The organism is Nocardiopsis sp. NRRL B-16309 (genome assembly GCF_001279585.1).
Lineage (GTDB): Bacteria > Actinomycetota > Actinomycetes > Streptosporangiales > Streptosporangiaceae > Nocardiopsis.
The window spans coordinates 1-111,946 of the sequence record NZ_LGEC01000067.1 but is presented as its reverse complement, the minus strand read 5'-3'; the positions used below and the strand labels follow the sequence as shown (position 1 = coordinate 111,946).

The following is a 111,946-nucleotide window of genomic DNA, read 5'->3' as shown; positions in this document are numbered from 1 at the left end:
GGGAAGGGTGGTGAGCGCAAGGAAGCAGGTCCACCCTTCGAGCCCAACTCTACCCTCTCGTAAGAGTAGGTTTACGCTCGGGGTCGATCCGCGAACCATCGGTGCGATCCCTCCACGCCGACCGGCAACCCCACGACGAACGCGACCCGCGCTCACCACAGTGATCCTCGCCGCGTTCACAACACCTTGGTTGGCACCTTGCGGACCAGCGCCCGGACGATGTCCAGCAGAACGGATTCCCGATCGCGGATGGCGGTGATCGAGCGGGCGATGCGCTCAGCCTCCTCCAGTAGAGTTCGGGCCCGTTGCGGATCGTGGTCCGCAACCGCGCCAGCGATCCTTCCCAGTGCCAGGGCCCTGTGGTACTCCAGCGGTCGGGACGCCTCCCCCTGGCGGGGGAAGAAAGTGGTGACGAACCGGTCGATGTGCTGCGTACGGATGGAGCGGGCGATGCGCTCGGCGCCGACCGGATCGAGCTCCGCCGCCACCCCGGCGACCTTCTCCAATGCCTCGGCCCGAAGGTAGGGATCGTTGACGAACCGGGCGATCCGCTCGGCCTCAGCGAGGTCGAGTCCCGCCATCACTTCCGCCAGGGATGCCCTCTCCTCCGCCTGGATGTCGGCGTCCTTGACGGAGCCGGTGACGCGCTGGGCTTCGAGGAGCAGAGACCGGGCGTGCTGCGGATCGATTTCCGCGACCACCCTCGCGAGCATCACCAGGTCCTCCGCCCGGCGGGGCGGGTGGGTGGTGGCCCGGGCCAGGTGTTCAGCCTCCTCCAGCAGGGCCCGGGCCTCCTCCGGATCGAACTCGACCACCACCCTTGCGACCGTTGCCAGATACCCGATTCGGTTGGAGCCGGGGATGGAGCGCGTGATGCGTTGGGCTTCTCGCAGCAGGGCCCGGGCGTGCTGAGGGTCGGTTCCCGCGACGGCCCCCGCGAGCCTCGCCAGAGGCCCCACCCTGTCGGTGGATCTGCTGAGGGAGCTGATGATGCGTTCGGCCTCGGCCGGATCGGCCACCGCGAGCACGCTGGCGACGTCCCCCAACGCCCAAGTTCGGTCGAAACCGGTGAGGGAGCGGGCGATGCGTTCGGCCTCGGCCGGATCGAGTCTGGCTAGTACTCTCGAGACCTCCGCCAGCGGCGTTCGGAAGATGTGATCAGTGGCGGAGCGGGTGGCGGTGCGGAAGAAGTGTTCGGCTTCGCCGAGCAGTGCCCGAGCCCGTTCCGGGGCCAGGGGGATGAGCGCTTCCGCGAGCTTCAGCAACGTTCTGACCCGGCGGTGGGGGTCGGTGATGGAACGGCATGCAATGCGTTCGATTTCGTCGAGCAATGCTCGGGTGCGCTTCGGGTCGTGTTCCACGAACGCCTCTGCGACCTCCGCCAACGCGTCTGCCCGGTCGTAGGGGTCGGTGATGGAGCGGGCCATGCGTTCGGCCTCGAACCAGTGGCGTGGCACGTCGCGGGCACCACCCCCGCCACCACTGTCATTGTCGCCGACAGCTGTGCCGAAGGCGTCCGGGACGCCGGAGGAGCGTACTGGCCACAGGGTCACGGCCAGGGCTCCCACAGCCACCGCCAGGGACGCGATGCCCGAGAGCTGGTTGAGCTCGTTGAGCCCCCACCCCAGAGCGGGGAAAAGGCGAGGGGTCGCCCAGACCCCCGCCAGCACCAGCGTGATCACGCCCAGAACCAGCACCCAGGCCGTTTTCTGTCCCATGGCACTGATTGTTCCCTGACCGCAGGGGTCCAGGTAGACCCTGTTCTACCGAATCCACGGCAAGCCGCGAAGTTCGGGAGAAGCCTTCACATCTGGAGATGTCGGAGGAGACAGAGGAACTCCTGGAGCAACTGAGAAAGTAGCGCAACGGTCGCAGAAAACGATGGTGTTTCTCAGCGAGTGCCATCTCCATGCGTTGTTGAGAACCAGGCAGCTCTGGCCTCGGGCAGTGACGCGGGCACCATTGCCAGGTTGGCGGCCGCCGCCAAGGTGCACCACGAGCAGACGCGGCGGTGCCTGTTGACCTGTTCAGCGAACAGGACCAGTGACGCCACCGCGTCGGCGACCGCCTTCCCTGCGAGCATCAGGGGGATCCACCTGCGATTCCGGGTCCGGTCGTCGTCACCCATCCCGGTCAGGACCAGGGTCAGGGCACTGCTGAGCAGGCCAAGGGCGGCGTCGGGCGTGGTGAGGACGCGGTAGGCCTCACCACTGGCGTCGACCCGGTCGGCGTCCAGACCTGGCAGCCTCGGTTCGGGAACCCGCCGCAGAAGCCCGAACTGGTAGAGAGCGACGACGGTGTACGCGCCGCTTGCCGTGAGCGCGAGGGCGGCGATACGCCGCCGGTCACGGACGAAAGGCGAAGCTCCCAGCCGCAGCGTGTCGCTCACCCGCTCTGCGGTCTTCGACGAGGAACGACCGATCCCGGGTGAGTGCGGGCGAAGCATGCCGGAGAGCGCCCGGTACGGCGTCCCGCGGCGTGATGTTGATCGCATGGAAGCGCCGCTACCCAGCGCACCGCCATGTATTCACAGGCTCACGCAAGCCTGAGCAGACGTTGACCGAACGCGGCGTCACCCTGAACCCGGTCGTAAACCGCGGCCCTCAGGTGGTGTCGTCGGTTGACTCGTAGGCCAGCGCGGTGGACAGCCCGAAGGCCAGGTGGGGCACGAGGTCGGAGAGCCTGGGTCACGTGGTCGTTCCTCTCCTCTGGGTGAACTGCCCGGCCATCGACGCACTGGCGGGACACGCGGGCGAACGCCGCGTCCCCGTGTGTTCCATGCCCGTCACGCCTCGTAGTGCACCCCGTTCGTGCCCGCGGCCGGGCGGGAGTGTCCGCCCGCTGACATATCGCGGCGCCGCCCCCCGCGAAAGGCACAGACTCGGACCACACGCGCCCGTGCGCGCGTCGGCGGCGAAGGGGTGGGGCACATGCGGGGGTCGAGGAGCGGGCTCACCATGCGCGGGGCATGCGCCGCGGCCGCCCTGGTACTGGCCGCCGTCGCCTGCGCGGCGCCGGCCGGGGACGCGGAGCGTTCGCCCTCGTCGTCGGCCGCGCCGGGCTCCGGCCCGGTGGAGGACGTCGTCTCGGCGCTGGACGACCCGGCCGATCCCGCGCTCCCCGAGCCGCTGGTGGACGTGGACCGCCTGGTCAGCGGCGGCCCGCCGCCCGACGGCATCCCCGCCCTCGACGAGCCCGGATTCGAGGACGCCTCCGACGTCGACTGGCTGGAGGACACCGAACCGGTCCTGGCGGTGTCAGTGGAAGGCGAGGACCGCGCCTATCCCGTACGGATCCTCATCTGGCACGAGATCGTCAACGACACCATCGGCGGCCGTCCGGTCGCGGTCACCTACTGCCCGCTGTGCGACTCGGCGCTGGCCTTCGACCGGAGGGTCGGTGACCGGGTGCTCGACTTCGGGGTCTCGGGGATGCTGTACAACTCCGACCTGGTCATGTTCGACCGCCAGACCCACTCCCTGTGGCCGCAGATCGAGGGCCGCGCCGTCGCCGGGACGCTCACCGGCACCGAACTGGAACGCGTCAGCGTCACGGTGCTCCCCTGGGAGCGGTGGCGGGCCGACCGCCCCGAGGGGGCCGTGCTCAGTCAGGACACCGGCCATGAGCGCGACTACGGACACAACCCCTACGTCGGCTACGACGATCCCGACAGCGAACCGTTCCTGCTCGACGAGGAAGCCGACCCGCGCCTGCCCGCCAAGACCCGCGTCATCGGCATCGGAACCGGAGCCGATGCGCTCGCCGTGCCCGTGGACGACGCACTGGAGCAGGGCGTGGTGTCCACCGAGGCCGACGAGGAGACCGTGACCGTGTGGGCACAGCCCGGCGCCGCGTCCGCGCTGGACGAGCCGGTGATCGCGCAGGGCCGCGAGACGGCGTCCACCGGCGTCTTCGTCCCCGTCCTGGACGGGGAGGAGCTCACCTTCGAACCGGACGGCGAGGGGTTCACCGACCACCAGACCGGAAGCCGCTGGAACATCTCCGGGCGCGCCGTGGACGGCGAACTGGCAGGCCGCGAACTCACCCCGGTCGACCATGTGGACACGTTCTGGTTCGCCTGGGTGGCCTTCACCCCCGACACCGAGATCCTGAGGTGACGATGCGAACGAACCCGAGGACGACCGCGGTGGCGGCGGCCCTGGCCGCGGCCCTGGGTCTGGCGGCCTGCTCCACCCCCGACGCGCAGCCGGAAGCCGGGGCCGACACGGGCACGACCGAGCAGGCCCAGGTACTCCCGACGTTCGAGGCCCCGACCCTGGACGGAGAGGAGTTCACCGCGTCGGCGCTGGAGGGCGAACCCGCAGTGCTCTGGTTCTGGGCACCCTGGTGCACCATCTGCCGGAGCGAGGCGAGCAGTGTCACCGAGGCCGCCGAACGCCACGACGGGCAGGTGGAGTTCATCGGAGTGGCCGGGCGGGGCGAGGTGGCGGACATGCGCGCCTTCACCGACGACACCGGAACCGACCACCTGACGCACATCGTGGACGAGGACGGCCGGATCTGGTCGGACTTCGGCGTCGTGAGCCAGCCCGCGTTCGCCTTCGTCCGCCCCGACGGCACGTTCGAGACCGTGGCGGGCACCCTGTCCGACGAGGATCTGGACGCCCGCGTGGACGACACCCTCCCCGTGGGCCCCGACGAGACCCCATGAGTCAGCTCCCGTACGCGATCGCACTGGTAGCGGGCATGCTGGCCGCCCTCAACCCGTGCGGGTTCGCCATGCTCCCCGGCTACCTGGCGCTGCTGGTCGCCTCCGGAGACGACGACGCGGCTGGCGCCACCGCTGTCGCATCCTGGCGGCCCCTGGCCCGTGCCCTGGCCACCACGGCCGCGATGACGGCCGGGTTCACCGCCGTGTTCGTCGCCTTTGGGTTACTGGTCGTGCCGCTCGCCCTTTCGCTGGAGCGCCACCTACCCTGGGCGACCGTCGTGATCGGAGCGGCCCTCGTGGTCCTGGGGGCGTGGTTGCTGGCCGGGCGCAAGGTGGGCTTCCTACTGCCCCGGCCGTCCCCGGGCCGTCCCGTGCGCTCGCTGCGCTGGGCCGCGGCCTACGGCGTCACGTACGCGGTCGCGTCCCTGTCCTGCACGATCGGGCCCTTCCTGGCCCTGACCACCAGCGCGCTGCGGTCCACCAGCCCGCTGGGGATGCTCGGGGTTTTCGTGGTCTACGCGGCGGGGATGGGACTGGTGATAGGCACGCTGACCGTGGCCGTCGCCCTGGCCCGGGACTCGGTCGCCCACCGGTTGCGCCGGGCTCTGCCCTACGTGACCAGGGCTGGCGGAGCGCTCTTGGTTCTGGCCGGGGCGTACGTCGCCTACTACGGATGGTTCGAACTGCGAGTGCTGTCGGGCGCGGCCGACACCGACCCGGTGGTGGACACCGCGGTGCGCTGGCAGGCCGAACTCGCCCGCCTGCTCCAGCAGGTCGGAGCGGGACGGGTCGCACTCGCCCTGGCCGCCCTGACCACGATCAGCACGGTCGTGGTCCTGGTCCGGCGCCGGCGCACCGGCGCGGGCGAGCGGTCGACCGACCGCCTCCCGGAGAGGTGAGCGGGCACGCGGACCACGCGGGAGCGCACGTGGTCTCGCACGACCAGCACGGGGGTACGACGATGACCAGCACCGCGATCGAGGACCACGCCCTGCTCTCCGACCGGCACGGCGCCGCCCTGGTCACCCGGTCGGGAACCGTCGACTGGCTCTGCCTGCCCCGGTTCGACTCGCCCTCGGTGTTCGGCTCACTGCTCGACGACGACGCGGGCCACTGGTCGCTTCTCCCGGACGCACCGGCCCGCTCCCGGCGCCGCTACCTGGACGGCACCCTGGTCCTGCGCACCGAGCACACCTGCGCCGAGGGAACGCTGGTGGTGACCGACGCCCTGGCCACCGGCCCCGCGCGCGACCCCCACCGCCTGGGCGCCCAGGCACCACACGTCCTGGTCAGGGCGGTCGCCTGTACCGAGGGCCGGGTACGCGTGCGGACGTCCTTCCAGCCCCGTCCCGAGTACGGGGTGGTGGTGCCCCTGGTGTCCGCCGTCGACGGCGGGGTGCGATGCGACGGCGGACCCCTCACCCTCGCCCTGTCGAGCCCCGTACCGCCCGACGTCACACCGGCCGGCGCGGAGTGCGCGCTCGACCTGACCGCCGGACAGGAGCGGTACTTCGCCCTGCAGTGGTCCTCCATGTCCAGGAGCGGGCCCGGTGTGTGGAGTCAGCGCGAACTCGCCGACCTGCTCCAGGACACCGTGGAGGCCTGGCGCGAGTGGTCGCGGGCCCACGAGGGCTACACGGGACCCTGGCGCGACCTCGTCTCCCTGTCGGGACGCGTCCTGCAGGGCCTGTCCTACCAGCTGACCGGCGCGATCGTCGCCGCCCCCACGACGTCGCTGCCCGAGGAGCGCGGCGGCGAACGCAACTGGGACTACCGCTACGCGTGGGTCCGCGACGCCGCCCTCACCATGGACGCCCTGTGGGTCGCCGCCTGCCCCGACGAGGCCGACGAGTTCTTCTCCTTCATGACCGGCGCCGCGGCCACCGGACGGGCCGACGCCCCTCTGCAGATCATGTACGGCGTCGGCGGTGAGCACGACCTGACCGAGCGCGAGCTGCCCCACCTCGGAGGCTGGTTCGGCAGCCGGCCGGTGCGCGTGGGCAACGCCGCCTGGGACCAGCACCAGCTCGACGTGTACGGCGAACTGCTCTCCACCGCCGCCAGGTTCGCCGACCAGGTCAGCGGCGCGGATCCGCAGCTGCGCGCGTTCCTGGTGCGCCTGGCCGACACCGCGGCCCGGGTGTGGCGCTCACCGGACCACGGGATCTGGGAGGTACGCGGTCGGCCACGGCACTTCCTGCACTCCAAGCTGATGTGCTGGGTGGCGCTGGACCGCGCGGTCGGCATGGCCGAGCACCTCGGGGCCGACGAGGAACGGGTCCGTGCCTGGGAGCAGGACCGGGAGCGGATCCGGGCAGCGATCCTGGAACAGGGGTGGAACGAACGGGTGGGAGCCTTCACGCAGTCCTTCGGCGACTCCGCTCTGGACGCCGCGGCGCTGATGCTGCCCATCACCGGCTTCCTGCCCGGCGACGACCCCCGGGTGACCGCGACCATCGACGCGGTCGCCGAGCATCTGACCGGCGACAGCGGGCTGGTCCGCCGCTACGACACGGCCGACGGGGTGGACGGGCTGTCCGGGCAGGAGGGGGACTTCGTGCTGTGCACGTTCTGGCTCGCCCAGGCACAGGCGCTCGCGGGCCGGACCGGCCGGGCCAGGGCCACCTTCGAGCGCGCCGCAGCCCGCGCCAACGACCTCGGCCTGTTGGCGGAGCAGGTCGAGGCCGGCACGGGCCGGATGCTCGGCAACTTCCCCCAGGCCCTCAGTCATATCGGACTGGTCAGCGCCGCGTGGACCATCGCCGAGCGCGAAGCGCCGCACGGACAGGCGGTGCGGCACTGACGACGCCCCTCCCGTGGCCTCCGCATGAGGAGCCGAGTCGAGGCGTCCGTACAGGCGGGTACACATCAGCAGGATCGGCAGCTTTACCGCTGTGACGTCCCCGGATCCGGTAGCTTCGGTCCCACGGGGGACTTCCGCGCTCGCGATCGACGGGTCCGCAGGCCCGACACGACGAGGGGCGATCCGCATGCACTTCGACCAGTCATCGGCGATGGACCGCGCACTGCGGCTCCTGGGTGGCGCACGCGTGGACCCGCGCCTCCAACAGGCCGCCTGGGTGGCCCGTTGTGTGGGGCGAGGCAGCTCCGCGCCGCTCACCAGCCACGACGTCACAGCTCTGGCCTCCACACTGCGTCGGCGCACCCTGCCCCGGTCAGGAGTGGTGTTCGGCGCGGGCAACGGCGGCTCAGGAGTGTGGATCGTACGGTCCGGACAGGTCGAGCTGTCGGCCGGGTCAGGTTCGGGACGTGTCGTCGTGCAGATCCTCAAGCCCGGAGACGTCGACGGTGACATCCCGCTGCTGCTGGGCATGCCCATGCCCTACACCGGCCACGCCCTGGAGGACGTCGAACTGCTGGAACTGGGCCCGGAGGAGTTCGAGCGGCTGCTGGCGTCCCACCCGGCCATCGCCCGGCGCTGGCTCTCCAGCGTGGCCGAACGCCTCAACACCAGCCACATGCGCATACTCGGCCTGCTCGGCAAGTCCCTGGCCCAGCAGACGGCGCAGCTGCTGCTGGACGAGTCCGACGCGGACGTCGTCGCCCTCCCCCAGCGCACCCTGGCGGCCATGCTGGGCGTACGCCGACCGTCTTTGAACAAGGTGCTGAAGGAGTTCGAGAGGGCGGGGCTCGTCCGGGTCCGCTACGCCGCGATCGACCTGCTCGACCGTTCGGCCCTGTCCTCGCGCACCTGAGGACGGCTCGTCACTAGAAGCGGTGAGCCGGGCAGGTGCCGTGCGCGGTCCTGAGCTGGAAGACGACAAGGTCCTTGGGATCGCACGGGTAGCGGGGCGATCAGTCGCAGAAGTCCTCACCTGAGAAGAGGCCCAGGCCGGGCCGGTCCAGAACGAGGACCATGCCGCGGCGCAGGCGTAGGTAGCCTCGATCGGAAAGGCGGCCCAGAGCCTCGGTGGTGCGCTCTCGGGTCGTGCCAGTGAGCCGGGCCAGCTGTTCGTGGGTCAGACGGACCGCGATCGGACGGTGTCCGGGCGCCGCATGGTCCACGAGCGTGCACAACGTCGCCGCGGTGCGCTCGACCACGCTCTTGCACACGGTGTCGGTCAGACGCCGTTCCACGTCGGCGATCCGGGCTCCGAGCTGTTCGATGACGCGTACGGCCACACGGTGATCGCCCAGCACCAGGCGGTGGACGTCGTCGGCACCCATCACACACAGCTGCCCATCGTCGACGGCCTCGCACCAGGTGTCGCCCATGCGCAACCCCAACACGGCCAGGTGCCCGAAGACCGAGCCCGGCCCCGCGATCGCGGTGGTCACCGTTCTCCCGTCCTCAAGGACGCGGAACAGCCGTACTCGCCCCCGCTTGACGACGTAGAGGGCCTCCGACCGCTCATGCGGTGCGCGCACGACCTGTCCCGCGTGTAGTGATCGAGGAGGAATCCGTGCACTCATCCGCGCCATCTCCACCCGGTCCAGGTCCTGGAACAAGGCGCTCTCGGACAGGCACCAGTGATCCGTCGCCACGGTGCCGTGCACGATCGGGGGTTCTGGCACAGGGGCGTCGTTCACGTCGGGGACCTCGTTCGGTGGTACGCAAGCCCTGTTCACGGCAGTGAGGTGAGTGCCGGGGCGGACTGAGTCCGGGGCAGCTGATCACAGCCGTGCGGCCGTCGGTGGTGCCATGTCATCCGTCTGACACTCTCCCCCGGTCGACCGCGGACAGAGAACACACCGGTGTGGAGGAAGGCGGGTGCCCCGACGGTGGCCGATGCCCTCGGGTTCTGCGCTTGCTCTGGTGGCCGGGGGCCGGATGCCCGCCGTCCTCGCACGCCGGACACTCCAGCGGCACCCGCGACCGCGGCTTGTGTGCCCCCGGGTACAGACGCGGTCCACGGCAGGCCGCTTCGCTGTGAGATGACAGCTACGCGGGGCCGCTGGGCCCCCGACTTCGGAGGTATCTCATGTCGACCATCACCCGAACGCCGGCGCCCCTGATCACTCGCGTGTGGCGAGGAGCCATCGCCGGCATCGGTGGCGGAATCGTGTTCGGAATACTCATGGCCATGATGGGGATGCTGCCCATGATCGCCATGATGGTCGGCAGCGAAAGCGCCGTGGTGGGCATGGCGGTGCATCTGGTCATCTCCGCCGGGGTCGGACTGGGTTTCGGCGTGCTGGCCGGCCCTCTCACCGCTCGCTTGGGGATGCTTCTGGGAGCGGGAGCGGTCTACGGAATGGTGTGGTGGGTACTGGGCCCCCTGGTACTCATGCCCGCGATGATGGGGATGCCGCTGTTCACCGTGGACCAGACGGCGATGATGAGCCTGATGGGCCATGTCATCTACGGTCTGGCCACGGCAGGGGCGTTCTACGCGCTCAGCCGCAGCGACACCTGATCGGGGCACGGCCACCGCGTGGGTACGCCGCTTCGGGTTGAGCTGACGGCTCTCCTGCGCTGGAACTCACCGAGCACGTGTGCGTACTCCTGCCGCCGCCCTCGGAGAGCGGCTCCGCGCGTTGGGGCCCGGCGCCCGGTGGTCGGCTGGGGACGGGGCTTCTCAACACCGGCGGAAAGGGGGCACCTGGTGTACGTCAGGATCGATCCGGCCCATCATGGGAGGGTGGACATCGAGCTTCTGTACTTCTCCGGGTGCCCCAATTGGCGGGTGGCCCAGGAGCGCCTGAGCGAAGCCCTCAAGCTCACTGGGCACGCTGAACAGCCGATCACCCTGGTCGAAGTGGACACCGACGAGCGAGCACGCCAGTTGCGTTTCCCCGGCTCACCGACGATCCGCCTCGACGGCCGGGATGCTCTTCCCACACCTGAACAGACGTACGGCATGAGCTGCCGAGTCTATGCGAGCCCAGGTGGCCTCAGCGGCGCTCCGAGCCTTGAGCAGCTCGTGCGGCTCCTCACCGACGTCCCCTGAGCCGTCATCGTGTCCGTCGTGGTGCGGTCACGCATGCCACCGGTCGCGCGGTCTCGGGTGAGAGCGCGGGCCGCGATGGCCGACTCCACGACCGTGGCCGGATGGAATCCGCGGGCCCGGGGCACGTCGACCATGCGGCCCCGGGCGAAGGAGGCCGCCGCCGCTCCCGCGACCGGTAGCACCCACGTTGCCACCAGTGCTGCCCGCCAGCGGGGATCGGTCTCATGGCGGAGAGCGAAGGGGATCCAGAATGCGGCGTCGGCCAGCGCGTCGGCGTAGGCGCCGAAGGAGGAGGACAGCCCGCGGCGCCGGGCCAACCGGCCGTCGAACAGGTCGGTGGCTAGTGCGAGAGGACCGGTCCACGCACCGTCGGCCACGGCGGGCAGGTTGGCGCGCAGCAGCGTCAGGGCGTCGGCCGCGCAGAGCCGGTCGCGTTCCTCCAACAGGCCCAGGTGCGTCACGCTCAGACCCCAGCACACGATCACCCGTACCCGGCCCCGCCCCGACGCAGCGCAGAGGAAGGCGATGTGCAGGACCGTCAACTCGGTGGCTGCCCGGGGCCGCGCGACGGCGGCTTTCCAGGACAGAGCGGCGGCCTGCCTGGTGAAATCCCACCAGCCACCGAACGTCCACTCCCGACGGCGCAGGTCACTCAGGAGTTCGTTGGTGCGCCGACGGCTCGTGCCGTCGGAGGAGACCATGGGACGCATGATCGGGAGCCTACCGAGACGCCGCACAACCGACACCCACAGTGTGTCAGCGCGCCGACACTCCCCTGGGCAGTGCGTTTCGCGGTAGCCAGGATGGCCATGGACGACCACGGCACGGTGAAGGGACGCCCGATGGCTGAGAGCGAAGGCGGCGAAGCGGTCTTCTACTGGAGGCCCGGCTGCCCGTTCTGCCATGTCCTGGACGCAGGACTGCGGCGCGCCGGAGTTGAGGTGACCAGGGTCGATATCTGGGCCGACCCCCGCGCGGCCGCCGAGGTGCGTTCCATCACCGGCGGCGACGAGACCGTGCCCACGGTCGTGGTCGGCGGCTCAGCGATGGTGAATCCGTCGACCAGCCAGGTGGTGGCGGCGGTCCGCGAACACGCCCCGCACCTCCTACGGGCGACGGAAGAGACCAGCGGTGGTGACCGGGGCGGCTCACGGTCGTGGCTCGCCCGGCTCCTGGGTGGATGAGCCCGACCGGGCCGCCATGCGAGCAGCGGCGGCCCGGTCGACGCAGGAGACGAGAAGTCCCGTTCGATGAGGCGGGACCCGCGGACGAGTCGAGAGGAGCGCACGATGACCGAGACGGCCGACGTCGTGGTGATCGGAATGGGACCCGGGGGCGAGGCACTCGCCGGACGGCTGGCGGGAGCCGGTCTTGACGTGGTGGGAGTGGAGTCCGCGCTGGTCGGCGGCGAGTGCCCCTACTGGGGGTGCATTCCCAGCAAGATGATGGTGCGCGCGGCCGACGCGCTCGCCGAGACACGGCGTGTTCCTCTCCTGGCGGGGTCCTCGACCGCCGAGCCCGACTACGCGCCCGTGGCCCGGCGGATCCGCGAGGAGGCCACCACGGACTGGGACGACACCATCGCGGTCGAGCGCTTCACCGACCAGGGTGGACGGTTCGTCCGCGGGACCGGACGCCTGGTCTCCACCGACACGGTCGCCGTACGCACCGACGACGACACGGAGAGGATCCTGAGCGCCCGCGTGGGCGTGGTGCTCGCGACGGGGACCGCGCCGAGCGCGCCACCCATCCCGGGACTGGACGCCGTTCCGTACTGGACCAACCGCGAGGCCGTCAGCGCCGAGCACGCACCTGCCTCCCTCTGTGTCATCGGGGGCGGTGCGATCGGACTGGAACTGGCCCAGGCCTTCGCCCGTTTCGGCACACGGGTCACGGTCCTGGAGGCGTTCGAGCGGCTGCTGGGGCCCGAGGAACCCGAAGCGAGCGACGTGATCGCCGGTGTACTGCGCGGGGAGGGGCTGGACGTGCGCACCGGAGCGCAGATCACCGCGGTCGACCACAGCACGCGGGGATTCACCGTCCACACCAAGGGCGGTTCGGTGGAGGCGGAGCGGCTCCTGGTCGCCACGGGCCGCCGAGCCGAACTGCGGTCCCTGGGCGTGGCGGAGATCGGTCTCGATCCCGAGGCCGGCGCGATCGAGGTGGACGAGCGGATGCGCGCCGCCCCGGGCGTGTGGGCGCTGGGAGACGTCACCGGCAAGGGCGCCTTCACCCACGTGTCCGTCCACCAGGCGAACATCGCCGCCCAGGACATCCTCACGCGCGGGAAAGGACCCACGGCGGAGTACCACGCGGTGCCCCGGGTGACCTTCACCGATCCCGAGGTCGGGTCGGTGGGACTGACCGAGGCCCGGGCGCGCGAACAGGACCTGCGGGTGCGCACCGGGACCGCGCGGCTGCCCTCGTCTGCTCGGGGCTGGATCCACAAGGCAGGCAACGAGGGGCTCGTCAAACTCGTGGAGGACACGGACACGGACGCGGGCGTGCTCGTGGGCGCGACCGCCGTCGGCCCGTCCGGTGGAGAGGTCCTGGGCATGCTGGCCCTGGCCGTGCACGAACGCGTCCCGGTGACGCGGCTGCGCTCGATGATCTACGCCTACCCGACCTTCCACCGGGCCGTCGAGGACGCTCTGAACGACCTGGCCGAGTCGTCCGCGGAATGACGCTCGGCCCCGACGTGGTCAAGGCGGCCGGACCGGACCGCCGGTCACTCCGCACGCCATCCCCCAGCTGATGTGACGTGGAAACTGACGACAGGAAGGACTCACCATGCCGAGAATTCCGGTGCACACGATCGAGGACGCGCCCGAGGCGGCCCGGGAGGGTTTGAGCGACCTCGCGGCGAAGATGGGCAAGGTGCTCAACATCCACGGGGAGATGGCGCACGCACCCGTCGTGCTGGCGGCCTACCGGGGCATGCAGGCCGCCATCGCCGAGCACGGCACGTTCGACGCGCGTACCCGCGAGGCGATCGCCCTGGCGGTCGGAGCCGTGGACGAATGCGACTACTGCCAGTCCGCGCACACCGTCGCCGCGCGCGCCGCAGGATGGAGCGAGGCGGAGACGATCGACATCCGCAGAGGCGGCCTGGACACCGATCCGGAACTGGAGGCGCTGCTGTCGGTGGTCCGCGAGATCACCGGTCAGCGTGGCGAGGTCGACGACAAGACCTGGCAGGCCGCTCGGGACGCCGGGTGGAGCGAGGTGGAGCTGGCCGAGGTGTTCACCCACGTCGCAGTGAACCTCTACACCAACTACTTCAACCACTACGCGCGCACCGAACTCGACCTCCCCCAGGCGCCCGCGCTGCACTGAGGGGCCGACGTGGTCGGCCATCGCAGGTGTGTTCAGGGGTCCAGTGCACCGCGGGACAACCAGTGGGAAGAGTGTCACGTGGCTGACACGCGAGTGTGACCGGGACCGCCACCGTGTTTGGGTCGGGCCAAGGAAACCATCAGGGTCCGGCTCGAACCCGGCGGACCGATGCCGACGCGGAGCCGGCTCCCGCTGTTGGAGGTGGAACGGTATGTCCACGATCGCACACGCCCGATCCCACGCACTCACCCATGCCTGGCGGGGCGCCGCCGCGGGGCTCGTGGGCGGGGTCGTCTTCGGCATCCTCATGGCCATGACCGGGATGCTTCCCATGGTGGCCATGCTGGTCGGGGCGGAGAGCGCCGTCGTCGGAGCAGTGGTCCACCTGGCGATCTCGGCCGCACTCGGGCTCGGCTTCGGAGTCCTGACCGGGGCCTTCGCCGACCGCCCGGGGCTGCTCCTCGCAGCCGGCCTGTCCTACGGACTCGTGTGGTGGGTGCTGGGCGGCCTCGTCCTGATGCCCGCCGCTCTCGGAATGCCCCTGTTCCCGATGAACCAGACGGCGCTGATGAGTCTCATGGGCCACGTCGTCTACGGCCTGGTCACCGCCTTGGCGCTGTACGGCCTGAGCCGACGCGAAGCCTAGGACCGCGTTCGACCCCGGAGACGAATCGAGGCGGCCACGGTCACCGGCTCATCGGTGCCGTGCCGCCTGTACGAAGTCGCCAATGCGGCGAGCACGAACTGAGAGTCGTCACCTGCACCGGACCAGCCCCGTACCAGGGCGTACCACAACGGTCCAAGCGCCGCGTGGATGGGCGAACGTGCCTCGCAAATACGTACAAGGCCGAGAGCTCCGAGGAATGGGTCGCCCAGTGTGCGGTCAGGCTCGTACCAGGGCGGACCACACACCGGGCGGCACGCTGAGCCCGCGCTCTCAGCCGCACGAGCGAAAGGCCTCGTCCATTCTCACCTCCTATTCATGGCCCTCGTTGGCTGACCTTTCCATGATGACGCGTGCCCACCGGCGTGATTTGCCGAAGCGTTCAGCGAGCGCCGCACCAACCACATCAACATCTCGTAGCACCCCACCAGAGCCACGGCGGGCCAGGCCGCGACGATGGAGCCGACCAATCCGTTCCTCCACCCATGGGCGACGTTCGCCGCCAGTGTGGCGGTGATTCCCACCCACAGCAGGAGCCAGACCAGCCACGGAGCCTTGATACCCACTCGGGCCGAATGCAGGATCACCATCGAAGCGGCGTATACCAGACCGTCGATGGTCAAGGGGATCATGATCGCCGTGATACCGCTCTCGCCGTACTCGGTCACCCCCTCGTAGGCATGTCGGTACGAAACGATCGCCGCGATGACCGCGACCCCGCAGACGACGACCTTGGTCGTCCCCCTGATGAATCGATCGGTGGTGTGCTCCGCAGTGCTGTCATGTGCTTCCAGGAGCCACCTCACCTTCCTTACTCAGAAGAGCTAAGGGAGGCGGGCCGGGCATTCGTGACAGCGGCGGTCGCCTGGTGGAAGGATGCGGGGACGCGCGGCACGTGCGGAAGGCCCTGGGGCTCGACCTGAGACTCCAGGGCAACGCCGGTAACCGGCCAGTCCGTCGGCTTCGGGCAAGCCCGTGGGCAGGGCCGCCCACCGTGATCGTGTTACCTCGTGGGCGCCTCGACCGCCATGGAATGATGACCGTTCCCCGGACCTCGCCAGGTTACTCAGATCCACTCCCATCGCCTTCTTGGCGCGTGTACGGATGGACGTACCGTTCCCGGCCGAACGGAGCGAACCAGGAGTCGACCGCAGTATCGAGAAGCGCTACTCCCAGCCCACTGGGTTCGTCCTCATACAGCCATTCGTGGTCCAAGTCCTCAAAGACTCCGCCGGCGAAGAAGTCCAGAGCGGAGGAGGCACGATCGTCGAGCAACCCGTACAGGTCGAGGGTGACACGGGCCTGGTCCAACAGGAGCCTCAGAGCGAGTTCTTCGGCGACACAGCTCAGCATCGGCGACCCCCCGCTGGTGAATCGCGCAGTCATCGCGATGGACGCCACGAGGAAACGACGCACGAACGAGGTGTCGTACTGATGGGCGAACCGCTCTGGCAGAGTGTCCAGAACCCGGAACACGCCTTCGAAATCATCGACGGTCGTGCGATTCTTCGTGAGTGTATGGAGATCCAGGAAGAGTTCGTCCACCAGCAGGTCGATGGCGTAGACGAGCGCCCCCGCGGCAAGTTCGGCACCCTCGACGGCGGCAGAGGGATCATCGTCATCACAACCGAACGACTCTGGTCCGAACACCGTGAGCGCAGGCGCCAGCGCTTGAATCCTGCCCCGCATCTGCTCTGTTTCCTCGGCCGTTGGACCCTGCGGTCGGGGGACGAGAAGAGGCCTCGCGAGTTCCGCCCTGCGGGCCTCGACATCGGCAGGAGGAGCATCGGGACCCTCCGCGGCGGCGAGGCTCTTTTGAGCGAAGAGGGGATGAAGCTGAACTTCGCACTCGTCGATCGTCCACTCGGAAAGCAGTTCCGAGTGTCCCAACAGCTCCAAGCAGAGTTCGTGGACCGACGCCTCCGCGAACTCCAAGGCTGGAGCGTCAACGAAGACCTTTAGAATCGCGCCTCCGGGGTAGACGGCCACGACGAAGTCGTCCAGTGGGACGTTCATTCCGTCCGGGCCTTCGATGCCCTCGACGGAACGAAGACCGTTCTGCAGGAGCGCGACCGCACCCTCTTGCTGGAGAGGGTCCAGAACGGAGGTGCCCTCCGAGATCTTCAAGTGGGCTGAAACCACGTATCTCATCGGTTCATCGTGCCCGATCCCCACGGAGTTCAGCCTGAGAATCACACAGAAAGAACATCGCTGAACCGACCTCTACGCCCCTACCTGCCTCGATGGCGAGCACCAGCTAGTGTGACCCTCAACACATCACCGGCCTTACCGTTCCACCCGGCAGCCGAAGGACGGGTCAGCACACCTCGGCAGGCCCCACCTCACGGATGAGCCCCTCGAACGATCCGCCCCGCCGACCTCGCCAAGCACCACGAAGCGCCTCATCGATGACTGTGGACGCTGTGCGACCCGGCCACGAACTGGCCGATCAGCCGGCCAGGCTCCTTCTCCTCACTCGCATTGAATAGCTACCGCCTCCACTCCCCCAGCCGCCAGTCGTCGCGATATCCCAGCCCTGCTGGTCACGCATCTGCTTGGCGAAGGCCTTGAGGCTGCGAATGGAGCACCCGCAGTCCAACCAGACCTCAATACTGACGTAGGACGCGTTCGGCTTTTCCTCATAGGGCGAAATCGACCAACGCACCTGATGGTCGTGGTCAGCCAATCCAGTCCGCTTCTCGTCGTGGACGAGACCGAAGGCAGCTGCGTACTGATCGAGATCGTCAATAGCGAAGAGATGGCTGGACCATTGCCCCGGCCAGACCGCGTAAAGGCGGGATTCACCACGCTTGGCACGCTCATAGGCCGCATGCCCGTTCCCCCAGGAGACCTCCCCACCGCCACCCACCTCGATATAGCACATAGTACTCAAGGTGTACGGAAATTCCTCTTTCAAATCCCCTGCGCTGCGCGGGTTATTCACTCGACCCCCTGCACCTTGACTGGCTCTCAAGTCTTTGTTCTCACAGATGAGGAACATCATAAAGGGAGGCCCGGAGAAACAATAGAGCACTACGTCATCGACCTGCCACCGGCGCGGTCGCCCGCGAGTGAGAGGGCCGAGCAGGCCGGTGGCGGCCGCCGACCAGGCGCCGATCGCTTGGCCGATGAACTGGTGACGAACCAAGGCGGGCCGCAGAACCTGCCGAGTGAGGGGCGGCCGGCCGGCTGATGTCGTGCTTCAGCCCGCTTCGCGCTTCTTCTTGTCCCACCGGGCCTTCGCCATCTGCCGGGCCTTCGCCGATCGCAGTGACTTCACGGCCGCGGCCCGCTGTTGGGGGGTCATCTGCCCCTGCGGGTCGACCGAGGCTTCGAGCGCACGCTGTGCGGCCTCGCGGGCGGGGCGCGTGGCCGCCGAACGGTCGATGGTGGTGGCCCAGCGCCAGTGGGCGGCAATCTTCGCGTTCACAACACGGGATTTGGGGTCAGAGGCGGCCAAGGTGCATCTCCTCCGGGGAGGCGTGCGGGATGGCGTCCATCAAGGAGCGATCGGGGCGATCGCGTCGCCCCGCGGACGCCCCAACCATCGCTGAATGATGGCTGAGCCGTCACTCAGCCATCATCCGGCGTGCGCGGGTGTACTCGCAGGTGCTCGGGCGTACTACTCGGCCGCGCGCCCGGAGGACACGTCGTCCGAGGTGGCGACGCCGATCGGGCAGGTGGCGCCGGTGCCGCCGATCCCGCAGTAGCCGTTCGGGTTCTTGGCATCGGACAGGTACTGCTGGTGGTAGTCCTCGGCGAAGTAGAAGGCCGTCAGCGGCGCGATCTCCGTGGTGATCGGGCCGTGGCCCGACCGGGTCAGGGCCGGCTGGAAGGCGTCGCGCGTGGCCTCGGCGGCGGCGCGCTGGGCGTCGTCGTGGTAGTAGACCGCCGACCGGTACTGCGTACCGACGTCGTTGCCCTGGCGCATCCCCTGAGTGGGGTCGTGGCCCTCCCAGAAGACCTTGAGGATCTCGGGGTAGGTGATGCGGGCCGGGTCGAAGACCACGCGGACCACCTCGGTGTGGCCGGTCAGGCCGGAGCACACCTCCTCGTAGGTGGGGTTGGGGGTGAACCCGCCCGCGTAGCCCACTGCGGTCGTGATGATGCCGCGGTCGGCGCCCAGGCGCCAGAAGGTGCGTTCGGCCCCCCAGAAGCAGCCCATCGCCACGTCGGCGATCTCGCTGCCCTCCGGGTAGGGCGGTGTGAGCGGAGTGCCCAGAACGGTGTGCTCGGCGTGCACCGGCATCGGGGTGTCCCGGCCGGGCAGGGCACGTGCTGGATCGACCATGGTCGCTTTTCTCCCGAACATGTGTCCAGCGTATCCGCGGGCGCAAGAACGGGGGAGACACGCCGTCCGATTCGTCCTACCATTTGACCGTGCCGCAACCGAACCACGGCGTCGCCCTCGGGGCGGGCGCCTTCCTCCTGTGGGGCCTCGCCGCCCTGTACTGGCCCTTCCTCTCCGCCGCCGAACCCGCCGAGATCCTCGCCCACCGCATGGTCTGGTCCCTGCTCGCCATGTGCGTGTTCCTCCTGGTCGCGGGGCGGGGGTGGGCGTGGCTGCCCGCCGTGGTCCGCAGCCCCCGGCGCTTCCTGCCGATCGCCGCGGCCGCCGCCCTGATCTCCCTCAACTGGTGGGGGTTCATCTACTCGGTCTCGATCTCGCAGACCCTGCAGGCCTCGCTCGCCTACTTCATCAACCCGCTCATGTCGGTCTGCCTGGGCATGGTGTTCTTCTCCGAGCGCCTGCGGACCGCCCAGTGGGTCGCGGTCGGCCTGGGGGCCCTGGCGGTGGTCGTGATGACCGTCGCCTACGGGTCCGCGCCCTGGCTCTCCCTGCTGATGGCCTCATCCTTCGCCGCCTACGGCGCGGTGAAGAAGTACGTGGACCTGGACGGGATGCGCAGTCTCACCGTCGAGACACTCATCATGTTCCTGCCGGCGCTGGGGTTCGTCCTCTACCTGGAGGTCAGCGGCGCCGGGACGATGTTCTCCGTCTCGCCCGGCCACACGGCCCTGCTGGTCGGCAGCGGCTTCGTGACCGCAGTGCCGCTGCTGCTGTTCGGGATGGCGGCCCAGCGCGTCCCGCTGAGCATCATCGGCATCCTCCAGTACATCGCGCCGACGATGATCTTCCTCATCGGCTGGCTCGTCCAGGGCGAGGAGATGCCGCCGAGCCGCTGGATCGGCTTCGCCATCGTGTGGTCGGCCCTGTGCGTGTTCGCCTTCGACCAGATCCGCGGCGCCCGGTCCCGGGCGTCCGCCCGGCGGACGGAACAGGCGGCGCAGGAGCACGGCGCGAACGAGGCCTGACCGGTTTCCCCGTCCGCGCGAACTGAAACTACCCTCAGTGACATTGTGCTAACGTTTGGTCGAGCGCGGGGACGTGTCCCCGTTCCGACCTGGCACCCGCCGCGGAGGGCCCATCCATGCAGCGCACCAGCCGAACGCCACGCGCCACGCGCGTCGCCTCGGCCCCGTGCTCGGGAACGCCCTCCCCGCTGCCCTCGCTGCTCTGGCTCGGCCTCCTGGTCGGGGCCGCACTGGCCGCACTGTGGCTGCTGGGCGGCGCACCGGCGCACGCCGACTCCGGCCGCGGCGCCGCCGGCGCGCTCTCCGCGTCCGGCCCGGACGGAGCGGCCCCGCTGGGCGGTGTCGTTCCCGGCGAGGTCGCCGAACCCGTCTCCTCCACCCTGGGGACCGTCCACCAGCGCCTCCAGTCCGATCCCGACCGGCGCCCCGAGCCCGGCGGTGCCCTGACCGGCGCGGCCCGGCCGGTCGCCGACGTCGGCGCCGAGGTGATCGGGGCCGTCGGTGAGGCCGACGAGGCCCTGCCCGGCACCGACGACCTCGCGGCCGTGCCCGTCCTGCCCCTCGACGAGCCCCACCGCCCCGGCGGGAACGCCGGCACCACCGGATCCGGCGACGCCGGGCGCGGGGCCGACCCCGCGGACAGCCCGTCGGCACCGGACGACGGTGGATCCGACCGCGCCGAGGCCGCCGACGCCCCCGCCGAGCGCCCCGCCGCTCCCGCCGACTCCATCGTGCTCTCCGCGGCCCCGGCCGACCACGCTCCGGCCGCCGGCACCGGCGACGGCCGCCAGGACGCCGACCCCGCGCCGCTCCCGCAGGAGCCGCCGGTCGGGCAGTCCGCCGCCGCGTCCGCCGCCACCACCGGCTCCTCCCCCGCGCCGACCCCCGGCATCGCCGGGTACCTCAGCAGCGCGCCCCTGACTGCGCCCGGCTCCGACGCGCTCCGCCCGGCCCCGCGCCACCACCGCGTGGCGCCCGCCGCGGGCACGGACGACCCCACGGTCTCGCCCGACTAGGACGCCCGGAGGACGCCGGAGGGACGCCACCCGCGCCCGCCGCCCTCCCCGGACCCGTCCCAGCCGCGGCCCCGCCGCACCCCGTTCTGGGAGCTGACCTGAGCCCCGTGCCCAGCACTCACGTGGCTCATGTCAGCCGGAGGTCCTCGACTCCCCGGCTTCGGCCTACCGCGTTCCGCGCGCAGGCCGCCCCGATATCCACGAACCTTCTGGAAGGACACCCATGACGCAGGCCAAGCGCACCTCCGCCCGGGCCGTACTCCTCGCTGCCGGAGCGGCCGGATTCGTCGCCCTCGGCGCCGGAGTCTCGACCGCCGACACGATGCCCACCCCGATGCACGAGGTCGCCCCCACCGTCGAGCGGGCCCTCGTCGAGGGCGTCGCCCCCACCATGCACAGCCTCGCCCCCGGCGGTGTCGGGCCGATCGCGAACAGCGCCCTGACCGAGCTCCAGGAGTCGGCGACCCCCGCCAAGCCCGCCCCCGACCTGGCCGCTCCCCTGCCCGACGGCCGCCCCGTGGCCACGCCCCTGGGCGAGGTCCCCAACCCCACCGGTGACCTGGCGGACGCCGTCGGCCGGACCCAGTCCGGCACCGGGCTGGACGGCGTCACCCAGGAGACCGTCGGCCACCGGGCCGGCGACGCCGTGGAGCGGACCTCCCAGGAGGCCGGGGCCGTCCTCGGGTCCATGACCGAGGGCACCGGCACCTCCATGGGCGAGAGCACCGAGGAGGCCGGCTCCGTGGTGGACGCCATGGGCCACGGCACGGGCGCGTCCGTGGAGGAGACGGCCAACGACCTGCTGCCGCACACCGTCGAGGCGACCAAGGCGCTGCCCTCGGAGCTCGAACTGGACCAGGCCACCGGGGCGGTCCGGCTGCCCGACACCGCCGAGGCGCCCGGCCTGGACGGGCTCACCGACCTGACCGGCGACAACTCGCTCGCCCTCAGCGACACCGCGGACCTGGGGAACGCCCTGGCGCCCCTGGGCTCGACCTCCCAGGTCGTGCCGCAGAGCGCGGGCAAGCCCGTCACCCCGAACATGTGGGACCTCGCGCACGTGTTCGGCGTCGAGACCCCCGACCGGGTGCAGGACGTCGTCGAGTCCAACCGGCTGACCGACGACAACTACGTGGACGTCGGCATCGACGACGCGCTCGGCATGGTCGGCAACCGCAACCTGGAGGACGGCCAGACCCTGCCGCAGGCCGCTCCCTCCGCCCCCGCCACCCCCGGGGTGGCCGACCTGACGGGTGCCCTCGGCGAGGGCCTCGGCTCCCTGGACACCGCCGAGCCCGTGGGGCTCGACGGCCCCCTGGCCGGCACCGAGCTGCCGCGGGTGGCCGAGGGCGCCGAGGCCGAGACCGCCGAGGACCTGGTGTCGGGCCTGAGCCAGGGCACGGACCTGCTGAGCCAGATCGACACCAGCGACCTGGTCTCGGTGGAGGGCGGCTCGCCCGAGCAGCCCCCGGCCGAGGGCGTGACGCACCACCCCACCTTCACCGAGCTGCCCGGCTCCGAGGCGCTGCCGGTCGTCAGCTGACCTCCCGCACGGCCACGGCGCCGCCCCGTTCGCACCACGGGGCGGCGCCGTCCGCGTTCCCGCCCCGCCGCCCGCGTCCCCCGTCCCCCGGGTGCCTTCACGCGGGGGCCCCGCCCCGCCCGCCGCGGGGCGCCTGCGCCCGGGATTCCCACCACGCCGCCCGCCGCGGGGCGCCCCCGTACAGGGCCCGCACACGCGAGGACCCCGCCGCCCGGAACGGGTGGTGGCGGGGTCCTCGCGTCGAGCGCGGTCCGGGCTCAGCCGGAGCGTTCGACCACGTAGTCGCACAGGGCCTCGAACGCGACCCGCGCGCGCCCCTCGGGCAGGGTCGCCAGTTCGGCGCGGGCCCGGTCGGCCCAGCCGCGCAGGGTCGCGTCGGCCTCGGCCATCGCCGGGTGCACCCGCAGCAGGGCCAGCGCCTCCTCGGCCTCGTCCTCGTCCAGCTCCCGGCCCAGCAGCGACTTCAACCGCTCGTCGGCGGGGTCGGTCGAGCGCAGGGCGTAGAACATCGGCAGGGTGAGCACGCCCTCGCGCAGGTCCGTGCCCTGGTTCTTGCCCGACTCGGACGTCTTGCCCGCCACGTCCAGGATGTCGTCGGCGAGCTGGAAGGCCATGCCCAGCGCGTCGCAGGCGCGGGTCACCGTGCCCACCGTCTCCGGGTCGACCTTGCCGAACATCCCGCCGAACTCGGCGGAGGAGGCGATGAGCGACGCGGTCTTGTCGCTGATCACCCGCAGGTAGTGGTCGAGGGGGTCGGTGCCCTCCGGCGGGCCGGAGGTCTCCAGGATCTGGCCCTGGACGAGCCGGCCGAACGTGACGGCCTGCAGCCGGACCGCCTCGGTGCCCAGGTCGGCGAGCAGTTCCGAGGCGCGGGCGAAGACGTAGTCACCGGTGAGGATGGCGACGCTGTTGCCCCACCGCTGGTTGGCGCTGGGTTCGCCGCGGCGCAGGTCCGCCTCGTCCATGACGTCGTCGTGGTAGAGCGTCGCGACGTGGGTCAGCTCCACCACTGCCGCCGCCGGGATGAGGTCGGGCACCGTCGGGTCGCCGAAGTGCCCCGCCAACAGCACGAGCGTGGCGCGGAACCGCTTGCCCCCGGCCGCGAGCAGGTGCGAGGCGGCCTCGGTGAGGAGGGGGTCGGAGGAGGACACCGACTCCCTCAGGAGATCCTCGACCTTCTCCAGGTCGTCCTGGATCTCCCGGGCGAGGCTCGGGTCGACTCTCGGCAGAGCGAGAAACCCGCTCGGGACAGCACCGCTCACCGTAAAGCTCCACCTGTCGAACGGGCGCGCGGCCGACCCTCGCAACGAGGGCCAACCGCACGCTCAGCACATGAACATGATCCGACTTGCCACGGTATCCGACCCGGATTGAACCTCCAAAGCCACACCCGGGTAGCGGGTCACTCCCCGCCGGAATCGGCTGTGACCTGCGAGACCATGACCGCGGTCGGCTCCGGCCCACTGTCCTGGGAGGGCACGAGGTTGTCCAGCACCAGCCCGGGGAACACGCCGAGGACGAGCGTGGCCGCCACACCCAGGGTGATGACCCCGCCGGTGAGCACGCCCGCGCGCACCACCGTGGGCGCCTCGTGCCCGGGGTCGCGGAAGAACATCACCACGATGATCCGGACGTAGAAGAACGCCGTCACCGCGCTGCTGAGCACGCCCACGACCACCAGCGGCGCCGCGCCCGCGGACAGCGCGGCCTCGAACACCGCGAACTTGCCGATGAACCCGCTCGTGAGCGGGATCCCCGCGAAGGCCAGCAGGAACAGCGCCAGCGCCCCGGCCAGGGCCGGGTGGCGGCGGCCCAGTCCGGCCCACCGGTCGATCTCGTTGAGCTCCTGCGCCCCGTCCTTGGTGCGCACCAGGGTGACCACGGCGAAGGCGCCCAGCGTGGTGAACCCGTACGCGCCCAGGTAGAACATGGCGCCCGCGAGCCCGTCCGTGCTGCCCGCCACCACGGCGGTGAGGATGAACCCGGCGTGCACGACCGACGAGTAGGCCAGCAGCCGCTTGATGTCGCGCTGTGTGACCGCGACCACCGCGGCGACGACCATCGTGAGGACGGCCACCGTCCACAGCATCGGCTCCCACACGTCGGCCGAGCCGCCGAAGGGCACGAAGAACACCCGCAGCAGGGCGCCGAACGCGGCGACCAGCGTGCAGGAGGCCATCAGGGCCGTGATCGGGGTGGGGGCGCCCTGGTAGACGTCCGGCTTCCAGTTGTGGAAGGGCACGGCGCCGACCTTGAACAGCAGGCCGATCGCGACCAGGCCCACGCCCATGAGCAGGAGCGGCTCCCCGTTCCCGCCGTCGGCGAAGATCGGCGCTCCCCCGGCCGCCACGGCCTCGCGGACCGCGGCGAAGTTCACCGACCCCGCGTAGCCGTAGACCATCGCGATGCCGAACAGGAAGAACGCCGAGGCGAACGCGCCCAGCAGGAAGTACTTGACCGCGGCCTCCTGGGAGAACAGGCGGCGGCGCCGGGCCAGCCCGCACATCAGGTACAGCGGCAGGCTCATCACTTCCAGGGCGACGAACATGGTCAGGAAGTCGTTCGACGCCGGGAACATCAGCATGCCCAGCACCGCGAACAGCACCAGCGGGTACACCTCGGTGTGCTGGGAGCCCGCCATGATGTGCGCGCGCTCCTCCTCGCTGCCGGGCACCGTCGCGGCCTGCGCGGCGAACGCGTCCCGGCCGTCCCCGCGCTCGGTGATCAGCACGAGGCTGACCAGCGCCAGGACGGTGATGGTGCCCTGGAAGAACAGGACCGTGCGGTCCACCGCCAGTGCTCCGGCGGCGACCGTGGTGCCCTCCTGCCCCACCGAGCCGACCTGGAGGACGAGCAGGACGAACGTGGTCAGCAGCGCCAGGACGGCCAGTCCGATCTGCGGGCCGCGGCGCCGCCCCTGGGGCAGGAACGCCTCGAACAGGACCGCCAGCACACCGGCCGCGAACACCGTGAGCAGGGGCGCCAGCAGCCACCAGTCCAGCTGCGGCGCGGCCTCGGTGATGGTGCGCTCCGCGGCCGTGTGCACCGCCTGCGCGGGGTTGAGGGGGATCACTCGTGGTCTCCTTCCTCAGAGGCACCGTCGGCGACCACTCCGGCCTCGGGCACGATCTCCACCGTCCGTTCGACGGCGGGGTTGATCACGTCCAGCAGGGGCTGCGGGTACAGCCCGAACGCGATGATCAGCGCGATGAGCGGACCGACCGCCCACATCTCGCGCACGGACAGGTCACGCAGGCCCGTGAGCTTCTCGGGGACCGGGCCGGTCATGGTGCGCTGGTACATCCACAGGATGTAGAGCGCGGCCAGCACCACGCCCGCGGTGGCCAGTACGGCCGGGACCGGACTGAAGGCGTACACGCCCACGAACACCAGGAACTCGCTGACGAACGGCGCCAGGCCGGGCAGTGCCAGACCCGCCAGGCCGACCACCAGGAACGCCCCGGCCAGCCGCGGCGCGACCTTCTGCACTCCCCCGTAGTCGGCGATGCGCGCCGAGCCCCGGCGGGCGACGAGGAAGCCCACGATCAGGAAGAGCGCGCCGGTCGCGAACCCGTGGTTGACCATGTACAGCGCCGCTCCGGCCTGCCCCTGCGGGGTCAGCGCGAAGATGCCCAGGGTGATGAAGCCGAAGTGGGACACCGACGTGTACGCGATGAGGCGCATCATGTCGCTCTGCCCGATGGCCAGGATCGCCCCGTAGACGATGCTCACCAGGCTCAGCCCCACCACCGGCCACACGAACCAGGACACGGCGGAGGGGAAGAGTTCCAGGCAGAAGCGCAGCATCCCGTACGTGCCGACCTTGTCCAGCACACCGACCAGCAGGACGGCGGTGCCGGGGCGCGAGGCCTGCGCGGTGTCCGGGAGCCAGGTGTGCACGGGCCACATCGGCGCCTTGATCGCGAAGGCGATGAAGAAGCCGAGGAACAGCCACCGCGCGGTCGACGGGTCGATCGCGGCCAGCGCGCCGCCCGGGTCGGTCAGGTCGGTCCACAGGAACGTGCCGCCGTAGACGTACACGCCGATGACCGCGACCAGCATGACCAGGCCGCCAGCGAGGCTGTACAGCAGGAACTTCACGGCGGCCTTGGCGCGCTCGTCGCCGAGCCCGTACCGGCCGACCATGAAGTAGACCGGGATCAGCATGGCCTCGAAGAACACGTAGAACAGGAAGACGTCGGTGGCGGCGAAGACGCCGACCATCATCGCCTCCAGCACGAGGATCAGCGCGAAGTAGCCGCGCCCGCCGTCCTCCCGGTCGTCGTACTCGTTCCAGGCGGCGATGATGACCAGCGGCACCAGGACCGCCGACATCAGGATCAGCACCAGGGCGATGCCGTCGACGCCGACCGCGTAGTGGACGCCGAAGCGCGGGATCCAGGGGACGACCTGCTCGAACTGGAGGCCGCCCGCCTGCGAGGTGTCGAAGCGCAGCGCCATGGCGGCGACCACGAGCAGCGTCGCGAGCGAGGTGCCCAGCGCGATCCGCTTCGCGGTCCGCCCGTCGGCCGACGGGCCCGCGCCCGGTCCGGTCGCGGGCCGGACCCGGGTGGCGGTGCCGCCGCCGGAGGCCTGCGCCGACGAGGTCGCGACGGCCGGCTCGGCGGGCGCCTTGGCGCGTGGCAGCGCCCAGATCAGGACCGCGCCCACGACGGGCAGCGCGATGGCGATGGTGAGCCAGGGGAACATTGTCTAGAACCTCACAACCAGCGTCGCGGCGACGATGACGGCGCCGAAGAGCATGGTGAGCGCGTAGGAGCGGGCGAACCCGGTCTGTGTCCTGCCGAGCCCGGACGAGGAGTCGCGCACGCTCGTGCCGAGTCCGTTGACGGCGCCGTCGATGACCTTGTCCTCGATCACGACCAGCGCCTTGGTGAGGACCTGGCCGGGTCGCATGAGCAGGCCCTCGTTGATCTCGTTGCCGTACAGCTCGCGGGCCGCGGCGACCGTGACGAGGTTCCCCTCGGGGGCGGTGGCGGCCACCGGCCGGCGCAGGTACATCGCCCAGGCCGCGGCCACGCCGAGGACCAGGACGACCAGCGCGGCGATGCCGTAGGGGGCGGTGAACGCGTGCGCCACGTCGAAGTGGTGCGGGTGCGCGCCGGTGGCGGGGGTGAGGAACGCCGCGAACCGGTCCCCCAGCATCAGGAACCCGCCGAGCGCCACCGAGCCGATCGCCAGCACGACCATGGGGGCGGTCATGCTGGTGGGCGACTCGTGCGGGTGCACGCCCTCCTCCCAGCGCTTGGCGCCGAAGAAGGTCATGAACATCATCCGCGACATGTAGAACGCGGTCAGGGCGGCGCCGGCGATGACGGCGGTGCCCAGCACCAGGCCCTCGGTGCCGCCGATGCCGAAGGCCGCGGAGATGATGCTCTCCTTGGTCCACCAGCCCGACAGGAACGGCACGCCGATGATGGCCAGGTAGCCGAGCCCGAAGGTGGCGAAGGTGATCGGCATCTTCGTGCGCAGCGCCCCGTACCGGCGCATGTCCACGCCGTCGTTCATGGCGTGCATGACCGAACCGGCGCCCAGGAACAGCCCGGCCTTGAAGAAGCCGTGCGTGACCAGGTGGGCGATGGCGGCCACGTAGCCGACCGGGCCGAGCCCGGCGGCCAGGACCATCATGCCGATCTGGCTCATCGTGGAGCCGGCCAGGGACTTCTTGATGTCGTCCTTGGCCGAGGCGATGATCCCGCCCGCGAGCATCGTCGCGGCGCCGACCACGGTGACGGCCGTCTGGGCCACCGGGGCGCCCTCGAAGATCGGCCCGGCGCGCACGATGAGGTACACGCCGGCGGTCACCATGGTGGCCGCGTGGATGAGCGCCGACACCGGCGTCGGGCCCTCCATCGCGTCGAGCAGCCACGCCTGGAGCGGGAGCTGCGCGGACTTGCCGCAGGCGCCCAGGAGCAGGAGCAGTCCGATCGCGAGCAGGACGCCGTCGCCGGCGGCCGGGACCGCGGCGAACACGTCGCTGAAGCTGACCGCGCCCAGCACCGAGAACATGATCATGATCGCCACGAGCAGGCCGATGTCGCCCACCCGGTTGATCAGGAACGCCTTCTTGGCGGCGGTGGCCGCGGACGGCTTGTACTGCCAGAACCCGATGAGCAGGTAGGACGCCAGGCCCACGCCCTCCCAACCGAGGAAGAGCAGGACGAAGTTGTCGGCCAGCACCAGCACGAGCATGGCCGCGACGAACAGGTTGAGGTAGGCGAAGAAGCGCCGCCGACCCGCGTCCTCGGCCATGTAGCCGACCGAGTAGAGGTGGATGAGGGAGCCGACGAAGGTGATCAGCAGGACGAACGTGATCGACAGGGGGTCGATCAGCAGGTCGACCCCGGCGGTGAAGCCGCCGACCGCGAACCACTCGTAGACGGGGACGGAGACGGTGCGCGCGTCGGGGGCGCGGCCGAGCAGGTCGACCAGGACGGCGAGCGCCCAGGCGAAGGAGGCCACCGGCAGGGCGGCGCCCAGCCAGTGCCCCCAGGCGTCGGTGCGCCGGCCGCCGAGCAGCAGGACCGCCGCGCCCGCGAGCGGCAGGGCGATGAGCAGCCAGGCGTTCGACAGCACCGCGCCGTCGGCCAGGGTCGCCGCCCCCGTTTCGGCGGCGAGGTAGGTGTGAGGTGTCACTTCCACGTCGCCTTCTAGTGCTTGAGCAGGTTCGCGTCATCGAGCGACGCGGACCTGCGGGTTCGGAAGATCTGCATGATGATCGCGAGTCCCACGACCACCTCGGCGGCGGCGACGACCATCACGAAGAACGCGATGACCTGCCCCTCGATGTCACCGTGCATCCGGGCGAACGCCACGAACGCCAGGTTGCAGGCGTTGAGCATGAGCTCGACGCACATGAAGACGATGATCGCGTTGCGCCGGATGAGCACGCCGACCGCGCCGATGGTGAAGATCAGCGCCGCGAGGACGATGTAGTTCATCGGGTCCACGAGGACTCCACCTCCTGCCCGTTGCTGTTGCCGTTCTCCTCGGTGTCCTCGTCGGTCCGGTCGTCCTCGGCCAGGACCGGCCGGCCCTCCTTGGAGCGGGTGGAGTCGGAGGCCCCGCCGGGCAGCGGGGGCCGTCCGGCCCGCACGTCACCGGGCACGCGCGACTGGTACTCCGGGTCGCGCGCGGTGAGCACCGGGTTGAGGGACAGGGACGCGACCGAGCCGTCCGGCAGCAGCGCGGGCATGTCGATCGCGTTGTGCCGGGCGTAGGTGCCCGGTCCGGGCAGCGGGGTCGGGTGGTCGCCGCGGATGCGGTCCTCGGAGATCTCCCGCTGGGTGCGGCGCTTCTTCGTCCGGGCGGTGTGCGCCAGGACCATGGCGCCCAGGACGGCCGTGATGAGCAGCGCCCCGGTGGCTTCGAACGCCACCACGTAGCGCAGCAGGAGCTCGCCCGCGATCCACGGGACGGTGCCGCCGGCGGCCGCGGCCCCGGCGGCGATGCCCTGCGGGTCGCCCACGACGATGCGGGAGATGCCGGTGGTCAGGGCGCCGACGAAGGCCAGCGCCACGACCGCGGTCATGACGCGCTGCCCGCTCAGCGTCTCCACCAGGGAGTCTGCCGAGCTGACGCCGATGAGCATCAGCACGAACAGGAACAGCATGAGGACGGCGCCGGTGTAGACGACGATCTGGACGACCATGAGGAACGGCGCCTCGTTGATGCCGTAGAACACGGCCAGGCTGACCATCGTCAGGGCCATCGACAGCGCCGAGTGCACGGCCTTGCGGGAGAAGACCACGCCCAGGGCACCGAGGACGGCCACGGTGCCCAGGACCCAGAACACGGACGCCTCGCCGGTGCCGATGGGCGCGGCCGCCGCGATCACGGCGGTGGTGGCTGCGGTGTTCAACGGACCGCCTCCGTGCTCTCCGGCCGGTCCTGCGTCCCGTGCTGGCCGCGTCCGGTCGCGTAGTAGTCCTGCTCGTCGTCGCCGAGCCGCATCGGGTGCGGCGGCGCCTCCATGCCCTCCTTGAGGGGGGCGAGCAGCTGCTCCTTCGTCCAGATCAGGCTCTGCCTGCTGTCGTCGGCCAGCTCGTACTCGTTGGTCATGGTGAGCGCGCGGGTCGGGCAGGCCTCCACGCACAGCCCGCACAGGATGCAGCGCAGGTAGTTGATCTGGTAGACGCGGCCGTAGCGCTCACCGGGCGAGTACCGGTCGTCGTCGCTGTTGTCACCGGCCTCGACGTAGATGGCGTCGGCCGGACAGGCCCAGGCGCACAGTTCGCACCCGATGCACTTCTCCAGACCGTCGGCCCACCGGTTCAGCTGGTGCCGACCGTGGAAGCGCGGCGCCGTGGGGCGCTTGACCTCCGGGTACTCGATGGTCGGCACCTTCTTGAACATGGTGTGGAAGGTGACGCCGAATCCCTTGACGGGGTTGAGCCACTCAAGCACCGGTAACCTCCTCACCCTTCTTGTTGCTGTCGCCGCCGACGGCCGCGGCCGTCCTCGGCGGTTCGGCGAGCACGCTGCTGCCGTAGTGCGGGGCGGTGCTCGGGGGCACCGGGAAACCGCCGAAGGCGGGATCCTTGTGGGCGCGGCGCGCGTTCTCCGCACGCAGGCGGGCGTCCTCCGCGCGCTCGCGGCGCACGTGGCGGGCCCAGGAGTAGAAGGCGGCGATCGTGGCCGCCGAGAAGCCGGCGACGACCAGGCCGACGACCACCGGGGAGGCGTCGTCCAGGATGAGCATCCGGACGACGGCGACCGCGGTGATCCACACGAGCTGGACGGGGATGAGCACCTTCCAGCCGAGCTTCATCAGCTGGTCGTAGCGCACCCGGGGCAGGCTGCCGCGTGCCCAGATGAACAGGAACATCACGCACAGGAACTTGAGCAGCCACCACAGGGCGGGCCACCAACCCTCGTTGGCGCCGGGCAGGAGCGCGGTGACCCCGGGCGGCGCCAGCCAGCCGCCGAGGAAGAGCGTGACGGAGACGGCGGCGACCGTCACCATGTTCACGTACTCGGCGAGGAAGAACATCGTGAACTTCATGGACCCGTACTCGGTCATGAAGCCGCCGACGATCTCGCCCTCGCCCTCGGCGAGGTCGAAGGGGAGCCGGTTGGTCTCGCCGATCATCGTCACCAGGTAGATGAGGAAGGACGGCAGGAGCAGCACGGCGAACCAGAGCCCGCGCTGGGACTCCACGATCCCGGAGGTCGTGAGCGTCCCGGACATCAGGAAGACCGCGACGAAGGACAGGCCCATCGCGATCTCGTAGCTGATCACCTGCGCGGAGGCCCGCAGGCCGCCGAGCAGGGCGTAGGGCGACTGGGAGGCCCAGCCGCCGAGCACGAACCCGTACACGCCCAGGGCCGCGGTGGCCAGGACGACGAGCGCGGCGATGGGCAGGTCGGTGAGCTGGAGCGGGGTCGTGACCCCGAACATGTTCACCTCGGGGCCGATCGGGATGACCGAGAAGGCGATGAACGCGGGCACGGCCGCGATCATCGGCGCGGCGATGTAGACGAACCGGTCGACCCCGCGCGGGATCAGGTCCTCCTTGAGGGAGAGCTTGATGCCGTCGAACAGGGACTGCAGGAGGCCGAAGGGCCCCATCCGGTTCGGTCCGTGGCGCTGCTGCATCCGGCCCATGACCTTGCGGTCGGCCATGATCATCATCAGCACGCAGACCATGAGGAAGACGAAGATGGCCACGGCCTTGATGGTCGTGATCCACCACGGGTCCTGCCCGAAGGCGGTCAGGGTGCTCTCCGAGGCCAACTGGACCGCGTGCGGAGCGAGAGCGGGGGTCACTGCTGCCTCCCGTTGGTGTCGGACGCGGCCACGATGACCGTGGAGCCGGCGCCGCCGCCCAGGTCGCGGCGGATGTCGCAGCCGTCGGCGTTGGCGGGGAGCCAGACCACGCGGTCGGCGACGTCGGTGACGACCGCGGGGACGGTCACCGAGCCGTAGGGCCCGGTGACGTGCACGGTTCCGCCGTCGTTCACGCCGATCTCGTCGGCCGTGGCCCGGGACAGGTACGCGCGGGCCCGGCGGGCGGTCCCGGCGAGGAAGGGCTCGCCGTCCTCCATGCGGCCGGTGCCCAGCAGCTGGCGCCAGGTCGACAGGACGGCCTGGCCGGGCCCGACCTCGGGGACGGGGACCGGCCGGGCCGCGGGCGAGGCGGGCCGCTCGCCCGACCAGCGGCCCAGGTCGCGCAGCTCCGCGTAGGCCGCGGCGGCGTCGGGCAGGCCCAGGTGCACGTCCATGGCGTCGGCGACGGCGGACAGGGCCCGCTGGTCGGACAGGGCGCCGGGGACCCTGAGCGCGTCGCCGAAGGGCCGGTGGCGGCCCTCCCAGTCGACGAACGTGCCGGACTTCTCCGCGACGGCGGCGACCGGCAGGACCACGTCGGCGCGGTCGGTGACCTCGCTCGCGCGCAGTTCGAGGCTGACCACGAACGGCACCCGGGCCAGGGCGGCACGGGCGGCCTCGGGGTCGGGCAGGTCGTCCAGCTCCACCCCGGCGATGACCAGGGCGTCCAGGTCGCCCGCGGCCGCGGCCTCGATGATGGCCGCGGTGTCGCGGCCCGGGGTCTCGGGCAGCGTGCCCACGTTCCAGGCGCGTGCGACCTCGGCGCGCGCGGCCGGGTCGGCGACGGGGCGCCCGCCCGGCAGCAGGCCGGGCAGCGCGCCGGCGTCGATCGCCCCGCGCTCGCCCGCGCGGCGCGGGATCCACGCCAGGCGGGCGCCGGTCCGCCGGGACAGGGCCGCGGCGGCGCTCAGCGCGCCGGGGACGGCGGCGAGGCGTTCGCCGACGAGGATGACCGCGCCCTCGCCGCCGAGGGCCTCGACCACGCCGGGGTGATCGACGTCCAGGGCGTTGAGCACGCGGGCCTCGTCACCGGGCACGGCCCGCACGAGCGAGCCGTCCAGCTTGGTCAGACCGAGGCTGGCGTGCGAGGCCAGCGAGTGGACGCGCACCCCCTTCTTGCGCACGCCCTTGCGCAGGCGCAGGAAGACCAGCGGCGACTCGTCCTCGGGCTCGAACCCGGCCAGGAGCACGGCGGGCGCCTTCTCCAGGGCGGTGTAGTCCACGTCGACGGGGGTTCCGGCGACGTGGGCGGCCAGGAAGTCGGCCTCCTCCGCGGAGTGGGCGCGGGCGCGCAGGTCGATGTCGTTGGTGCCCAGGGCCACCCGCGCGAACTTGGCGTAGGCGTAGGCGTCCTCGTAGGTGAGGCGGCCCCCGGTCAGGACGCCGACCCGGCCGCGGGCGGCGCCCAGGCCGCGCGCGGCGATCGAGACCGCCTCGGACCAGGAGGCGAACTCCAGGGCGTGGGACTCGTCGTCGCGGACCAGGGGGCGGGAGAGGCGGTCGGGCTGCGTGGCGTAGGTGAACGCCCACCGCCCCTTGTCGCAGTTCCACTCCTCGTTGACCTGCGGGTCGTCCCCGGCCAGGCGGCGGGTGACCTTGCCGCGCCGGTGGTCGGTGCGCTGGGCGCAGCCGGAGGCGCAGTGCTCGCACACGCTGGGCGTGGAGACCAGGTCGAAGGGCCGTGACCGGAACCGGTAGGCGGACCCGGTGAGGGCGCCGACCGGGCAGATCTGGACGGTGTTGCCGGAGAAGTAGGAGTCGAAGGGCTGCCCCTCGGCGATGCCGACCTGTTCCTGGGCGCCGCGCTCCATCAGTTCGATCAGCGGGTCGCCGGCGATCTCCGCGGCGAAGCGGGTGCAGCGGGCGCACTGGATGCAGCGCTCGCGGTCGAGCAGCACCTGGCTGGAGAGCGAGATCGGCTTGGGGAAGGTGCGCTTGACGTCGACGAAGCGCGTCTCGCCCCGCCCGTTGGACATCGCCTGGTTCTGCAGGGGGCACTCGCCGCCCTTGTCGCAGACCGGGCAGTCCAGCGGGTGGTTGATCAGCAGGAACTCCATGATCCCGCGCTGGGCCTTCTCCGCCACCTCGGAGGTCAGGTGGGTGTTGACCACCATGCCCTCCATCACGGTGATGGTGCAGGAGGCCTGCGGCTTGGGCATGCCCCGCCCGTTGCCCATGTCGGGGATCTCCACCAGGCACTGGCGGCAGGCCCCGACGGGGTCCAGGAGCGGGTGGTCGCAGAACCGGGGGATCTGGATGCCGAGGAGTTCGGCGGCCCGGATCAGCAGCGTGCCCTTGGGAACGCGGATCTGGAACCCGTCGATCGTGACGGTGACGAGGTCCTCGGGGGGCGGCGCGGCCGCGGCGCCGCCGGAGGAGTTGGAGGTGACGGTCACTTGTTCCCTCCCCAGAGGGTGGCCTTGGAGTGGTCGAAGGGGCAGCCGCCCTTGTCCACGTGGTCGATGTACTCCTGGCGGAAGTGCTTGATGGAGGACATGACCGGGCTCGTGGCGCCGTCGCCGAGGGCGCAGAAGGAGCGGCCGAGCAGGTTGTCGCAGATGTCCAGCAGCTTGTCGAGGTCGGCTTCGGTGCCCTCCCCGCGCTCCAGCCGGTCCAGGACCTGGACCATCCAGAAGTTGCCCTCGCGGCAGGGCGTGCACTTGCCGCAGGACTCGTGGGCGTAGAAGGCGATCCAGCGGCCGACGGCGCGCACGACGCAGGTCGTCTCGTCGAAGATCTGGAGCGCGCGGGTGCCGAGCATGGATCCGGCGGCGCCCACCGACTCGAAGTCGAGCGGTGTGTCCAGGTGCTCGTCGGTGAAGATGGGCGTGGACGAGCCGCCGGGGGTCCAGAACTTGAGCCGGTGCCCGGCGCGGATCCCGCCCGCCATGTCGAGGAGTTCGCGCAGGGTGATCCCGAGCGGCGCCTCGTACTGGCCGGGGTTGGTGACGTGGCCGGACAGGGAGAAGAAGCCGAATCCGGCGGACTTCTCGGTGCCCATCGAGGTGAACCACTCGGCGCCGTTGGCGACGATGCCCGGGACGCTGGAGATGGACTCCACGTTGTTCACCACGGTGGGCGAGGCGTAGAGCCCGGCGACGGCGGGGAAGGGCGGCTTGAGCCGGGGCTGGCCGCGGTAGCCCTCCAGGGAGTCCAGGAGGGCGGTCTCCTCGCCGCAGATGTAGGCGCCCGCCCCGGCGTGCACGACGACGTCGAGGTCGAAGCCGCTGCCCTGGATGTCCTTGCCGAGGAGCCCGGCCTCGTAGGCCTCGGCCACGGCCTTGCGCAGGCGGCGGATGACGTGGACGACCTCGCCGCGCACGTAGATGAAGGCCTGGTGGGACTTGATCGCGTAGGAGGCGATCGCCACGCCCTCCACCAGCACGTGCGGGTTGGCGAGCATGAGCGGGATGTCCTTGCAGGTGCCCGGCTCGGACTCGTCGGCGTTGACGACGAGGTAGCGCGGGTTGGGGTTGTCCTTGGGCAGGAAACCCCACTTCATCCCGGTGGGGAAGCCGGCGCCGCCGCGGCCGCGCAGGCCGGACTGCTTGACCAGGTCCACGATGGCGTCGGGGTCCATCGACAGGGCCTTGGTCAGGGCGGAGTAGCCGCCGGTGGCCTTGTACCCGTCGAGGGTGAAGGAGTCGGTGCGGTCCCAGTCGCGGGACAGGATCGGGGTCAGGGTGGTCACTTGGCGCCCTCCTCACCCTGCTCGTCGGGACGGCGGGGAAGGTTCTCGGGGTCCGGGGCCCGCCAACCGCGCTCCTGGGCGAGTTTCAGCCCGGCGAGCGAGGGGCCGGCCGCCTGGACGCCCTCTCCGGCGCGGCCGTCGTCGAACCCGGCGAGCACGCGCGAGGCCTGCTTCCAGGTGCACAGGCTCGACGGACCGCGGGTGGGGGCGACGTCGTGGCCCAGGCGCAGGTCGTCGACCAGCTGCTTGGCGGTGGCGGGCGTCTGGTTGTCGAAGAACTCCCAGTTGACCATCACGACCGGCGCGAAGTCGCAGGCCGCGTTGCACTCGACGTGCTCCAGCGTGACCTTGCCGTCCTCGGTGGTCTCGGCGTTGCCCAGGTCCAGGTGCTCCTTGAGGGCGGAGAAGATCTCGTCACCGCCCATGACGGCGCACAGGGTGTTGGTGCACACGCCCACCTGGTAGTCGCCGCCGGGTTGGCGGCGGTACATGGTGTAGAAGGTGACCACCGCCTTGACCTCGGCGAGGGTGATGTCGAGCTGGTCGGCGCAGAACCGCATGCCGTCCTCGCTGACGTGCCCCTCCTCGGACTGCACCAGGTGCAGCAGCGGCAGCAGCGCCGACCGCGGCTTCGGGTAGCGGCTGATGATCTCCTTGGCGTCCTGTTCCAGACGCGCGAGGACCTCGTCGTCGAATGCGCTCACCGGTCCACGCCTCCCATCACGGGGTCGATACTGGCCACGGCCGCGACGACGTCCGCCACCGTCCCGCCCTCGCACATGGCGGCGACCGCCTGCAGGTGCGTGAACGAGGGGTCGCGGAAGTGCACGCGGTAGGGGCGGGTCCCGCCGTCGCTGACGGCGTAGCAGCCGAGCTCGCCCTTGGCGCTCTCGACGGCCGAGTAGGCCTGGCCCGCGGGGACCCGGAAGCCCTCGGTGACCAGCTTGAAGTGGTGGATGAGCGCCTCCATCGAACCGCTCATGATGTGCGCGATGTGGTCCGGGGAGTTGCCCAGGCCGTCGGGGCCGAGCGCCAGCTTGGCGGGCCAGCCGATCTTGGCGTCCTCGATCATCACCGGGCCGGGGCGGAGCCGGTCCAGGCACTGCTCGATGATCTTGAGGCTCTCGTGCATCTCGGCGATGCGGACCCGGTAGCGGGCGTAGACGTCGCCGCCGTCGGAGACGGGGACGTCGAACTCGTAGTTCTCGTAGCCGCAGTAGGGCTTGGCCTTGCGCAGGTCGAAGCCGAGTCCGGAGGCGCGGGCGAGCGGCCCGGTGACGCCGAGCGCCATGCATCCGGGCAGGTTGAGGTAGGCCACGTCCCGGGTGCGGGCGAGGTAGACGGGGTTCTCGTCCAGGAGCTTGCGCATGATCCGGACGCGCTCGGGCATCTCCGTGAGCAGCTCGCGGATCTTGCCGACCGCGCCGGGCGGCAGGTCCTGGGCGACGCCGCCGGGCCGGACGTAGGCGTGGTTCATCCGCAGGCCCGTGATGAGCTCCAGGATGTCCAGGATCATCTCGCGCTCACGGAACCCGTTGGTCATGACGGTGGTGGCGCCCAGCTCCATGCCGAACGTCGCCATGGCCACGAAGTGCGAGGCCATCCGGTTGAGCTCCATGACCAGGACCCGGATGACGCTGGCGCGCTCGGGGATCCGGTCGGTGATGTCGAGGAGCTTCTCGACCGCCAGGCAGTACGCCGTCTCGTTGAAGAGCGGCGTGAGGTAGTCCATGCGGGTGACGAACGTGGTGCCCTGCGTCCACGTCCGGAACTCCATGTTCTTCTCGATACCGGTGTGCAGGTAGCCGATACCGACGCGCGCCTCGGTGCAGGTCTCGCCGTCCAGGGTGAGGATCAGCCGCAGGACGCCGTGTGTGGAGGGGTGCTGGGGGCCCATGTTGACCACGAGGCGTTCGGCACTCGTGGCCTGGGCCTTCTCCACGACCTCGTCCCAGTCGCCGCCGGAGGCGTCGATGTAGTCCTCGGTGACGCTCATGCCGTGTCCCCCTTCGGAGCGGAGTGGTCGGTGGTGGTCCGTGGTCCGGGACTCACTTGTAGGACCTCCGTTCGTCCGGCGGGGGCACGGTGGCGCCCCGGTACTCGACGGGGATGCCGCCGAGCGGGTAGTCCTTGCGCTGCGGGTGGCCGTGCCAGTCGTCCGGCATCTGGATGCGGGTCAGCGCCGGGTGGCCGTCGAAGACGATCCCGAAGAAGTCCCAGGCCTCGCGCTCGTGCCAGTCGTTGGTCGGGTAGACCGACACGATCGAGGGGACGTGCGGGTCCTCGTCGGGGCAGGTCGTGGCGACGCGGATCTCGCTGTTGTGGGTGATGGACCGGAAGTGGTACACCGCGTGCAGCTCGCGGCCGGCGTCCTCGGGGAAGTGCACCCCCGCCACGCCGGTGCACAGCTCGTAGCGCAGGGCCGGGTCGTCGCGCAGCAGGCGCACCAGCTCCAGCAGCGCCTCGCGGCGCACGTGGAAGGTGAGTTCGCCGTGGGCGACCTCGATCCGCTCCACCGCGCCGGCGGACTCCCCCAGCGCCGCCTCCAGGTCGTCGGCCACGCGGTCGAAGTCGGCCGTGCGCGGGTCGTCGGGGTCGGTGAAGGGGCGGCTGCTCGCGGCGGGAGCGCTCCCCCGCACCTGGAGCCGGCCGAACCCGGAGGTGTCGCCGGTGGTGGTGGCGCCGAAGAGGCCGGTCCGCTTCACCGGGGCGGCCAGCCGCTCGCGGCCGAGCCGGTCGGGCAGGTTCTCGGCGGCCTCGTCGCGCTCGTTCTCGTTGCTCATGTCAGTCCTTGCTCACCAGCGGCAGCGAACGGCGGAGCATCCGCTCCTCGGTCTCGTCGATCTCCAGCTCCCGGTGCGCGCCGAGCTTGGTGTTCTGCACCTTGTCGTGGAGCTTGAGCACCGCGTCCAGGAGCATCTCCGGCCGGGGCGGGCAGCCCGGCAGGTACATGTCGACGGGGACGATGTGGTCGACGCCCTGGACGATGGCGTAGTTGTTGAACATGCCGCCGCTGGAGGCGCACACGCCCATGGCGATGACCCACTTGGGCTCGGGCATCTGGTCGTAGATCTGCCGCAGGACGGGCGCCATCTTCTGGCTGACGCGCCCGGCGACGACCATCAGGTCGGCCTGGCGCGGGGTGGCGCCGAACTTCTCCATGCCGAACCGCGCGAGGTCGTAGTGCGGGCCGCCGACCGACATCATCTCGATGGCGCAGCAGGCCAGACCGAACGTCGCGGGCCACATGGAGCTCTTGCGGGCCAGGCCCACGACCTGCTCGACGGTCGTGAGCGCGATGCCGCTGGGGAGCTTCTCCTCGAGTCCCATCAGCTGCTGACCTCCTCGGGCCGGTTGCGGTACGGGTGGCTGGAAGGTGAAGGGTGTGCCGCCGGCGTTCGTGTCAGTCCCATTCGAGGCCTCCGCGGCGCCATTCGTAGGCGTAGGCGATGGAGACGTTCACCAGGAAGAGGACGATCGCGATCAGGCCGAACCAGCCGAGGGCCTCGAAGTGCACCGCCCACGGGATGAGGAAGATGATCTCGATGTCGAAGATGATGAACATCATCGCCGTCATGTAGTACTTCACGGTGAAGCGGCCGCCGCCCGCGGGCTGGGGCGTGGGCTCGATGCCGCACTCGTAGGCCTGCATCTTGGCGCGGTTGTAGCGCTTGGGGCCCAAGACCGCCCCGGCCACCATCGACACCACGACGAACGCGGCACCGATCCCGCCGAGAACGAATATCGGGGTGTAGAGCTCCAACGGTCACCCTCCTTCTGGCTGGTCGGCACGTGCGGACGTGCTTGTGAACGTTTTCACGGGCTTCCCCGCGTGGGGGTTCCTTCCGGTCGTTCGGCGGGACGCGAGGGGCGTACCCGGCCCGGGTCTAGGCCGCGGGCGCGATCCTGGTCAGTCCGTTGATCACGCGGTCCATGGCGTCGCCCTGGGTGGGCTCGGTGAGGTTGGCGAGCATCTTCAGCGCGAACTTCATGAGGGTGCGCTGACGGAGGCCGTACTTCGTCGCGTACTTCATGAACTCGGGCTGTCCGATGACCTTCACGAAGTAGCGGCCCAGCGTGTAGTAGCCGCCGTAGGTGTCGGAGAGCACCTCGGGGTAGCGCAGCAGGGCGCGCTCGCGGGTCTGCTGGGTGGGACGCCCGTGCGCCTGCACGATCACGTCGGCGGCGATGCTTCCGGCCTCCATGGCGTAGGCGATGCCCTCGCCGTTGAAGGGGTTGACCATGCCGCCCGCGTCGCCGACCAGCAGCAGGCCGCGGGAGTAGTGCGGGACGCGGTTGAAGCCCATGGGCAGCGCCGCGCCGCGGATGCCGCCCTTCTGGTTCTCCTCGGTGAAGCCCCACTCCCGCGGCATGCTGTCGGTCCAGCGGCGCAGGAGCTTGCGGTAGTCCACGTCCTGGAAGGAGCGGGTGGAGTTGAGGATGCCGAGGCCGACGTTGCTGGTGCCGTCACCGACGCCGAAGACCCACCCGTAGCCGGGCAGGAGGACGTCCTTGTCGCCGCTGCGGTCCCACAGCTCCAGCCAGGACTCCAGGTAGTCGTCCTTGTGGCGGGGGCTCTCGAAGTAGGTGCGCACGGCCACGCCCATGGGGCGGTCGTCGCGCTTGCGGATGCCCATCGCCACGGACAGGCGCGAGGAGTTGCCGTCGGCGGCCACGACCAGCGGCGCCCGGAAGGCCACGGGCTCGCGGTCGGCGTTCTTGGCGTGCACGCCGACGATGCGGTTGCTGCGCTCGTCCATCAGCGGGCCGGTGACGGTGGTGCGCTCCAGCAGCTTGGCGCCGGCGGAGACGGCCCGGCCGACCAGGATCTCGTCGAAGTCGTAGCGGGTGCGCACGAGGCCGAACCCGGGATAGGACCCCAGGTCGGGCCAGGGCAGCTCCAGACGGGCTCCGGCGCCGACGATGCGCAGGCCGTGGTTCTTGATCCACCCCTCGTCCTCGAAGGTGATCCCCATGGCCGTCAGCTGCTTCACCGCCCGTGGGGTGAGTCCGTCGCCGCAGACCTTCTCGCGCGGGAAGGAGGTCTTCTCCAGCAGGAGGACGTCCAACCCGGCCTGAGCCAGGTAGTAGGCGGTCGTGGATCCGGAAGGGCCGGCGCCGACGACGATGACGTCGGCGTCGTACTCGATCCCTTCCCGGCCTCTGGGAGAGGAGGTGGCTGTCTCGCTCACGGGGTGGTCCTCGACTACTCGCGCGGTGCACCGTGGCGGGCCTGTGCGGGGTCGACCCGCTCACGGGGGTGTGCTTCGGGGCGGTTGTGTGCTGTCGACGCACCCCACAGGGGTGTGTGTGATGCGCCTCGTGGCCTTGTGAAGCACTTCACAAGCCCACTTTTCGCAGTCTAGACCCTCCGGAGCCGCGTGGCGACCCCCGGGGTGCCATTCCCACCGCGTCCCGCACAATCGTCCGAAAGCACGCAGAGAGCGCCAAGTCCGCCGCTACACGCCCATGACCCGACAAACGCCCAGCTCACGGGCAACGTTCTGCCACACGCGCCACACGCACAACAGAAAACCCCAAAGGACAGGTCGTCCCTTGGGGTTTTGGGGTGTTTCTCAAGTATTAAGTCATATGGGGCTTTTGCCGGGATTTACTTCTGGCGGAAGCCCCGGTGGAGCGCGACCGTGCCCAGCGTCAGGTTGCGCCAGGCCACCCGGGACCAGCCGGCGTCCTGGAGGTGGCGCGCCAGCGCGGGCTGGTCGGGCCAGGCCATGATCGACTCGGACAGGTAGTCGTAGGCCTCGCTGCGTCCGGAGAAGGCGCCCGCGATCCTCGGCAGGGCGGCCATGAGGTAGGTCGAGTAGAGCTTGTCCACGAAGGCCACGGGGATGTGGCTGAACTCGGCGATCACCAGGCGTCCGCCGGCCTTGGTCACCCGCAGCAGCTCGCGCAGCGCCTGGTCGATGTCGTTGACGTTGCGCAGCCCGAAGGAGATCGTGACGGCGTCGAAGGTCTCGTCGGCGAACGGCAGGTGCAGGGCGTCGCCCGCCACGAAGGTCACCCCGCCCCTGGAGGCCCCGCCGCGCCGCTGGGCGCCGGTCCGGAGCATGCCGAGCGAGAAGTCGCACGCGATCACCCGCGCGCCCTTGGTGACGAAGGACTCGGAGGAGGTACCGGTCCCCGCCGCCAGGTCCAGGACCAGCTCGCCGCTGTGGGCGTCGACCGCGCTGACGACGGCCCTGCGCCAGACGCGGTCCTGGCCGAGCGAGATGACGTCGTTGACGAGGTCGTAGTTGTCGGCGATGCCATCGAACATCGCCGCGACGTCCTGAGGCTGCTTGTCGAGCTTGGCGCGGGTCATGGTCACCACCTTACGGGGGCCGCCCCGCCCGCCGTCCCGGGGTTCGGCGACGGGAGTCCGGCGGGAGGTGGCCGGGGTCGGCCAATCCGCCGGGAAAGCCCTTCCCGCGCCCGCGCGGCCGTGGTACCCCAGTAGGGCGAAGGTCGCGCAGCACTCGCATCGCACCACCCCCCGCTTGGAGAGCCAATGAAGCGACGCGTCACGACCACCTTCGGCACCCTCACCGCCGCCCTGCTCCTGGCGGCGACCACGGCCACGACCGCCCACGCGGCCGACGGCGTCCTCACCATCAACTACACCGCGTACCAGGATCCCGCCGGGTGCTACCGGATCTCGGGGTTCTTCCCCTACAAGGTCGACAACCGCACCGACGAGAACGCGGTCGTCCACACCGGATGGCACTGTGACGGCGAATGGCTCGCCGTCGTACGTCCGGGCGAGACCCACTACGGCGAACTCGGCCACACCCTGTACATCCCCTGACGGGCACCCGCCACCACCGGGGGCGCCGGAATCCGCGAGGATCCGGCGCCCCTCGTGCGTTCGGCGGGCATCTCCCGCATCAAGTTCGTCACTGTATGTGTTTTGGTCGCGACTCTTTGACACAATGTGGGTCACCGATTCGACCGACCCCGCCTGAGCCTGGAGAGTCCTCCGTGAAACCCACCCGTACACTCACCGCGTTGACGATGGGCGCGCTACTGCTCCTGCCCGCCGGGATCACGACCGCCGCGCCGGCCGCGACCGCCTCCTCAGCGACGGTGAGCGAGCGCGCGGTGTCCTGGACCCCGCACGTGCTGGACGGAGCGGTCAAGGACATCCTCCGCGTCGGGGACACGGTCGTGGTGGCCGGGGACTTCCACCGGGTCGCCGACGCCGACCGGAGCCGCACGCACACCCGGAGCAACCTCTTCGCCTTCGAGCACGGCAGCGGTGAGATCCTGCGGCACTTCGCCCCGGACGTGAGCGGACAGGTGAACTCGCTGGCCGAGGGCCCCGACGGCACCGTGGTCATCGGCGGGCACTTCAGCGCGGTCAACGGCTCCGCGTCGCGCGGGCTGGCCCGGCTCTCGCTGGCGCACGGCCGGACCGACCCCCGGTTCGGTGCCGTCCTCGATGACGGGAGCGCCTACCGGCTCGCGGGCGACGGCGGCGACCTGTACGTCGGCGGCTCCTTCTCCGGCATCAACGGCATCGGTCAGCACGGCGTCGCCAAGCTCGACGCGGACAGCGGCGAGGTCGAGGCGGACTTCGCCCCCGGGATCGAGGAGCAGCGGCGCGGTCAGCTGCGCGTGCAGGACCTGGCGCTGAGCCCCGACGGGGACCGGCTCGTGATCAACGGGACCTTCACCCGCGTCGACGGCCACGACCGCCACCAGATCGCCATGCTCGACGCCGACGACGGCTCGGTCACCCCGTGGTCGACGTCCGCGTTCGAGCCCGACTGCGACTACTCCCGGATGCAGACCTACATGCGCCGGATGGACTTCTCCCCCGACGGCTCCTACTTCGCCGTGGTGACGGCGGGCGGCCCCACGGTCAAGCCGGGCCTGTGCAAGACGGTCACCCGGTTCGAGAACACCGACCGCCCCGGCGCCCGGCCCACCTGGAGCAACCACACCGGCGGGGACTCGCTGTACTCGGTCGAGGTGACCGGCTCCGCCGTCTACGTCGGCGGTCACCAGCGCTGGATGGACAACGAGGACGGCGCCCACAACGCCGGCCCCGGGTCGGTGGAACGCGAGGGCATCGCCGCCGTCGACCCCCGCACCGGCCGGGCGCTGCCGTGGAACCCGGGGCGCTCGCGCGGGCACGGCGTGGAGGCCCTGCACGCGACCGACGACGGGCTCTATGTCGGCAGCGACACCGAGCGCCTCGCGGACGCCTACCACGCCCGCCTGGGCATGTTCCCCACCACCTGAGCCCGAGCCGCGCGCCCTCGTCGGCCTCCGCCGACGGGGGTCCGCAACCTCAGGTGACGGGCTCGCCCTCTCGCCCTGCCCTGCGCGGCTTGCGTCCGCGGCGCCCCGAACCGCCGGACCCGCTCAGCAGCTGCTGGACCCGTTGGTGGGACAAGTGCACGACCTCCCCCATCGAACGCTGGGAGAGCCCCGCCTCGCGCATGGCCTCCAGCGCCTTGGCACGGCTGCGCTCGTGTTCGGCCATGGCCTCCATGAAGCGCGCCTCGGCGTCGATGACGTGCAGGACGTCCTCGGTCACGTCCTTGCCGCCGAACTCATAGCGCCAGGTGATCGTGAAGTTGGCGGGATCGGATCTCGTGAGGTCCGCGATGAACTCGGGAACCTCCTGTCGGACCTCGTCGAACTGCACATAGTCCGCTACGCCTGCGACGTTCTCCGGAAGGCCGTCGATCACCACCGCCCACAGGTCCACATCCCGCGTGACGGTGACTGTGTAGTCGGGCATCACTTCTCCATCCACTTCGTACCGAAGAGATGCGCCAAGCTGTCCTCCACACCTTGAAGCACCGTCCAGCTGAGCTCCCTCGGGTGGTCCGTGACACCGAAGAACCCGACTTCCGTCCCATCCGCGTCGACGACGGCGTACGTTCGGTGCGACCCCTTCCCTCGGCCCTGCATCTCCTCGATCCGCAGTCCTTGCTTGCGCGCATGCCTGCGCGCCAAAGCGAGGACAGCCCTCGCCCTGAGTCGCTTGTTCACCATGATGCTAATACTAGACGCATTGCAGAGCAAGCGGCTAGAAAACTAGAATTAAGGTCGGCAAGACAGCGTCACCTGTGCGGCCGATAACGCCCAAGACTTGTTGGCCAAGGGGTGTTGGCCAACAAGTCTTGGGCGTCTACCGTGGCGGGCATGACAGATTCCACACCCCCGTCCGGCTCCGACCCCCGGGCGGACGGGACGACCGATCCCTTCGCGAACGCCGCCGTGCCCGACGCCCGCTCCCTGCGCGGCCTGGCCCACCCGCTGCGGCTGCGCATCCTGAGCCTGCTGCAGAAGCGCGGCCCCGCCACCGGCAAGGCGGTCTCCGAGCGGCTCGGCGTCACCTCCGCCTCGGCCAGCTACCACCTGCGTCAACTTTTGGCGTACGGGTTCATCGAGGAGGCGTCCGAACTGGGTTCATCCAGGGAGCGCTGGTGGCGGGCCCCGCACCGGGGCTTCCGGCTCCCGGAGGAGTTGGACACCGAGGCACCCGAACTCAGCACGGCCGTCCGCATGGCCCTGGCCGCGCGCTGGGCCGAGGATCTGGGCGACGCCGTCCAGGTATGGAGCGCGCAGCCCGAGGGCTGGCGCGAGGCCCAGGTCATGTCCGAGCGCCGGACCCGGCTCACGCTGGACGAACTCGCCGCGCTGCGCGAGGAGGTCCGAGCGGTCCTCGACCGCTACGCGCGCGACGTGGAGGAGGACGTTCCCGGCGGGCGGGTGGTCACCACGCACTTCGCGGCCTTCGCCAGCCCGGATCCCGACGACGAACCGCCGCGGGACCCGGCGTGAACCGGCGCGGACGGCACCCCTCCGCCCCGAGCCGCCGCCCACTGGCCGGTCTCGTCCTGGCCCAGGCCTGCGCCTACACGGGCACCCGGCTGGCGCTGGTCGCCGTTCCGTGGTTCGTCCTCACCACCACTGGCAGCCCGGCCGACATGGGCCTGGTGACGCTGTGCGAGATGGGCGCCTACACCCTCGCCCGCCTCCTGAGCGGCCCCCTGCTGGACCGGATCGGACACCGCGTCGTCAGCGTCCGCCTGGACGTGCTCGCCGCCGCGGCGGTGCTGTGCGTGCCCCTCCTGCACGCCGCCGGCCTGTTGGCCTTCCCGCTGCTGCTGGCGCTCGTCACGGTCATCGGGCTGGCGACCGGCCCCTCCGAGACCGCGAAGGTGTCGCTGACGCCCTTCGTCGCGGCGGCCACCCGCACGAGGGTCGAGCGCGTCGCGGGGCTCACCGGAACCGTGGACCGCTTCTCCCAGACCGTGGGTCCGATCGCCGCCGGCGCGGTCGTGGCCGCGGCCGGCGCCCTCAACGCGCTCTACGCCAACGCCGTGCTCATGGTCCTGGCATCGGTCGTCCTGGCGCTGCTCGTCCCGCGCTCCCTCAGTACCGCCCCCGGAACCGCCCACGACACCGACGCCTCGCCCGCTTCCGACACCCCGGCCCCCATCGCGCCGACCGGTTACGTCGCCCAGCTGTGCGCGGGGTGGCGGGCCGTCTGGGGCGACGCCTGCCTGCGCGCGCTCGTGCTGATGATCATGGTCACCAACCTGGTGGACGTGGCCGTGATGACCGTCGTGCTGCCCGTGTGGGCCGAGGACGGCGGCGGGGGCGCGCAGACCGTCGGGCTGGTCGCCGGCGTTCTCGGCGGGGCGTCGGTGCTCGGGGCCGTGACGGCGGCATGGATCGGTCACCGGTTGCCCCGGCGGTTCACCTTCTTCGCCGCGTTCCTCGTCTCCGGGCCGCCGCGCATCCTGGTCCTGGCCCTGGACGTGCCGCTGTGGGCGGTCCTGGCGGTGTGGTGCGCCTCCGGGCTGGCGGGAGGCCTCATCAACCCGATCCTGTCGGCGGTCCTCTTCGAGCGGCTGCCCGCGGACATGACCGGGCGCGGGATTGCCGTGGTCGGAGCGCTCGCGCGGATCGGGGCGCCCGTCGGCGCACCCCTGATCGGCCTCGCCGTGGGACTGGCGGGCACCTCGCCAGTCCTGTTCGCCTGCGCGGGGCTCTACCTGCTGGCGACGACGCTGCCGGTGCTCGGTCCGGCCGCCGCCGCGATGGCGGCGCCGCCGGGGCCCTCGCCGGTCAGGACTCCCGGGGCTCCGGCTCCGCCCGCTTGACGGCCGCCTCCGGGCGTCCGTCCTCCTCGGGGGCCTCGTCCGGGGCCTCCTGGAGGTGGTCCTCACGGGAGGCGCCGCCCTCCAGCCGCTCGGCCACGCCCGGGGCCCTGCGGTTCTCGATCCGCCGCACGGCGGTGGCCGACATCTGGTCCCGGAGCCTGGACAGCAGGACGTAGGAGGCGAGCCCGCTGATGAGCCAGGCGAGCACGAGCGCGACCCACGACCGCGCACCGAACAGGTAGACCACTCCCAGTGCCCCCACGAACAAGCCGACTCGGGCGGCCGTGTACGTCAGCCAACTACGCATCGAAAAGCCTCACAACAGACGTTTACCTGGACTAGATTGGTCACCACGCCGCATCCACGCACGAGGCTCCCGGCCCCGGCGTGTTCCAGGCGGTCGCGAATCCCTCGCGGACGCCGCGTCGGAGGGGCTACCTCCAGGTTAAGGCCGTGCCCGGGCACTCACCCACCAGGTCCGGTAAGTCGCGATTCACCAAGTCATGGGATGTTTCCAATCCCGACAGGAGGGCCCGAACATCACGTTCCGGTCACATATCCGGTACTCCTCCCCCCATCGCGGCAATTTCTCCGAAAACTAGGGAGGAAACGGACCAACTCGTGCACACTAGGGGATCAAACGCCCGCCGCCCCCAAACTCCAAGGCGGGCATGATTGGGGGAACGTGAAGGTGGAACGAGCAACCGAACGCCTGTTGACCCCCGGGGAAGTGGCCTCACTCTTCCGGGTTGATCCCAAGACCGTGACACGCTGGGCCGCCTCCGGGCGGATCAGCAGCATCAGAACCCCCGGTGGCCACCGCCGCTTCCGGGAGTCCGAGGTCCGGGCCCTCCTGCTCGGAGAACCGAGCGAAAGCACCCCCTGAGGGCACCTGCCGTGCGCGGCCGCTCCGGGGCGTCCCGCCCGGCCGTGCGCAGTGGACAGATCAGAGTAGGCTGGAACCATGGTGTGGCTCGGTGGCCTGATCACGCTCGTGACGATCGTTCTGTGGGTGTACGCGTTCTTCGACGCGTTGACCACCCCTGCCCAGGAGGCTCGGAACCTCCCGAAGATCCTGTGGCTCGTCGTGATCGCGCTCTTCATGCCGGTCGGTTCGATCCTGTGGCTCTTCCTCGGGCGGCCCCGTCAGGACGTCGTGGCCCCGGGAGACGCGCCCTCCCCGGCTCAGGCCGCGAGCGCCGCGGACGACCTCGACCCGTCGGACTTCGCCAAGCCCTCCGACAGCCCGCACCCTCTCGGCCCGGACGACGACCCCGAGTTCCTGCGCGGTCTGCGTCGGCGGATCGACCCGGACGACTGACCACGACGAACAACACGACGGTGGGGCCGTGTCCGCGAGGGCACGGCCCCACCGTCGTTCTCCGTCCGGGCGGCGGGTCCCGGACCCGCCCGGCGTCCTACAGGAGGCCGGCGCCCACCCGGCGCGGCAGCCCGCGGACGGCCCAGACCGGCTGGACGCGCTGGACGTACTCCGGCGTCCAGGTCTGCTCGGTGCCCAGGGCCCGGTCCGGGTACAGCTCGTTGTGCTCGGCGACCAGGTCGACCGTGCTCATCCGGCCGCGGCCCTCGTACATGACGGCGTTGCCGCGCGCCACCAGGTCCGTCCCGCCCCAGTTGTAGACGATCTCACCGGCGCCGATGCCGTCGTGCAGGTCGAAGACGTTGTTCTCCGCGACCAGCTGGGACTCCTTGCCCGCCCCGAGGGCGTACTGGTAGAGGTCTCCGGCCAGCGTGTAGTGGTTGTTGTAGACGTGGACCTGGCCGAAGCGCACGCGCGGCGCCCGCTGGCCGAGGCCGTCGAAGTGGTTGTGGTGGTACGTGATCCGCAGGTGGCCGCGGTCCGTCGTGCGGCCGTCGCTGTTGCCCACGATCATCGCCTTGTCCCGCTCCACGAAGTGGTTGTAGGACACGGTCACCAGGTCCGACTCCCGCACGATGTCCAGCAGGGCGTCGTGCATCTCGTACTTGCTGCCGAAGTACTCCGGCAGCTCGCTGCCCGGGTTCTCACCGTCGTCGAACGTGTTGTGGTCCACCCACACGTTGGTCGACCCGGAGATCTCGATGTTGTCGTACTCGGAGTTCCAGTTGCCGGTGTTGCCGTCCTTGGGGTCCCAGCCGGGGAAGCAGTCGTAGGCGTCGGAGAAGGTCAGGTTGCGCAGGATGACGTTCTCGGCGTCGTTGACTCGCAGGTTGATCCCGGTCAGCTCGGAGTCGTCGTCCGCGCCGACCAGGGTGGTGTTGGATCCGACGTCGACCCGGATCTGCTCGGCCTGGACGTCCTGGGAAGCCGCCCGCGCCTCCTCCAGCGGGCCCTCGGGGTCGTCCCAGCCCCACACGTCGGGGTGGTACGTGGCGAGGTAGTCCTCCTGGGTGTAGCCGTCGACGGCGTAGTCGGCGCAGCTGATCGCCGACCCGTCGGGGGCGGTGTTGCCGTCGATCAGGCCCTCGACGACCACGATCCGCGGCCGGTCGTCGTCGCGCGGGCCGACCGCGGCGCGCAGTTCCTCCAACGTGGCCACGTGGACCACGTCCTCACCCGCCGCCGCGGAGCCGCCGGTGGTGCCGTCGCCGGCCGAGCCCCAGCCGTCGCCGTCGGCGAGCACCTGGCGGGTGATGTCGCGGGGGTGGTGGTCGCGGTCGGCGGGCGCCGCGTGCGCGGTGGTGGCGGCGGTCGCGGTCAGCGCCACGGCCATGGTCAGGGTCAGGGGTAGGGCCAGTCTTCGCATGATCGAATCACTCCGGTTGGGGGATCAGTCCGGGCCGGATGGCACCCGTACTGCAAACGTTTGCACGAAGATGCCCCGAAACCCGGCACCCCGTCAACCCCTTCGTCATATGATCGTCATGGAAAGACCCGGAAAACTGCACTAGCATCCCTGTCAAAGGACAATTCGGACAGGGGGTCACCACAGCTGACTTTCAGCAACCGATTGCTGTGGCCGTAGGATCAGCACCAGACTCGACTGTAGAAACGGAGGTCGCGGGTGGCCGTGACCATCAGGGACGTCGCCCGTGCCAGCGGCGTCCATGTCTCCACCGTCTCGCGGACCTTCTCCGCGGCGCACCTGGTCAACGCACAGACGCGCACGCGCGTGCTGGCAGCGGCCGACGAACTCGGCTACCGCCCCAACCGCGCCGCGCGCGCCCTGTCCACCCGGCGCACCGGCAACCTCGGGCTCATCGTCGCCGACATCGCCAACCCGTTCTTCCCCCCGCTGATCAAGGCGGCCCAGTCCCAGGCGCGGGCCCGCGACTACCACGTCTTCGTCGCCGACACCGACGAGCAGGCGCGCGTGGAGGAGGAACTCGTCCGGTCCATGGCCAAGCAGGTCGACGGCGCCCTGCTCGTCGCGCCCCGTCTGAGCAACAGGCTGATCGCCGAACTCGGCCGCGACGTCCCGTTCGTCCTCGTCAACCGGCGGGTCAGCGGCCTGCCGGGCGTCCTCATGGACGTCGCCGCGGGTGCCCGCCAGGCCGTGGAGCACCTGGCCGGGCTGGGCCACCGGGAGGTCGCCGTGCTCACCGGCCCGCGCGCCTCGTGGACCAGTCAGGAGATGGTGCGCGCCGCCGAGGCGTGCGCCGGCGAGCACGGGGTGCGGCTGCACCGGATCGGCCCCAACCCGCCCACGGAGGAGGGTGGAGCCGCGTCCGCCGACGAGGTGGTCTCCAGCGGTGTGAGCGCGGTGCTGGCCTACAACGACATGGTCGCGGTGGGGCTCATCCAGCAGGTGGAGCGGCTCGGGCTGACGGTCCCCGCCGACCTCAGCGTGGTCGGCGTCGACAACACCCACGCCGCCCGGTACTTCCGCCCGGCCCTGACGACCGTGGACATGCCCGTCGCGGCGGCCGGGCGCGGCGCCATCGACCTCCTGCTCCAGGCCGTGACCACCGGGGAGTCACCCGGCACGGTGTCCCTGGACACCCGTCTGGTCGTGCGGGACTCCACCGCCCGGCGGTGAGCCTCCCCTGGGCCCGGGCCCAGGGCGGCCCAGGTCAGGGCCCGTCCCGGTTCAGCCGGGCCGGGCCCCGCCCCGGTCAGGCGTAGCTGTGCAGGCCGCTGAAGACGTAGTTCACCGCGAAGAAGTTGAACATGACGGTGGCGAAGCCCAGAACGTTGATCCACGTGGCCTTGGGCCCCCGCCACCCGCCGGTCGCGCGGGCGTGCAGGTAGGCGGCGTAGACCACCCAGGAGATGAACGACCACACCTCCTTGGGGTCCCAGCCCCAGAAGCGGCCCCATGCCTCGTCCGCCCAGATCGCGCCGGCGATGATGCCGAAGGTCCACAGCGGGAACGCGAACAGGATGAACCGGTGCGAGATGCGGTCGAGCAGTTCCGGGCTGGGCAGGCGGCCCGCGATGCCGGCGACCTTCTCCCCCAGCGCCCGCCTGGCCTCGGCGCGGTGGGAGACGAGGTAGGTGATCCCCGTGACTCCGGAGACCATGAACGCCCCGCCCGCGATGATCAGCGCGGTGACGTGGATCGGCACCCAGTAGGAGTGCAGGGCGGGGATGAGCGGGCCCGGGTCGACGTACAGCCACCGCACGCCGATGCCCAGCAGGACCAGGACGGGAACGAGCACGAAGGCGCCGAGGAAGCGCGCCTGGTACCGGAACGAGGCGAACAGCAGGCCGCCGACGGCGATCAGGCACAGCGCCACGATGAACTCGAACATGTTGCCCCACGGCCAGCGCCCGGCCGCCAGGCCCCGCGAGACGATCTGCGCCACGCTCAGCGCGAAGCCCAGGACCGTCACGCCCAGCGCGATCCGGCCCATCATGCTCCGGGGCGCCTTGGCCTCGCCCTCGGTACTGCGGACGTTCACCTCGATCCCCGCGTCGTCGGCCCCCGTGTCGCCGCCCTCACGGCCGCCGACGGCCACCGGCATCAGCCGGCCCGCCTTCAGGCTGGTGCGGCGCCCGTAGGCGGCCTCGATCGCGAAGAGGAACAGCGCGGCCGCGTAGGCGACGATCATCGCGATGATGAGCGTGTCACTGGCCGAGGCCATCGCCTCGTTCACCGGTGCGGCGAGTGTGTACGTCACCGGTCACTCCTTCTCGTCAGGGGTGGCGCCGCCGGTGTCGGCCCGAAGCCGCCCGGCCAGTCGCGTGGTCAGTTCGTGGAACTCGGCGTTGTCGCCGGCCGCCTCCGTCTTGCCGAGCCCGGCCACCTCCACGCCGGTGCGGCCGTCCGCACCGCGGGTCGCGCGCACCCACACGCGCCGGGGGCGCACGAAGAGGGTGATGAGCAGCCCGGCGACCGCGAGCGTCGCCGCGGTCAGCGCCGGGAGCCGCGCGCCGTCCCGGTTGCTCTGGAGGCTGACGTACTCCTTGACGCCGGAGAAGGTGATCGATCCGGCCCCGTCGGGCAGCTCCCAGGTGTCGCCGACCTCCAGCGCGGGCGACTCCCCGAGCTCCTCCATGCCCTCGGTGTTCAGCTGGTAGACCGACTGCGGGTCGATCATCCCGAGGTCGCCCTGGTAGCCCTGCAGCGTCACGGCGGGGTTCTCCGCGCCCGGGTAGGTCGAGACCAGCTCACCCGCCTGGTTCTCCTCCGCGGTGGGCAGGAACACCCCGACGAAGCCGAGCTGCTCTCCCCCCGTGTCGGGCACCTTGACCACGCCGTCGGAGGTGAAGGTCGCCGTCTCGCGGTACAGGAAGGGGACGGCCTGGTCGAAGACGACGTCGCCCTCGGCGTCGCGGACGACGAACTCCGGGGCGTACCCGTGGCCCAGCAGGTAGACCTGGACGCCGTCCACGGTCAGCGGGTGGTTGACCTCCAGCCGGTGCCGCTCCTCCTCCGCCTCCGGGGACTCCGTGTACGTCAGGTCGGCGACGTAGGAGGACGCCTGGCCGCGCAGGTCGCCGTCCTCGATGAACGACGCCTCGAAGTCGTCCAGGTGGAACGTGAAGGGCTCCAGCCGGTCGGTGTCGGTCCAGTGGCCGGGGTAGATGGCGTCGTAGGACGGGAGCGTGTTGGCGAACCCGTCGCCCTCCACCACCAGCATGTTGCCGCGGTAGCCGAAGAACGCCCCGGCGGCCAGGGCCAGCAGCAGGCCCAGCAGCGCGAGGTGGAACAGGACGTTGCCGGCCTCGCGCAGGTAGCCGGTCTCGCTGGACAGGGAGTCGCCGTAGCGCTCGATCCGGTAGCCCTTGAGGACGCCGCGCGCCCGCTCCAGGACGGCCTCGGGCTCGGCGTCGGTGCTGAAGCGCGCCGCGTAGGGCATCCGGCCCAGGTGGCGCGGCGTGCGCACCGGACGCGCGCGCACGGCGCGGGCGTGGGCCAGCGCGCGCGGCAGGACGCAGCCCGCCAGCGAGACGAAGAGCAGCAGGTAGATCGCCGCGTACCAGGGCGAGGAGAACACGTCGAAGAGGAAGAACCGGTCCAGCCAGGGGGCCAGCTCCGGGTGCTCCTGGTAGTAGGTGGTGACCTCGTCGACGCTCACCACGTTCTGGGGCAGGATCGACCCGGGGATCGCGCCCACCGCGAGCAGGAACAGCAGGATCAGCGCCGTGCGCATGGAGGTCAGGATCCGCCACGCCCAGCGCGCCCAGCCGACGACTCCCAGTCCCCTGGGCGGCGCGGACGGCTCGGCCGCGTTGTCGTCCGTGGCGGTTCCGGTCTGTGCGGTCGTCATCAGATCACCGTCTGGTAGTCGGCGGCCCATCCCTGCATGGCGATGGTCAGCTGCGTCCACAGGCCGGTGACCATGGCCAGTCCGACGAGGACGAGCATGGCGCCGCCGACCACCGTCACCGCGCGGGTGTGGTTCCTGAGCCAGGAGAAGGCGCCGAGCGCGCGCCGGTAGAGCAGTGAGGCGAGCACGAAGGGCAGGCCCAGCCCGACACAGTACGCGAGCGAGAGCAGCATGCCGCGGCCGGCGCCGCCCTCGACGAAGGCCAGGGTCTGGACGGCGGCGAGCGTCGGACCGATGCAGGGGGTCCACCCGAGCCCGAACAGGACGCCGAGGAGCGGTGCTCCGGCGAGTCCGGCGCGGGGCAGCCGGTGGATGCGGAACTCGCGGGCGAAGCCCGGCAGGACGCCAATGAAGGCCAGGCCCAGCACGATGGTGAGGAGCCCGAGGATCCGGGTGACGGGCTCGGTGTAGTCGATGAGGAGGTCGCCGAGCCAGCCGATGAAGCCGCCGACCGCGACGAAGACCAGGGTGAAGCCGGCGATGAACAGGGCGCTGCCGGCGACCATGGTCCAGCGGCGCGCGGCCAGTTCGGTGTCGACGTCGACGGCGGTCGCCGTGGCGGTGCCGCCGCCCGCCGCCGCGCGTGCGCGCATGTCGGCGCCGCTCATCCCGGTCACGTAGGAGAGGTAGCCGGGCACCAGCGGCAGGACGCACGGGGAGAGGAAGGAGACGAGCCCCGCGGCCAGGGCCAGGGGCAGGGCGAGCAGCAGGGAGCCGGACAGGACGGTCGTGCCGATGGGGTCCATCAGTCGGAGTCCCCGTTCCCGTCGCCGTCGTCGGTGCCGTCACCGTCGCCGTCGGCGCCCTCGGCGGGTTCCTCGGACGCCCCGGGCTCCCCGGCCCCCTCCGACGCCTCCGAGTCGGCCCCGTCCTCGTTCTCCGCGGCCTCCTGTTCGGCCACCCGCGGCCGCTCCTCGGGGTCGCCGAGGTCGAACTCGACCACCACCGGGTTCAGCAGCTCCGTGAGCTGGCCGTAGGTCGTGGGGCCGATCACACGCGCGGCGATCCGTCCCTCGGGATCGATGATCAGCGTGCTGGGGATGGAGCGGGGCGGCACGGTGTCGCGGAAGGCCTGCGGGACCTCGCCGGGCTGGTCGTACAGGCTCGGGTAGGGGATCTCCTGGTGCTCGGCGTAGGCCTGGGCGGCCGTCTCGTCGTCCTTGATGTTCACGCCCAGGAAGTCCACGCCCAGGTCGGCGTACTCGGCGTGGACCTCGTCCAGGACCGGCTGCTCGGCCCGGCAGGGGCCGCACCAGCTCGCCCAGACGTTGAGCACGACGATCTCGCCCAGGTAGTCGCTCAGCGCGACCTCGTCGCCGTCCAGGGTGGTGCCGGAGACCTCGGGCGCCTCGACCCGGTCGGCGCCCTCGAAGACGGTGGAGCTGCCGTCACCGGAGATGAACCGGTCGTCGGCGCCGCTGTTCTGGATCTCGTTGCCGCCGGCGCAGCCGGACAGCGCGAGCACGGCCGCGAGGGCAAGGGCGCACCACACGCGGCCCATCGCCGTCGGGCGTGCCGATCGGAGCCGCGGGCCGGCACTGGTACTGGGCATCGAGGGGACCTCGCGAAACAGGGCGTGAACAGGGCGGACCACAACAACGACAAAGTGTAGTAGATGCCCTGGAGACCCTTCGGCCGCCCCGTCGCTCCGACCATGGCAGGCGCGAGCGAGGCGGCGTCAGGCGAGGTGGAACGCCTCTGACGTCAGCAGACCGGGGGCCCGGCGTGTCGCCCGGCCCCGGTCGGCCCAGCCCTGATCAACCAGCCTCGACGAAGGCTTCGCGGAGGTAGTCGTGCACGGCTCGTTCGGGAACCCGGTAGGAACGCCCCACGCGAATCGCGGGGAGAACTCCCGAGTGCACCATTCGGTAAACGGTCATCTTGGACACACGCATGATCGTGGCGACCTCGGCCACGGTCAGGAACCTGACCTCTTCGAGAGGCGGCTTACTCGCGTTCATCTTCCGACGCCCTCATTTCCCGGACGTGAGCATTGTCTACCGGTCAGCCCAGCGTGGAGCCGAAAGAAGAGCGACCCCGGTCTTGCCCGTCCCTACGCCACGCCGGCGTGTCATGCTGTCACTACTGACACGTCCGTTTTCAGAGTAGGGCCGAGTTCCCTGGAGCGAAAGCCTGTTTGTACTGTCTTCGGGGATATACGGTGCCGACGGGGCGGATGAGGTTTAAAGGTGGGTATAAATGGTCGGCCCTGCTCACATGAGACCCGCGCGCGCCATGACGTACTGGCGTAGCGGCACATAGTCCTCGGTCAGATATCCGTCGTCCAAAGGCACGGTGACCAGCAATTTTCCTTCGTGTTCGGCGAGGAAGAGAGCCGGGTCGTTGGAGTCGGCGAAGCCCATCGTGGGCACTCCCGCCTCCCCCGCCGCACCCGCGAAACCGTGGTCGGCGATGACCAACTGCGGCCACGCCCGCCCCCGCTCGGCGAGGTCGGCGAGGATGGCCCGCATCGCGAAGGGGTGGTGGCTGTGGCGGGACAGGTGCCCGTCCGTGACGATGGCGACATCGTCCTTCCACACCACGATCCGCCGGTTGGGCGGGCGCTCGGTGGTCACCTCGTAGGAGTAGCCGCCCGCCGCGGTGACGACCTCGCAGCCGCGCGCGGCCAGCGCGTCCTTCCACGCCCGGTAGGTCTCCCGGAGCTTGGTGGGGTGTCCGGTGGCGAACATGACGCGTTCGCGGCGCTCGGCGGCCAGGGCCAGGCGGTCGGCGAAGGCCTCCAGGGCGTCCACGGTGAGGTCGGGGTCGATGGTGTCGATCCCCCACACGTACTCCTCGTCGCCGACCACGCCGCAGCGCTTGTTCATCAGCGCGAGGACCTCGGAGAAGGTCCAGTCGTGGGCGAAGGTGAGGCCGAACTGGTGGTAGGGGTCCTTCTGGACCAGGCGCCGGTAGTGCCGCAGGTTGTTCTGGCGCGGGGTGTCGACGTGCCCCGCGATCCCCGTGCGAACCAGATAGGTGATGAGCTCAGCGCGTGTCGGCGGCGTCACCGGCGTTCCCCTTCCTCGTCTGCGCAGCGAGCGTGCGCCACGCCGTGCGTCCACCACGACGCCTGCTCCTGTTCGCCCGGTATTCAACCTCTTCCTACCCGCTGGACGCGCGCCACGCGCAATCCCGGTGAATTCACCGATGGAGGAGGTCAGAGGCTGGGATCGATCCCATGGCTGGGGAAGACGGCGGTCCGCGTCGCGTTGATCGCCCGGTCGACGGGGTCGCCGGGGTCGTAGCCCTCCTCGAAGGGGGAGAAGGAGACCTCGCGTCCGTCGGTCATGTACAGCGGGGCCGTCTCGCCGGTGCGCCGGCGCACGAAGTCCCGCCAGCTCTGCGGGGTCTCGGAGTCGGGGTCGATGGGCGCGCCCGCGGCCTCGGCGAGCAGGTGGGTCCAGGCGCGCGGCACGACGTGCACGAGCCCGTATCCGCCGCCGCCGAAGAGCAGCCACCGGCCGCCCGCGGTCTTCTGCGCCAGCCGGTGCAGTTCGGCGTAGGCACGGCGCTGGCCGTCGATGCTGAGCGTGAGGTTGGCCAGGGGGTCGAGGGCGTGGGTGTCACAGCCCTGCTGGGTCACGAGGATCTCGGGCTGGAACTCGTGCAGCAGCGACGGCACGACGGCGTCGAAGGCCCGGTGCCAGCCGGTGTCGCCGGTGCCGGCGGGCAGGGCGACGTTGACCGCGTAGCCCTCGGCGCCGGGACCACCGGTCTCGGAGGCCTGCCCGGTCCCGGGGAAGAGGGTCGCCGGGGACTCGTGGAGGCTGATGGTGAGCACGCGCGGGTCGTCGTAGAAGGCGCGCTGGACGCCGTCCCCGTGGTGGACGTCGACGTCGACGTAGGCGATCCGCTTGGCCCCCTGTTCCAGGAGCCAGGCGATGGCCAGGGCGGGGTCGTTGTAGACGCAGAAGCCCCACGCGTTGCCGCGCATGGCGTGGTGCAGGCCGCCGGCGATGTTCGCGGCGTGTGAGGCCTCGCCCGTCCACACCGCCTTCGCCGCGGCCACGGACGCCCCCGAGATCAGGGCGGCGGCGTCGTGCATGTCGGGGAAGACCGGGTTGTCGGCGGTGCCGAGCATGTGGGCGTCGTCGGGTTCGAGGGTCTTGCCCGCCCGCTTGACCGCCTCGATGTAGGAGGGGTCGTGCACGAGCGAGAGCAGCTCGTCCGAGGCGGGTTCGACGTCGAGCAACTCGACTCCCGGCGCGTCCAGGACGCCGAGGTCACGGCTGAGGGCCATGGTGAGCTCGACGCGGATCGGCGCCATCGGATGCTGGGGCCCGAAGTCGTAGGCGGTCAGTCCGTCGTCCCATGCCACCCGAAGCGAGCAGGACGTGCGCCCTCCCATGTGGTGACCCCCGTTCCAGGTGTGCGTGCTCAGAAGCACACAGTACGCAAGACGGGCCCGCTGGCCGAAACCCGGGGTCGGCCCGGTGCGGGTGGCCCCGCACCGGGCCGGTGGCGTCAGTCGTTCGACATCACGTAGAAGCAGGACTCCTGCTTGTACCCGGCGTTCATGTCGACCGTCCCGTGCAGGGGCCTGGACCGGAACAGGCCGGAGCCGGCGGAGGTGAGCAGGAGCCGGTACTCGCCCGGGTCCAGCTCGACCGTCATCCTGTCCCCGTCGTCGAAGCAGGAGTTGCCGGTGGGCGGCGAGCTGTACTCCTCGCAGTCCTCGCACGCGTCCGTGGTGACCTCGCCGTGGACGCCGTCCGGGCCGACGTAGAGGAACCGCATCTCGTACGGGGAGTTGTTGACGACCTCGATGACCGCCTTGTCGTTGCCGCTGTCGCCGGTGCGCTCGTCGCCCCAGTCGTTCTCGCCGAGGGCGGTGAGGGTGTCCATCTCCTCCTCGATGTGGGCGGCGCCGACGTGGCGGACCAGGTCCTCGACGTCGTCGGCCTCGTAGTCGGGGTACTCCGCGGTGAGGAAGTCGGTCATGGTCTCGGCCGTGGTGGCGTCACCGCCGTCGACCTCCGCCCAGCCGCACTGGCGCGCGGACTCGGGGTACTCCGCCTCGATGCGCTCGGTGACCTCGGGGGCCGCGTCCCATTCGAGGCCCTGGAAGAGGGCGATCTGCTCGTGGGCGGTGCACCACAGCTCGTCGCCGTAGTCGCTGGTGCCGGCGTCGTAGAGGTCGACCAGGGCGCCGGGGACCTCGCCCGCGGCGGCGGTGCCGTCGTAGTCCCGCGGGATCACGGTGTAGATCTCGTGGGCGCGCTGGAGGTTCTCGCGGTACTCGTCGTTGACCACACCCGTGTAGCCCTCGACCGCGGACTGCGTGAGGCCCTCGGCGAAGGACAGGTGGATGTCGGCGACCTCGCCGTCGGTGTCCTCCCACCGCGCGGCGTGGTGGTCGAAGTAGGTGGCGTAGGAGTCCAGCGCCTGCTCGTACTCCTCGCCGTCGACGTCGGCCTGCGCGGTCTCCAGGAGCTCGCACGCCGCGATCCCGTCCCGCGACCGCTGCATCAGGGAGGGGGAGAGGGAGAGCTGGAAGCCGCCGCCCACGCGCTCGTAGGTGGTGACGGCGCTGTCGCAGTCCCCGCGCGCGTGCGCGGCGTCGGCCACGCGCAGCTGCCACTCGCCGACCTGCCACACGCTGAGCAGGGAGGCGGCGACGGCGAGGGCGAGCCCGCCAGCGGCCAGGAACGGCATGGGGTTCTTCGGGAGCTGTTCACCGCGGGCCACGGCCCGCTCGTCGCGGGCGCGGCCGGCGAAGAGGCCGTGCGCGGCCGCCGCCGCGAACCACACGAGGAAGATCGGCAGCCAGAGCAGGAGGTTGTCGGCCGCGCCGATGACGGCCGCCGTGACGAGCAGGCCGACCGTGATGATGACGGCGCCCGCGAAGAAGGGCCACTGGCGCAGGTAGAAGTAGCCCGCGCCCAGGCCGGAGGCGTTCAGGGCGGCGGCGCGGATCGCGGACGGGGACGTGAGGATGCCCATGCGCGGCGGGCGGGGCGGGGGCGGCGGCGCGCCGAACTGCCCGGGCGGCATCCCGCCCGGAGGCATCCCGCCGGGGGGCGGGCCGGGAGGCATTCCGCCCGGAGGCATTCCGCCCGGAGGCATTCCGCCGGGAGGTGTACCCGGGGGCATCCCGCCGGGGGGCGGCCCCTGGGGCGGCCCGCCCTGGAACTGGCCCGGAACACCACCCACCGGGGTACCGCCCTGCGGCTGGCCCGGGAAACCGCCCGACGGCGGCCCGCCCTGGAACTGACCCGGAACACCACCCGCCGGGGTACCGCCCTGCGGCTGGCCCGGGAAACCGCCCGACTGCGGTCCACCCTGGAACTGACCCGGAACACCACCCGCCGGGGTACCGTCCTGCGGCTGGCCCGGGAAACCGCCCGACTGCGGTCCACCCTGGAACTGACCCGGAACACCACCCGCCGGGGTACCGTCCTGCGGCTGGCCCGGGAAACCGCCCGCCGGGGTGCCGTCGGCGGGGGTGCCGTCAGGGGAAGGGCCTCCCTGTGGCTCTTGTGGATCGGAAGGGGAAGGAGGATTCGTCATGGAGGACCCTGGGTCAGATGGGGAATGGGAGAGACGCGGGGACGAGGATGCACGGGCGGTATCCGGCAGAGCACCCCCTATGCACAGTACCCACCCGGTTCCGTACGGATTTCCCCACCCCGCGTCCGATCCCGGCCATCAACCGAACGGCCCCGGCAAGCATCCAAGGCACCGACCTGGGGCGCGGGGCCCCGGCAGAGGTCGCTCCGCGCGCCCGCGGTGCGCGGCGGCGGGGATCAGCTCCCCGAGAGCTCCCGGCTGCGGTCGCGCGCGGCCTCGATCGCGTCGGTGAACGCGGTGCGCACGCCGTGCCGCTCCAGCTCCCGCAGGGCGGCGGCCGTGGTCCCGCCCGGCGAGGTCACGGCCTCGCGCAGCACGACCGGGTGCTCACCGGACTCGGCGAGCATCGCGGCGGCGCCCGTGATCGTCTGCCCAACGAGCTTCTGCGCGGTGGCGCGCGGCATCCCCATCGCGACGCCGGCCTCGATCATCGTCTCCGCGATGAAGTAGAAGTAGGCGGGTCCGCTCCCGGAGATCGCGGTCACCGTGTCCATGTGCTGTTCGCCGACCCGGATGACCTCGCCGACCGTCCCGAGCAGCTGCTCGGCGCGGTCCAGGTGCGTGGCGCCGGTGTGGGCACCGCCCGCAACCGCCGTCATCCCCTGGCCCATGAGCGCCGGGGTGTTGGGCATGGCCCGAACGACCGGCACGCCCGCGGGCAGGTGGCTCTCCATCACCGCGGTGGTGAGTCCGGCCGCGACCGAGATCACCAGGCGGTCGGTGCCCACGTGCGGACCGATCTCGTCGAGGAGGGCGAGCATGTCCTGCGGCTTGAGCGCCAGGAGCAGGGTGTCGGCCCGCTTGGCGGCGTCCTGGGCCGGGACCACCTCGACCCCGTACTGCCGGCGCAGCTCCCGGGCGTGCTCCACCCGCGGCTCCGTGACGAGGACGTCCCCCGGCGCGTGGCCCTTGGCCAGCATTCCGGCGAGCAGGGCCTCGCCCATCTTCCCGGCACCGATGATCGCGATCATGAAGGGTCCTCTCTGCGGTTCACCCCCAACGCTAACGGCCCCGGGGTCCCGCGCGGACACCGCGTCCCACCCTGTGGACGGTCAGTCGCCGCGGCCCGCGTTCCCCCCGCCGCCGGGCCCCTCTCCCCCGTTGACGGGACCGGTGTCGTCCACCGTGCCGCGGCGGTCCACCTCGAACAGGTGGGGGCGCGCGGCCGACGGGCGGCGCAGCAGTCCGATGCGCTCCCGGCGGTCGAGGGAGGCGTGCTCCGGTCCGGTGGGCCGGGCGAAGTGCAACCGGGTGAAGGCCAGTGCCTCGGCCAGCTCCCGCAGGCGCGCCTGGCGGTCCGGGGCCTTGCGGGTGCTCACCTCCAGCACCAGCTGTCCCTCGTATCCCCCCGTGGCCAGGTGTTCCAGCAGTTCGGCGACCGGTTGGCGACCGCGCCCGGGGATGAGGTGCTCGTCGAGGTTCTGGCCGCCGAAGCCGTCGGCCACGTGGACGTGGGACAGCCGGTCGCCCAGCCGTTTGGCCATGTCCATGGCGTCGGAGCCGGACATCGCGGTGTGGGAGAGGTCCAGGGTGACGTCGGGGTAGTCACGGTCGAGCGGGTTCCAGCTCGGCGCGTAGGGCACCACCTCGCGGTCGCGCACCCGCACCGGGTACATGTTCTCCACCGCGAAGACGACGTCGGTCTCCTCCTGCATGCGCGCGACGCCGGTCTCGAACTCGCGGGCGTACTCGCGCTGCCAGCGGAAGGCCGGGTGGACGACGATCGTCGAGGCGCCGAGGGCCTCGGCCATCTCCTTGGACCGCACGAGCTTGCCCCAGGGCTCCCGCCCCCAGACCCGCTGGGTGAGGACGAGGCAGGGCGAGTGGACGGCCGTCACCGGCACGCCGTGGTAGTCCGACAGGCGGCGCAGGAGGTCGATGTCCTGGCTGGCGGGGTCGGAGGAGACCAACACCTCCACGCCGTCGTACCCCAGCTTCGCCGCGATCTCGAAGGCGGCCGGGGTCTTCTCCGGGTAGACCGACGCTGACGACAGGACGACGGGTGCGTCTGGGACCTGGATAGGGCTCACGGGACCCAGACTATGCGCTCACGTCCCCTTCGTGCCTACCGCCCGCGCGAACCCGGCGCGCCGCCGCGTGTCGAGTACGTTCGTCCGAGGACACGGCGGTGGGCGGGGAGTACGGACGTGGCACGAGGTACGGGTGTGATCCCCCAGGACGCGATTCCCAGTCCGAACATCTGGCGGAATCCGCGCACGTACGAGCTGGAGAACGAGGCCGTGGACCCCGACGGGGTGCTCACGGCGGCGATGGACCGGATCCGCCCGGTCGACGGTGCCCACGTCCTGGACATCGGCTGCGGTACCGGGTACCACCTGCCCGGGTTCGCCGCACGTGCCGGGCGGGTGACCGGCGTGGAGCCGCACCCGGGGCTCGCGGAGTCCGCGCGCGCCCGGGTGCGGGGCCTGGACCACGTCCGGGTCGTGGCCGGGACGGCCCAGCGGCTGCCCGTCCCCGACTCCGTCGTCGAGGTCGCGCACGCCCGCTGGGCCTACTTCTTCGGGCCCGGCTGTGAGCCCGGCCTGGTCGAACTGGATCGGGTGATGCGCCGTGGCGGGGTCGCGTTCGTCATCGACAACGACGCGACGCGCTCCACGTTCGGCGCGTGGTTCCGGCGGTCGCTGCCGGGGTACGACCCGGCCGCCGTGGAACGGTTCTGGTCCTCACACGGGTTCACCCGTGAGGCGTTGATGATGCGCTGGTCCTTCACCGACCGCCGCGCCTTCGAGGCGGTCGTGCGGATCGAGTTCCCCTCCGCTCTCGCCGCCGAGATCATCGGGGCGCACCACGGGCTGTCGGTCGACTACGCGGTCAACCTGTGGTGGAAGCGGTACTGAGGCCGTGGTCAGGGGCGCGGCCGGGGTCAGAGCCGGACCGCTCCGGCGAGGTTGTAGCGGTTCACGGCCCGTTCGCCGATGCGGCGGCCGGAGCTCGGGGCGTCGATCATGCGACCGTCGCCGAGGTAGATGGCCACGTGGTAGGCGTAGCCGCCGCTGTCGGTCCAGTAGAGGAGGTCGCCGCGCTCGGCCCTGGAGTAGGAGACGCGAGTCCCCGAGTTCACCTGGTCCTGCGCGATCCGGGGCAGGCGCACCCCGGCTTCGCGGAAGGACGCCTGGACGAGTCCGGAGCAGTCGAAGGAGTCGGGTCCGGTGCCGCCCCAGGCGTAGGGCTTGCCCGCGTGGGACTCGGCGGCGTCGATGGCCCTCTCGACGGTCGAGGTGGACAGCGCCTGGTGGATCCGCTCCCCCCGCTCCGCGTGACCGGCCGAGGGCGCGGCCGCGGGCACCGTGGAGGCGGTGGCGGCCGGCTGCGCCAGGGCCGGAGCCGTTCCGGCGGCCAGGGCCGCGACGACGGCCAGCGCCACGGCCGCCGCGCGTGGACCGGACCGGCCGACGGGCGAGGCCTGCCGCCCCCTGTCGGTGGGACGACAGGCCTCAGTTCGCTCGCACTCTCGCTGTGTTCGCATGACAGGGTTCCCCTTCATGGTGACGTCAGGTGACGAGTCCCGCGCCCGTGGCGGGCACCGGCCTCGCGCTCATCCATCACCATTCGTCACACAAACAGCAAGAGAAATCACTCTCCGTAGTCTAATCGGTATCCAAAGAAGGTAAAGCCTGGTTGAAGTAAACGGACAAACCAGGCCGCACCTCGCATCCGGCCACCTCCGCGGATCGCTCTCCGTCACATCCGAGCGTCACACTGAGTCACACACGGGCGTCGCGCTGGGTCACGTCCGAGCGTCGCACTCGGTCACCGTCCCGACGTCATCGGCGGCGTCACACGTCGGCTGGCGTCACACGTCGGCCGGGGCGACACCGAGTTCGTCCAGGACCCGGTCGGCCGTGACCGCCATGCCCGCCTCGTTGGGGTGGACGGGGAAGGCCGTGTTCTCCGGCACCACGCCCTCGACCCACCTGTCCCCGGCCGGCTCGCACACGTCGTGGCCGCGTTCGAGGACGTCGACGTAGACCGCCCCGGCCGCTGCGGCCTCCTCCGCGATCATCGTGTTGAGCGAGGTCTGCAGCGCGTCCAGGTAGGCGACGTCGCCGCGCGCGACCGGCATGGTCGGCCAGCAGCCGCCGCTCTCGGGCAGGATCTGCAGGTAGCCGACCGCGAGCACGGTCGCGTCGGGGCTGCGCTCGCCGACCTCCGCGTACACCTGGGCGACGTCCCCGCGGAGTTCCTCCACGCGGTCGTCCAGGGTGTCGCCGTAGTCGTCGGCGCACGGGCTCCCGAACGGGTTCGTCAGGCTCAGCTTCGCGCACCGCACGAAGATCTCGGAGAAACCGAGGTCGTTGCCGGAGATCCCGACACTCACCAGGTCGGTCTCCGGGGTGAGCGCGTCGTACTGCGGCGGGACGTCGGTCAGGCCCTCGTGCTGGGGCTCGCTCAGGTCGGCGATGACCGCGCCCGAGCAGCTGGCGTCGGTGAACTCGGCCACGCCGAGCGCGTCGGCGACCAGCCGGGGGTAGTTGACGCCGGACCGCAGGCACCGGGGGTCGGATCCGGGCGCGTTCGGCGGGATCAGCGGACCCGCGGTGAAGGAGTCGCCGAGGGCCACGTAGTGCTCGAAGGCGGCCTCCCCGGCCTCGGCCGCGGCGGGCGCCTGGACCAGGGACAGGCCCAGCGCCGCCGCGGCCAGCGGGACGAGGGTGCGGCGCACGGGGTGCGCGGGGCGGGAGACGGAGCGGGTGTGGGGGACGGCATCGGTACGGGACACGCGGTTTCCTCTCAGGGAGCGCAGGGCGACGGGAAGCGGGGGCGCACACGCCCTGTAGTGATTCTGTAACACGACCTACGGGTCGACCGCCCTAACCCGTAGGTAACTTTCACGTGTCCGGTCGTCCCACGACCGTCACCGCCCGGGTTCCCGCCGAGGCCGCACCGCCTGTCGGCTCCGACCGCTACCGTGGCGACCATGGCCAAAGCAGCGAAGTCCACGTTCCGGTGCTCCGACTGCGGGTGGAGCACCCTCAAGTGGGTGGGACGCTGCGGTGAGTGCCAGGCCTGGGGCACGGTCGAGGAGGCCGGAGCCCCGGCCGCCGCCTCCGTGGCCGCCGCGCCCGTCACCTCCCGCGCGCGGCCCATCACCGAGATCAGCGTGGAGAGCGCCGAGGCGGTCCCCACCGGCGTCGACGAACTCGACCGCGTCCTGGGCGGCGGCGCGGTGCCCGGCGGCGTGGTCCTGCTCGCGGGCGAACCCGGCGTGGGCAAGTCGACCCTGCTCCTGGAGGTCGCCGCCAAACGCGCCGCCGAGGGGCCCGTCCTGTACGTGACCGGTGAGGAGTCCGCCGGCCAGGTCCGGCTGCGCGCCGAGCGGCTGAACGCGCTCTCGGACAAGCTCTACCTGGCCGCCGAGACCTCCATCGCCTCCCTGGTCAGCCATGTGGACGAGGTCGCTCCGCGGCTGCTGGTGGTCGACTCGGTGCAGACCATGGTCTCCCCCGACGCCACGGGCGTGCCGGGCGGCGTCACCCAGGTACGGCAGGTCGCGGGCGCGCTGATCCAGATCGCCAAGGAGCGCGGCATCGCCACCGTCCTGGTCGGCCACGTCACCAAGGACGGGTCCATCGCCGGCCCGCGCATGCTGGAGCACCTGGTGGACGTGGTGCTGCACTTCGAGGGCGAGCGCCACTCACAGCTGCGCCTGCTGCGCGCGGTGAAGAACCGGTACGGGCCCACGGACGAGATCGGCGTGTTCGAGCTGACCGAGTCCGGCATCGTCGGTCTGCCCGACCCCAGCGGCCTCTTCCTCACCGAGCGCACGGACCCGGTGCCGGGCACCTGTGTCACGGTGACGCTGGAGGGACGCCGCCCGCTCATCACCGAGGTGCAGGCCCTGGTCGCCCCCACGCCCCTGCCCGCGCCGCGTCGCGCCACCTCGGGCCTGGACACCTCGCGCGTGAACATGATCCTGGCGGTCCTGGAGAAGCGCACGGGGATGCGGCTGGCCAACATGGACGTCTACGCCTCCACGGTGGGCGGGGTGCGCCTGGGCGAGCCCGCCGTCGACCTCGCCCTGGCGCTGGCCGCGGCGAGCTCCAACAACGACGTCGCCCTGCCGCGCGGCTTCATCGCCGTCGGCGAGGTCGGCCTGGCCGGGGACGTGCGCGCGGTCAACGGGGTGCGCCGCCGTGTCGCCGAGGCCCAGCGCCTGGGGTTCACCGAGGCGGTCGTCCCCAAGCACTTCGGGGACCCCGTTCCGGGGATCCGCACACAGGAGGTGGAGGAACTGAGCGAGGCGCTGGTCCGGGTGGCACGGCGGCGCGGACGCTCCCAGGAGGGATGAGGACGGCGCGGCGCCTCCCCCACGGCTGGGCCGCACGGACGCCCAGGACGGACGGGAAGGCGCGGACGGGAAGGCGCGGACGCCCCCGCGCCCGCGCCCGGCACCGCTTCCCGGGCCCGGCCCGGCAAGCGGTCAGAAGTCGAAGATCGGACCCTTGGCACTGGTCAACCGGCACCTGTTGCCGAACACCTCGGAGTACTCCTCCGCGCCCGAGACCGTGACCTCGTGCGGCAGGTACTCCAGCGTGCAGATGCCGCCGGGGTCGACCATGACCGCCTCGACGGACCCGGCCTCGGCGATCAGCTCGCAGGCCTGTGCGGCGTTCGGGTGGGAGCCTCCGGCCGTCTCCCCGCAGGTGAGCGTGGCCTCTCGCGGCGCCTGCGCCTGGCCGACGGCCAGCTGCAGGGTGTAGTGGGCGGCGGTTCCGGTGTCGTAGGCCTGCGCGGGGGCGGCGAGCCCCAGGGCGAGCACGGCGGCGGTTCCGGTGACGATGGCGACCGAACGTCTCACGAGTGTTCTCCAGCACGTCGATGGGCTGTGGGACACAACGAAGCGTAAGGACCGAGTGACCCACTGTCCAGACGGGGAAGCATCGCAAACTAGACATATGCCGCCTATTACGGCCATTCACATGGGCATTCGGAAAGAAAAATTCTTCTTTACCGAACAGTCAGCTCACAAATCGGCCTCTCGACCGAACAACGCGGGCCTCCCGCCGGGACGCACGCGACGACCCCGCCGCGTGGACGGGGTCGTGGGTCCGCTCGCGCGGGACGGGCTCAGGCCTTGAGCTGGAACACCAGCTGGTCGGGGTCCCCGGCGTAGTCGCCGTGCAGGTTCGCCCGGTACCAGCCGACGGCCGCCGCGCGGCTGTCGTCGCGGCAGTCCGTGAACGAGCGCATCCGCTCCCAGGTGATCGTGTACTCGTGCGGCACGCCCCGCCTGAGCTGGCGCTCCTCGGCGGAGGAGCCCTCCACGCAGTCCGCGGTCGAGAAGATCCGGTCGTCACCGGAGTGGATGCGCAGCTCCAGGGCCTCGGGGCCGACGTCGACCGTGCAGGTCTGCTCGGCGGTGTTCACCACGGTGATCCGGAAACCGGGCTCCTCGCCGCCGCCGTAGGTCTCCTTGTCCGCGGAGGCGAAGTCGAAGCTCACCACGACGTCCTGGGGGCGGCAGGGGTCCTCGGGGCGCTCGGGAGCGGCGACGTCGCCGGAGCCGCCACCGGACCCGCCTTCGGAATCCGACCCGGAGCCGGAACCGCCTTCGTCCTCGTCCCCCTCGCCGTCACCGGAGTCCTCCCCGTCACCGTCCGCCTCGGCGTCCTCACCGTCCTCAGATCCCTCACTTTCGGCGTCGGAGGGCTCGGCGGATGGGACACTGGGGGTGACCTCCTCCGAAGGCTCGACGCCCGCTTCGGATCGGCTCGGATCGCCGTCGTCCCCGGACGAGGGACGGCAGGCGAACGCGATCACCGCGAACACCAGCATCATCCCGACCAGCACGAAGGCACGCCGCTTCCAGTAGGTCTCGCGGCTGACGGCTCCTGGTTGTCCGGTACTTGACGCCATGGGCCGTAGTATTGCGGTTTTGCACGCGCCCCACCTACTCAACCCGCCGATATCCGTTAAAGATGAGCGAAAACCCTTACAGCACAGCCGTTCTCGCCTGGTACGAGGCGCACGCGCGCGACCTTCCGTGGCGTGCTCCCGACGCCTCCCCCTGGTCGATCCTCGTCAGCGAGATCATGCTCCAGCAGACCCCCGTCGTGCGGGTCCTGCCCGCCTGGCGGGCCTGGATGGAACGCTGGCCCACCCCCGCCCACCTGGCCAAAGAGCCCTCCGGCGAGGCCGTGCGCATGTGGAACCGCCTCGGCTACCCGCGCCGCGCGCTGCGCCTGCACGCGTGCGCCGTGGCCATCACCGAGCAGCACGGCGGCAGCGTCCCCGACGACCACGCCGCCCTGCTCGCCCTGCCCGGGGTCGGCGCCTACACCGCGGCGGCCGTGGCGAGCTTCGCCTTCGGACAGCGGCACGCCATTCTGGACACCAACGTTCGCCGTGTCCTGGCGAGGGCCGAAACAGGGATCCAGTACCCGCCGAAAACCCAGACCAAGGCGGAGACGGCCCTCGCCGAGTCCCTGCTGCCGGCCGAGGCCTCGGTCGCCGCGCGCTGGGGCGTGGCCGTGATGGAGCTGGGCGCGCTCGTGTGCACCGCCCGGACCCCCGCGTGCGCGGACTGCCCCATCGCCCACGCGTGCGCCTGGAAGGCGGCCGGCCGCCCCGCCCACGACGGCCCGCCCCGGCGCGGCCAGACCTACGAGGGCACTGACCGCCAGGTGCGGGGACGGCTGCTGGCCGTCCTGCGGGCCTCCGCCGACCCGGTCGCCAAGGACGCGTTGGACACCGTCTGGGACGACGGTGTCCAGCGCGAGCGCGCGCTGGACGCCCTGGTCTCCGACGGCCTCGTGGACCCCCTGGACGACGGCCGCTACGCCCTCCCCGGATACGCCTAGGGAGTGTTTTGGCTTTCGGGTGAGCGAGCGGTCGCCAGGCCATCTCTCGCACGACGATGTGCGAAGTTCAGCCCGGTGGTGCTTCACGAGCGCAGAGGCGCTGCGAGAGGCAGCCTGGCGGCCGCGAGCCCGGAATGCCGCAAAAAACACGACCTAGCCTTCCGAAGCGGCCACCTCCCTGTGGCCCCGAAGAGGTGGCGGGGAAACGCCATCGCCTGTGCCCAGGGTGTCGGAGGCGCACACGCGGGGACGCGAGGAACCCGGGCTGGGGCAGACCCCTAGAGACCGGCCTCGAACTCCGCTCCGGTCCCGGAGTGACCGCCGCTGCACGGCGCGCCGGGCTCGGGGGTCCGCTCCCCCTGCGTGTACTCGGCCAGGAACCGGGACAGACGCGGATCGTCGACGCCGTCCAGCGGAAGCTGGACCTCCCAGGCGGACGCCACCACGGGGGTCTCCACCCCCTCCATGGGGCTGATCAGCAGGTAGTCCCCGGGCGAGTACAGGTCGGCCAGCGCCTGCACGTCCGACTCCGGGAGCGCGGGGTCGTAGCCGATCCACACGGCGCCGTGCTCCAGCGAGTGCACCCCGAACTCCGCGCGCAGCGGTTCGTCGTAGACCCCGCAGTCCTGCCAGCGGGGGTAGTGCTCCCCGCCCACCGGCGGGAGGTCCCCGTCGTAGTCGACCGTCTCGCCCTCCTCGACATGGTCCCTGGAGAGCTCGTCGTAGAACCGGACGCCCTCGATCTCACCCCCGGCGAGGCCCCCGCCGCCTCCGACACCCCCGTCGGTGCGCGTCATGACGTACGCGACGCCTCCGCCGACCACGAGCAGCAGGAGCAGGACCACCGCGCCGACGACCAGGGCGATGACACCTCCCCCGCCCTTCTTCTTCGGGGCGGGCGGCGGCGCGTGGTGGCCGTAGGGGCCCTGCGGCGGCCCGCCGTGGGGCCCGCCGGGGCCGTGCGGTCCCGGCGGCGGGCCGCCCGCGGGAGCACCGCCGTACTGTGCTCCGGGCGGCGGCCCGCCCTGGGCGGGCCCGTGCTGGCCGGGCGGCTGCGGGCCGCCGTACGGGCCGGGGTACTGGGGTCCGGGGTACCGGGGACCGGGCCCGTGCGGCCCCTGGGGGTGGGGTTCCTGAGGTGAGGTCATGCCCGCAGATTAGGCCATCCCGGCCCGGCGTCCGTTCGCTCGCCCGTGCCGTCCGCCGCCCCCGCGCACACGACGGCGGGGCGCCCCCGAAGGGACGCCCCGCCGTACCACCGGGTCCGAACCGGGCTACTCGCTCTTGCCTGCGGCCGACTCCTCGACCGCGGGCGTGTCCGGGACCTCGGCCGGCTTGGGCACACCCTTGAAGGTGAACTTGGCGTCCGTGCCCTCACCCTCGGCGTCGATCACGACGATCTGACCGGCCTTGATGTCGCCGAAGAGGATCTTCTCCGACAGCTGGTCCTCGATCTCCCGCTGGATCGTGCGACGCAGCGGCCGCGCGCCCAGGACCGGGTCGAACCCGCGCTCCGCCAGCACCTTCTTGGCGGCGGGGCGCAGCTCGATCCCCATGTCCTTCTCCTTGAGGCGGGTGTCGAGCCCCGTGATCATCAGGTCGACGATCTGGAAGATCTCCTTCTCGGTCAGCTGGTGGAAGACGATGATGTCGTCCACACGGTTGAGGAACTCGGGCCGGAAGTTGGTCTTGAGCTCCTCGCTGACCTTGGCCTTCATCCGCTCGTAGTTGGTGTTGGCGTCGTCCTCCTTGGCGAAGCCCATGGCCACGCCCTTGGAGATGTCCCGCGTACCCAGGTTGGTCGTCATGATGATGACCGTGTTCTTGAAGTCGACGATGCGACCCTGGGCGTCGGTGAGACGACCCTCCTCCAGCACCTGCAGGAGCGAGTTGAAGATGTCGTTGTGGGCCTTCTCGATCTCGTCGAAGAGGACCACGGAGAACGGCTTGCGGCGCACCTTCTCGGTGAGCTGGCCGCCCTCCTCGTAGCCGACGTAGCCGGGCGGGGAGCCGAACAGCCGCGAGACGGTGTGCTTCTCCATGAACTCGGACATGTCCAGCTGGATCAGCGCGTCCTCGTCCCCGAACAGGAACTCGGCCAGCGTCTTGGACAGCTCGGTCTTACCGACACCGGACGGGCCGGCGAAGATGAACGAGCCACCCGGGCGCTTGGGGTCCTTCAGACCGGCGCGGGTACGGCGGATGGCCTGCGAGAGCGCCTTGATGGCGTCCTCCTGGCCGATGACCCGCCGGTGCAGCTCGTCCTCCATGCGCAGCAGCCGGGAGCTCTCCTCCTCGGTGAGCTTGAAGACCGGGATGCCGGTGGAGGCGGCCAGGACCTCGGCGATGAGCTCCTCGTCGACCTCGGCCACGACGTCCATGTCGCCGGCCTTCCACTCCTTCTCCCGCTGCGCCTTCTTGTTCAGCAGCTGCTTCTCGTCGTCACGCAGCGACGCGGCCTTCTCGAAGTCCTGCGCGTCGATCGCCGACTCCTTGTCGCGGCGCACGCCCGCGATCTTCTCGTCGAACTCGCGCAGGTCCGGCGGGGCGGTCATCCGGCGGATGCGCATCCGCGAGCCGGCCTCGTCGATCAGGTCGATGGCCTTGTCCGGCAGGAACCGGTCGCTGATGTAGCGGTCGGCCAGCTGCGCGGCGGCCACCAGCGCGCTGTCGGTGATCGAGACGCGGTGGTGGGCCTCGTACCGGTCGCGCAGACCCTTGAGGATCTCGATGGCGTGCGTGATCGTCGGCTCGTCCACCTGGATCGGCTGGAAGCGCCGCTCCAGGGCGGCGTCCTTCTCCAGGTACTTGCGGTACTCGTCCAGGGTGGTCGCACCGATGGTCTGCAGCTCACCGCGGGCCAGCATGGGCTTGAGGATGGAGGCGGCGTCTATGGCACCCTCCGCCGCGCCCGCGCCGACCAGCGTGTGCAGCTCGTCGATGAACAGGATGATGTCGCCGCGGGTGCGGATCTCCTTGAGCACCTTCTTCAGGCGTTCCTCGAAGTCACCGCGGTAGCGGCTGCCGGCGACCAGGGCGCCCAGGTCCAGCGTGTACAGCTGCTTGTCCTTGAGCGTCTCGGGGATCTCGCCCTTGACGATCTTCTGCGCCAGGCCCTCGACGACCGCGGTCTTACCGACGCCGGGCTCACCGATGAGGACCGGGTTGTTCTTGGTCCGCCGCGAGAGCACCTGCATGACGCGCTCGATTTCCTTGTCCCGGCCGATGACCGGGTCGAGCTTGCTCTCCCGGGCGGCCTGGGTCAGGTTGCGGCCGAACTGGTCCAGCACCAGCGACGTCGACGGGGTGGACTCCGAGGAGGCGCCGGTCGCCTGCGGCTCCTTGCCCTGGTAGCCGTGGAGCAACTGGATGACCTGCTGGCGGACCCGGTTCAGGTCGGCGCCGAGCTTCACGAGGACCTGGGCGGCCACGCCCTCGCCCTCGCGGATGAGGCCGAGCAGGATGTGCTCGGTCCCGATGTAGTTGTGGCCGAGCTGCAGCGCCTCGCGCAGCGACAGCTCCAGGACCTTCTTGGCACGCGGAGTGAACGGGATGTGCCCGGACGGAGCCTGCTGGCCCTGGCCGATGATCTCCTCAACCTGCTGCCGAACCGCTTCGAGGCTGATGCCAAGGCTCTCGAGGGCCTTGGCGGCGACGCCCTCACCCTCGTGGATGAGGCCGAGCAGGATGTGCTCCGTACCGATGTAGTTGTGGTTGAGCATCCTGGCCTCTTCCTGGGCCAGAACCACCACTCGCCGCGCGCGGTCGGTAAACCTCTCGAACATGTCTCGTCGCTCCTCTACAGAGCGGTCAGGCAGGGACGGTTCTCGCCGACCCAACTCTTCCGCATATCGGCCCCACAGGGATGTCAGCCCCCGGGGAGCACTGACGCACCGGCCGGTCGACAGGCTGCCGACCGGACGCGCCTCCGGCGTGGCCGACCTCGCGGCCGTCCGTGCCAGAGACTTTCCCCGACGATAGGGCGTTCACCCAACATCCAACTACCTAATGCGGCGTCAGATTTCCCTGTACGCCGAAGGCGAACGGCCCGGGACTCCCATCCATCACGGAGTTCCCGGGCCGCACGTGCGTAAGCCCGATTATCGGCTCTGAGCGAACATGGCCACCGGGGGCGTTCCCGCGAGCGCGGAGCGCCCCCGGTCGTTCTTCCGGCGCCTCCAGAACGAGGAAAGCCGGGAATGCCGCGTTGCCGGGCATCCGGCCCCGGTAGGGCGCATCGGTGCCGCGCCGGGGTCGGATGCCCGGCCCGTGCCGTCCGGGGTCTGGGGTATCCCCTTCATCCCTGTGTCACAGGGCCCGTGTGCGGGCCCGGGATGGTCGGGTCGAGGCAGACCCCCGGAGCCAAGGTCGATATTCGATCAAGACCTGACAACATTTCGGCGCCCTGGGGTCGGGAGCAAACCTAACCCTTGACCGCCTCATATTCGGCGACGATCGCCGCGGGGATACGCCCGCGCTCATTGACCGGCTTGCCGGCGGCCTTGGCCCACGCGCGAATCTCCGCGCTGCGCTCACGGCTGGGCGCATTCCGGCTGCCCCGGCGGGCGGTGCCGCGGGACGCCTTCGCGGGAGCCTTGCGGGCCGCCTCGACGAACGGAGTAAGGGCCTCGCGGAGCTTGGCAGCATTACCCGCGCTCAGGTCGATTTCGTACACGGAGCCGTCCAGACCGAACGTCACCGTCTCCTCGGCCTCGCCGCCGTCGAGGTCGTCGACCAGGAAAACCTGGACCTTCTGTGCCATGGAATCTTACCTTTCAGAAGAGCGGTGTCTCCACACCTGAATATAAAGCTATCTCGCGCGAACGCGGAAGACAATTCCCGGCGTGCCAGAAATCATCCTGCCCCCGGCTCCCGGTTTCGGGGTCGCCGAGGCCGCGCGGGGGCGCGGAGTGGCCCGATCGCGCACGGAGCCCCCGCTCACGGCTCCGCGGGGGCTCACGTCACGGGGAACGGTTCCGTCAACGGCCGTCGGATTCGGTGCGTTCCCCTGCCCGGGCAATCGGCGTCTCGTTCGTCGCCTCGGTCCGCTCGACCTCGGCCGCGCTGTCGCCGCTCTCGACCGCGTCCTCGCTGACCAGGGTTCCGTCCATCCGCCTCGGCGCCATCTCGCGGCGCAGGATCTTGAGGATGATGGCACAGAACACGGTAGCGACGACGACGGGAGGGATGAGCGCCGACAATACGTCGATCAGTCCGGGGGGAAGCATCGATGCCAAAAAGTCACCCATCGAGCGCTCCACCCTTCCTGGTTGTTACTTATCGCAGCAAATACCCGACAGAGGGTCGGGGCGCCCCGGGGGATGACGTGTCGACCACCCTGGCAATCGCATACCCGACATCATAGACATCGCACGCCCCCGGTTTGACATGGGACGCGGTACCGCAGGATGCCCGCGAATCGTGTACGGGGCCCACCACGTGTGTGGAGGGGCCTCCGGCGGACGCAGGTACACATTACCTGCCGCGTTCCGCGGCCATACCACCCGGTGTGGATAAGCGCGGTCACCGACCGACACGGCTCTGTAAGGTCCGGCCGCGACCGAAATCCTTTACGAGCCGAGGCTCCCGTCCAGGTACACGAGCATCCTGGTGTTCCCTAGCGTGTTGGGCTTAACCCGCTCCAGGTCCAGGAATTCGGCGACGCCCTCGTCATAGGAACGCAGGAGTTCCTCGTAGACACGGGGAGAGACGGGAGTGCCCTGGATCGGCGCAAAGCCGTGTTTGGCGAAGAATCCTGTCTCGAATGTCAGACAGAACACACGGCTCACACCGAGGACGCGGGCGGTGTCGAGCAGTGCGGCGACGATGCGGTGGCCGACGCCGAAACCCCGCAGCGAGGGGTCCACGGCCACGGTGCGCACCTCGGCGAGGTCCTCCCAGAGCACGTGGAGGGCCCCACAGCCCACCACGCGGCGCTCGGACTCCTCGGTCTCCGCCTCGGCCACCCAGAACTCCTGGATGTCCTCATAGAGGTTGACCGTGCTCTTGGAGAGGACACGGCGGTCGACCGTGTAGGTGTCGACGAGGCGGCGGATGTGGGCGACGTCGCTCGTACGCGCGCGACGCACCCGAACATGACGAACGGGCATAACCGGACCAGACTATGCCCACGCGCTCGCCAACACCTACCGGAACGCTCTTCGTCCGGTGGGAGCGGCGCGCACGTGCGGCCAGGGCCGGTATGCCCGTGGTGTCGCCCGGTGGTCACCGGGCCGGCGTCAGATCAGCTGGCGCCGAGCGGCCCAGACGACCGCCTCGATGGGTGTGTTGACTCCAAGCATGTCGCAGATGTTGCGAATACGCCGGCGCAGGGTCCGTGCGCTGAGCTCGAGGTGCCGTGCCGCCACCTCGGTGGTGACACCGGTGGCGATCTCGGCGAGCAACTCCAGGTCCTCGTGGCTCAGCTCGACCGACGCGTACGTGCCGGAGAGCGGGGCCTCGCGGGACCGGGCCTGCAAGGGGACCACGTTCTCCCGGTGGTCCTCGACGGTACGACGCACGAGTGTGGCCTGTTCCACTCCGTCCTCCCTCATCCATGTGAGTGCGGAACATCAAACTCGTCACCGTGCGGTCGAGACGTCCCCGGACACTGCTCCGGGCCGGAGCCCCGGGGGTCGCGTCTGACCACCCCCCTCTGGCACAGGAGGGTGCGACGGACACACGGGTCGCGGGCGGTCGCTTCGTCACGGTCTGGGACGGACAGACCAGTCGAGGGGACACACACGCACGTGGGGAACGATCGTCCCGCCACGCTCACCGACGTTCTCGATCCACTTCGGCAAACTCGCGGACCAAAGCCCGCCCTCAGCACGCTAGGCGGCCGAGAACATACCGTCAAGGCCCGATAAATCACCATGCGTAGTCCCGCAAAACCTTTCCGTGACAGGGTAACGACAGGGGAAATCATGGAGCAGGGCTGACCTGCGTAAACAATCTTCGGGACCGAACACGGCTCCGTAGTGGACTTCCCCACGTAAAAAGTCGCTCCGCGCTCCCGGGAACGCCCACTATGTCCGGCCAGTGAGGCATATCACGGATGACCAGCCCCATTGCCGACACGGGACGGGGCCGCCGCGCTTTCGCACGACGGCCCCGTCCCGTCTATCGGACAACCGCTTTCGGTGAATACGGAGCACCGATTCCCCAAGGCGCGGCCATGCCGCGCGGGCCTAGTCTCCCGAAGGCTTCACGATCGGGAAAAGGACAGTTTCCCGAATGTTCTTGCCCGTGAAGGCCATCAGCAGGCGGTCGATGCCGAGCCCGACCCCGCCGCTAGGCGGCATACCGTACTCCAGGGCCCGCAGGAAGTCCTCGTCCAGCTGCATGGCCTCGGGGTCGCCCTCGGCCGCCATCAGCGACTGCTCGGTCAGGCGCCGGCGCTGCTCGACGGGGTCGACCAGCTCGGAGTAGCCCGTGCCCAGCTCCATGCCGAAGCCGATGAGGTCCCACTTCTCGGTCAGCAGCGGGTCCTCGCGGTGCTGGCGCGTCAGCGGGCTCGTCTCCAGCGGGAAGTCGCACACGAACGTGGGCTGCACGAGCGTGTGCTCGACCAGCTCCTCGAAGACGTGCTCGACCAGCTTGCCCTGGCCCCAGGCGTGGTCGAACTCCACACCCTTCGCCTCGGCCAGCCGGCGCACCTCCTCGATCGGGGTGCGCGGGGTGACCTCGGCGCCGAGCGCCTCGGAGACCACGCCGTAGAGGGTGACCCTCGGCCACTCGCCGCCCAGGTCGAACGTCTGGCCGTCGCGCTCGACGACGGTCGAGCCGAACACCGCCCGCGCGGCGTCCTGGACGAGTTCGCGGGTGACGTCCGCCATGACGTTGTAGTCGGCGTAGGCCTCGTAGAACTCCAGCATCGTGAACTCGGGGTTGTGCGTGGAGTCCGCGCCCTCGTTGCGGAAGTTCCGGTTGATCTCGAAGACCTTCTCCAGACCGCCCACCACCAGCCGCTTGAGCGACAGTTCGGGGGCGATGCGCAGGTACAGGTCCATGTCGTAGGCGTTGATGCGCGTGACGAACGGCCGCGCCGTGGCGCCGCCGTGCACGCGCATCAGCATCGGGGTCTCGACCTCGATGTAGTCGCGCGAGCCGAGACCGTCGCGGATCGCCCGGATGGCGGCCGACCGGCGGCGGACCATCTGCTGGGACTCCGGGTTGACGATCAGGTCGACGTAGCGCTGCCGGACCCGCGCCTCGGGGTCGGTGAGGCCCTTGTGCTTCTCCGGAAGGGGCCGCAGGCACTTGGCCGTCAGCGTCCAGGAGGTGACCATGATGGAGAGCTCGCCGCGGCGGGAGGTGATGACCTCGCCCTCGACGCCGACGTGGTCGCCGAGGTCGACGTCGGCCTTCCACGCGTCCAGGCGCTCCTGGCCCACGCGGTCCAGGGAGAGCATGATCTGGATGTCGCCGCTCTCGTCGCGCAGCGTCGCGAAGCACAGCTTGCCACCGGTGCGGTAGAGCATGACGCGGCCGGCGACGGAGACGTCCACACCCGTCCGGGTGTCCGGTTCCAGGCCCTCGTGTTTGTCTCGCACGGCACCGATCGACGTGGTCCGCGGGAAGGTCACGGGGAAGGGGTCGGTACCCTCCTCCCGCAGACGGTCCAGCTTCTGGCGCCGGACCCGCATCTGTTCGGGCAGGTCGTCGTAGGTGTCGTCGTGCGTGTCATTCACGCGCACGATCCTACCCGCGCGCATGGGCGCTCCCGTACGCTCGGCCGGACCGGGTCACGGGTCGGGTCACGGGTCGGGCACGGGCGACCGGACCGGAACCGCGCGGGAACCGGACGCGTCTTCCCACCCGCGGACAGAACGTCGTCGTACGGACTCCGCCGCCGCCGGTCCCGGCGGCGCGGACGTCTAGGATGCCGACCGATGTCTCCCGATCTCCCACCACCGAAAGTCAGGACAGACCCGTGAGCGTTGAGGGAAGTACGAAGGCCGTCGTCACGGCCCTGGCGGCGAACATGGGGATCGCCGTCACCAAGTTCGTGGCCTTCGGGCTGACCGGATCCTCCGCGATGCTCGCCGAGGGCATCCACTCCGTCGCCGACTCCGGCAACCAGGGCCTGCTCCTGCTGGGCGGCAAGCGGGCCCGGCGCGACGCCACCCCCGAGCACCCCTTCGGCTACGGACGCGAGCGCTACGTCTACGCGTTCCTGGTCTCGATCGTGCTGTTCAGCCTCGGCGGCCTGTTCGCCCTCTACGAGGCCTGGCACAAGATCGCCCACCCGCACCCGATCACCGAGTGGCAGTGGGTCCCCATCGTGGTGCTCCTGGTGGCGATCGGCCTGGAGTCGTTCGCCATGCGCACGGCGATCAAGGAGTCCAACGCGGTCCGCGGCAAGGCCTCGTGGGTGGAGTTCGTCCGCCGGTCGAAGTCCCCGGAGCTGCCGGTCATCCTGCTGGAGGACGCGGGCGCGCTGCTCGGCCTGGTCTTCGCGCTGATCGGCGTCAGCCTCACCCTGGTGACCGGCAACGGGATCTGGGACGGCCTGGGCACCGCGGCCATCGGCGTGCTGCTCGTGGTGATCGCGGTCGTGCTCGCCGTGGAGATGAAGAGCCTGCTCATCGGTGAGTCCGCCACCCGCGAGCACGTGCGGGCGATCGAGTCCGCGATCGTCGGGGTGGAGGACATCAACGCCATCATCCACATGCGCACGCTGCACATCGGCCCGGAGGAGCTGCTGGTCGCGGCCAAGATCGCGGTGGACGCCGAGGACGACGCGCCGCGCATCGCCCGCGCGATCGACACGGCGGAGGAGCGGGTCCGCGCCGCCGTGCCCATCGCCCGGATGATCTACCTCGAACCCGACCTGCTGCGCGAGCGGCGGTCCGAGCCCTCCGCCGCGGCGGACGCCGCACCGGATCCCGCGTAGCCGACGGGGCGCACCGAGGGGGTCCGGTCCCGCCCCAGCGCCCCGCTCCGGTCGAGGGTCGGGCGAAGGCCGGGCCGAGGGTCGGGCGAGGGTCGGTCGCAAATCGACCGAGAACCGGTCGGGGGCCGGGCGGGGTCGGTCGCGAACCGAGCGAGAACCGGTCGAGGGCCAGTCGAGGGCCGGGCGAAACCGGCCACCGGAGGGGCGGAAACCCCGCACACCACGGGGCCCGCGCGCAGGGCACGGGCCCCGTTCCGGTCCCGGGGCCGCAGGACCGAGGCGCCTCGACGGCGGCCCCGCGGCGGTGCGTCAGCCCGCGTTGCGCTCGAAGACCAGGCGCAGGCCGATGAGCGTCAGCCACGGCTCGTGCACGTCCACGGTCTCGCACTCCCCGATCACCGTGGACGCCAGACCGCCCGTGGCCACGACCGTGACGTCGTCCGGAGCGTTGGTCAGCTCCGCGACCATCCGGTCCACGATCCCGTCCACCTGGCCCGCGAACCCGAACACGATGCCCGAGCGCAGGGCCTCGGTGGTGTTCTTGGCGATCGCCGACCGGGGCCGGACGATCTCCACCATGTGCAGCTGGGCACCGCGCCGGGACAGCGCGTCCACCGAGATGTCGATGCCCGGGGCGATCGCCCCGCCGACGTACTCCCCCTTGACGCTGACCGCGTCGAACGTCGTCGCGGTGCCGAAGTCCACCACCACGGCCGGCCCGCCGTAGATGTTGTTGGCGGCCAGCGCGTTGATGATCCGGTCGCTGCCGACCTCCTTGGGGTTGTCCATCCGGATCGGCACCCCGGTCTTGACCCCCGGCTCCACGATCACGGCCTGGACGTCACCGAAGTGGCGGCGGAACATGTCCCGCATCTCGTGCTGGACCGAGGGCACCGAGCAGCACATGGCGATGCCGTCGATGTCGTCCGTGCCGCCCGTCGTCCGGCCGTCGAGGAGTCCGCGCAGGACCACCGCCCACTCGTCGGCCGTGCGTCTGGTGTCGGTGCCCACCCTCCAGTGTTCGAGCAGCTCCTCGGCCTCGAACAGGCCGAAGACCGTCTCGGAGTTACCGACATCGATCGCGAGCAGCATCCTGGAAGCCTCATCCGTGGTCGTCGACGTGGTCGTCTCAGTGGCGTGTTCCCGGCTCGGCGGGAGATCCTCAGGGAATCCTCCACCAATCGGGCGCCTCACAACAGGTCGAGGGCGATATCGAGTGCCGGACTGGAATGTGTCAGCGCCCCGACGGCCAGGTAGTCGACCCCGGTCCGGGCCACGTCGGCGGCCACGTCCAGCGTCAGCCCGCCCGAGGACTCCAGCCGGGCCCGCCCGGCGACCAGCGCGACCGCGGCGGTGAGCTGGTCGACGGTGAAGTTGTCCAGCAGGATCTCCTCGGCCCCGGCCTCCAGCGCGTCCTCGATCTGGTCGAGGCGGTCGACCTCGACCTCCAGGGGCAGGTCGGGGAAGCGCTCGCGGATGGCCCGCACCGCCGCTCCGACCCCGCCCGCGGCCACGACGTGGTTGTCCTTGACCAGACCCGCGTCGCTGAGGCCGTAGCGGTGGTTGACGCCGCCGCCGCAGCGCACGGCGTACTTGTCGAGCGCGCGCAGACCGGGCCGGGTCTTGCGGCTGTCGCGGACGGCGGCGCCCGTGCCCGCGACCGCGTCGACCCAGGTCCGCGTGGCCGTGGCGATACCGGACATGTGGGTGAGCAGGTTGAGGGCGGTGCGCTCGGCCGTCAACAGGTCGCGGGTGCGGGCGGTGACGGACATGAGCACGTCGCCGCGCTTGACCGCGTCGCCGTCGGCGACCGGCCGGTGCACCTCCAGCGCGCCGTCGGCGACGAGCCAGAACGTCAGCTCGGCCAGCGGGAGACCGCTCACCGTGCCCTCGGCGCGGGCCACCACATGGGCGGTGCGCACCTGGTCCCCGGGCGTCGTGGCCACGGTCGTGACGTCGATGCGGGGACCGGCCGTGAGGTCCTCGGCCAGGGCGCGGCGCACCACGTCCACGTGCGACTGGTGGGGCGCGGTGTAGGGCAGGGTGAACTCGGCCCGGGGCTCGTCGCCCGGGACGGCGCTCCCCCGGTCCCGCCGGTCGGCCAGGGGGAAGGTGATCGCGTCGAGCTCGGCCACCAGTTCCGGCGGCAGGGACGGCGTCCAGTCCTCGTCGGTGGTCACGGGGGTGTTCCCTTCCAGTCGGACGACGGCGGGCCGGATCCGGAGCTCGGGGCGCGGCTCGGGGTGGTCGGCCCGCTGGTGGGAGCCCCGGCTCTCGGTTCTGTGCCGGGCGGCGGCGGCCACCAGCCGGGCCACGGTGAGGAGGTTGGTCGCCTCCCAGGAGTCGGTACCGGGCGCGACCCCGGCGCCGGGGTCGGCGGATCCGGCGGCGATGGCGTCCAGCTCCTCCGAGAGCGCGGCCAGGCCGTCGCCGGTCCGCAGCACGCCGGCGTGGCGCGACATCAGGGTGCGGATCCGGGCGGAGGAGTCGGCACCGACCAGGTGGACGGGGGCGCCGAGGGCCACCGCCCCGCCCGGCACCGGCTCGGGTGCCCCGGCCAGCCGCGCGGCGATCCGGTCGGCGTAGACCAGCCCCTCCAGGAGGGAGTTGGACGCCAGCCGGTTGGCGCCGTGCACGCCGGTCCGGGCGACCTCGCCGACCGCCCACAGGCCGGGGACGCTGGTGCGGCCGTCGATGTCCACCTCGGCACCGCCGGAGGCGTAGTGGGCGGCCGGTGCCACCGGGATGGGCTGGGACAGCGGGTCCACGCCGTGGCTCAGGCACGAGGCGAGGATGGTGGGGAAGCGCCGCTTCCAGGTGGCCTCGCCGAAGTGGCGGGTCTCCAGGTAGACGTGGTCGGTGTCCTGCTCGGCCATGGTGCGGGCGATCGTGCGGGCCACGACGTCGCGCGGCGCGAGGTCGCCCAGCTCGTGCACGCCCTCCATGATCCGGCGGCCCTGCCCGTCCACCACGTAGGCGCCCTCGCCGCGCAGGGCCTCGGAGATGAGCGGCTGCCGGCCGCGCGACTCCGGACCCAGCCACAGGACGGTGGGGTGGAACTGGATGAACTCCAGGTCGCGCAGGCGTGCCCCGGCGCGCGCCGCCAGGGCCAGGCCGTCGCCGGTGGAGACCGGCGGATTGGTGGTGGCCGCGAACACCTGGCCCATGCCGCCGGTGGCCAGGACCACCGCCGGGGCCAGGACCGCGCCCACGCCGTCCCGCGCGCCCTCCCCCATGACGTGCAGGGTGACGCCGCGGACCGCGCCGGTGGCGGGGTCGTACAGGGCGTCGAGGGCGAGGGCGTGCTCGACGACCTCGATGCGCTCCTCGGCCAGGACGGCGGCGACCAGGGCGCGCTGGATCTCGGCGCCGGTGGCGTCTCCGCCCGCGTGGGCGACCCGGTCGGCGCGGTGGCCGCCCTCGCGGGTCAGCGCGAGCGAGCCGTCGTCCCCGCGGTCGAACTCGGCGCCGAGCCCGATGAGCCACCGCAGGGCCTGGGGCCCCTCGGTGGCCATGACGTGGACGGTGTAGGGGTCGGACAGGCCCGCCCCGGCCAGCTGGGTGTCGACCATGTGGGCGACGGGGCCGTCCTCGGGGTCCATGGCGGCGGCGATCCCGCCCTGGGCGAAGCTGGTGGACCCTGTGGACAGGCGGTCCTTGGTGACGAGCACGACCCGGCCGTGCTCGGTGCGCTGGACGTAGCGCAGGGCCGTGCTCAGCCCGGCGATGCCCGAGCCGACGACCGCGACCTCGGCGCCGACCGACCACGAGGCCTCGGGAGCCTGGAGCCGTGTCTGGGTGGGTGAACTCATCTGGGGTCTCTCTCGGGAAGTGCCGTCGGCGCCGGGCCGGTCACGGGGCGTCGGTGTCCGGCCCGGCGTCGCCGCCGGTCGGGGCGGGGGTGAAGGTGACGGGCGTGTTGTCGATGAGCCGCGTGGAGCCGACCCTGGCCGCGACGGCGAGGACCGCTTCGCCCTCGAAGTCGGCGGGGGCGTCGGTGAAGGTGGCGGGGTCCACGAGGGCGAGGTAGTCGGGCACGACGGGCGGAACCGCCTCCGCGGCCCTGTCCAGGACGGCGCGGGCGGCGGCGCGCACGGCGTCGGGTCCGTCCGCGGCGCTGTCGCGTCCGGCGGAGAGCGCGCGGTGCAGGGCCAGCGCGCTGGCGCGCTCTTCGTCGGAGAGGTAGACGTTGCGGCTGGAGACGGCGAGGCCGTCGGGGTCGCGCAGCGTGGGGGCGCCGACGATCTCGACCGGCATGGAGAGGTCGGTGACCATGCGCCGGACGATCGCGATCTGCTGGGCGTCCTTCTGTCCGAAGACCGCCAGGTCGGGGCCGACCAGGTGCAGGAGCTTGCTGACGACGGTGAGCACGCCCGTGAAGAAGCCGGGGCGGGAGGCGCCCTCCAGGAGTTCGCCCATGGCCCCGGCCTGGACGGTGACCATCGGCTCGGTGGGGTACATGGTGGCGACCGTGGGCGCGAAGACCACGTCCACGCCCTCCTCGGCGCACACCGCGGTGTCGGTGTCGAGCGTCCTGGGGTAGCGGTCGAAGTCCTCGCCCGGGCCGAACTGGAGCGGGTTGACGAAGACGCTGACGACCACGGTGTCGGCCCGGTCCCGGGCGATGCGCATGAGGCTGCGGTGCCCGGTGTGGAGGGCGCCCATGGTGGGGACAAGTGCGACGCGTCCGGCGTCGGCGAGGGCGCGCCGGAGTTCCTCGGCGGTATGGACGACGAGGGGCCGTTCGGTGGTCGCGGGCCTGGGTGTGCGTTCGGTCATCGGTGTTTCCCGTGGTGGAGTTCTGGGGCGTTCGCCGGTCCCGGCCGGGCCGGCCGGCACGTGGGTCCGCGGGCCGCGCGCCGGCGTGCGCGGGCCCGTGGCGGACCCGGTCCGCCGTGCGGGCGCGGGGTCCGCGCGGTCGGTCAGCGCCGCAGGACGTCGAGCAGGCGCGCGGCGTCGGCCGGGTCGAGCATCCCCGCGTTGATGGCGCGGTCGGCGGTGAGCCGGGCGAGTTCGACGTAGCTGGCGACGCTCTCGGGCGCGTTCTCGCGCAGCTGTTCGATGTGGCCCGCGACGGTTCCGGCGTCACCGCGCAGGACGGGGCCGCTCAGCCCGTGGATGCCCAGTCGCAGCGCGTTGTCCAGGGCCGCGCTGAGCATGGGGGCGAGCATGCGGCCCGGCTCGGCGACCCCGGCGGCGGAGAGCAGGGAGGCGCTGTCGGCCACCAGCGTGACCAGGTGGTTGGCGCCCCCTGCGAGGGCGGCGTGGTAGAGCGTGCGCTTGTCCTCGGTGATCCACACCGGTTCGGCGCCCATCTCGACGACGAGGGCCTCGGCGATGGGGCGCAGCTGTTCGGGCGCGGTGACGCCGAAGGCGCAGTGGGCGAGGCGCTCGACGTCCTCGGACCGCCCGGTGAAGGTCATCGCCGGGTGCAGGGCCAGCGGCAGGGCGCCGACGATGGTGGCGGGGGCGAGGATGCCGTACCCGTGGGCTCCGCTGGCGTGGACGAGGATCTTGCCCCGCAGGTCGGTGCCGGTGGCGGCCAGTCCCTCGACGAGTTCGGCGAGTTCGTCGTCGGGGACGGTGAGCAGGACGAGGTCCGCGGCTTCGGCGACCTGCGCGGGTTCGAGGATCCGTGCGGTGGGCAGGCGGTCGGCCACCCGTTGTCTGGAGGCCTCGGAGACCGCGGAGGCGGCGACCACCTTGTGCCCGGCGCGGCCGAGGGCCTGGCCGAGCACGGATCCGACCCGGCCGGGTCCGATGACGCCGACCCGCAGTCGGGCGGGGCGCCCCTGCGTCGTCTCCATATGTGTGGTGCCCCCTCGTGTCCGTGCGTCCGGTTCTCCCGCACCGTGACGCCTGAGCACACGATAGCCCTCCCGGGCCGGTGACCTGTGTCCCAGGGACGCGTGTGGGGGCGGGTACCGCGTACCCGCCCCCACTCCGGTCCTCCCGCGCGCGGGGAGGGCCCGGTCAGTTCTGCACGATCACCCCGGAGTTGTAGCAGGAGGCGAGAGTCTGGCCGAGGACGGCGTTGGAGTTGCCGCAGCCGGCGTTGGAGTTCTCGATGCCGTTGATGTAGGCGATGTTGCCGCCGACGTTGGACCCGTGGCCGGAGGTCCAGGCGTGGGCGTACGCCGCCGCGGGGGCCGCGGTGAGGAGGATCCCGGTGGAGGCCAGGACCACGGCGCCGGTGGCGAACGTCTTCTTCAGCACTACGTGTCTCCTTCGGTGTTCGGACGGGGGGCCGTCCGGACGTGGGTGATTCTTCGGGGGCACCCGGGGGCGCTGGTGAAGAAGTTACCCGCGAAGACGCCCCGTTCACCCCTCTTGAACTGCACTGATCACAACTAGGCCCAAAGATGTCACTATGTGTGACTCCACGTCCCGGGGTCGATCGGGACAAAGGTTCCAGACCGGCGGCGCGGTGTGCGCGCAGAGTCACGGGGTCGTCGGCGTTCCAGCCGCACACCAATGCGGATTGCGGTCGGCCGTGTGGAGCGGGTCCGGATTCGGCGCGGGCGGCACCGGCCCGGACACACGAAGAGGCGCCACCCCGTCGTCACGGGATGGCGCCGGCGCGGAGAGTTCGTGGGGCCGCACGGACGGATCAGCCGGGACGTCTCCGGCTGGACACCCCCGCCCGCTCGGGCCGCACGCTCACCGCGTGCTGATGCGCGCTGCGGTCCGTCGGCTACGGACCCGGAGCACTACCAGTTCTTGACGGTCGCGCCGGAGTCCGTGCAGTTCGCGCCGGCCACGCCGAGGACGGCGATCGCGTTGCCGCAGATGTTCACGGGCACGTCGAAGTCCGCGACGAGCTGGTTGCCGCCCAGGATCGAGCCGTTGCCGGACGTGAACACGTTGCTGTTCGCCATGGCGGGAGCGCCGGTGAACAGGACGCTGGCAGCGGCGGCGGTGATGGCACTGGCGGCGAGAGCCTTCTTCAGCATGAATTTCTCCTGTAGAACCGGTCGGCGGTGGGGCACCAACCGGTCGATAACGTTGACGAAGTGTATGACTACGAACACTCACCGTGTTCAGTCACTATTTAGCCATACTCACTCGCCGTGCGTGACCGGAACACGCAAGAAGTTTGTACCTGTGAACTGGAAGAACCACACTCAGTGAGCAGACATGTCGGACATGGCGACAGCAACATCAGCCACAGGGGCCGCACTATGTGACTCAGATCACAAATGACTCCCGGGTGATTCCCCGGTTCCGGACGCGTCGGGTGCGCGGTCGCTCGGACCCGCCTGCGTCGACCGGGTCGCCCAGCGCTCCGTGCCCGCCTCGGGCACCCGGGCACGCCGCCCGTGGGCCACGAGCGCGTCCAGGAGTCCGCGCCCCTCGGACGCCTCCCGGAGGGCCGCGTGCGCGCGCACCGGCCCGGGAGGGGTGTCGACGTCCACCGACACGCGTCCGGTGAGGCGTTCCAGCGGGCCCGCGGTGATCCGCAGGGTCTGGACGCGCTCCACGGGCACGATCTCGGTGATCCGGCAGAACGCCCCGCGCGTGCTGACGAACAGGTGCTCGTCCACCCCCACCAGGGAGCCCCCTCGCTCGCGGTTGGGGACCAGGGGGACGCGGGCCGCGTCGCTGTCCGGGAAGAGTTCGTTCACCAGGGTGAAGGCCAGCCGCCGGGGGGCGACCGGCAGCAGGGTGGCGGACTCGCCCTGGCGCTCGCCCGCGTACCCGGCCACGTTGGCCTCGACGCGGGCCACGCCCAGCGCCCGCCACAACAGGGGCTCGACCACGCGCACGGCCTGCACCCGGCCGGGCGGGACCGTCTGCATGCGGCGCTGGAACATGCCGTACCGCAGCCGCAGTCCGTCGGACGAGAGCGAGGCGTAGTAGTCCGTGTAGCGCGCCAGCGGCCCCCAGTAGTACCGGAGCAGGCCCAGCACCAGCGGGATGAGCGCGGCCGCCACTCCGGGTTCGACGAACACGATCCCGGCGGTGAGGAGCATGAGCAGGGCGACGAACGACAGCAGGATCGGCACGCGGAAGGTCAGCGCGCCGAGCAGCAGCGGGAAGGGCAGGCGGTAGAAGGGCCACTCGGGGGCCTCGGGCGAGCGTCCCGGCAGGCCGGCGGCGTGCGCGAGCACGGCCGTGCGCAGCCGCTCCGCCAGGCTCCGGCGCAGGCAGCGCAGCCGGATGGCGCTGTGGTCGCCGCCCGCGAGTTCGATGCGCAGTTCGGCCATCCCGAACACCTGCATGAGCAGCGGCCGGACCACGTCCACCGCCTGGAGGCGGCTCAGCGGGATCTCCCGGGAGCTGCGCATGGCCAGGCCGCTGTGCACGACCAGGTGGTCCTCGCGCAGGCCGAACGTGCCGTACCACCACGAGGGCAGGGCGTGGGCGAGCGATCCGAAGACCACGGCCACGGTCATCATCGCCACCCAGGCGAAGCCGAAGGTGGTGAGGATCGGTCCGATGAGGGCCGCGAACGCCAGGGTCACGGCGACCACCTGCGCCGGAACGATGGACCAGTGCGACCGGAACTCGCCCCGGGTGACGTCGTCCTCGGGCCTGGCCCGCCGGACCGGCGGCGGGCGCCACCCGACGTTCGGCGGCAGCAGGACCGGCCCCTGGCCGAAGGGGGCCGACGGGGGCGGATAGGAGCCGGGGGGCGCCTGCGGTCCCACGGGTCCCGGCGTCGGAGGGGGCCCGGGTGGCGGCCGGTGGCCGGGCGCAGGTGGAGGCCCCGGAGGCCGCCCCGCGCCGCCGGGAGCGGCCCAGGGGTGTCCGACTGCCCGCGGCGCCCCCTGAGCCCACGCGGCTTCCCCGGGCCCGTGAGGGGCCCCGGACGGCTGCCCCTGAGCCGCCTGAGGCCCCGGGGGCACTGGAGGACGCTGAAACCCCTGCCCCTGAGCCGCCTGTGACCGCTGATGTTCCTGCGGCCCCCGAGGAGCCCCGGCTCTCTGCGGTGGCTGCCCTTGTGAAACCGGGGGTACCTGGGACTGCTGAGACCCCTGGGATGCCTGGGCAGCCTCCGGCACCTGCGGCGCCTGGGGATTTCCAGGCAGCTGCTCTCCCGAAACCTCTGGCCTTTGTGAATGCTGGGGTTCCTGGGTCGCCTGCGGTTGCTCGGGCGCTTGGGGCGCCTGCCCCTGAGCCACCCGGGGCGTCTCGGGCGCCTGCGGCTCGTGGGATCCCTGGGACACCTGCCCCTGGGGCCCCTGGAATTGCGGGGATTCCTGCGGCTGCTCGGGCTCGACCCGGTCATGCGGCGACCGAGGCACCTGGGGAGCATGGGAATGCCGAGTCGACTGTTGCACGGACGGCTGGGGACCCTCAGACGGCTGCTCCTGCACAGCCTGGGACGTCTGGGGCACTTGAGGCCCATCCGGCTGCTGGTGTGGCTGTTGCTCGGGCGGCTGGGCGGGCTCGGGGGCGCCGGGCCGGTCGGCCTCCCGCGGCTCCTGGACCTGCTCCGCCTCCGAGCCCTCGGGCTCGGATCGGTCATGCGGCGGCTGGGCGGATGAGTGCACTTACAACCCCGTCGAGAAGCTCTCGCTGCGCGACGCGAGTCGGTCGCGCAGCTCCACGGCCTCGGTCAGGCCGAGTCCGACCACCCGGGTGTCGGCGGTGCTCGCCGCGGTGCGCACCCGGACCGTCGCGATCCCCAGCGCCTGCTCCAACAGGTCCGCCGTCACGTCCACGACCTGCATCCGGCCGTAGGGGACGACCAGGAGCTGGCGCACGAGCACCCCGTAGGTCAGGTACAGCTCCTCGGGGGCCTCGGCGTACCCCCACGTGCGCTGGAAGCGCCCGGCCAGCACCCCGCCGACCACGGCGACCGCCAGGGCCGCCACGACGACCGCCGTGGCCAGGACGGGATGTCCCCACAGGAACAGCAGGGTGCCGCCGCCCGCGCCCGCGATCAGGCTCGGCACGCCCAGTACCAGCCGTCGGTACCAGGCCAGCGAGGGCGACACCCGTTGCCAGGGCGTCCCCGCAGGAGCGGCGAACGCCGCATCCAGCGGTCGGTCCGGCGGGGGCGGCGAAGGAGTCGGATCACTGGTGTCCACGGAGCCAGTCAACCATCAGCCCGCAAGGACGGACATCCCTCACGCGCTCCCGCGCGGGTCGTCCGGATCGTCCTCGTCCTCGGGGACCCGGCACGCGTACTCCAGGTACAGCGCCGACGCCAGCAGCGCGGCCGACGCGACGCCCGTACCGAGCGCGGTGAAGAACACCTCGCGCGGCGAGGGCAGTTCGAGCGTGTCCGACACCGCGAACGCCATGCCCAGGAAGAAGCCCGCCGTCAACGAGGCGAACAGCGCGCTGGCCTTGGCCAGTGCGAGCAGCCTCGCCGCGCTCAGCGGCTCCATCGGCTCGGTGCCCGGCACCCTCTGGATGCGGCGGCGGGTCCGGCCCGCCGTGAACCCCTCCGCCAGCGCGAGCAGCAGCAGCGTCGGGATCCCCGACCACGGCAGCACCGGAAGGAACGGCAGCGAGTTCGTCAGCAGGACGCCCAGCAGGGCCCCGGCGGCGATCAGCACCGCCGGGACGCGCCACCCCGTGGGCCGGAGCCTGTGCTCGTCCTCGCCCGCCATCACGACACCTCGGAAAGCCGTAGGGCCAGGTCGTCCCGGCGGCGCAGGACCTGCTCCCCCGCCGTGTCGGCCGCCGCCACGGCCGCGAGGAGGTCCGCGACCGCCCCCCGGCCCGGGAGCACCGCTTCCGGGTCGGCGTCCAGCCACGGCCGCAGGACGAACGCCCGCAGGTGGGCGCGCGGATGCGGCAGGGTCAGCTCGGGGTCGTCGGAGCGCACGTCCCCGAACGCGATGACGTCCACGTCCAGCGTGCGCGGGCCCCACCGGACCTCCCGCACCCGGTCGAAGTCGCGTTCGGCCGCCTGGGCCCGCCGGAGCAGCTCCAGCGGGCCCTCGCCGGTGTCCACGACCAGGACCGCGTTGAGGTAGGCCCCCTGCTCGGGCCCGCCCACCGGCGCGGTCTCGTACACGGGCGACACCGCCACCGGGGACGGCTCCCCGGCGAGGAGCGTGTCGACCGCGCCCTGCAGCGTGGCCCTCCGGTCGCCCAGGTTCGACCCCAGGGCGAGCACCGCGCGCGTCACCACGGCGGCCTCGTCCCGCGCCTGACCGTGACCGCCACGTCCTCGAACTCGTGCTCGATGGGCGCCGACGGCTTGTGCACCGTCAGCTCCACACCCTCCACCAGGGACTCGGCCATGCACTCCGCGGCCAGGCGCTCCGCCAGCGTCTCGATGAGGTTCACCGGCTCGCCCGTGACGATCCGTACCAGGCGGTCGGCGAGCACGCCGTAGTGCACCGTGTCGCCGACGTCGTCGGAGGCCGCGGCCGGCGCGGTGTCCAGGTGGAGCACCGCGTCGACCACGAAGTCCTGGCCCTCGCGCCGTTCGAAGTCGAAGACGCCGTGGTGGCCGCGCGCACGGAGGCCGCGGAGCGTGATGCGGTCGCGCATCACTCCTCGTCCTCCCCATCGTCGTCCTCCATGAGCACCGGCGAGGCGTGGTGCGACCACAGCCGCCAGCCCACGTCGGTCGCGATGAACAGGTTGGTGGTGACCACCTGCCCGCCCGCCACGAACCCGGGGCTGCCGTCCTCGGCGGTCAGCACGTTCTCCTCGCACGTCACCATGGCGACGTCGCCGCCGACCCCGATGTGGGTCTCGGTGAGCACGTACTGGATGTAGGTGACGTTGGCCATGATCAGCGACCACGCGCGCATGATCTCGGTCCGCCCGCGCAGCAGGGGCCAGCCGGGGTTGACGCACACCAGGTCCGGCGCCTCGTGCTCCTCGGCCCAGACGCTGCGCATCAGGTCGATGTCGCCGTTCTCGATGGCGCTGTAGAACTGCGCGTTGGCCTCGGCCACGCGCTCCATGACCTCCTGGCGCGACTTCACAGGCCGCCCCGGTCCATGGGCCCGCCCCGGCCCCGGTCGAGTCGGGCACCGCCGTCGGACCAGGCCGAGGCCACGCGGACGGCGTCGGCGCTGGAGCGCACGTCGTGCACGCGCACGCACCAGGCGCCGCGGTCGGCGGCGAGGGTGGAGACCGCCGCCGTGGCGGCGTCGCACTCGGTGAAGGGGCGGTCGTGGTCCTTGGCGTCCCCCAGCAGCCGGCTCAGGAAGCGCTTGCGTGAACCGGCCACCAGTACGGGGCGCCCCAGTGTGTGGAAGCGTTCCAGCTGGTGGAGTATCGCCCAGTTGTGTGCCTGCTCAGGGCGTTTCGAGAATCCCAGTCCCGGGTCCAGGACGATCTGACCCGGGTCGACACCTGCACTGATCATGGCCTCCATACGATCGCGGAGCTCATCGAGGACCTCCTGGACGACATCCGTGTACACGGCACGGCTCTGCATGTCATGACTATGCCCGCGCCAGTGCATCAACACGTAGGCAACGCCGGAAGAGGCCACGAGTCGGGCCATGGCGGGGTCGGCCAGACCGCCGCTGACGTCGTTGACGAGGACCGCGCCCGCCCCGACGGCGCGCTCGGCGACCTCCGCGCGCATGGTGTCGACACTGACGTGGACGCCCCTGGCGGCGAGCTCGCGCACGACCGGTTCGACCCGGCGCAGCTCCTCGGCGGCGGACACCCGCTGTGCTCCGGGGCGCGTGGACTCGCCGCCGACGTCGACGATGTCCGCTCCCTCCTCCACCAGGCGCAGGCCGTGTTCGACCGCCCGGTCGGCGTCGAACCACGCGCCGCCGTCGGAGAAGGAGTCGGGGGTGACGTTGACGACCCCCATGACCAGGCACCGCCCGCGGTCGGGCAGGCCCGGAACTGTCTGTTTCGGCCCCATAAGGATCACCCTATTCGTTTGCGCGCTCGCGGGCTCGGAGTGCGGCCGGGCGATTGGCACGGCTCCGGACACACGGGACCCCCTGGGGAGGAGTGGTTCCTCCCAGGGGGTCGAGGCCGGGATCAGCGGCGGTCGAGGATGAGGCTCATCGCCTCGGCCCGGGTGCGGTCGCTGCCGCGGAAGATGCCGCGGACGGCGGACGTCACCGTCTTGGCGCCGGGCTTGCGGACGCCGCGCATGGTCATGCACAGGTGCTCGGCCTCCACCACGACGATGACACCGCGCGGCTGGAGGTGGTCCATGATGGCGTCGGCCACCTGGCCGGTGAGCCGCTCCTGCACCTGGGGCCGGCGCGCGTACACGTCGACCAGCCGGGCGAGCTTGCTCAGACCTGTGATGCGGCCGTCGGCAGCCGGGATGTAGCCCACGTGCGCGACTCCGTAGAACGGCACCAGGTGGTGCTCGCACGTGGAGTACAGCTCGATGTCCTTGACCAGGATCATCTCCTCGTGCCCGGCCTCGAAGACCGTGGTGAGCACGTCACCCGGCTTCTGGCCCAGCCCGGAGAACTGCTCCTCGTAGGCGCGGGCGACGCGCTCGGGCGTCTTGACCAGGCCGTCGCGCTCGGGGTCCTCCCCGATCGCGATGAGGATCTCGCGCACGGCGCGCTCGATGCGCTCCCGGTCGACGGGTCTGGGCTCCAGCCCCTCCGTGGCGGTCACGCGTCGTCCCCCTCGGCCTCTGCTCTGGTGGGCAGCTGTCCGTTGCCGCCCGGGGCCGCGGTGCCCTCGTACCCGGTGCCGTTGAACTCGCCCCCGCGCAGTTCGGCGGCCTCGGCGGTGGCTCCGCTGGTCTCCGGGATCTGGCCGTCGACCTCCGCGCCGTTGATCGCGGCCACCTCCTTCTTGGAGCGCACCGGGGGCCGCTCGGAGGGCAGCCGCTTGCCGTAGCCGGTGTAGGAGCCGCGCGAGGGCCGCTTGGTGACCGGGGCGAAGATCTCCAGGACCTCGGCCTTGCTCAGGGTCTCCTTCTCCAGCAGCGCCACGACCAGGTCGTCCAGGACGTCCCGGTACTCGACGAGGACGTCGTAGGCCTCGTCGTGCGCGGACTCGATGAGGCGGCGCACCTCCTCGTCGATGATGGAGGCGATCTCCTCGGAGTACTCGCGGGCGTGCGACATCTCGCGGCCCAGGAACGGCTCGGTGCTGCCGGAGCCGAACTTGCGGGCGCCCAGGCGCTCGCTCATGCCGTACTCGGTGACCATGTTGCGGGCCAGGCTGGTGGCCTTGTCGATGTCGTTGCCCGCACCGGTGGTGGGCTCGTGGAAGACGAGCTCCTCGGCGGCGCGACCGCCCAGCATCATGGCGAGCTGGTCCATCATCTGCGAGCGCGACGTCAGGAACTTGTCCTCGGTCGGCACCGACATGGTGTAGCCCAGGGCCCGGCCGCGCGGCAGGATGGTGATCTTGTGCACCGGGTCGGAGTTGGGCAGCGCGTGGCCCACCAGGGCGTGGCCGCCCTCGTGGTAGGCGATGACCTTCTTCTCGGTGTCCGACATCACCCGGGTCTTGCGCTCGGGTCCGGCCATGACGCGCTCGATCGCCTCTTCGAGGACCGCGTGCGTGATGACCTTGGCGCCCGCGCGGGCCGAGAGCAGGGCGCCCTCGTTGATGACGTTGGCCAGGTCGGCGCCGGTCATCCCGGCGGTCTGGCGGGCGATCACCCGGAAGTCGACGTCGTCGGCCATGGGCTTGCCCTTGGCGTGGACCTTGAGGATGTCGCTGCGCCCGTCCATGTCGGGACGGTCGACCACGACCTGCCGGTCGAAGCGGCCGGGACGCAGCAGGGCCGGGTCCAGGATGTCGGGCCGGTTGGTCGCGGCGATGAGGATGACGCCGCCCTTGACGTCGAAGCCGTCCATCTCGACCAGCATCTGGTTGAGCGTCTGCTCGCGCTCGTCGTGGCCGCCGCCCATCCCGGCGCCGCGGTGGCGGCCGACGGCGTCGATCTCGTCGATGAAGATGATCGCGGGGGCGTTGGCCTTGGCCTGCTCGAACAGGTCGCGCACACGCGAGGCGCCCACACCGACGAACATCTCGACGAAGTCCGAGCCGGAGATGGAGTAGAACGGCACCTCGGCCTCTCCGGCCACGGCGCGGGCCAGCAGGGTCTTACCGGTGCCGGGCGGGCCCATCAGGAGCACGCCCTTGGGGATCTTGGCGCCCATCTCCTGGAACTTGGCCGGGTTCTGCAGGAACTCCTTGATCTCGTGGAGTTCCTCGATGGCCTCGTCGGCCCCGGCCACGTCGGAGAACGTGTTCTTGGGCGTGTCCTTGGTGATGAGCTTGGCCTTGGACTTGCCGAAGTTCATCACGCGGGAGCCGCCGCCCTGCATCTGGCTGAAGATGAACCAGAAGATCGCGATGATGATGATCAGCGGGAGCAGGCTGAACAGCGCGGTGGTCCACACCGAGGTGGTGGCGACCGACACCTCGTAGGAGTCCAGGTTGCTGTCCGGGGTGTTCGCCGACTCCTGGAGCATCTCACCGAGCTCGGCGCCCTGGCCCTCGACCCAGTACGCCTCGAGGATCTCACCGTCGGTGGTCGTCAGCACGATGCGCTGGTCACGGTCGATGATCTCGGCGTTGTCCACCTCATCGTTCTCGATGAGCTGGTACACCTGCGAGATGTCGGCGTCTTCGGGCTGCGGGCCGCCACCCACGTCGAAGACGCGGAAGCCGATGATGAGCATGACGGCGACCGCCAGGATCAAAATCCACGGGCCGCGGAAAAAACGCTTCAGATTCATGTGAGCGGAACCCTGTCGGGTCCGTCCCTCCTGACCAGGCTGTCCGCCCCAGAGGACTTTCCGAAGCAGGACCTAACGGACACGTGCTCCCCGCGATGACGCCGGGATATTCGACGGTACACCTCCCCTACCGGGCGGACGCACCGCTCGGGACCGGGCACCGGAACCGTCATGATGGCAACGACGGCGACCCGCCCTGTTGTTCCCCGGGCACCTCCGGCGCGGAATCCTTCGACCCCTCCGAGGGGATCACCGCCGCTCGCGACCCCGACCGCGCACCCTGCCGGAGCCCCGTCGGCGCCCGGGTCGCGCGGGGCCGCGTTCGACCGCGGCCCCGACCGCCCCGCCCTAGCCCTCGTAGACGTGCGGGGCGAGGGTGCCGATGAAGGGCAGGTTGCGGTACTTCTCGGCGTAGTCGAGACCGTAGCCGACGATGAACTCGTTGGGCAGGTCGAAGCCGATGTACTTGACGTCGAGATCGACCTCGAAGGCCAGCGGCTTGCGGACCATCGTGCAGACCTCCACGGACCGGGGGCCGCGCGACTTGAGGTTGCCCACCAGCCAGGAGAGCGTCAGGCCGGAGTCGATGACGTCCTCGACGATCAGGACGTCGCGGTCCTTGATGTCGGTCTCCAGGTCCTTGAGGATGCGGACCACGCCGGAGGAGGTCGTCCCGGCCCCGTAGGAGGAGACGGCCATCCAGTCCATGGAGACGGGGCTGTGCAGCGCGCGGGCGAGGTCGGCCATCACCATGACGGCTCCCTTGAGCACCCCGACGATCAGCAGGTCCCGGTCGGCGTAGTCGGCGTCGATCCGGGCCCCCAGCTCGGCCAGGCGCGCCTTGATCTCGTCCTCGGTGACCAGGATCTTCTCAAGGTCCTGTCCCATGTCCTTAGCGTCCACGCTCAATGTCCTCGCTGCTGGGTTCCCCGTGTGCGGGACCCAGGATAAGCGGCACGAACAGGACCGGCGCCGCCCGGTCCCGCGGGTCGGGTCAGGGCTCGAAGCGCAGCCGCCGCGCGACCCTCCGGCAGCGCACGCCCCCGGGGAGGTCGATGTGGGACTGGCCACGCCAGTCGGTGACGAGTCTGTCGAGTTCGCGCACGTGGCGGGCGGTGAGCGCGCTCGCCGCGCATCCGGCGGCCAGGGCGGCGCGGCGCAGGACGCGCGTGCGCAGCGACGCGGGGGCCGCGGCCAGCGGGTCGACGCGCAGGGCCGGTCCCGTCCGGGGGGCCTCGGCCCCCGGTCCGGTGCCGGTGGTCGGCGCCGCGTCGGTCCTGGACTCGGTGAGTCCGGCCGCGGGCACAGCCTTCGGCACGGCCTCGGCCGCCCCGGCTCCGGTTCCGCCTCCGGGCGCAACCTCCCGCACGGTCTCGGTGGGTCCGACCGCGGGCGCTGCCTCCGCCACGGTCTCGGTGGGTCCGACCGCGGGCGCTGCCTCCGCCACGGCCTCGGTCGGTCCGTCTGCGGGCGCTGCCTCCGCCACGGCCTCGGCCAGGAGGTCGTCCGCGAGCCGGTCGAGCGTGTCGGCGTCCGCGCGCAGCAGCGCGGCCGTCCTGGCCAGGGCCTCGGCGATGCCGGGGCCGAGCGCCTTCTCCAGTGCGGGCAGGGCCTCGTGGCGTACCCGCGACCGGGCGAACCGGGGGTCGTGGTTGTGCGGGTCCTCCCAGGCGCGGAGGCCCATCTCGACGCAGGCCCGGCGGACCGTGGAGCGGTCGAGGCCGAGCAGGGGCCGCAGGTGGTGGCCGTTGCGGGGGGCCATCCCCGCCAGGGATCGGGCCCCGGACCCGCGGGCCAGGCCCAGCAGGACCGTCTCGGCCTGGTCGTCGAGGGTGTGGCCGAGCAGCACGACCGCCGGGGCGTGCGCCCGGACCGCCCCGTCCAGGGCGGCGTAGCGGGCGCGGCGGGCCGCCGCCTCCGGACCGCCGGGTCCGTCGACCTCGACCTCGCGCACCAGGACCGGGTCCAGGCCCAGACCGCGCAGCACACCGGCGACCTCGGCCGCGCGGGCGGCCGACCCCTCCTGGAGGCCGTGGTCGACCGTGACGCCGCCCGCCCTGCGGCCCGCGCGCGGGGCCTCGAAGGCCAGCGCGCCGGACAGGGCGAGGGAGTCCGCGCCGCCGCTGCACGCCGCCAGGACGGTGGTGTCCGCGGGCAGGTCGGCCAGCGCCCGCCGGACCGCCGAACGGACGGCGGCCACGGCGGGGTGCGGTCCGCTCACTCCGCGATGGCGGCGGGGCGCACGACCCGGTCGATCCAGGCGTTCGGGTCACGGATCTCGGTCAGCGTGGGCAGGGTCTCGGGCGAGGTCCACACCTTGTTGAACTCGGCCATGCCGACCTGGCCCACCACCGCGCGCACGAACGCGGCGCCCTCCTCGTACTGGCGCATCTTCAGGTCCATGCCGAGCAGCTGGCGCATGATGCGGTCGAGCGGGTTGAGGGTCTCGCGGCGCTTCTGGAAGCGGCTGCGGATCCGTTCCACGGTCGGGACCACCTCGGGTCCGACCGCGTCCATCACGTAGTCGCCGTGCCCCTCGGCCAGGCTCATGACCGCGGTGACGCGGTCCATGATCTCCTTCTGCTCCGGCGTCTGGAACGCGGTGAGGAGGTTGGAGTCCCGACCTCCGCGGACGGCGTCGGCGACGGCCTCGCCCGCCGCGCGCAGCCGGTCGATGAGCGCGGCCGCGTCCATCTCCGACGACAGCAGCAGCTCCTGCATCAGCTCCTGGACGTAGGCGCGCAGCCACGGCGTGGCCGTGAACTGCATGCGGTGGGTCTCCTCGTGCAGGCACACCCACAGTCGGAAGTCCCGCGAGTCGACGTCCATCTCGCGTTCGGTGTTGACGATGTTGGGCGCCACCAGCGTGAGGCGGCCGGTCGGCGCGACGCCGTCCGGGCCCGGCGGCAGGAAGAGTTCGTACTGGCCGAGGACCTTCCCCGCCAGGTAGGAGAGGACGGCGCCCAGCTGCACCCCGGTGATCCGCGAACCGACCGCGCTGGTCAGGTTCCCGGCGGGACTGCTGTTCAGCCGTTCGGCGGCCATCTGTTGCAGCACGGGTTCGAGCACGACCCGAAACCCGTCGACGTTGGCTCGAATCCACCCCGGGCGGTCCACGATGACCGCGGGCCCGGCGGGTTCGAGGGGGTTCATTCCGGTGAAGTCGCGCACGTGCCCGGCCGCCACGGTGGAAAGCTCGCGCAACTGCGCCACGGCCTGCCGCGCGTCGGACAGGTCCACCTGCGGCCCAGGGCGCACGAGGCGGACTCCGGTGTTGACGGCTACGTCCCAGTCGATCACAGTCACATCCGCCAGCCTACCCACGAGGAGCGCGGGGGCACGGGGATCAGGGTGGTAATTCCGGGTAGCCCCAGGGTCACCCCTGAGAGCGGCAACCGAACGGCACCCCCCGCGGGCGCCGGCGCCCGGTTGCCAGCGTCCTGCCCCATGAGTGCCACGAACGACGTGTACGTCGGCAACGCCGGACGGGACGCGCTTGCGGACCGGGGCCGGATCCTCGGCCACTTCCGGGAGGTCGGCGACGCCCGGCACAGCGACGCGGTCGGGGTCACGTGGGGCGTGACCCGCGGGGCGACGAGCGGGCCCGACGGGTGACCGGCGAGGAGCACACAGCCCTGCTGGTCCTGGTGAGCAGCCGGTTCCGGGTGGACCTCCCCGACCGGAGCGTGACCCTCGCCGAGCAGGGCGACTACGTGGTCTGGGGCAATGGCGTCGACCACAGCTGGCACGCCGAGGAGGAGTCCGTCGTGCTCACCGTGCGCTGGCCGTCCGTCCCGGGCTACCGGGTCGAGGGCTGAGGCCGCCGCTCAGGAGCAGCCGCAGCGGGTGAGGGCGGCCGCCAGGCTGTCGAGCTGATACCCCGACGCCGACGGGCTGTTGGCCATGAACGCGAAGACGAACATGGTGCCGTCCTGGTCGTGGACCGTGCCCGCGAGGGTGCTCACACCGTTGAGCGTGCCGGTCTTGCCCCGGACCAGCCCGGCGCCGTCGTGCGTGGCGGCGCCCTCGCCGTAGCGGTTGTGCGAGCTCAGCGTCCCGGTGGAGTTCGCGGTGGGCAGGCCGGTCAGTGCCGCGTTCAGCGCCGGGTGGCCCGGATCGGCGGAGAGCCGGACCAGTTCCACCAGGGCGCGCGGCGTGATCCGGTTCTCCGTGCTCAGCCCGCTGTTGTCGGTCAGGGTCACACCCTCCACGCCCAGCTCCGCCATCACCTGGTGGGTGGCGGCGGTGGCCCCCTCGAAGGTGTGCTCCCCGCCCATCGCGATCGCGGCGGTCCGGCCCATGGCCTCGGCCATGATGTTGTCGCTGGACAGCATCATGGACTCCACCATCCGGGACATCGGCGGCGATTCCACCGTGGCGATCGGCTCGCCCGGGGCGGTGGTTTCGGAGGGCTCGCCCTCGACCGTGACGCCCGCCTCCTCCAGCTGCTCGGCGAAGGCCCGGGCGGCGTGCAGCGACGGCTCTGTCGAGCGCGACCCGTAGCCGCTGGCGCCGGGGGCCACCCGGCCGGAGTCGATCATCAGCGCGGTGACGGGCGCGGCGTTGCCCTCGGGGATGTAGTTGGGCTTCCAGCCGGGCGGGGTCTCGGGCCCGGTGAAGAGCGAGTCGTCGTAGCCCAGGGAGACGGTGTCGACCCCCTCCGCGGCGAGGGCCTCCGCGGTCCCTTCGGCGAGATCGGCCAGGGTGGCCAGCGGCGGGTAGGCTCCGGATTCGGCCGTGGCCGTCAGGGTCGCGTCGCCCCCTCCTCGCAGCACCACCCGGTTCTCCGCCGCGTCGAAGTGGGCCCCGGTCGTCAGTACGTGGTCGGGGCCGACGGCGTCCAGTACGGCGACCGCCGTCGCGATCTTCGTGGTGGAGGCCGGGGTGACCGCGGTGTCCGGATCGAGCTCGAAGAGCGGCGTTCCGGAGGCGTCCGTCACGTAACCGGTGAGGCCGTCCTCCAGCCCGGCGGCCGACATGGGATCATCGAGGATGTCCGCGATCCGTTCCGGGTCCGCCGGAGTCGGGGCCGCGGGTTCCGCCGCTGCCACGCCCTCGGCGTTCGTGACGGGACGGGGCGCCGCGGGAAGAGGTCGAGCCTCGATGACGTCGAGGGAGACAAACCCTGCCAGCAGCACGAATATGTTGAGCAGGGCAAGCGCGAGGTAGACCTCGCCTCGTACCCGTCGCACGGCACCCGCCCTTCCTTCGGTGTCGCGGCCTGACGTTGTTGTTATACGGCGACATTAGTCGCATTGGGAGCCGAGATCAGCATGGAATTCGACGTTACGATCGAGATCCCCAAGGGGGAGCGCAACAAGTACGAGGTGGACCACGAGACCGGTCGCATCCGTCTCGACCGCATGCTGTTCACCTCAACGACCTACCCCGCCGACTACGGTTTCGTCGAGGGGACTCTCGGCGAGGACGGCGACCCCCTGGACGCTCTCGTCCTGCTGAAGGCTCCGACCTTCCCGGGCTGCCTGATCCGCGCCCGCGCCATCGGCATGTTCCGGATGCGCGACGAGGCGGGCGGCGACGACAAGCTGCTCTGCGTCCCGGCGACCGACCCGCGCCAGGAGCACCTGCGTGACATTCACCACGTGAACGAGTTCGAGCGCCTGGAGATCGAGCACTTCTTCACGGTCTACAAGGACCTGGAGCCGGGCAAGTCGGTCGAGGGCGCGAGCTGGGTCGGCCGCCACGAGGCAGAGCAGGAGATCGTCGCCTCGGTCAAGCGCGCCGAGGAGGCGGGTGCCCACGGCGACACCTCGCACATCACCTCGGGCGACTAGCCGGCACAGCGCCCCGGGCGACCAACTGGCACAGCGCCCCGGGCGGTAGGTGCCCGCGGTCTCGGCGACGGCCCGGCGGGGACTCGGCGGATTCCAGGAGTCGTTGCGACGACCACTGGCCCCGGACTCCCCGGCCGGGCCGTACTCATGGGCGGCTGGAGACGCCGCCGGGGAAGGGCTCGTGCGCGCTGTCCCTGGCCAGGACGTAGCCCGCGCAGGCGATCGCCAGCAGTGCGCAGATCAGCGCCAGGGCGACGGGCAGGAGCGAGGTCAGGCCGCGCGGACCGAGTCCGCCGCCCCGCGGCAGGGGGAAGCCGTCCCGGCCGAAGCGGTCGGCCCGCGCCGCGACGTGCGTGCGGTATCCGTCCAGCTCCGGACCGCACATCCCGTTGAGCACACGGGCCCGGACCAGGGAGGTCCGCTCGGGCATGCGCCACTCGCGCGGCTGCGGGCAGCGCGGTCCGTTCTCCCGGTGGCGATCGCACTCGGCCTCCGCCAGGGCGTGCAGCCACTCCCCCAGCCGGTCGGCGTCCCGCAGCCGCGACGCGTGCGCGCGGGCCACGATCAGCGTGTCCCTGAGCACCACGTGGGCCGCGTCGCGGTCGCGCAGCACCAGGAGGCAGCGCCGGAACAGTTCCTCTCCGTAGTCATCCAGGAGCTGCGCGTAGGCATCCGCGGGCGGGATCCGGCCGGAACGCAGGGCGTGGAGAAGATCCTGGTCCGTCATAGACCAAGAATCTACGCGGCGCGTGACACCGTGCTCCCCGGTTTGTCGAAAGACACGCCGTGCCCGGCGGAGCCCCGTTATTCGTCGCGCGGCGCGACCGTACGCTCCCGCAACCACAGCAGGACGAAGGTGAGCGAGGTCAGGCCGGCGACCAGGACGGCCGCGCCCGAACCGAGGAAGCCCAGGGCCATCACCGCGGCGGCCGCGACGACGAGCGCGCGCACCAGCACACGCGCCCACAGTCCCGGCGGATTCACCTGTGCCTTCCGGAGGCGGATGCCGTCACGGCCACTCCTGATCACTGCTGCTGGGGGGACGGTGCCCCTTCCGGCGGTGCTACCACGCCGGCCCGGGGCTCCACATGTCACCACCACGGCACGCCTCCCGCAACACGGTCGGCGGGGAGTGAGGGGAGCGACACGCACGATCGCGGGCGTTCGCTTGACTCCTCCCCGACTTTGCTGGTCAACTTGAGTACATGCACCCGTACACCCGCACCGCAGCCATGGCTCGCACGGCCCTCGGGGCCACCTGCCACCTGGCCCGTGCGGCGTGTCCGTGTTGTCGTCACTGAGTCGTTCCTGAGGCGCGTTCTCACGCCTCCGACCATTCGGGTGCCCGTACTCGGCATCCGCCTCGGGTGATGCGCCTCCGCTTCGGAGACCGCCACCCCTTCGGCCCCGGTCCACCGGGCCCCACAGACGACATCCGCGCGTCGATCGTACGCGCGCACGTGAAGGATCCTCTCACGATGCCCCAGCAGGCTGTCTCCGCGCCCGCCCTCCCGACCCGTCGCCCGCCGTCGCCCCAGGGCGCTGCGCGATCGGAAGGGGCTACCACCCTCAACCGAGAGCCTTCGGCTCCAGCCCACCCGACCCGTCGCCCACCATCGCCCCAGGGCGCTACGCGAACCGAGGGGGCTACCACCCTCAACCGAGAGCCTTCGGCTCCAGCCCACCCGACCCGTCGCCCGCCATCGCCCCAGGGCGCTGCGCGAACCGAGGGGGCTACCACCCTCAACCGAGAGCCTTCGGCTCCAGCCGCTCCGGCTCCCCGCGCGGCCGTGAGCCTCGACGGGATCGGCGACGTGGTGGACGCCGGACGCCGTTCCGGCTACGCCCACCTGCGCGAACTCCGGCTTCCGACGATCGGCCGCCTGGCGGCCGCGGCACGGGGCGCCGCCGACGCGCTGGCCCGCCCCACGCTGTGGCCCACCCGCCGCGGCCGCTGGCAGCCCGCGCCCCGCGCCGCCCGGCGGCTCGCCACCGGGCGCCTTCGGGTGACCGTGGTGGCGCTCGAACCCAACAGCTTCGTCCCCGAGCCCGCGCCGCGCCCGGGCCGGTCGCGCGGCCTGGAGGTCCTGCACCTGGTGGGCGGGCGCGCGCACCTGATCTCGTCGGGCACCGACGGCCAGATGCGCTCCGCGGCCGAGCTGACGCACGGCCGCACCCGGGTGGTGGGCGGCTCCGGCTCCGGCTCCGGCTCCGGCCACCACTACCTGGTCAACACCGGCGACGAGGTCGCCGTGGTGGTCCGGGTGAGCGCCTGAGCCGCGCGCCTCACTCATCGCCGCCCCGTTCGGACACCGCCCTGAGCTCGGCGTCGACGGCCTCGATGGAGCGCAGGACCGCGGCGGTGCGCTTCCCCTCGGCGAAGTAGGCGTGCATCACCTGGTCGAGGGCGTGCGCGGGCAGGTGGTCGCGAAGGTCCACCCTGGCCGTGCGGTACCCCTCCCGGGCGGCCTCCAGTGCGGCGGAGACGTACTGGCGGGCCAGCCGGGAGAGGGCGACGGGATGGCGGCGCAGCACGCCGTGCAGCCGGTAGTCGGCCGGCACGTGGTCGAACAGCCACACCAGGGCCGTCTGTTCGAAGGAGTCCGACCCGGGTGGGTGCACACTCGCGGGCCAGTCCGGCGTCAGCGACTGATCGGGCATGCCTCCAGCATACCCGCTGATCGAATATACGTTCGAACGGGACGCCGGCTAATCGGTCGCCTCACCCGGTCCGTTGCCGACCGAGGCGTCACCCTCCTCGGCGGCGCGCCGTTCCAGTTCCACTCTGATGGCCTGCTCCGCGGCGTCCACCGCCGCACGCGCGGTGATCGCGTTCGTGTGCGCCCGATCGAGCTCCTCAAGGAGGATGCAGTCGAAGGAGACGCGTGCGTCGTGGACCGCTGCTTCCAGTTGACGTGATGCCTCTTCCAGACTCATGTCCCCTCTCTTCCCCGGATATCCCCTTCCGCACACCCCTGTCACCTCGGCCGTTCGCGCACCGACTGTCACCACCGAGCTCTACGATGTTGCTCGATCACCGATCATCCCGTCGGAGAGGACCCCATGCGCAACCGCTACCCCGGGACCTGCACCACCTGCTCGGACTCCGTCGGCACCGGTGACGGGGTCGTCGTCAAGGAGGGCGGCCGATGGCGCACGTACTGCGCCGAGCACGAGCCGCGTCCCACCCCGCCCGCCCGCGGCGACCACCTGGGCTGGCACACCACCCCGCTGCTCGGGTTCGACTCCGAGACCTCCGACCGCGACCCGGCCACGGCCTTCCTCGTCTCGGCGGCCCTGGTGGACCGCGAGGGCAAGAGCCGCACGTGGCTGGTCGACCCCGGCCCCCGTGAGATCCCCGCGGACGCGGTCGCCATCCACGGCATCACCACGGAACGGGCGCGCGCCGAGGGCCGGCCGGCGACGGAGTGCCTGGACGAGATCGCCCAGGCCCTCGCCGAACAGCTCGGCGCCGGACAGGGGCTGGTGGTGTTCAACGCGCCCTACGACCTCGGTGTGCTCGCCGCCGAGCTCGCCCGGCACGGCCTGCCCTCGCTCACGGACCGCCTCGGCGGCGCCGTGGCGCCCGTGGTGGACCCGCTGGTGATCGACCGCGGGGTGGACCCCTACCGGCGCGGCAAGCGCAACCTGGGCGCCATGAGCGAGTTCTACGGCGTGGACCTGACCGACGCCCACACCGCGACCGCCGACGCCGTCGCCGCGCTCGCCGTGGCCGAGGAGATCGGCGCGCGCCACGCGGACGTCGCCGCGCTCGGTCTGGCGGAGCTCCACCAGCGCCAGGTCGAGTGGGCCCTGGGCTTCGCCCGGGGCCGCCAGGAGTGGCTGGACCGGACCAAGCCCGGCCACGGGACCGTGGTGGACGGCACCTGGCCCTAGGTCGTGTTTTTTGCGGCATTCCGGGCTCGCGGTCGCCAGGCTGCCTCTCGCCGCGCCTCTGCGCTCGTGCAGCACCACCAGGCTGAACTTCGCACATCGCCTTGCGAGAGATGGCCTGGCGACCGCTCGCTCACCCGAAAGCCAAAACACTCCCTCGGCACGTTCCGCGGACACCCGCCCCGCTGCGCTCGGCGCCCCAGCGGGCGCCCGGGGCCCGGGAACCCCCGCGCCCGCGCCGTGCCTTCCCGGGCCCGCTCCCCGTTTCGGCCCAGGCGGCCGGGGGTGCGCGGGGCCGGGTACGGGTAGGCCCCTACGTGGATCCGCTCACCCGTCCCAGGAGGCGACCATGGTCTATCTCATCCTGATCCTGCTGGCAGTCTGGCTGGCCCTGACGATCATCGGCCTCATCGTGAAGGGGCTGCTCTGGCTCGGCGTCATCGGTGCCATCCTGTTCCTGGCGACCGTGGTGTGGGGCTGGATCCAGAGCCGCCAGAGCGCCGTCTGACACCCGCCCCGGCCAGGGCGGGTGCCCACCGGGCACGCCCTGGTCAGGGCTCCAGGGCCGGGCCCGGGTCGGCGCTCCGTTCCAGGGCGCCCACGATCCGCCGGGCGCGCTCCTCGTCCGCCCCCGCCCGCTCCCGGACCACGCGCACCGCCTCCTCGATCCGCCCCAGAGCGACCAGGTTGGCCGCGCGGGCGCGCACCGACGAAGCCACGTCCTCGGGCTCCCGCCCCTCGCCATCCGGCCGGGGGGCGAAGACGTAGCCGCCCACGTGTTCCCGGTCCGCGGCGGACACCGCCGACGGGGGCCCGGAGTCCTCCCCCACCGCGTCGGGCCGCGACCCCAGGTACGCGATGACACGGCGCAGGGCGTAGGAACCGCCCCCGAGCACCAGCAGGCACCCCACCAGCGCGAGCAACATGAACAACAGGCTCATACCGCGCATCTACCCATGTCATGTCTCCGTCACCCAGTGCGACGTCCTCCGGCGGCAGGGGGCCGGAGTTCCCCGCGGCTCGGTTCGCGGCTGGAAAACCGCCTCCGCCGACCCCCGGGGCCGCCCGGCCCCGCCGGTTCCGGCCCGCGGGACGGCGCAGGTGCCGGCCTCCCGCACCCCGGACACGACTCGGGCCCGTCCGGAGGAACCGGACGGGCCCGAGTGGGTGGAGCCGCCTGTCGGAATCGAACCGACGACCTATTCATTACGAGTGAATCGCTCTGCCGACTGAGCTAAGGCGGCACCGCGCCGCGCGCGAACGCTGCGAAGCGGTCACCAGTCTAGCGCCTCCACCAGGGTGCCGCGTCCACCTTTTCCGGTGTGACGTCAGGCGCAGGCCATGCCGTCCTCGGGCACCGCGAGGTCGATGAGGTAGTCGTCCACCATCGCGTCCACGCACGCGTCGCCCATGCGGTAGCCGGTGTGGCCGTCGCCGTCCCGGGTGACCAGGAACCCGGACTCCAGCTGCTCGGCCAGCGCCTCCGACCACGCGTAGGGCGTCGCGGAGTCGCGGGTGGTCCCCACCACCATGATCGGATCGGCGCCGGCCGCGGTCAGCTCGCCGCCCTCGGCCACCGCGTCCTCCGGCCAGTAGGCGCACGGCAGCGAACCCCAGGCCAGCATCGGCCCGAAGACCGGCGACTCCTCGCCCGCCTCCTCGGCGGCCTCCGCGTACTCGCCGACGTCCCGCGGGCTGGGAGAGTCCGAGCAGTTCACCGCGATGAGCGCGGCGGTGGAGTTCTCGTACTCCTCGGTGTCGGTGCGCCCGTAGAGGTCGTCGCCGAGCAGGACGAGGCCCGTGCCGTCGCCGTCCTCCATCGCGGCTGTGAGAGCCTCGCGCACGCTCGGCCACCAGCTCTCCGTGTACAGCGCGGCGAGCACGCCCAGTTCGGCGCGGGCCCGGTTGACCTCGCGGTCGTCGGCGCTGTTGGCCAGCGGCCGCTCCGCGGCGCCCTCCAGGAAGTCGTCGAGCGCGGCCACGCCCTCGTCGACGCTGGTCCCCGGGCCGCCCAGCGGGCAGTCGGCGCGGTTCAGGCAGTCCGCGACGAAGGCCCGCAGCGCGGTCTCGAACCCGGTCGCCTGTTCCACGCCCATGTCCAGCGGGCTCTGGGCGGGGTCGACCGCTCCGTCCAGGACCAGGGCGCGCACCCGCTCGGGGAACTGGTCGGCGTACTGGGCCCCGATGTGGGTGCCGTAGGAGGAGCCCAGGTAGGTCAGCCGCTCGTCGCCGACCAGGGCGCGCAGCACGTCCATGTCGCGGGCGACGTCGGCGGTGCCCATGTGGCGCATGAGGTCGGGTGCGTTGTCCTCGCAGGCCTCGACGAACTCCTGGCTGCTCTCCACGAGCTCCGCCGCGTCGGCGATGTCGTCCGAGGCTCCGTCGGCGACCTCCACACCGAGGAAGTCATCGATCTCCTCCGCGTCGAAGCAGGTCAGCGGCGAGCTGCGGCCCACACCGCGCGGGTCGAAGCCGACCACGTCGAAGCGCTCCCGTACGTCCTCGCTGACCCCGTAGGCGGCGACGTCCACGCGGTCGTAGCCCGAGCCGCCGGGGCCGCCCGGATTGATGAGCAGGGAGCCGAGTCGGTCGTTCCCGGAGGCGGGCAGGCGCTTGACCGCGATCTCGATCCGCTCGCCGCCGAGGTCGCCGTAGTCCATGGGCACCTCGTAGACGGCGCACTCGACGTCGGAGCCGCCCTCCTCGCAGGCGCCCCAGGCGAACTCCTGGGAGGTGAACTCCGCGAGGGCGCCCGAGTCCTCGGTCGGCGCCGGCCCCTCGCCGCCGTCCCCGCCGGGCGTACAGCCGGAGGCCAGCAGTACCGCGCCCGCGATCCCGAGCGCCACCGCTCCACGTACCCTCGTCGCCACGCCTGTCCGCCTCTCGTCGCCGCCGACGGTGGTCGGCGTGTCCGTATCGGTGCCGCGCGCGCCCTGGACCGGGCACCCGCCCGGCGCCGGGCACACGGCGCGCCGGAGCGCGTCAGCCGGCCAGCAGTGCGGAGGTCATCGCCTCCATGGCGATCTGGGGGTGCACGTTGGCGCCGATGCGCGTCCGGCACTCCATGATGGCGTCGATCCGGCGGAGCGTGGACTCGGGTGTGCTGGAGCGGGCCACGCGCTCCAGGTCGCCGGAGCGCTCGACCGTGGACAGTTCCACCTGGGCGCCGAGCTGCAGCGCCAGGACGTCGCGGTAGAACGCCGCCAGGTCGAGCAGGGCGCGGTCGTAGGAGTCGCGTTTGATGCGCGTGGCACGGCGCTTCTGCCGCTCCTCCAGGTCCTTCATCGCGCCCGCCGACCCCCGGATCGCCTTCGCGACGCCCTTGCCGGTGGAGCCCTCGCCGAAGGCCGCCCGCATCTCGCCCCGCTCCCGCTCGTCGAGCGCGGCGGTGAGGGTCTTGGAGTCCTCCTCGGCGATCTCGTAGAGCCGGGCCGCGGCGACGACGCACGCGCCCGTGCCGTCCAGCCGCACCGGGATCGACAGCACCTCCTCCCGTCGGCGGCGGGCCTCGGGGTCGGTGGCGAGCTGCCGGGCGCGGTCGATGCGGCCCGCGGCGGCGCGCGCGGCCGACCGGGCGGTGTCGGGGTCCACGCCGTCCCGCTGGACGAGAGCGGAGACGAGTTCGGCGGTGGGCGGCGTGGCCAGGGTGACCATGCGGCAGCGCGAGCGGATGGTGATGAGCAGGTCGTCGGGGGTGGGCGTGCACAGCAGCCACACCGTGCGCGGCGAGGGCTCCTCCACGGCCTTGAGCAGGGCGTTGGAGGCGGCCTCGGTGGCCCGCTCGGCGTCCTCGAACAGGACGATCCGGAACCGCCCGCCGGACGGCTTCGAGCTGGCCTTCAGCACCAGGTCACGGGTGGCGGCCACGCCGTAGCTCAGTCCGCTGGGCCGGACGTAGAGGACGTCGGGGTGGGTGCCGGTGAGCACCTGGTGGCAGGAGCCGCAGTGGCCGCATCCGCCGTCGGGGCACTGGAGCGCGGCGGCGAAGGCGCGCGCGGCCTCGGAGCGGCCCGACCCGGGCGGCCCGGTGAACAGCCAGGCGTGCGTCATGCCCGTGCCCGGTCCGCCGGCGACCAGGTCACCCGCTCCGGCCACGGCCCGTTCGAGCCGGCCGACCGCGGCCCGCTGACCGATCAGGTCGTCGAAGACCGTCACGTCCGCCCCCCACCTGTTGTCCACCATCGCCCCGGGAGTCCGCCGGGCGAAGAGTACGGGGCCAGCGCCCTCGGCCGAGAGCCTGCGGCCCGCGCCCTGCCTTCGGCCCGCGCGGAGGTCCGCTCCCAGGATAGGAGTCGCCGACGACGGGATGGGCGCCCTCCGGCCTCCCGGCGCGGGTCTCCGTGCCCCCGCCGTCCCGGCGACGTACGGTACTGCCATCCACGAGGCACCGAGGAGCGTCCATGAGCATGACCAGGGCCCATATCTCCGTCTCCCTGGACGGGTACGCGGCCGGGCCGGACCAGAGCGCCGAGCGGCCGCTGGGGGCGGGCGGCGAACGCCTGCACGACTGGGTGGTCGAACTCGCGGCCTGGCGTGAGCGGCACGGGATGGAGGGCGGCGAGGTGAACGCCTCCACGCCCGTGGTCACCGAGGTCCAGTCCGACGTCGGCGCCGTGGTGATGGGCCGGAACATGTTCGGGGGCGGTCCGGGGCCGTGGGACGAGGAGGCTCCGTGGCGCGGCTGGTGGGGCGAGGAACCGCCCTTCCGCGCCCCGGTGTTCGTCGTGACCCACCACCCCAGGGAGCCCCTGGAGATGGCGGGCGGAACGACCTTCCACTTCGTGACGGAGGGCCCCGCCGCAGCGGTCGAGCGCGCCCGGCGGGCGGCCGGCGACCTGGACGTCCTGGTCGCCGGAGGCGCCGCCACCATGCGGAACTGCCTGGTCGCCGGGCTGGTGCACCGGTTGGACCTCGCCCTGGTCCCGCTACTCCTGGGCTCCGGCACGCGGCTGTTCGACGGCGTCACCGGTCCCGCGTTCGAGCAGGAGCGCGTGGTGTCCGCCCCCGGGGTCACCCACCTGCGCTACCGCGTCCGCTCCTGACCGGCGGCGGCCGCCGCCGTCAGTCGTTCTTGATGACCGGGATCATCCCGGTGACGGCCTCGGAGCTGGAGTCGACCGGGTCGGGCAGCAGGGAGCGCACCCGGCGCCGGATCTCCTTGGAGATACGGTCCTGCGGCTCGGACGCGTCCACGACCAGGTAGCGCTCCGGGGCCTGCTTGGCGAGCGCCAGGAACCCCTTGCGGACGCGGTCGTGGAACTCCAGCGACTCCGACTCGATGCGGTCGGCCGGTCCGCCCAGCCGGGACAGCCCGGCCTCGGGGCTCACGTCCAGCAGGACGGTCAGGTCCGGGACGAGGTCCTGGGTGGCCCAGTCGCTGATCCCGCGGATCTCGTCGGGCGCGAGGTCGCGTCCCGCGCCCTGGTAGGCCAGGAGCGAGTCGACGTACCGGTCGCTGATCACCACGGCGCCGCGCCGGAGCGCGGGCAGGATCTCCTGCTCGACGTGGTCGGCCTTGTCGGCCGCGTACAGCAGCACCTCGGCGCGCGGGGTGATGTGCGAGTTCTCCCGGTCCAGCAGCAGTCCGCGCAGGCGCATGCCGAGCTTGGTCGCACCCGGCTGGCGGGTGCCGACCACCTCGAATCCCTGCTCGCGCAGCCACACGGTGAGCTCGCGGACCTGGGTGGACTTGCCCGCGCCCTCGCCGCCCTCCAGGACGATGAAGGCCCCGGAGTGCCCGGGCTCCTCCTCGTCCTCGTCCTCGGTGAGGTCCACACCGCGCAGGGCGGCGACCAGTTCGGGCACCAGTCCCGGACCGGCCTCGGGGTCGTCGCGGTTGACCTGGCGGTAGCTGATCCACGCCACGACGACGGCGACGAGGCCGACCGCCATCAGGACGACCCCGCTGCCGCGCAGGTCGTAGGTGAGGGGGCCCAGGGGCAGGGTGTAGTCGCCGATGAGTCCGGCGGCCAGCGCGGCGAACGCGGCGGCGGCCACCAGGACGACGCGGGCGCAGCCGTGCAGGAACGCCAGGGCCCGGTCGCGGTCCCCGTCCTCGGCGTCCTCGGCCTGCTCGGCGAGCAGGACCGTGCCGAGTCCCCAGGCGATACCCGCGCCCACGCCCAGCAGGGTCGTGAGGACGGCGGTGAGCACCATGTCGGCGACGGCGCCGGCGAAGAGCAGGGCCAGCCCGGCCACGGCCGCGCTCACGCCGAACAGGCGTCGGCGGCTGAACTTCTTGAGGATCCGGGGACCGGCGAGCATCCCCAGGGCCATCCCGGCGAACACCGCGGCGAACACGACGCCGAAGCCGGCGTTGCCCGCGCCCAGGCCCTCGACGTGCAGGCGGCCGACACCGACGACGGTGCCGCCCGCGGCCAGGGCGCCGAGCATGCCCAGCACGAGGCCGCGCCCGAGCGGCGAGGTCCCGGCGGCGCGCCGGCCGGTCCACACCGACCTCAGGAGGTCGGCGTCCCGGGTGCCGGTCCGGCCGCCCCCGGCGGACTTGTGCTTGGGGATCGGCAGTCCCGCGACCACGATCGCGGCGACGAGGAACATCAGGCCGTTGAGGTAGAGCGCGACGTCCGCCTCGGGGCTGGCCAGGGACGGCGCCAGCGCGCCGAGCAGGTTGCCGACCGAGGCCAGCGCGGCGAAGAGCAGCGCGGCGACGGGGGCGGTGCCGTAGCCGACCAGCAGGCACAGCCGTCCGGCCTGCCGCTGGAGCCCGCGGGGCACCAGCGCCGGGACGGCGGCGTCCTTGGCGGGCGTCCAGAAGAGTTCGACGACCTCCGCGAGGAAGGCCGCGATGAGCAGCCACTCCAGGGAGAAGCCAGGGAAGAAGAGGCCGACCAGGGGGATGGAGACGTACAGCAGGGCGCGCAGGACGTCGCCCGCGACCATCGTCCACCGCCGGTCGAGCCGGTCGGCGAGCGCCGCGACCAGCGGGCTCAGCACGATCGACGGCGCGAGCTTGATCAGCACGACGCCGCTGACCGCCAGGTACTGGACCAGGGTGGAGGCGTCGGCGGTGAAGATCGCCGCCAGGGACATCAGTGCCAGAAGGCTCAGCCAGTCACCGAGGCTGGACAGGGTCAGCGAGATCCACAGCCTTCTGAAGGGTGTGATCGCGAGGACGTTGCGCGCCTCGTCCGGCGCTCCCAGGGGTGCAGATCTGCTCATAGCGCTCAAGATTATCGATGTGGGGGATAGGGATGGACGGGCTCACGGCCCACCGCAGGATTCGAGAGGGGTGAACCGGGGCCACACACGTATCCACGCCCCCAGCTCTCACACACACAGTAGTACGGAAGTACCCCCTCGGAACAGGCCCCGCCCACCATGGCGGGCACCCCGACCCGAAGCGTCCCCGCTCACCGTGACCACAGGGGGGTTGATCGGGCCAAAGCGAGGAACGAGCGGAGGCCCAAGGAAAGCACGGGTGAGGGGCGCGCCGGTGCCTGCAGGAGGAGTCTCTGCCGCCAGCGAGCTTGCGAGCCAGGCAGTAGCGACG

The 111,946-nt window shown here is 71.4% G+C and carries 110 protein-coding genes and 1 tRNA gene; 32 read left to right on the top strand and 79 right to left on the bottom strand.

Going from position 1 to position 111,946, the window contains the following annotated elements; genetic code table 11:
- Window positions 1-176: 176 nt before the first annotated feature.
- Together ADL05_RS12255 and ADL05_RS12250 are read right to left on the bottom strand one after the other, a co-directional pair.
- Window positions 177-1,718 carry a hypothetical protein gene (locus ADL05_RS12255; RefSeq protein WP_053617043.1) on the bottom strand — a complete coding sequence of 514 codons (1,542 nt, stop codon included), beginning with the start codon at window positions 1,716-1,718 and terminating at the stop codon, window positions 177-179.
- A gap of 173 nt (window positions 1,719-1,891) precedes the next feature.
- Window positions 1,892-2,389, bottom strand: a complete 498-nt coding sequence (locus ADL05_RS12250) for a vitamin K epoxide reductase family protein (RefSeq protein ID WP_053617042.1) — start codon at window positions 2,387-2,389, stop codon at window positions 1,892-1,894.
- Window positions 2,390-2,957: 568 nt separating this feature from the next.
- On the opposite strand from ADL05_RS12250, the gene ADL05_RS12245 reads away from it, so the two are divergent.
- The 5 genes from ADL05_RS12245 to ADL05_RS12225 all read left to right on the top strand — a co-directional run bounded on the left by ADL05_RS12245 (window position 2,958) and on the right by ADL05_RS12225 (window position 8,388).
- Entirely contained in the window at window positions 2,958-4,118 is a 1,161-nt protein-coding gene (locus ADL05_RS12245; protein WP_082376322.1) for a DUF3179 domain-containing protein, read from the top strand.
- A 2-nt stretch (window positions 4,119-4,120) separates the two neighbouring features.
- Window positions 4,121-4,672, top strand: a complete 552-nt coding sequence (locus tag ADL05_RS12240) for a redoxin domain-containing protein (RefSeq protein WP_053617040.1) — start codon at window positions 4,121-4,123, stop codon at window positions 4,670-4,672.
- Complete coding sequence (locus tag ADL05_RS12235; RefSeq protein WP_053617039.1) at window positions 4,669-5,571, top strand: cytochrome c biogenesis CcdA family protein; 903 nt, start codon at window positions 4,669-4,671, stop codon at window positions 5,569-5,571. The genes ADL05_RS12240 and ADL05_RS12235 overlap by 4 nt, the downstream gene beginning before the upstream one ends.
- Window positions 5,568-7,475: a glycoside hydrolase family 15 protein gene (locus ADL05_RS12230; protein WP_197285772.1), complete on the top strand. Its 1,908-nt coding sequence runs from the start codon at window positions 5,568-5,570 to the stop codon at window positions 7,473-7,475. Before ADL05_RS12235 ends, ADL05_RS12230 begins: the two co-directional genes overlap by 4 nt.
- Before the next feature lie 187 nt (window positions 7,476-7,662).
- Window positions 7,663-8,388 (top strand): Crp/Fnr family transcriptional regulator, encoded by a 726-nt coding sequence (locus ADL05_RS12225; protein WP_053617038.1) that lies wholly within the window; start codon window positions 7,663-7,665, stop codon window positions 8,386-8,388.
- A 100-nt stretch (window positions 8,389-8,488) separates the two neighbouring features.
- On the opposite strand, the gene ADL05_RS12220 is transcribed toward ADL05_RS12225, so the two are convergent.
- Window positions 8,489-9,223: a Crp/Fnr family transcriptional regulator gene (locus ADL05_RS12220; protein WP_231640714.1), complete on the bottom strand. Its 735-nt coding sequence runs from the start codon at window positions 9,221-9,223 to the stop codon at window positions 8,489-8,491.
- A 392-nt stretch (window positions 9,224-9,615) separates the two neighbouring features.
- Here ADL05_RS12220 and ADL05_RS12215 point away from each other — a divergent pair, with 392 nt between their 5' ends.
- Window positions 9,616-10,050 carry a hypothetical protein gene (locus ADL05_RS12215; RefSeq protein WP_053617037.1) on the top strand — a complete coding sequence of 145 codons (435 nt, stop codon included), beginning with the start codon at window positions 9,616-9,618 and terminating at the stop codon, window positions 10,048-10,050.
- A gap of 458 nt (window positions 10,051-10,508) precedes the next feature.
- Here the strand turns inward: ADL05_RS12215 and ADL05_RS12210 are convergent, their stop codons facing one another.
- Entirely contained in the window at window positions 10,509-11,294 is a 786-nt protein-coding gene (locus ADL05_RS12210; protein WP_197285771.1) for a CDP-alcohol phosphatidyltransferase family protein, read from the bottom strand.
- 132 nt (window positions 11,295-11,426) lie between these two features.
- Here ADL05_RS12210 and ADL05_RS12205 point away from each other — a divergent pair, with 132 nt between their 5' ends.
- The 4 genes from ADL05_RS12205 to ADL05_RS12190 all read left to right on the top strand — a co-directional run bounded on the left by ADL05_RS12205 (window position 11,427) and on the right by ADL05_RS12190 (window position 14,566).
- Complete coding sequence (locus ADL05_RS12205; RefSeq protein ID WP_053617058.1) at window positions 11,427-11,768, top strand: glutaredoxin domain-containing protein; 342 nt, start codon at window positions 11,427-11,429, stop codon at window positions 11,766-11,768.
- A gap of 105 nt (window positions 11,769-11,873) precedes the next feature.
- The gene (locus tag ADL05_RS12200) at window positions 11,874-13,268 is read left to right on the top strand and encodes an NAD(P)/FAD-dependent oxidoreductase (RefSeq protein ID WP_053617035.1); all 1,395 of its coding nucleotides are present in this window, start codon (window positions 11,874-11,876) and stop codon (window positions 13,266-13,268) included.
- Between the two features lie 106 nt (window positions 13,269-13,374).
- Window positions 13,375-13,920 (top strand): carboxymuconolactone decarboxylase family protein, encoded by a 546-nt coding sequence (locus tag ADL05_RS12195; RefSeq protein ID WP_053617034.1) that lies wholly within the window; start codon window positions 13,375-13,377, stop codon window positions 13,918-13,920.
- Window positions 13,921-14,131: 211 nt separating this feature from the next.
- Entirely contained in the window at window positions 14,132-14,566 is a 435-nt protein-coding gene (locus ADL05_RS12190) for a hypothetical protein (RefSeq protein ID WP_053617033.1), read from the top strand.
- 323 nt (window positions 14,567-14,889) lie between these two features.
- On the opposite strand, the gene ADL05_RS12185 is transcribed toward ADL05_RS12190, so the two are convergent.
- The 5 genes from ADL05_RS12185 to msrA form a co-directional block, all read right to left on the bottom strand.
- Window positions 14,890-15,390: a DUF2637 domain-containing protein gene (locus ADL05_RS12185; protein ID WP_231640713.1), complete on the bottom strand. Its 501-nt coding sequence runs from the start codon at window positions 15,388-15,390 to the stop codon at window positions 14,890-14,892.
- 256 nt (window positions 15,391-15,646) lie between these two features.
- A complete protein-coding gene (locus tag ADL05_RS12180) occupies window positions 15,647-16,780 on the bottom strand; it encodes a hypothetical protein (protein WP_231640712.1) in 1,134 nt (377 codons plus the stop codon).
- A 253-nt stretch (window positions 16,781-17,033) separates the two neighbouring features.
- Complete coding sequence (locus ADL05_RS12175; RefSeq protein WP_082376320.1) at window positions 17,034-17,468, bottom strand: hypothetical protein; 435 nt, start codon at window positions 17,466-17,468, stop codon at window positions 17,034-17,036.
- A 318-nt stretch (window positions 17,469-17,786) separates the two neighbouring features.
- The gene (locus ADL05_RS12170) at window positions 17,787-18,044 is read right to left on the bottom strand and encodes a hypothetical protein (protein ID WP_156365817.1); all 258 of its coding nucleotides are present in this window, start codon (window positions 18,042-18,044) and stop codon (window positions 17,787-17,789) included.
- A 162-nt stretch (window positions 18,045-18,206) separates the two neighbouring features.
- Window positions 18,207-18,896 (bottom strand): peptide-methionine (S)-S-oxide reductase MsrA, encoded by a 690-nt coding sequence (gene msrA, locus ADL05_RS12165; RefSeq protein WP_082376319.1) that lies wholly within the window; start codon window positions 18,894-18,896, stop codon window positions 18,207-18,209.
- 68 nt (window positions 18,897-18,964) lie between these two features.
- Between msrA and rarD the strand changes: the two genes are divergently transcribed.
- The 3 genes from rarD (at window position 18,965) to ADL05_RS12150 (ending at window position 22,459) form a co-directional block, all read left to right on the top strand.
- The gene (gene rarD / locus ADL05_RS12160) at window positions 18,965-19,900 is read left to right on the top strand and encodes an EamA family transporter RarD (protein WP_053617057.1); all 936 of its coding nucleotides are present in this window, start codon (window positions 18,965-18,967) and stop codon (window positions 19,898-19,900) included.
- Window positions 19,901-20,016: 116 nt separating this feature from the next.
- Entirely contained in the window at window positions 20,017-20,916 is a 900-nt protein-coding gene (locus tag ADL05_RS12155) for a hypothetical protein (protein WP_053617028.1), read from the top strand.
- A 223-nt stretch (window positions 20,917-21,139) separates the two neighbouring features.
- Entirely contained in the window at window positions 21,140-22,459 is a 1,320-nt protein-coding gene (locus ADL05_RS12150; RefSeq protein ID WP_053617027.1) for a hypothetical protein, read from the top strand.
- A gap of 257 nt (window positions 22,460-22,716) precedes the next feature.
- Here ADL05_RS12150 and ADL05_RS12145 read toward each other — a convergent pair whose 3' ends face one another.
- The 17 genes from ADL05_RS12145 to ADL05_RS12065 form a co-directional block, all read right to left on the bottom strand.
- Window positions 22,717-23,721 carry a polyprenyl synthetase family protein gene (locus tag ADL05_RS12145; protein ID WP_053617026.1) on the bottom strand — a complete coding sequence of 335 codons (1,005 nt, stop codon included), beginning with the start codon at window positions 23,719-23,721 and terminating at the stop codon, window positions 22,717-22,719.
- A gap of 140 nt (window positions 23,722-23,861) precedes the next feature.
- A complete protein-coding gene (nuoN, locus tag ADL05_RS12140) occupies window positions 23,862-25,532 on the bottom strand; it encodes an NADH-quinone oxidoreductase subunit NuoN (RefSeq protein WP_053617025.1) in 1,671 nt (556 codons plus the stop codon).
- Window positions 25,529-27,169, bottom strand: a complete 1,641-nt coding sequence (locus ADL05_RS12135; RefSeq protein WP_053617024.1) for an NADH-quinone oxidoreductase subunit M — start codon at window positions 27,167-27,169, stop codon at window positions 25,529-25,531. Before ADL05_RS12135 ends, nuoN begins: the two co-directional genes overlap by 4 nt.
- Window positions 27,170-27,172: 3 nt before the next feature.
- Complete coding sequence (nuoL, locus tag ADL05_RS12130) at window positions 27,173-29,116, bottom strand: NADH-quinone oxidoreductase subunit L (RefSeq protein ID WP_053617023.1); 1,944 nt, start codon at window positions 29,114-29,116, stop codon at window positions 27,173-27,175.
- Between the two features lie 14 nt (window positions 29,117-29,130).
- The gene (gene nuoK, locus ADL05_RS12125; protein WP_053617022.1) at window positions 29,131-29,430 is read right to left on the bottom strand and encodes an NADH-quinone oxidoreductase subunit NuoK; all 300 of its coding nucleotides are present in this window, start codon (window positions 29,428-29,430) and stop codon (window positions 29,131-29,133) included.
- Window positions 29,418-30,341 carry an NADH-quinone oxidoreductase subunit J gene (locus ADL05_RS12120; RefSeq protein ID WP_053617021.1) on the bottom strand — a complete coding sequence of 308 codons (924 nt, stop codon included), beginning with the start codon at window positions 30,339-30,341 and terminating at the stop codon, window positions 29,418-29,420. Before ADL05_RS12120 ends, nuoK begins: the two co-directional genes overlap by 13 nt.
- On the bottom strand, window positions 30,338-30,886 hold the full coding sequence (gene nuoI, locus ADL05_RS12115; RefSeq protein WP_053617020.1) for an NADH-quinone oxidoreductase subunit NuoI: 549 nt from the start codon (window positions 30,884-30,886) through the stop codon (window positions 30,338-30,340). Before nuoI ends, ADL05_RS12120 begins: the two co-directional genes overlap by 4 nt.
- The gene (gene nuoH, locus ADL05_RS12110) at window positions 30,879-32,249 is read right to left on the bottom strand and encodes an NADH-quinone oxidoreductase subunit NuoH (RefSeq protein WP_053617019.1); all 1,371 of its coding nucleotides are present in this window, start codon (window positions 32,247-32,249) and stop codon (window positions 30,879-30,881) included. Before nuoH ends, nuoI begins: the two co-directional genes overlap by 8 nt.
- Window positions 32,246-34,705 (bottom strand): NADH-quinone oxidoreductase subunit G, encoded by a 2,460-nt coding sequence (locus ADL05_RS12105; RefSeq protein WP_053617018.1) that lies wholly within the window; start codon window positions 34,703-34,705, stop codon window positions 32,246-32,248. The genes nuoH and ADL05_RS12105 overlap by 4 nt, the downstream gene beginning before the upstream one ends.
- Entirely contained in the window at window positions 34,702-36,000 is a 1,299-nt protein-coding gene (gene nuoF, locus ADL05_RS12100; RefSeq protein ID WP_053617017.1) for an NADH-quinone oxidoreductase subunit NuoF, read from the bottom strand. Before nuoF ends, ADL05_RS12105 begins: the two co-directional genes overlap by 4 nt.
- Window positions 35,997-36,704 (bottom strand): NADH-quinone oxidoreductase subunit NuoE, encoded by a 708-nt coding sequence (gene nuoE / locus ADL05_RS12095; RefSeq protein WP_053617016.1) that lies wholly within the window; start codon window positions 36,702-36,704, stop codon window positions 35,997-35,999. The genes nuoF and nuoE overlap by 4 nt, the downstream gene beginning before the upstream one ends.
- Window positions 36,701-37,996, bottom strand: coding sequence for an NADH-quinone oxidoreductase subunit D (locus ADL05_RS12090; RefSeq protein ID WP_053617015.1), 1,296 nt, complete (start codon window positions 37,994-37,996; stop codon window positions 36,701-36,703). The genes nuoE and ADL05_RS12090 overlap by 4 nt, the downstream gene beginning before the upstream one ends.
- 52 nt (window positions 37,997-38,048) lie before the next feature.
- A complete protein-coding gene (locus tag ADL05_RS12085; RefSeq protein WP_053617014.1) occupies window positions 38,049-38,783 on the bottom strand; it encodes an NADH-quinone oxidoreductase subunit C in 735 nt (244 codons plus the stop codon).
- A gap of 1 nt (window position 38,784) precedes the next feature.
- The gene (locus ADL05_RS12080; RefSeq protein WP_053617013.1) at window positions 38,785-39,330 is read right to left on the bottom strand and encodes an NADH-quinone oxidoreductase subunit B family protein; all 546 of its coding nucleotides are present in this window, start codon (window positions 39,328-39,330) and stop codon (window positions 38,785-38,787) included.
- 73 nt (window positions 39,331-39,403) lie between these two features.
- Window positions 39,404-39,763, bottom strand: coding sequence for an NADH-quinone oxidoreductase subunit A (locus ADL05_RS12075; RefSeq protein ID WP_053617012.1), 360 nt, complete (start codon window positions 39,761-39,763; stop codon window positions 39,404-39,406).
- 124 nt (window positions 39,764-39,887) lie between these two features.
- Window positions 39,888-41,192 carry a geranylgeranyl reductase family protein gene (locus ADL05_RS12070; protein ID WP_053617011.1) on the bottom strand — a complete coding sequence of 435 codons (1,305 nt, stop codon included), beginning with the start codon at window positions 41,190-41,192 and terminating at the stop codon, window positions 39,888-39,890.
- A 419-nt stretch (window positions 41,193-41,611) separates the two neighbouring features.
- A complete protein-coding gene (locus tag ADL05_RS12065; protein ID WP_053617010.1) occupies window positions 41,612-42,322 on the bottom strand; it encodes a demethylmenaquinone methyltransferase in 711 nt (236 codons plus the stop codon).
- 186 nt (window positions 42,323-42,508) lie between these two features.
- Between ADL05_RS12065 and ADL05_RS12060 the strand changes: the two genes are divergently transcribed.
- The gene (locus tag ADL05_RS12060) at window positions 42,509-42,805 is read left to right on the top strand and encodes a hypothetical protein (protein ID WP_053617009.1); all 297 of its coding nucleotides are present in this window, start codon (window positions 42,509-42,511) and stop codon (window positions 42,803-42,805) included.
- Between the two features lie 173 nt (window positions 42,806-42,978).
- Entirely contained in the window at window positions 42,979-44,244 is a 1,266-nt protein-coding gene (locus ADL05_RS12055; RefSeq protein WP_053617008.1) for a hypothetical protein, read from the top strand.
- 49 nt (window positions 44,245-44,293) lie between these two features.
- Here the strand turns inward: ADL05_RS12055 and ADL05_RS12050 are convergent, their stop codons facing one another.
- Entirely contained in the window at window positions 44,294-44,749 is a 456-nt protein-coding gene (locus ADL05_RS12050) for a hypothetical protein (RefSeq protein WP_053617007.1), read from the bottom strand.
- The gene (locus tag ADL05_RS12045) at window positions 44,749-45,006 is read right to left on the bottom strand and encodes a hypothetical protein (protein WP_053617006.1); all 258 of its coding nucleotides are present in this window, start codon (window positions 45,004-45,006) and stop codon (window positions 44,749-44,751) included. The genes ADL05_RS12050 and ADL05_RS12045 overlap by 1 nt, the downstream gene beginning before the upstream one ends.
- A gap of 150 nt (window positions 45,007-45,156) precedes the next feature.
- Here ADL05_RS12045 and ADL05_RS12040 point away from each other — a divergent pair, with 150 nt between their 5' ends.
- Window positions 45,157-45,798, top strand: a complete 642-nt coding sequence (locus ADL05_RS12040; protein WP_053617005.1) for a helix-turn-helix domain-containing protein — start codon at window positions 45,157-45,159, stop codon at window positions 45,796-45,798.
- On the top strand, window positions 45,795-47,126 hold the full coding sequence (locus ADL05_RS12035) for an MFS transporter (RefSeq protein WP_053617004.1): 1,332 nt from the start codon (window positions 45,795-45,797) through the stop codon (window positions 47,124-47,126). The genes ADL05_RS12040 and ADL05_RS12035 overlap by 4 nt, the downstream gene beginning before the upstream one ends.
- On the opposite strand, the gene ADL05_RS12030 is transcribed toward ADL05_RS12035, so the two are convergent.
- Entirely contained in the window at window positions 47,092-47,433 is a 342-nt protein-coding gene (locus ADL05_RS12030; protein ID WP_053617003.1) for a DUF4229 domain-containing protein, read from the bottom strand. The two genes, ADL05_RS12035 and ADL05_RS12030, sit on opposite strands and share 35 nt — an antisense overlap.
- Before the next feature lie 378 nt (window positions 47,434-47,811).
- On the opposite strand from ADL05_RS12030, the gene ADL05_RS29650 reads away from it, so the two are divergent.
- The gene (locus tag ADL05_RS29650; RefSeq protein ID WP_082376318.1) at window positions 47,812-48,012 is read left to right on the top strand and encodes a BldC family transcriptional regulator; all 201 of its coding nucleotides are present in this window, start codon (window positions 47,812-47,814) and stop codon (window positions 48,010-48,012) included.
- A 78-nt stretch (window positions 48,013-48,090) separates the two neighbouring features.
- A complete protein-coding gene (locus ADL05_RS12025) occupies window positions 48,091-48,447 on the top strand; it encodes a PLD nuclease N-terminal domain-containing protein (RefSeq protein WP_053617002.1) in 357 nt (118 codons plus the stop codon).
- A 97-nt stretch (window positions 48,448-48,544) separates the two neighbouring features.
- Here ADL05_RS12025 and ADL05_RS12020 read toward each other — a convergent pair whose 3' ends face one another.
- Complete coding sequence (locus ADL05_RS12020; RefSeq protein WP_053617001.1) at window positions 48,545-49,873, bottom strand: polysaccharide lyase family 1 protein; 1,329 nt, start codon at window positions 49,871-49,873, stop codon at window positions 48,545-48,547.
- Window positions 49,874-50,131: 258 nt separating this feature from the next.
- Here ADL05_RS12020 and ADL05_RS12015 point away from each other — a divergent pair, with 258 nt between their 5' ends.
- Window positions 50,132-51,106, top strand: coding sequence for a LacI family DNA-binding transcriptional regulator (locus tag ADL05_RS12015; protein ID WP_053617000.1), 975 nt, complete (start codon window positions 50,132-50,134; stop codon window positions 51,104-51,106).
- A 76-nt stretch (window positions 51,107-51,182) separates the two neighbouring features.
- Here the strand turns inward: ADL05_RS12015 and ccsB are convergent, their stop codons facing one another.
- The 10 genes from ccsB to ADL05_RS11965 all read right to left on the bottom strand — a co-directional run bounded on the left by ccsB (window position 51,183) and on the right by ADL05_RS11965 (window position 62,446).
- Window positions 51,183-52,190 carry a c-type cytochrome biogenesis protein CcsB gene (ccsB, locus tag ADL05_RS12010; RefSeq protein WP_053616999.1) on the bottom strand — a complete coding sequence of 336 codons (1,008 nt, stop codon included), beginning with the start codon at window positions 52,188-52,190 and terminating at the stop codon, window positions 51,183-51,185.
- Between the two features lie 3 nt (window positions 52,191-52,193).
- Entirely contained in the window at window positions 52,194-53,783 is a 1,590-nt protein-coding gene (locus ADL05_RS12005) for a cytochrome c biogenesis protein ResB (RefSeq protein ID WP_053616998.1), read from the bottom strand.
- Window positions 53,783-54,589 (bottom strand): cytochrome c biogenesis CcdA family protein, encoded by an 807-nt coding sequence (locus ADL05_RS12000; protein WP_053616997.1) that lies wholly within the window; start codon window positions 54,587-54,589, stop codon window positions 53,783-53,785. Before ADL05_RS12000 ends, ADL05_RS12005 begins: the two co-directional genes overlap by 1 nt.
- A complete protein-coding gene (locus tag ADL05_RS11995) occupies window positions 54,589-55,344 on the bottom strand; it encodes a TlpA disulfide reductase family protein (RefSeq protein WP_053616996.1) in 756 nt (251 codons plus the stop codon). The genes ADL05_RS12000 and ADL05_RS11995 overlap by 1 nt, the downstream gene beginning before the upstream one ends.
- Before the next feature lie 256 nt (window positions 55,345-55,600).
- Complete coding sequence (locus ADL05_RS11990) at window positions 55,601-55,804, bottom strand: helix-turn-helix domain-containing protein (RefSeq protein ID WP_053616995.1); 204 nt, start codon at window positions 55,802-55,804, stop codon at window positions 55,601-55,603.
- A 252-nt stretch (window positions 55,805-56,056) separates the two neighbouring features.
- Window positions 56,057-56,854, bottom strand: a complete 798-nt coding sequence (locus ADL05_RS11985; RefSeq protein ID WP_053616994.1) for a phosphatase — start codon at window positions 56,852-56,854, stop codon at window positions 56,057-56,059.
- Window positions 56,855-57,003: 149 nt separating this feature from the next.
- Complete coding sequence (locus ADL05_RS11980; protein WP_053616993.1) at window positions 57,004-58,164, bottom strand: acetoin utilization protein AcuC; 1,161 nt, start codon at window positions 58,162-58,164, stop codon at window positions 57,004-57,006.
- Between the two features lie 146 nt (window positions 58,165-58,310).
- Entirely contained in the window at window positions 58,311-59,840 is a 1,530-nt protein-coding gene (locus ADL05_RS11975; RefSeq protein ID WP_053616992.1) for a hypothetical protein, read from the bottom strand.
- A 752-nt stretch (window positions 59,841-60,592) separates the two neighbouring features.
- Complete coding sequence (gene proC / locus ADL05_RS11970) at window positions 60,593-61,387, bottom strand: pyrroline-5-carboxylate reductase (RefSeq protein WP_053616991.1); 795 nt, start codon at window positions 61,385-61,387, stop codon at window positions 60,593-60,595.
- 81 nt (window positions 61,388-61,468) lie between these two features.
- Window positions 61,469-62,446: a sugar phosphate isomerase/epimerase gene (locus tag ADL05_RS11965; protein WP_053616990.1), complete on the bottom strand. Its 978-nt coding sequence runs from the start codon at window positions 62,444-62,446 to the stop codon at window positions 61,469-61,471.
- 210 nt (window positions 62,447-62,656) lie between these two features.
- Between ADL05_RS11965 and ADL05_RS11960 the strand changes: the two genes are divergently transcribed.
- Window positions 62,657-63,274, top strand: a complete 618-nt coding sequence (locus ADL05_RS11960) for a class I SAM-dependent methyltransferase (RefSeq protein WP_053617056.1) — start codon at window positions 62,657-62,659, stop codon at window positions 63,272-63,274.
- Window positions 63,275-63,300: 26 nt separating this feature from the next.
- Here ADL05_RS11960 and ADL05_RS11955 read toward each other — a convergent pair whose 3' ends face one another.
- Both ADL05_RS11955 and ADL05_RS11950 read right to left on the bottom strand, forming a co-directional pair.
- Window positions 63,301-63,903, bottom strand: coding sequence for a C40 family peptidase (locus tag ADL05_RS11955; protein WP_053616989.1), 603 nt, complete (start codon window positions 63,901-63,903; stop codon window positions 63,301-63,303).
- Window positions 63,904-64,230: 327 nt separating this feature from the next.
- Window positions 64,231-65,157, bottom strand: a complete 927-nt coding sequence (locus tag ADL05_RS11950; RefSeq protein ID WP_053616988.1) for an SGNH/GDSL hydrolase family protein — start codon at window positions 65,155-65,157, stop codon at window positions 64,231-64,233.
- Between the two features lie 198 nt (window positions 65,158-65,355).
- Between ADL05_RS11950 and radA the strand changes: the two genes are divergently transcribed.
- Window positions 65,356-66,726, top strand: a complete 1,371-nt coding sequence (gene radA, locus ADL05_RS11945; protein ID WP_082376329.1) for a DNA repair protein RadA — start codon at window positions 65,356-65,358, stop codon at window positions 66,724-66,726.
- A gap of 132 nt (window positions 66,727-66,858) precedes the next feature.
- Here radA and ADL05_RS11940 read toward each other — a convergent pair whose 3' ends face one another.
- Together ADL05_RS11940 and ADL05_RS11935 are read right to left on the bottom strand one after the other, a co-directional pair.
- Complete coding sequence (locus ADL05_RS11940) at window positions 66,859-67,236, bottom strand: SSI family serine proteinase inhibitor (RefSeq protein ID WP_053616986.1); 378 nt, start codon at window positions 67,234-67,236, stop codon at window positions 66,859-66,861.
- A gap of 269 nt (window positions 67,237-67,505) precedes the next feature.
- Window positions 67,506-68,213, bottom strand: coding sequence for a hypothetical protein (locus ADL05_RS11935; RefSeq protein ID WP_197285773.1), 708 nt, complete (start codon window positions 68,211-68,213; stop codon window positions 67,506-67,508).
- A gap of 143 nt (window positions 68,214-68,356) precedes the next feature.
- Here ADL05_RS11935 and ADL05_RS11930 point away from each other — a divergent pair, with 143 nt between their 5' ends.
- Window positions 68,357-69,238, top strand: a complete 882-nt coding sequence (locus ADL05_RS11930) for an A/G-specific adenine glycosylase (protein WP_053616984.1) — start codon at window positions 68,357-68,359, stop codon at window positions 69,236-69,238.
- A 278-nt stretch (window positions 69,239-69,516) separates the two neighbouring features.
- On the opposite strand, the gene ADL05_RS29645 is transcribed toward ADL05_RS11930, so the two are convergent.
- The 7 genes from ADL05_RS29645 to lysX all read right to left on the bottom strand — a co-directional run bounded on the left by ADL05_RS29645 (window position 69,517) and on the right by lysX (window position 77,931).
- Window positions 69,517-70,386 carry a DUF3105 domain-containing protein gene (locus tag ADL05_RS29645; RefSeq protein WP_082376313.1) on the bottom strand — a complete coding sequence of 290 codons (870 nt, stop codon included), beginning with the start codon at window positions 70,384-70,386 and terminating at the stop codon, window positions 69,517-69,519.
- Window positions 70,387-70,512: 126 nt separating this feature from the next.
- Entirely contained in the window at window positions 70,513-73,023 is a 2,511-nt protein-coding gene (locus ADL05_RS11920) for an ATP-dependent Clp protease ATP-binding subunit (protein WP_082376311.1), read from the bottom strand.
- Window positions 73,024-73,661: 638 nt separating this feature from the next.
- Window positions 73,662-74,000, bottom strand: a complete 339-nt coding sequence (locus tag ADL05_RS11915) for an Lsr2 family protein (RefSeq protein ID WP_053616982.1) — start codon at window positions 73,998-74,000, stop codon at window positions 73,662-73,664.
- Window positions 74,001-74,217: 217 nt separating this feature from the next.
- A complete protein-coding gene (locus ADL05_RS11910) occupies window positions 74,218-74,487 on the bottom strand; it encodes a hypothetical protein (RefSeq protein ID WP_053617054.1) in 270 nt (89 codons plus the stop codon).
- Window positions 74,488-74,808: 321 nt separating this feature from the next.
- A complete protein-coding gene (locus ADL05_RS11905) occupies window positions 74,809-75,348 on the bottom strand; it encodes an amino-acid N-acetyltransferase (protein WP_053616981.1) in 540 nt (179 codons plus the stop codon).
- 129 nt (window positions 75,349-75,477) lie between these two features.
- Window positions 75,478-75,777, bottom strand: coding sequence for a LuxR C-terminal-related transcriptional regulator (locus ADL05_RS11900; protein ID WP_053616980.1), 300 nt, complete (start codon window positions 75,775-75,777; stop codon window positions 75,478-75,480).
- A 651-nt stretch (window positions 75,778-76,428) separates the two neighbouring features.
- Window positions 76,429-77,931: a bifunctional lysylphosphatidylglycerol synthetase/lysine--tRNA ligase LysX gene (gene lysX / locus ADL05_RS11895; protein WP_053617053.1), complete on the bottom strand. Its 1,503-nt coding sequence runs from the start codon at window positions 77,929-77,931 to the stop codon at window positions 76,429-76,431.
- Window positions 77,932-78,173: 242 nt separating this feature from the next.
- Between lysX and ADL05_RS11890 the strand changes: the two genes are divergently transcribed.
- The gene (locus tag ADL05_RS11890) at window positions 78,174-79,136 is read left to right on the top strand and encodes a cation diffusion facilitator family transporter (RefSeq protein ID WP_053616979.1); all 963 of its coding nucleotides are present in this window, start codon (window positions 78,174-78,176) and stop codon (window positions 79,134-79,136) included.
- Between the two features lie 309 nt (window positions 79,137-79,445).
- On the opposite strand, the gene ADL05_RS11885 is transcribed toward ADL05_RS11890, so the two are convergent.
- From ADL05_RS11885 to ADL05_RS11855, 7 genes are all read right to left on the bottom strand, one after another.
- On the bottom strand, window positions 79,446-80,228 hold the full coding sequence (locus tag ADL05_RS11885; RefSeq protein WP_053616978.1) for a type III pantothenate kinase: 783 nt from the start codon (window positions 80,226-80,228) through the stop codon (window positions 79,446-79,448).
- A gap of 98 nt (window positions 80,229-80,326) precedes the next feature.
- Window positions 80,327-82,948: an L-aspartate oxidase gene (locus tag ADL05_RS11880; protein WP_053616977.1), complete on the bottom strand. Its 2,622-nt coding sequence runs from the start codon at window positions 82,946-82,948 to the stop codon at window positions 80,327-80,329.
- 40 nt (window positions 82,949-82,988) lie between these two features.
- Window positions 82,989-83,915, bottom strand: a complete 927-nt coding sequence (gene panC, locus ADL05_RS11875; protein WP_053616976.1) for a pantoate--beta-alanine ligase — start codon at window positions 83,913-83,915, stop codon at window positions 82,989-82,991.
- Window positions 83,916-84,058: 143 nt separating this feature from the next.
- Window positions 84,059-84,943, bottom strand: coding sequence for a Rossmann-like and DUF2520 domain-containing protein (locus ADL05_RS11870; protein ID WP_053616975.1), 885 nt, complete (start codon window positions 84,941-84,943; stop codon window positions 84,059-84,061).
- 166 nt (window positions 84,944-85,109) lie between these two features.
- Window positions 85,110-85,352 carry a hypothetical protein gene (locus ADL05_RS11865; protein WP_053616974.1) on the bottom strand — a complete coding sequence of 81 codons (243 nt, stop codon included), beginning with the start codon at window positions 85,350-85,352 and terminating at the stop codon, window positions 85,110-85,112.
- A 494-nt stretch (window positions 85,353-85,846) separates the two neighbouring features.
- Window positions 85,847-86,089: a chaplin family protein gene (locus ADL05_RS11860; protein ID WP_053616973.1), complete on the bottom strand. Its 243-nt coding sequence runs from the start codon at window positions 86,087-86,089 to the stop codon at window positions 85,847-85,849.
- Between the two features lie 240 nt (window positions 86,090-86,329).
- Window positions 86,330-87,721 (bottom strand): PH domain-containing protein, encoded by a 1,392-nt coding sequence (locus ADL05_RS11855; RefSeq protein WP_053617052.1) that lies wholly within the window; start codon window positions 87,719-87,721, stop codon window positions 86,330-86,332.
- Window positions 87,722-88,399: 678 nt separating this feature from the next.
- On the opposite strand from ADL05_RS11855, the gene ADL05_RS30505 reads away from it, so the two are divergent.
- Window positions 88,400-88,627 carry a hypothetical protein gene (locus ADL05_RS30505; RefSeq protein WP_156365815.1) on the top strand — a complete coding sequence of 76 codons (228 nt, stop codon included), beginning with the start codon at window positions 88,400-88,402 and terminating at the stop codon, window positions 88,625-88,627.
- A gap of 6 nt (window positions 88,628-88,633) precedes the next feature.
- On the opposite strand, the gene ADL05_RS11845 is transcribed toward ADL05_RS30505, so the two are convergent.
- The 11 genes from ADL05_RS11845 to ADL05_RS11795 all read right to left on the bottom strand — a co-directional run bounded on the left by ADL05_RS11845 (window position 88,634) and on the right by ADL05_RS11795 (window position 98,047).
- Window positions 88,634-89,080: a PH domain-containing protein gene (locus ADL05_RS11845; protein WP_053616971.1), complete on the bottom strand. Its 447-nt coding sequence runs from the start codon at window positions 89,078-89,080 to the stop codon at window positions 88,634-88,636.
- 132 nt (window positions 89,081-89,212) lie between these two features.
- On the bottom strand, window positions 89,213-89,701 hold the full coding sequence (locus ADL05_RS11840) for a DUF3180 domain-containing protein (protein WP_053616970.1): 489 nt from the start codon (window positions 89,699-89,701) through the stop codon (window positions 89,213-89,215).
- Complete coding sequence (folK, locus tag ADL05_RS11835) at window positions 89,701-90,225, bottom strand: 2-amino-4-hydroxy-6-hydroxymethyldihydropteridine diphosphokinase (protein WP_053617051.1); 525 nt, start codon at window positions 90,223-90,225, stop codon at window positions 89,701-89,703. The genes ADL05_RS11840 and folK overlap by 1 nt, the downstream gene beginning before the upstream one ends.
- The gene (folB, locus tag ADL05_RS11830; protein ID WP_053616969.1) at window positions 90,222-90,593 is read right to left on the bottom strand and encodes a dihydroneopterin aldolase; all 372 of its coding nucleotides are present in this window, start codon (window positions 90,591-90,593) and stop codon (window positions 90,222-90,224) included. Before folB ends, folK begins: the two co-directional genes overlap by 4 nt.
- Entirely contained in the window at window positions 90,593-91,036 is a 444-nt protein-coding gene (locus tag ADL05_RS11825; protein WP_053616968.1) for a nuclear transport factor 2 family protein, read from the bottom strand. Before ADL05_RS11825 ends, folB begins: the two co-directional genes overlap by 1 nt.
- On the bottom strand, window positions 91,033-91,938 hold the full coding sequence (gene folP / locus ADL05_RS11820) for a dihydropteroate synthase (RefSeq protein ID WP_197285770.1): 906 nt from the start codon (window positions 91,936-91,938) through the stop codon (window positions 91,033-91,035). Before folP ends, ADL05_RS11825 begins: the two co-directional genes overlap by 4 nt.
- Before the next feature lie 122 nt (window positions 91,939-92,060).
- Window positions 92,061-92,660, bottom strand: a complete 600-nt coding sequence (folE, locus tag ADL05_RS11815; protein WP_053616967.1) for a GTP cyclohydrolase I FolE — start codon at window positions 92,658-92,660, stop codon at window positions 92,061-92,063.
- The gene (gene ftsH, locus ADL05_RS11810; RefSeq protein ID WP_053616966.1) at window positions 92,657-94,747 is read right to left on the bottom strand and encodes an ATP-dependent zinc metalloprotease FtsH; all 2,091 of its coding nucleotides are present in this window, start codon (window positions 94,745-94,747) and stop codon (window positions 92,657-92,659) included. Before ftsH ends, folE begins: the two co-directional genes overlap by 4 nt.
- A 348-nt stretch (window positions 94,748-95,095) precedes the next feature.
- A complete protein-coding gene (hpt, locus tag ADL05_RS11805) occupies window positions 95,096-95,635 on the bottom strand; it encodes a hypoxanthine phosphoribosyltransferase (protein WP_053616965.1) in 540 nt (179 codons plus the stop codon).
- 106 nt (window positions 95,636-95,741) lie between these two features.
- Complete coding sequence (gene tilS, locus ADL05_RS11800; RefSeq protein ID WP_053616964.1) at window positions 95,742-96,968, bottom strand: tRNA lysidine(34) synthetase TilS; 1,227 nt, start codon at window positions 96,966-96,968, stop codon at window positions 95,742-95,744.
- Window positions 96,965-98,047 (bottom strand): zinc-dependent metalloprotease, encoded by a 1,083-nt coding sequence (locus ADL05_RS11795; protein WP_053616963.1) that lies wholly within the window; start codon window positions 98,045-98,047, stop codon window positions 96,965-96,967. Before ADL05_RS11795 ends, tilS begins: the two co-directional genes overlap by 4 nt.
- A 147-nt stretch (window positions 98,048-98,194) precedes the next feature.
- On the opposite strand from ADL05_RS11795, the gene ADL05_RS31740 reads away from it, so the two are divergent.
- Together ADL05_RS31740 and ADL05_RS11790 are read left to right on the top strand one after the other, a co-directional pair.
- A complete protein-coding gene (locus ADL05_RS31740) occupies window positions 98,195-98,362 on the top strand; it encodes a hypothetical protein (protein WP_231640710.1) in 168 nt (55 codons plus the stop codon).
- Window positions 98,320-98,565, top strand: coding sequence for a hypothetical protein (locus tag ADL05_RS11790; protein ID WP_231640709.1), 246 nt, complete (start codon window positions 98,320-98,322; stop codon window positions 98,563-98,565). Before ADL05_RS31740 ends, ADL05_RS11790 begins: the two co-directional genes overlap by 43 nt.
- Before the next feature lie 9 nt (window positions 98,566-98,574).
- Here ADL05_RS11790 and dacB read toward each other — a convergent pair whose 3' ends face one another.
- Window positions 98,575-99,939: a D-alanyl-D-alanine carboxypeptidase/D-alanyl-D-alanine-endopeptidase gene (gene dacB, locus ADL05_RS11785; protein WP_053616962.1), complete on the bottom strand. Its 1,365-nt coding sequence runs from the start codon at window positions 99,937-99,939 to the stop codon at window positions 98,575-98,577.
- A gap of 81 nt (window positions 99,940-100,020) precedes the next feature.
- Here dacB and ADL05_RS11780 point away from each other — a divergent pair, with 81 nt between their 5' ends.
- Entirely contained in the window at window positions 100,021-100,542 is a 522-nt protein-coding gene (locus ADL05_RS11780) for an inorganic diphosphatase (protein ID WP_197285768.1), read from the top strand.
- Between the two features lie 145 nt (window positions 100,543-100,687).
- Here the strand turns inward: ADL05_RS11780 and ADL05_RS11775 are convergent, their stop codons facing one another.
- Window positions 100,688-101,269, bottom strand: coding sequence for an RNA polymerase sigma factor (locus ADL05_RS11775; protein WP_053616960.1), 582 nt, complete (start codon window positions 101,267-101,269; stop codon window positions 100,688-100,690).
- A gap of 77 nt (window positions 101,270-101,346) precedes the next feature.
- The gene (locus ADL05_RS11770) at window positions 101,347-101,526 is read right to left on the bottom strand and encodes a hypothetical protein (RefSeq protein ID WP_053616959.1); all 180 of its coding nucleotides are present in this window, start codon (window positions 101,524-101,526) and stop codon (window positions 101,347-101,349) included.
- An 806-nt stretch (window positions 101,527-102,332) separates the two neighbouring features.
- Between ADL05_RS11770 and ADL05_RS11765 the strand changes: the two genes are divergently transcribed.
- Window positions 102,333-102,818, top strand: a complete 486-nt coding sequence (locus tag ADL05_RS11765; protein ID WP_053616958.1) for a hypothetical protein — start codon at window positions 102,333-102,335, stop codon at window positions 102,816-102,818.
- Window positions 102,819-102,828: 10 nt separating this feature from the next.
- Here ADL05_RS11765 and ADL05_RS11760 read toward each other — a convergent pair whose 3' ends face one another.
- Entirely contained in the window at window positions 102,829-103,203 is a 375-nt protein-coding gene (locus tag ADL05_RS11760) for a hypothetical protein (RefSeq protein WP_053616957.1), read from the bottom strand.
- Window positions 103,204-103,251: 48 nt separating this feature from the next.
- The gene (locus tag ADL05_RS11755) at window positions 103,252-103,479 is read right to left on the bottom strand and encodes a hypothetical protein (protein WP_053616956.1); all 228 of its coding nucleotides are present in this window, start codon (window positions 103,477-103,479) and stop codon (window positions 103,252-103,254) included.
- Between the two features lie 126 nt (window positions 103,480-103,605).
- On the opposite strand from ADL05_RS11755, the gene ADL05_RS11750 reads away from it, so the two are divergent.
- A complete protein-coding gene (locus ADL05_RS11750; protein WP_053616955.1) occupies window positions 103,606-104,439 on the top strand; it encodes an exonuclease domain-containing protein in 834 nt (277 codons plus the stop codon).
- 346 nt (window positions 104,440-104,785) lie between these two features.
- Complete coding sequence (locus ADL05_RS31105; RefSeq protein WP_197285767.1) at window positions 104,786-104,944, top strand: hypothetical protein; 159 nt, start codon at window positions 104,786-104,788, stop codon at window positions 104,942-104,944.
- Window positions 104,945-104,987: 43 nt separating this feature from the next.
- Here the strand turns inward: ADL05_RS31105 and ADL05_RS11745 are convergent, their stop codons facing one another.
- The 4 genes from ADL05_RS11745 to ADL05_RS11730 form a co-directional block, all read right to left on the bottom strand.
- Complete coding sequence (locus tag ADL05_RS11745) at window positions 104,988-105,377, bottom strand: hypothetical protein (RefSeq protein WP_053616954.1); 390 nt, start codon at window positions 105,375-105,377, stop codon at window positions 104,988-104,990.
- 227 nt (window positions 105,378-105,604) lie between these two features.
- Window positions 105,605-105,680, bottom strand: a tRNA-Thr gene (locus ADL05_RS11740).
- An 84-nt stretch (window positions 105,681-105,764) separates the two neighbouring features.
- A complete protein-coding gene (locus ADL05_RS11735) occupies window positions 105,765-107,306 on the bottom strand; it encodes an alpha/beta hydrolase (protein WP_053616953.1) in 1,542 nt (513 codons plus the stop codon).
- A gap of 112 nt (window positions 107,307-107,418) precedes the next feature.
- Entirely contained in the window at window positions 107,419-108,591 is a 1,173-nt protein-coding gene (locus tag ADL05_RS11730; RefSeq protein ID WP_053617049.1) for a DNA polymerase III subunit delta', read from the bottom strand.
- Window positions 108,592-108,836: 245 nt separating this feature from the next.
- On the opposite strand from ADL05_RS11730, the gene ADL05_RS11725 reads away from it, so the two are divergent.
- Window positions 108,837-109,478 carry a dihydrofolate reductase family protein gene (locus ADL05_RS11725; protein WP_053616952.1) on the top strand — a complete coding sequence of 214 codons (642 nt, stop codon included), beginning with the start codon at window positions 108,837-108,839 and terminating at the stop codon, window positions 109,476-109,478.
- A gap of 19 nt (window positions 109,479-109,497) precedes the next feature.
- Here the strand turns inward: ADL05_RS11725 and tmk are convergent, their stop codons facing one another.
- Window positions 109,498-111,615, bottom strand: coding sequence for a dTMP kinase (gene tmk, locus ADL05_RS11720; RefSeq protein WP_053616951.1), 2,118 nt, complete (start codon window positions 111,613-111,615; stop codon window positions 109,498-109,500).
- Window positions 111,616-111,946: the final 331 nt, after the last annotated feature.

What these genes read in the sequence shown, in the direction of transcription:
- ADL05_RS12255 (WP_053617043.1), bottom strand. Translation starts at nt 1,718, where the DNA reads ATGGGACAGAAAACGGCCTGGGTGCTGGTTCTGGGCGTGATCACGCTG.
- ADL05_RS12245 (WP_082376322.1), top strand. Translation starts at nt 2,958, where the DNA reads ATGCGCGGGGCATGCGCCGCGGCCGCCCTGGTACTGGCCGCCGTCGCC.
- ADL05_RS12240 (WP_053617040.1), top strand. Translation starts at nt 4,121, where the DNA reads ATGCGAACGAACCCGAGGACGACCGCGGTGGCGGCGGCCCTGGCCGCG.
- ADL05_RS12235 (WP_053617039.1), top strand. Translation starts at nt 4,669, where the DNA reads ATGAGTCAGCTCCCGTACGCGATCGCACTGGTAGCGGGCATGCTGGCC.
- ADL05_RS12225 (WP_053617038.1), top strand. Translation starts at nt 7,663, where the DNA reads ATGCACTTCGACCAGTCATCGGCGATGGACCGCGCACTGCGGCTCCTG.
- ADL05_RS12215 (WP_053617037.1), top strand. Translation starts at nt 9,616, where the DNA reads ATGTCGACCATCACCCGAACGCCGGCGCCCCTGATCACTCGCGTGTGG.
- ADL05_RS12210 (WP_197285771.1), bottom strand. Translation starts at nt 11,294, where the DNA reads ATGCGTCCCATGGTCTCCTCCGACGGCACGAGCCGTCGGCGCACCAAC.
- ADL05_RS12205 (WP_053617058.1), top strand. Translation starts at nt 11,427, where the DNA reads ATGGCTGAGAGCGAAGGCGGCGAAGCGGTCTTCTACTGGAGGCCCGGC.
- ADL05_RS12200 (WP_053617035.1), top strand. Translation starts at nt 11,874, where the DNA reads ATGACCGAGACGGCCGACGTCGTGGTGATCGGAATGGGACCCGGGGGC.
- ADL05_RS12195 (WP_053617034.1), top strand. Translation starts at nt 13,375, where the DNA reads ATGCCGAGAATTCCGGTGCACACGATCGAGGACGCGCCCGAGGCGGCC.
- ADL05_RS12190 (WP_053617033.1), top strand. Translation starts at nt 14,132, where the DNA reads ATGTCCACGATCGCACACGCCCGATCCCACGCACTCACCCATGCCTGG.
- ADL05_RS12175 (WP_082376320.1), bottom strand. Translation starts at nt 17,468, where the DNA reads ATGTGCTATATCGAGGTGGGTGGCGGTGGGGAGGTCTCCTGGGGGAAC.
- msrA (WP_082376319.1), bottom strand. Translation starts at nt 18,896, where the DNA reads ATGTTCGGGAGAAAAGCGACCATGGTCGATCCAGCACGTGCCCTGCCC.
- ADL05_RS12155 (WP_053617028.1), top strand. Translation starts at nt 20,017, where the DNA reads ATGCAGCGCACCAGCCGAACGCCACGCGCCACGCGCGTCGCCTCGGCC.
- ADL05_RS12150 (WP_053617027.1), top strand. Translation starts at nt 21,140, where the DNA reads ATGACGCAGGCCAAGCGCACCTCCGCCCGGGCCGTACTCCTCGCTGCC.
- ADL05_RS12135 (WP_053617024.1), bottom strand. Translation starts at nt 27,169, where the DNA reads ATGTTCCCCTGGCTCACCATCGCCATCGCGCTGCCCGTCGTGGGCGCG.
- ADL05_RS12090 (WP_053617015.1), bottom strand. Translation starts at nt 37,996, where the DNA reads ATGAGCGTCACCGAGGACTACATCGACGCCTCCGGCGGCGACTGGGAC.
- ADL05_RS12085 (WP_053617014.1), bottom strand. Translation starts at nt 38,783, where the DNA reads ATGAGCAACGAGAACGAGCGCGACGAGGCCGCCGAGAACCTGCCCGAC.
- ADL05_RS12080 (WP_053617013.1), bottom strand. Translation starts at nt 39,330, where the DNA reads ATGGGACTCGAGGAGAAGCTCCCCAGCGGCATCGCGCTCACGACCGTC.
- ADL05_RS12065 (WP_053617010.1), bottom strand. Translation starts at nt 42,322, where the DNA reads ATGACCCGCGCCAAGCTCGACAAGCAGCCTCAGGACGTCGCGGCGATG.
- ADL05_RS12060 (WP_053617009.1), top strand. Translation starts at nt 42,509, where the DNA reads ATGAAGCGACGCGTCACGACCACCTTCGGCACCCTCACCGCCGCCCTG.
- ADL05_RS12050 (WP_053617007.1), bottom strand. Translation starts at nt 44,749, where the DNA reads ATGCCCGACTACACAGTCACCGTCACGCGGGATGTGGACCTGTGGGCG.
- ADL05_RS12045 (WP_053617006.1), bottom strand. Translation starts at nt 45,006, where the DNA reads ATGGTGAACAAGCGACTCAGGGCGAGGGCTGTCCTCGCTTTGGCGCGC.
- ADL05_RS12040 (WP_053617005.1), top strand. Translation starts at nt 45,157, where the DNA reads ATGACAGATTCCACACCCCCGTCCGGCTCCGACCCCCGGGCGGACGGG.
- ADL05_RS12030 (WP_053617003.1), bottom strand. Translation starts at nt 47,433, where the DNA reads ATGCGTAGTTGGCTGACGTACACGGCCGCCCGAGTCGGCTTGTTCGTG.
- ADL05_RS12025 (WP_053617002.1), top strand. Translation starts at nt 48,091, where the DNA reads ATGGTGTGGCTCGGTGGCCTGATCACGCTCGTGACGATCGTTCTGTGG.
- ADL05_RS12020 (WP_053617001.1), bottom strand. Translation starts at nt 49,873, where the DNA reads ATGCGAAGACTGGCCCTACCCCTGACCCTGACCATGGCCGTGGCGCTG.
- ADL05_RS12005 (WP_053616998.1), bottom strand. Translation starts at nt 53,783, where the DNA reads ATGACGACCGCACAGACCGGAACCGCCACGGACGACAACGCGGCCGAG.
- ADL05_RS12000 (WP_053616997.1), bottom strand. Translation starts at nt 54,589, where the DNA reads ATGGACCCCATCGGCACGACCGTCCTGTCCGGCTCCCTGCTGCTCGCC.
- ADL05_RS11995 (WP_053616996.1), bottom strand. Translation starts at nt 55,344, where the DNA reads ATGGGCCGCGTGTGGTGCGCCCTTGCCCTCGCGGCCGTGCTCGCGCTG.
- ADL05_RS11990 (WP_053616995.1), bottom strand. Translation starts at nt 55,804, where the DNA reads ATGAACGCGAGTAAGCCGCCTCTCGAAGAGGTCAGGTTCCTGACCGTG.
- ADL05_RS11975 (WP_053616992.1), bottom strand. Translation starts at nt 59,840, where the DNA reads ATGCCGCCCGGGCAGTTCGGCGCGCCGCCGCCCCCGCCCCGCCCGCCG.
- proC (WP_053616991.1), bottom strand. Translation starts at nt 61,387, where the DNA reads ATGATCGCGATCATCGGTGCCGGGAAGATGGGCGAGGCCCTGCTCGCC.
- ADL05_RS11955 (WP_053616989.1), bottom strand. Translation starts at nt 63,903, where the DNA reads ATGCGAACACAGCGAGAGTGCGAGCGAACTGAGGCCTGTCGTCCCACC.
- radA (WP_082376329.1), top strand. Translation starts at nt 65,356, where the DNA reads ATGGCCAAAGCAGCGAAGTCCACGTTCCGGTGCTCCGACTGCGGGTGG.
- ADL05_RS11935 (WP_197285773.1), bottom strand. Translation starts at nt 68,213, where the DNA reads ATGCTGGTGTTCGCGGTGATCGCGTTCGCCTGCCGTCCCTCGTCCGGG.
- ADL05_RS11930 (WP_053616984.1), top strand. Translation starts at nt 68,357, where the DNA reads ATGAGCGAAAACCCTTACAGCACAGCCGTTCTCGCCTGGTACGAGGCG.
- ADL05_RS29645 (WP_082376313.1), bottom strand. Translation starts at nt 70,386, where the DNA reads ATGACCTCACCTCAGGAACCCCACCCCCAGGGGCCGCACGGGCCCGGT.
- ADL05_RS11920 (WP_082376311.1), bottom strand. Translation starts at nt 73,023, where the DNA reads ATGTTCGAGAGGTTTACCGACCGCGCGCGGCGAGTGGTGGTTCTGGCC.
- ADL05_RS11915 (WP_053616982.1), bottom strand. Translation starts at nt 74,000, where the DNA reads ATGGCACAGAAGGTCCAGGTTTTCCTGGTCGACGACCTCGACGGCGGC.
- ADL05_RS11910 (WP_053617054.1), bottom strand. Translation starts at nt 74,487, where the DNA reads ATGGGTGACTTTTTGGCATCGATGCTTCCCCCCGGACTGATCGACGTA.
- ADL05_RS11905 (WP_053616981.1), bottom strand. Translation starts at nt 75,348, where the DNA reads ATGCCCGTTCGTCATGTTCGGGTGCGTCGCGCGCGTACGAGCGACGTC.
- ADL05_RS11885 (WP_053616978.1), bottom strand. Translation starts at nt 80,228, where the DNA reads ATGCTGCTCGCGATCGATGTCGGTAACTCCGAGACGGTCTTCGGCCTG.
- ADL05_RS11880 (WP_053616977.1), bottom strand. Translation starts at nt 82,948, where the DNA reads ATGAGTTCACCCACCCAGACACGGCTCCAGGCTCCCGAGGCCTCGTGG.
- panC (WP_053616976.1), bottom strand. Translation starts at nt 83,915, where the DNA reads ATGACCGAACGCACACCCAGGCCCGCGACCACCGAACGGCCCCTCGTC.
- ADL05_RS11870 (WP_053616975.1), bottom strand. Translation starts at nt 84,943, where the DNA reads ATGGAGACGACGCAGGGGCGCCCCGCCCGACTGCGGGTCGGCGTCATC.
- ADL05_RS11860 (WP_053616973.1), bottom strand. Translation starts at nt 86,089, where the DNA reads ATGCTGAAGAAGGCTCTCGCCGCCAGTGCCATCACCGCCGCCGCTGCC.
- ADL05_RS30505 (WP_156365815.1), top strand. Translation starts at nt 88,400, where the DNA reads ATGCCGAGTCGACTGTTGCACGGACGGCTGGGGACCCTCAGACGGCTG.
- ADL05_RS11840 (WP_053616970.1), bottom strand. Translation starts at nt 89,701, where the DNA reads ATGGCGGGCGAGGACGAGCACAGGCTCCGGCCCACGGGGTGGCGCGTC.
- folB (WP_053616969.1), bottom strand. Translation starts at nt 90,593, where the DNA reads ATGCGCGACCGCATCACGCTCCGCGGCCTCCGTGCGCGCGGCCACCAC.
- folP (WP_197285770.1), bottom strand. Translation starts at nt 91,938, where the DNA reads ATGGGGCCGAAACAGACAGTTCCGGGCCTGCCCGACCGCGGGCGGTGC.
- ftsH (WP_053616966.1), bottom strand. Translation starts at nt 94,747, where the DNA reads ATGAATCTGAAGCGTTTTTTCCGCGGCCCGTGGATTTTGATCCTGGCG.
- hpt (WP_053616965.1), bottom strand. Translation starts at nt 95,635, where the DNA reads ATGGGACAGGACCTTGAGAAGATCCTGGTCACCGAGGACGAGATCAAG.
- ADL05_RS31740 (WP_231640710.1), top strand. Translation starts at nt 98,195, where the DNA reads ATGAGTGCCACGAACGACGTGTACGTCGGCAACGCCGGACGGGACGCG.
- ADL05_RS11780 (WP_197285768.1), top strand. Translation starts at nt 100,021, where the DNA reads ATGGAATTCGACGTTACGATCGAGATCCCCAAGGGGGAGCGCAACAAG.
- ADL05_RS11775 (WP_053616960.1), bottom strand. Translation starts at nt 101,269, where the DNA reads ATGACGGACCAGGATCTTCTCCACGCCCTGCGTTCCGGCCGGATCCCG.
- ADL05_RS11760 (WP_053616957.1), bottom strand. Translation starts at nt 103,203, where the DNA reads ATGCCCGATCAGTCGCTGACGCCGGACTGGCCCGCGAGTGTGCACCCA.
- ADL05_RS11755 (WP_053616956.1), bottom strand. Translation starts at nt 103,479, where the DNA reads ATGAGTCTGGAAGAGGCATCACGTCAACTGGAAGCAGCGGTCCACGAC.
- ADL05_RS11750 (WP_053616955.1), top strand. Translation starts at nt 103,606, where the DNA reads ATGCGCAACCGCTACCCCGGGACCTGCACCACCTGCTCGGACTCCGTC.
- ADL05_RS31105 (WP_197285767.1), top strand. Translation starts at nt 104,786, where the DNA reads ATGGTCTATCTCATCCTGATCCTGCTGGCAGTCTGGCTGGCCCTGACG.
- ADL05_RS11745 (WP_053616954.1), bottom strand. Translation starts at nt 105,377, where the DNA reads ATGAGCCTGTTGTTCATGTTGCTCGCGCTGGTGGGGTGCCTGCTGGTG.
- ADL05_RS11725 (WP_053616952.1), top strand. Translation starts at nt 108,837, where the DNA reads ATGAGCATGACCAGGGCCCATATCTCCGTCTCCCTGGACGGGTACGCG.
- tmk (WP_053616951.1), bottom strand. Translation starts at nt 111,615, where the DNA reads ATGAGCAGATCTGCACCCCTGGGAGCGCCGGACGAGGCGCGCAACGTC.